Origin of the sequence: Mesorhizobium sp. (assembly GCF_041661565.1) — a bacterium.
Lineage (GTDB): Bacteria > Pseudomonadota > Alphaproteobacteria > Rhizobiales > Rhizobiaceae > Mesorhizobium.
In genome coordinates this window covers 1-114387 of sequence record NZ_JBAZUD010000001.1, presented here as the reverse complement: position 1 = coordinate 114387, position 114387 = coordinate 1, and the positions used below count along the sequence as shown (strand labels likewise).

The following is a 114387-nucleotide window of genomic DNA, read 5'->3' as shown; positions in this document are numbered from 1 at the left end:
TCTCTCGGCGGTGGCGGCCCGCCTCGGCGCCACGCCTATGCAAGTGGCCCTTGCCTGGCTGCTCCAGCGCTCACCCAATATCCTGCTGATCCCGGGTACGTCCTCGGTCGGGCATCTGCGGGAAAACCTCGCGGCGGCCGAACTGCGGCTGTCGGCGGACCTGCTCGATGAACTGGATGGCGTGGCAAAGGCGGCGTGACGGCGTCGAGCGGCCCCGCGCCGAAAGCACGCGTTCGCATCGTTGGGTTTCGGCCGTCGCGCCAGCGACGGCCTCCTAGTTGATGCTCGCCGTCTTGGCGGGTTCCGCCGGCCGCGCCTCATCGGCATAAGGCACGCGGTAGCCGTTCGCCGCCAGCCAGTCGATTGCCGCTTTCGGCTCGTCGGTCTGGATGATGGTGGCGCCGCGTTCGGCCCAAAAACCCCAGGCTTCGGCGGGCAGGCTGGCCTGGATCGCCAGCTCGTCGCCGCGGCCGCCGGCGAGGAAGCCGCCCGGCTTGTTGACGATGGCGTAGGTATCGGCCCAGATATGCCAGTCGCCGCTCACCGCGGCCGCCCGCATGCGCGTGCTGAACAGCGGTCCGCCGGTCTCGGTCAATCTCTGGGCGCCGTCCCGCCAGTTGATCAGCTCGATCGCCCGCAACGAGAAGGCTTGGTCGACCGTCTTGGCGAAGCCGGAATCATGCACGGCATCGTCGGCGAGGATCGGCATGAACTGGAAGCCGCCGCCAATCGCATCCATGGCGGCCTTGACCGTGGAAATCCTGTTCTGGCTCCACAGGTTCTCCTTGACGATGACCTGCTCGGCCATGCCGAGGTGGCGCGCCACCGCGATCATGCCCGAGAGGTCGCCGACTTCGAGCTTGTTGTCGAGATTGATGAGGATCCTGTCCCGGGTCGCCATCAGCATCTCGCGCAGCGTCGAAACCGTCTCGCCGGTAACGACGCCGGTGCCCTCGACGACCAGTCGGCAGGACCTCAGTTCGGCCAGCGTATAGGCGACGACTTCGCCCTTGCAGGTCGTGGTGCGGTCGAGCCAGCTGTCATGCATGACGACAAACTCGCCGTCCTTCGAGCGCCTGATGTCGACCTCGACGATTTCAGCGCCCATGGCGATCGAGCCTTCCACCGCCGCGATCGAGTTTTCCGCGTAAAGCGTCTTGCCCGCCTGCATGCTGCCGGCGCGATGCGCGGCCACCATGACGTGGTCGCGCCACTGGTTAGCATGTTCGAAGCGGTCGAGAACCTGCCTGGCTCGCGTTTCGCCGGCAAATGACTGCCCGGCCAGTGTCGCCAGCATGGTGGAAATCAGAAGGCCCAGGCTTATGGTCCGCATCGAGAATCGCTCCTTGCCGGATCGAGACCCGGATAGGCGACGCCCGTGACAGGGAGGTGAACGAAGCCGGCTAGCTGCTTGCCGCGAGAGCGCGCATCAGATGCGTTTCGAGAGCCGGCGGAACCAGGCCATGGCAGGCATTTCGACGAAGCGCCAGGTGATCCATGAGGCGGCGATGGTGGCGAAGAGCATGACAAGGATCGCCGCGGCTCCGGTCAAGCCCCCCGCAAAACCCGTCGCGGGCTGTCCGCGCAGCACGAAGTCGCCGATCAGGCCGAGGCCGCCGAGCTTGCGCTCGATGAGCCCAGCGACATTGATCAGCCGCGCCTGAACGAAGATGTGGACCATGTAGATCGAATAGGACAGCGAGCCCAGCGTCAGCATGAAAGGGGTCCGGAGCAAGGCACTGATCCAGCCGCCTTCGTGGGCGAAAAGAAACAGCGCCAGCGCGAATACCAGCGGTGCGGCGATGCCGAGGTCGTTATCGCCCGCCATCGACACAAACAGGACAATGACCACCACCATGACGATCTCGGCAAGCGTCCAGGCCATGCGCGGCCCGCCGGCCCTGGCCAGCGCCTGTCGCGCTCCTGCAATGGAATCATGCTGGAACCATGCCAGCAATGCGCCGAGCGAGAAGCCGTACAGGCAGCGGATGAAGCCGAAATCGAAGGACACATCCATATGGTGGGTGGAGAAGCCGAGCAGGAAGAGCGGCGCGGTGATGGCGGCGGCAACGAACCATACCCAGGCGCGAGCGCCGGCGACAAAGACAACGCCGGCAAACAGCAGATAGGCGAAGAACTCGGCCGAAATGCTCCAGCTCGGCGCGTTCCACGTCAGCTGGTCCTCGAAGCCGACACCCTGCAGCAGGAGAAGATTGGCAAGCAGGCTCTTGATGTCGAAACCGCCCGTAAAGGGAGCGGCTCCGGTGCCATGCAGTTGCGGCAGCACCAGCCGCAGCAGTTCGAAGCCGGCAAAGGCGGCAAGCATGAAGAGATGAAGAGGATAGATGCGGCCGAAACGGACCAGCGTGAAGCGCGCGACGTCCTCCGGCTGGTTCAGCCGGTCGCCGTAGCTGCTGGCGATGACGAAACCGGAGAGGACGAAGAAAAGGTCGACGAAAAGATAGGACGAACCGATGAAGGCGCTTTGCGAAACCATCGAGCCGGTCGGAAAATGGAACAGTGCCACCAGGAGCGCGCAGATGCCGCGCCAGGAATCGAGAACCAGGAACCGTTGCCCGGCGATCGTGCCACCCCGGGTCGACACCAGGGCACGGGCCGGATTAAGAAACGCTGTCTGCGTCATGATGGCACAAATCCTGTTCTGCCGTGGCACCTGGGCGGCGCGATTTCATCTCCGCAAGCCGTGACTGGCATCTTCCGTGCCGGTTCTGTAGTTGTTGCACCCCGATGAACAGCGAGGACCCGTAATGGCGAACACCACCATCGACCATGCCTTCACCGCCCGCTCCAAAACCGGCGCGGCCTTCGAGCCGACCTATTCCGGCGCGCTGTCGTTCATGCGGCGCAAATATACGAAGGACGTGAAGGGCGCGGACGCAGTGGTGTGGGGCATTCCCTTCGACGCGGCGGTTACCAACCGGCCCGGCGCCCGCTTCGGGCCGCAGGCGATTCGCCGCGCCTCCGCGATCCTCGACAACGACCCGCAATATCCGTTCTCACGCGATCTGTTCGAGCATCTCGCGGTGGTCGACTATGGCGACTGCCTGCTCGACTCGGGCAACCACCAGAAGACGCCGGGCACGATCGAACGCGAGGCCGCCAGGATCCTGAAGTCCGGCGCCTTCCTGTTGACGCTGGGCGGTGATCATTTCGTCACCTGGCCGCTGCTGAAGGCGCATGCCGCCATCCACGGTCCCCTCGCCCTTGTGCAGTTCGACGCCCACCAGGATACCTGGCCCGACGATGGCAAGCGCATCGACCATGGCTCCTTCGTCGGCCGCGCCGTCAAGGAAGGCATCATCGATCCCGACCGGTCCATCCAGATCGGCATCCGCACCCACGCGCCCGACACGTTCGGCATCAAGATCCTGCATGGCCACGAAATCGAGGAGATGCGCGCGTCTGACATCGCCTATGCCATCGTTGACCGCACCGGCGGCAAGAAGACCTATCTCACCTTCGACATAGACTGCCTCGATCCGGCCTATGCGCCAGGCACCGGCACCCCTGTTGCCGGTGGGCCTTCCTCGGCGAAGATCCTGTCGACGCTGCGCCAGCTCAACCAGATCGATATTGTCGGCGCCGATGTCGTGGAGGTTGCGCCAGCCTATGATCACGCCGATATAACGGCGATCGCCGGCTCGATGGTGGCCATGCAATATCTCGGCCTGCTGGCCGAGCGAAAAGCCCGGCAGCAAGAGCTCAACAATGGCGGCCACAACGGTGCCGCGATGAATCACGGTCACGGCATATAGCTTTGAAATAGCAGGGAATTTGATCGATCCATGAAACCGAAAATCTTCATCGACGGCGAGCACGGCACCACGGGCCTGCAGATCCGGACACTGCTTGCCGAGCGCGGCGACCTGGAGATCATTTCGATCCCAACCGAACGTCGCAAGGAAACGGCTGCGCGGGCCGAATTCCTCAACGCCGCCGATGTCGCGATCCTGTGCCTGCCCGACGACGCGGCCATTGAAAGCGTGTCGCTGATCGCCAACGACACCACCAAGGTCATCGACGCGTCGACGGCGCATCGCGTGGCCGAAGGCTGGACATACGGCTTTCCCGAGATGGACAAGGAGCAGTCGAGGACGATCGCCTCGGCCAAGCGCGTGGCGAACCCCGGCTGCTGGCCGCAGGGACCCATCGCGACGCTGCGCCCGCTGGTGGCATCGGGCCTGTTGCCGCCCGACTTCCCGATCACCGTCAACGGCATTTCCGGCTATTCGGGCGGCGGACGGCCGATGATCGAGGACTATGTCGCCAAGGGCGAGGATGCCTCCGAATTCCTGCCCTACGGCCTGACCCTGCAGCACAAGCACGTGCCGGAGCTCCGGGCCTATTCGAGGCTGTCGCATGATCCGATCATGCAGCCGGCGGTGGGGAATTTCGCGCAGGGCATGATCACGGTCGTGCCGTTGCAGCTCGGCGGTCTCGACCATGTGCCGACCGGCGCGGAACTGCACGCCGCAATCGCCGATCATTTCGCGACGATTAGGGGTGGCGTGGTCGAGGTGGCGCCTTTCGCGCATGTCGAGCGCGTGCCGGAGATCGACCCAGAGATCTACAACGGCACCAACCGCATGAAGGTCTATGTCTTCGCCAACGACAAGCGGGCGCAGGCCTTGCTGGTGGCGGTCTACGACAATCTCGGCAAGGGTGCCTCGGGCGCCGCTGTCCAGAACATGGACCTGATGCTCGGCCTCTGATGCCCGCTGCACTCCCCGCGCGCTGGAAAGCAGCGCGCGGCCGGATGAGTTCTTGATATAACCGCCGGATCAGTTCTGAAACGCGATCCCATGCGGCAAGGGATAGGCGCCCTTGGTGCCGCGCCAATGCGCTGCGGCAAAACCCAGCAGGACAAGCGCGAATGCCTGGTGCGTCAGCGCCATGTGCAGCGGCACATGCATCAGCAACGTGCCGATGCCGATCGACGCCTGCGCCAGCACGGCCAGGAACAGCAGCGTCGCGCGCCGCGCATGTGTTGAACCCGGCAGCCGCCGACGCGTGTCGACCATGTGCCACAAGGCGACGACGAACACCGTGTAGGCGCCAAGCCGATGGACGAACTGCACCGTCTTCGGGTTCTCGAAGAAGTTGCGCCACGCGGGTTCGAGCAGCAGGAGATCGCCCGGGATGATCTTGCCGTCCATCAGCGGCCATGTGTTGTAGCTCAAGCCGGCGTCGAGCCCGGCGACAAGACCGCCGAGATAGATCTGGACCAGCGCCAGGAGCACGATGATGCCGGCCAGCCGCTGCGTGGACCGGTCGGCAGCGCGTTCTGAATGCGGCGCCAGGCCACGTGCCACCACCATGGTGGCGGTGAAGATCAGTGCGGCAAGCGTCAAATGCGTCGCCAGCCGGTACTGGCTGACCGAGACCCGGTCGACCAGGCCGGACGCCACCATCCACCAGCCGATGGCGCCTTGCAGTCCGCCCAGCAGCAGAATGCCCACCAGCTTTGGCCCCAGCCCGCGCTCGATACGGCTAGTCGCCCAAAACGCCAGTAACGGCAAGGCAAAGACAAGGCCGACGCTGCGCGCCAGGATGCGGTGCGCCCACTCCCACCAGAAAATGGACTTGAAGGCCTCGATGCTCATGCCCTTGTTGAGCTCGGCATATTGCGGGATCTGCTGATAGAGCTGGAATTCCTCCTGCCACTCGGCGTCATTGAGGGGCGGGATGACGCCGTGGATCGGCTTCCACTCGGTGATCGACAGGCCGGAATCGGTGAGCCGCGTCGCGCCGCCGACCAGCACCAGCGCGAACAGCACCAGGAGCACCACGTAAAGCCAGCCGCGTACGAGCGCCCGATTGTGCAGGTCGCGGTCGCGGTCCACGAAAGGCGCGGCAGCTGGTATGGCAGCCATGGTGTTGTCCCGGCGGTTGTTTCGCGGATTGGTGGACCATCGCCCTCTTGCTGGCAAGTCCATGCGGCGCGGCACGCCGTCGCGCCGCGCCTGCCGGGTTGCACGCATTGGCCGTTCGGCCTAAGCGATAGAAATCAACGAGACCGCAACATGCCCCTGCGCCTGAAAAAGCTGATCGGAACATTCCTGCTGGTGGCCCTGGTCGTCATCTACGCGCTGGTCGCGTCGATCTTCGCGGTTGCCCGGCTGTCGGAATCCGGGCCGTGGGTGCATTTCCTGTTCTTCCTGCTCAGCGGCTTGCTATGGGTGCTGCCGGCGATGGGCATCATCAAATGGCTGATGCTGGAGCGGCGCCCCAAGCGCTGAAGGACAAGTTCCCTCAGATCGTCACGACCATCTTGCCGGCATTGGCGAGCGGCGTCGTCACGCCCGACAGCATGGTGCGGATGTGGGCCAAGCTCTGGTAGCGTCCGTTGATCGAGATGCGCGGCAGGGCGTGCAAGAAACCAGCATGCTCGGCGCGCAGCACGCCGTGTCGCGTCGTCACGGCGGACGCATAGCCGGCCTCCCGGACAAAGCCCACTTCGCGGAGGCCAGCGGCGCTGGCATAGCCATAGGGATAGGCGAAATGACTGTGCATGCCGCCCAGTTCGGCGCCCAGCGTGGCACGGACATCGCCGATCTCGCGCCGCGCATCGGTTTCGCACAGCCGCTTCAGATTGCTGTGGTGGATCGTATGGGCGCCAATGGTCACCAGCGGATGCCTGGCAATGGCGCGGATGTCGTCCCAGTTCATGAGCGTCCGGCGTGAGGCGTCGACGTCCACCCCGCTGGCCTGCGCCATATCGCGCAGCACGGTCCGCAGGTCCTCCTCGGGGACCTCGGCGGTAAGATAGGCCTGCAAACGTGCATTGGCCTGCACTTTCCTGGCGGGGGTAGAGCAATCGATCGACAAGGGACCATTCGGCGTCGCCAGGGTGATGGCATCCCGCGCGTTGACGATGTCCTCGGCCACCTCCCACCACAGATCGGCCGTTCCGTCGACCAGCCCGGGGGCGATGTAGATGGTCATCGGCGCCGCGTGCTTTTCCAGCACCGGCAGCGCCTCCGTCATATTGTCGCGATAGCCGTCGTCAGCGGTGATCGTCGCGAACCGGCCGCCCCGGCCGCCGGCCTTGATGCGCTCGATGGCTTCATCCATCGAAACAAAGGCATAGCCGCTCGCTTTCATGTCGGCAATCAGCGCGTCAAGGAAGCGGGGTGCGATGTTCAGATGCTGGTTGACGCTGTTGGGCTTTTCCGGTGTCGCGGTGACGCGGTGCAACATCAATATGGCGCCAATGCCGCCGATGAATGGTTTGGCCAGAGGCGCAAGCCCGGAATAGCGAACGACATGAAGCGCCAGTTTCCGGATTGCCTCGCCTCCGTCGATCATTCATTCACCTTTTGCGCCTAGGCTGGTCCAAGCATGGAATGCGCCCGCGCGAACCCCCAAAACGCCACGAATACGCCCTAAGGATTGAGGTATGGTTGACGCAACCGCGTCATTTGACGGCAAGCGGCTCGGAGCCACCGCGTCCCGCACTTTGCCGCTGGATGAGGCCGGCCCGTCGATATCCGTCATGTCCGTCGACGGACTCGCAGCCTATGCGCAGTTCTGCCATTCGGCGCTGTTCGCACCGGCGCAGAGCGCTGCCTGGGTCCTGAACTGGGCGGCCAAGGTCGGACCGAACCTGGTGGTAGCGACCCTAGCCATCGACGGCAGGCCGCTTTTCGCGCTGGCCCTGGAGGTCACCACCAAAGGTCCGTTCCGCATCGCAAGGTTCATGGGCGACCGGCACGCCAACGGCAATTTCGTTGCCGCCGATCCGCAATGGCTCGCCACGGCAGATGTCACCTCGATCCGGTCGCTGCTCGCGGCCATCGCCAGGGCCCGCCCCGACATCGATATCGTGGCGCTCGAACGGCTGCTGCCCGATCTCGATGGCGTCGCCAATCCTTTCGCCTCGTTCGACCATTTCGCCAGCCCCAACCTGTCTCTGGGTGTCGATCTCGGCGGGGGCTTCGACGCCATGCTGTCGCGCATCAGCGCCAAGCGCAAGCGCAAGAAGCACCGCTCGCAGATGCGCAAACTGGAGGCCGTCGGCCCCCACCGCCGCATCGAGGCACGCACCCCCGACGAGGTGGACAGGCTGCTCGATGCCTTTTTCGAGATGAAGGAATCCCGCTTCCGCAAGATGGGCATCACCAATGTCTTCGCCGACGAGCAGGTACGCGCCTTCTTCCGCGCGCTGTTCACCCAGGCGCTCGGCGAGGACCGGCCGCGTTTCGTGCTGCACGGACTGGAGGTTGCCGGCAAGCTGCGCGCCATTACCGGTTCAAGCCGCTCGGGGAAGCGCCTGATCTGCGAGTTCGGCGCGATCGCCGACGATGATCTCGGCCACGCCAGCCCGGGCGACTTCCTGTTCTTCGATAACATCGAGGAAGCCTGCGAGGCCGGCTTCGAGGTCTATGATTTCTCCGTCGGCGACGAACCTTACAAGCGGCTGTGGTGCGATATCGAGATCCAGCATTTCGAGGTGCTGCTTCCCTTGACGCTGAAGGGACGCGTGCTGGCGTTGTCGCTTCGGCAAAACGCGCGGCTCAAAGCCTTCATCAAGAACAGCCCGACGATCTGGAAACTGACCAAGATGCTGCGCCGCAAGGCGGCGGGACAGGCAGCGGACCCCGGCGAAGACGAAGGCTAGACCCCAGAAGCTCAGGACTTCCCCGTGGCAACGCCCTGCCCAGACCCGAAGGTCGAGAGCGGCCACGTGGAAGCCGTTTCACACTTTTCCTGGAATTGTTCTAGGCCGCGGTTCGACGTCCCGGCACCGGCCTGCCTGGCGGTTCATGGCCTAGCGGCGTCACCAGCGTCAGGCCCGTATATCCGCTTTCGATCAGCTGGTGCGCAGCCTGCGCCACCTCATCGTCGGCTTCCAGCATCGACAGGAAGACCTCGGTGGCGTCGCCGGTCACGCGGCTGATGCCTTGCGCGTCGGCGGGACCGCATTCGACTACGACAAGATCGTATGCCGTGGTCAGCGATTGCATGATGATGGGCAGCCGATCGGCGGCGCGCATGGCGCGCACCGGATCGGCGGTGCCGACGGGAATGACGTGGCAATCCGAATAGAGATCCGCGTGGATGACATCGCTGAACTGCGCTTCCGAAGCGAGCAGGTTGGTGATGCCCGGGAACAGCCCGCTGTCCAGCATTGGCCGCGACGCCGCGCCCGACGCGGTGAGGTCGAGCAGCAGCACACGCAGGCCGGCATCGGAGACCTCGCGCGCCACAAGCACGGCCGAGGCGGCGGCCTCGTCACCTTCCGGCGAGACGAATATGGCCCGCGCGGCCCCACTTGCGATCAGTTTCTCGGCCGCTCTGTCGATGTCGATCTCACCCAGGGCAGAGCGTGCCGGCTCGGGCGCGTCAACGGTATCGGCTTCAGCCATTGGTTCGGCTCGCGCGGCGTGTTCATCCTCGTCGACCAGTTGGGCGGGCGCAAGCGGCGTGTCTGCTGCAACGGCCCGCTCCAAAGGCTGCGGCCGCAGGACCTCCTCAGGTGCTGCCGCCTGGTCGATGGCGCGATCCTCGAATGTTTCGACAACCGGTTCCTGGCGGATCACAGGCATCGCCACCTCGTCGATGCGCTCAAAGCGGGCGCCGGCCGCCGGTCGCATGGCGCGGCCCGAAAACAGCTCCTGCAGCAGGGTGACGATTGCCATGATCAGCAGGGACCCGACAAAGGCGGCGCCGACGATCGGCAGCACTTTCGGGAAATAGGGCTCGGACGGCACCTGGGCTTCGGAAACGATGCGGGCATCGACCGGCAGGTAGTTGCGGTCCTTGCGCGAGGCCGCCGCCAGATAGTTGGCCTGATAGGTCTCGAGCTGCTGGCGCCGGGCATTCGCGTCGCGCTGCAAGGCATCGAGTTCGACCTGCTGCTCGCCGGCGCGCGCCGATGCGGCCTTGAGCGTGTTGACGTCGGCGACCAGCTGGTTCTCACGTGCCTGCGCGGTCTGCGCCTGGGTCACCAGCCCCCTCATGATCTTCTGGGCCTCGTTGCGGATCTGGCTGTCGAGATCGGCAAGCTGCGACTTCAGCGCGCGGATACGCGGATGATTGTCGAGCAGGGTGGTCGAGAGGTCGGCGATGTTGGCCTTGAGTTCGACCTGCCGCTCGCGCAGTCGCTGGATCAGGTCCGACGACAAGACCTCCGGCACCGCGTCAAGCGAACCGCCGCCCTGCAGTGCCTTGCGCACGCTGTCGGCGATTGCTTCCGCGAAGGCACGGTTGGCGCGCACGCGCATCAATTCGCTCGACAGTTCTGAGAGCTGCTGCGTGGCCAGGACCGAGTTGTTGGCACCCAGCAGGAGGTCGGATTGCGCCCGGTAGTTCGCAACCTTGGCCTCGGCATCCTTCACCTGCCGCTGCAGATCGGCGATCTCAGGCCCCAGAAACGCGGTGGCGGCGGAGTTCGATGTGATTTTCGCGCTGCCCTGGGTGGCGATATAGGCTTCGGCAATCGCATTCGGGATGGCCGCCGCTAGCTTGGGATCCTGCGAGGAAAACTCGATGGCTATGATGCGGGTCTTTTCGACGCTGTAGACATTGAGCCCGTCACGCATCTTCTTCAGCACGCGCTCTTCGGCCGGAATTTCCTGCGGGTCGCTTTTCAGGCCGGTGATGACGAGCAGCTTGCCGAGCGCCGACATGTTGGCCGCGTCGTCAAATTCCGGCAGCCGCGCGAGGTTGAGCTTGACGGCGACCTGCTTGAGGATGTCGCTGGAGGAGACGATCTGGACTTCGGTGGCAATTCCTTCCTCGTCGAGAAGAGGCTTGTCATTGTCGTTGGCGCCATTTGGCCTTGTGTAGACGGACTCGCCTGTCTCGATCTTGATCTGCGTTACAGCCTTGTAGTGCCGCTTGGCCACCAGGGTGAAAGCGAATGCCAAACCCGTCACCACCAGCGCGATGACGAGGATGCGCAGCCAGTTCCGCGCCAGGCTGGCGAAGAGCTGCCTGAGATCGACGTCGACATCTGCGGCCGCGGACTGAACGGACATGCATCCCTACTCCGATACTGGGTCAGCACGCACCGTAAACAATTATGGTAACTCAGGCGTTAAGATGGCGGTAATATCGCGTTAAGGATTTGCCGGGACTTGGCCGTAAGAGGCGGTCGAAAAGTCCTGCTACGTCGCCCACGCGCGCTGTGTCCACCGCGTCCTTTACCGCCCATTAACCCTAACAGGATGATAACGGACCTCGATCCCTGATGTTTGCCGCGACGCAGCGGCGGCCAGTCGAAGGTACCTGTCCGGTCATGAAAAGCACTGCTTCCCTGCTTCGCGCGCTGCTTGCCGTATCGATGCTTGCCGGCTGTTCCAGTTACCGGCCGACCCCGGCCGCCTTCCACGAGGTGCTCGAGCAGCCCTATCGCCTCGGCGCCGGCGACCGCATTCGCGTCACCGTGTTCGAGCAGGAGGGATTGACCAATACCTACAGCGTCGACCAATCCGGTTATCTCTCCTTCCCGCTTGTCGGCGCCATACCGGCGCGTGGGCACACCGCGCAGCAGATGGAAAAGGAAATCGCCGACAAATTGCGGCAAGGCTACCTGCGGGATCCCGACGTCTCGGTCGAAATCGACCGCTACCGGCCAATCTTCGTCATGGGCGAAGTGGGCGCCTCGGGCCAATATTCCTACGTCCCCGGCCTGACCGTGCAGAAGGCAATCGCCATTGCCGGCGGCTTCACAGCGCGCGCCAACCAGGAAAGCGTCGACATCACCCGCGACATCAACGGCAAGGTAATGACTGGCCGCGTGATCACCTCCGATCCGCTGCTGCCCGGCGATACCGTCTACGTGCGCGAACGCCTGTTTTGAATGATCCGACGTGGCGGGCACCCTCAGGATCGTTCATTGCTTTCGCTCACCCGTCGGAGGAATTTTCCGTCATGTGCGCGACCTGACCGAGGCACAGGTCGAAGCCGGGCACCTGGTCGGCATCGTCTGCGATTCGACGACCGGCGGCGCGTTCGAGGAGCGCCTGTTCGAGGACATGAAGGACAGCCTGGCGCTGGGCATCCATCGCACGCCGATGCAGCGCCATGTCGGGCTGGGGGACGCGGCATCGGCCTGGCGCACGTATCGGATCATCAAGGAATTGCGGCCGGACATATTGCACGGGCATGGCGCCAAGGGTGGCGCCTATGCCCGTCTGTTCGGCTCATTGTTGCGGGTATCAAGGTCTCGCGTAGCCCGCCTCTATTCGCCGCATGGCGGCTCCCTCCACTATGACGAGAACACGACCACCGGAAAACTGTTCTTCGCGCTCGAGCGCTTCATGGCTCGATTCACCGACTGTCTGCTGTTCGTGTCCGACTATGAGAGGCGAACCTACCGGCACAAGGTGGGCGAGCCGCCGATCCCGAACGAACTTGTCTATAACGGCCTGCGCGCCGCGGAATTCGAGCCGGTAACCACCCGGGCCGATGGCGCCGACGTGCTCTATATCGGCATGATGCGCGATCTCAAGGGGCCGGATATCTTCATCGAGGCCGTGGCCCTGGCCGGCCCTAGGCTCGGCCGGGCGGTCAGCGCCGTGATGGTCGGCGACGGCGACGACCTGCCCCGCTACAAGGCGCAGGTCAAGCGGCTGGAGCTCGAGAGCCAGGTCCGCTTCCTGCCGCCAATGCCCGCCAGGGAGGCATTCGCGCTGGCGGCGCTCGTCGTCGTTCCCTCGCGCGCCGAGGCCATGCCCTATATCGTCCTGGAGACGCTTGCCGCCGGAAAACCGATGATCGCCACCGGGGTGGGCGGCATACCGGAGATCTTCGCCATCGATTCCCCCGCCTTGATCCGGCCGAACCCGCTGGAGCTTGCCGACAAGATGAGCCAGGCGCTGGCGGACCCCGCCGCTTATCGCGACCTGATGCCCGATGGCGCCAGCCTCAAGGCGCGTTTCGGCGCCGATGTGATGGCCGCCGAGATCGAACGGGCCTATTTCGCGGCGCTTGGCAAATAGGCCGCAGGGCGCTTCCAAAGCCACGCGTTGTTAAAAGGCTTTCTTAGCTCTCTTTATGCTATTCACCGCGGGCAAGCTCGCGGAAAGCCCATGAACGAGATCGATCCCGCGCGCCGCTTTTCGCCAGAAGCAGTGCGCAAATTCGAGAGTCCCGCCAACGGTGACCCGCCCGGCGGCATGAACGATGTCGCACGCCAGGTCGCTTCGCAGTACAGGCGCGATACGATGTCGCCGATCATGGTCAGCGGCGTCCTTCGCATGGTCGAATTCGCGATGCTGTTCCTGTCGGGGCTGCTTGTCTATTTCCAGTATGTCGGCTTCTTCAACTACCTCGCCTGGCAATATCCGCTGACCATCGGCGCGGCCTCCTTCCTCGCCGTGCTGCTGCTCGACGTCACCGATTGCTACCAGGTGGCCTCCCTGATGCGGCCGATCGCCAGCCTTGGCCGGATCCTGGTAGTCTGGGCCGGCACCTTCGCCCTCATGGCGCTGATGGCTTTCGTCATGAAAATGTCGGGGGACTATTCGCGCCTCCTGTTCGGCACATGGTTTGTCGTCGGCTTTGCGCTCCTCGTCGGTCTCAGGCTGGTGATGTCCAGGTTGATCCGCCGCTGGGCGCGCGACGGCCGCATGGAGCGCCGTGCCGTCATCGTCGGCGGCGGCAAGGCGGCGGAAATCCTGATCCGCTCCGTCGAGAAGCAGCCCTACAACGATATCCGCATCTGCGGCATCTTCGATGACCGCGGCGACAAGCGCTCGCCGCCGATCGTCGCCGGCTATCCCAAGCTCGGCACCGTTTCGGAACTGATCGAATTCGCCCGCATCGCCCGCATCGACATGCTGATCGTGTCGCTGCCGCTGACCGCCGAGACGCGCGTGCTGCAGCTGCTGAAAAAGCTGTGGGTGCTGCCGGTCGATATCCGCCTGTCGGCGCATTCCAACGCGCTTCAGTTCCGCCCGCGCGCCTATTCCTACATCGGCTCGGTGCCGATGCTCGATATCTTCGACAAGCCCATCAACGACTGGGATTCGGTTGCCAAGCGCGCCTTCGACATCGTCTTTTCGCTGATCGGGATCGTGGTCTTCTCGCCGGTGATGCTGGCGGCTGCCATCGCCATCAAGCTCGACAGCAAGGGACCGGTGCTGTTCCACCAGAAGCGGCATGGTTTCAACAACGAGGTCATCGAGGTCTACAAATTCCGTTCGATGTACACCGACAAGGCCGATCCCACCGCCAGGCAGACCGTCACCAAGAACGACCCACGCGTCACCCGCGTCGGCCGCTTCATCCGCAAGACCTCCATCGACGAGTTGCCGCAGTTCTTCAACGCGTTGCTCGGTTCGCTGTCGCTGGTCGGGCCGCGCCCGCACGCCATCGCCGCGCAGTCGCACAATCTTCTCTACAACGAGGTGGTCGACGGCTATTTCGCGCGCCACAAGGTCAAGCCCGGCGTCACCGGCTGGGCGCAGATCAATGGCTGGCGCGGCGAGATGGACACCAACGAGAAGATCCGCATGCGCACGGAATACGACCTCTATTACATCGAGAACTGGTCGCTGCTTTTCGATCTCAAGATCTTGTTCCTGACGCCGCTGCGCCTGCTGAACACGGAAAACGCCTATTGAGCGCGATTTCCCACGACCTGCCGCTGGGCGCGGTCAACGCTAAGCTGATCGCGCTGATCTCCTCCGGCGCGGTTTTCCTCGGCATATTCCTGTCGGGCTTCGTCATCGTCGAACCGGCGCCTTATGAATTCTACATGGCCGGGCTGATTGTCGTCTGGGCACTCTTCGGCCTTAGGATATCGCGCGCGGCATCGCCGCTGCTGGTGCTGCTGCTGACGATGAACATCGGCGGCATGATCTCGATGACGCAGATGGCCAATCTGGCCAACACCCCGCTCTATCTGGCCGTATCGCTGTTTCTCGCCTTCACCGCCGTGTTCTTCGCCTCGGTGACCGCCGTGCAACCGGCCCTCTACCGGGTGATCTTCATTGCCTATGTCGCGGCAGCGGTGATCACCTCGCTGCTTGGCATTGCCGGCTATTTCCACGCTTTTCCGGGCGCGGAGATATTCACCAAATACGACCGCGCCGCCGGCGCCTTCCAGGATCCGAACGTGTTCGGACCGTTCCTGGTGCTGCCCGGCATCTATCTGCTCTATCTGCTATTGACCGGGCCGATCACACGCATGCCATTGCTGGCGGTGCCGCTGCTGGTCATCACCGCCGGCATCTTCTTCTCGTTCTCGCGTGGCGCCTGGGGCATGTTCGGCGTCTCGGCCATCCTGCTCACCGGTTGCCTGTTCCTGCAAAGCGCCAGCGGCATGTTCAGGCTGCGCGTGGTGGTGATGACGATCGCCGCCCTGTCGCTGCTGGTCATCGCCATCATCGTCATCCTGCAACTGCCCGGCGTGGCGGACATGTTCTCCAACCGCGCCCATCTCGAACAGAGCTACGACACCGCCCGCCTCGGCCGCTTCGCCCGCTACACGATCGGCTTCCAGATGGCGCTCGAACACCCGTTCGGCATCGGCCCGCTGGTCTTCGGCACGATCTACGGCGAAGACACGCACGACATCTGGCTGAAGATGCTTATGGACTATGGCTGGCTCGGCTTCGTGTCGTTCCTGGCGCTCGTCCTGTGGACGATATCAGCCGGATTCCGCATCCTGCTGCGCGACCGGCCGTGGCAGCCGTACCTCCTGTGCGCCTATGTCGCCTTCATCGGCAATATCGGCCTCGGCACCTTCATCGACATAGACCACTGGCGCCATGTCTATCTGCTGCTCGGCCTGATCTGGGGAGCGATTGCGCTGGAGTACAGGCATCAGAAGCTGTTGCGGCGTGCGCCACGGGCGCAGGATGACAACGATCACCGGAATTTGAAATTTGCTTGAATTGGCCCGCTTCTGGCCAGCTTGGACTCGGGGAAAGTCCTGCATCGAATTGGTCGGAGTGGCCGGATTCGAACCGACGACCCCTTGACCCCCAGTCAAGTGCGCTACCGGGCTGCGCTACACTCCGGACCGGTCGCGATGTATCGTGATAACCCCGCTCGGGTCAACCGAAATTCGGCGGCTGCCATGCGTTGCGTTGCGGATGGTGGCGAGCCCGGCAATGGCCCCCTACCCCTGGCACACATCCACCCACTCGGCCCCGGTCAGTTCGGCCATCCTCGGCGGCGTGATCCGCACGGCGGCATTGGTGGCGCCGGCGGCGGGGACGACCTCGTCGAATTGGCGCAGCGACACATCGCAATAGACCGGCAGCGGCGACGGCAGGCCGAACGGGCAGACACCGCCGACGGGATGGCTTGTGGCGGCGACCACCTCGTCCGCATCCAGCATGCGCGGCTTGCCGCCGAAACGGTCCTTGAACTTGCGGTTGTCCAGCCTGGCGATGCCGCTGGTGACGACGAGCATGGTGCGCTCGCCGACGCGCAGGCAGATCGTCTTGGCGATCTGCGCCGGCAATACGCCATGCGCCTCGGCCGCCAGCGCCACGGTCGCCGAACTCGCCTCGGTCACGATGACGTCGATGTCGGGCGCGTGGGCGGCGAAGAAGGCACGAACGGAGTCCAGGCTCATTGTCAAAACCCATGATTGGAAACGGTGGAGCGGCGGACCTGAATGTCGGTTGATTTGCCGCCGCGCATATAAACACGCTCGGATCGCAAATCGGCAAGGCCCAGACGCGGACGCAGCGCGGCGACAAGAACAAAAAACCCGCCAAGGGGCCCTGGCGGGTTTTGACCGGCTGGCTTGATGCCGATCTATGCCAGGGAACGGCCCTGCAAGGATGGAGTGTGCACGGTCGGAGCGATGAGCGTTTCATGGGCAAGTCGAAGCGCGGACACAATACGGCGCAGCTTCGACGGGTCAGTCACCTTGCCGCTTTCGATATCCTCGATCTCGTCGACCGACAGACCGCAAGTCAGGGAAAGCTTTTCGACACTGTAGCCACGGGTCTCCCGCATCGCTTTGAGACTGCCGTTGTCGGAGCCGATCCCGTTGACCAGGGGCTCGGACAGGTCATCGCTTCTTGCATTTTGGGGCATTGGCAACTCCATGGGCTGAAAGAGTTTGATCAAATATGGGTGTTGCCTGAGACGATCGGCAAGATGCCCGCTTGCCGGCGATTTGCCAAGTGCCAAACGGACCATAACGCTATCGTGAACCGTGCAAGGGTGAGGCAGCCGTGCGGACATCGCCGTGGCTTCCACCAAGACCCAATGTGGGCCAGTCGAAACAGTGCTGCGTCTTTGGCGAGGTGCTCAGGCGGTAACGATCACATCGACCCAATAGTTGCCGGCATTGAACGTGTTGGTGGGGAAGGTGCTGCCTGCCCCATAGGCATAGACACCATTGCCACCAGAACTTGCACTGTCCGGCGCGGTCAGCATTCCGCTCGTATGCGCCGAGGTGAAGTAGGAGGGCGTCGCGGAATAGTAGCCGACGGTGGTATGGTAGGAGACCACGTAGATCGTGTTCGCCGTCAACGGGACCGACGAGGCGAATGTCACGGTTTGCCAGCCGCTTGCCGTCTCGCCGCTGAAGGTGGCGCTGGCCAGCAGCGCACCGGCGCCGCTCCAGAGATGGGCGACGTGCGTGCCGGTGTTCTGCGGTCCCTTGTAGAAGCGGATGCCGATGGCGTTGACGGCGCTGGTGCTCGTAAACTTGACGCCGAGCTCGACGGCGTTCGGGTCGTTCTGCGTGACGGTGGCGGGTGTATCGCCGAGATTGAAAAGGCTGAACGTGCTCGGAGCCGTCTGCTGGAAGAGGACGTCGACCCAGTAGTTGGTCGCATTGTAGCTGCTGGTCGGGAAGCTGCTCGTCGCGCCGTAGGCGTAGAGGCCGTTGCCGGTGGCGGGCGCCGACAGGACCCCGCTGACATGCGCGGTGGAGAAGTAGTTGCTGTCGCCCGAGTAGAACCCGGTCGGCGTGTAGTAGGAAGCGACATAGACCGTGCCCGAGGTGATCGGCACCGGCTGCTGGAAGATCGCCTGTTGCCAGCCGCTCGCCGTCTCGCTGCCGAAGCTGGTCGTTGCAAGAAGGGTGCCCGTCGCGCTCCAGAGATTGGCGATGTGGGTGCCGGTGTTTTGCGGGCCCTTGTAGAAGCGAACGCCGATCACCTGGCCAGCGGCCGAAGACTGGAACTGAACGCCCAATTCCACGGCGTTGCTATCGTTTTCCGTGACAACGGCGGGCACATCGGACGTGCTGAACAGGCTGACCGTGGTCTGACCGCTGGCAGTGACCGACAATGTCACATTCGCGGACGCCGTCCCGCCAAACCCGTTGCTGATGGAATAGACGAAGCCGGCGCTGCCGACATAATTCGTCGCCGGCGTGAATGTCGCGGTCTGGGTTCCGGCATTGTAGGTGGCCGTTCCATTTGTCGGGCTGCTGACGCCGCTGACCGACAGCGAATAACCGTTGGGGTCCGTGTCGTTGGCCAGCAGCGCCGACGCCGGAATGGCGAGCGGCGTGTTCTGGCTGGTGATGAACCCGCCGACATTGTTGGCGGTCGGCGGAAGATTTCCCGCGCCGCCGCTGCGGTTGAACACGACGTCGACCCAATAGTTCGCGTTGAGAAAGGAACTCGACGGGAAGGTGCCTGCCGCGCCGTAGACGAAAACGCCATTGCCGACGCTGAGGCCAGACGGTGCCACCAGGGATCCAATGCCGCGGCCGCTATAGAAATAATTGATATCGGCGGAATAGGAGCCGGCACAGGAGTAGGACACGACATAGCTTTGACCCGCGCTGAGCAGCACTGGCGTCGTCAAATTGGCTTGCTGCCAGCCGCTGGCGGTCTCGCCCGAGAACGTCACGCTCCCCAACAGGGCGCCCGAAGAATTCCAGAGATGACCGACATGGGTCCCGACATTGCGTGAATTCTTGTAGAAACGTATGGCGCTCACCGTGCCGCCCGTCGTGGCCGTGAAGCGGAGCCCGACTTCGATGGCGTTGGTATCGTCGGTCCAGAGCGTGAAGGGTACATCGCTCGGCGTGAACAGGCTGACGGTGGCGGCTGGCGTCACCGTCACGGACACGCCGCCTCCGGGCGTCTCGACATTCATGCTGTCGTCGACGGCCCGAGACATTATGGTGAAGTTGCCGGGAAGCAGCGGGCGCCATACGAATGTCCAGCTGGTCGTGCCCACCGCCGGGCGCCACGTCAGTCCGCCATCGGTGGACACGTCGACGACGGCGACCAGCCCGCCGGCATCCGAAGCCGTGCCGGTGATCGTCACCGCCTGCTGCTGGACCAGGCTCGCGCCGGCAGCGGGGCTCGAGATTGTCGACACCGGCGGCGTCAGATCGGTCGGCGCCGATGCCGCGACGAGGTTCGACTGAAGCGTCTGCGGCTGGACACCCATGTCAGCGAACATGTTGACCATGAACTGCTGGACGTTGGGGTCCTCCGGGGTCACCACCACGGGCCCGTCGTTTGCGTAATCGTGGCTGGTGTCAAGCGCGAAGGACCAGAAGACGGTGCCCGCTCCGAAGACAAGCGCGCCGCTCGGCGCGCGGTAGAGGGCGAGATTGTGCGTCGCCTGCGCGGTGCCGACATTGTTGCCATAGTCGAGGAGATAGGTGTCCACGGTGAGCGTGGTCTGCGAAAGATGGACCAGCCCCGCGGGACGGAACCCGTTGTCGGGAGATTCGTCCCATTCGTATCCCAACGTTCCCGCCGCCAGGGAGGCGACATGACCCGATTGTGTCGCAGCCACCGTGGTGTTGCGCCAGGGACGGAACCCGGACGGGCCGAACGGTACGGTGATCGTGTCGGCCCGGTATGAATCGACCTGGAATATCGTTCCGGTCAGAGCGTTTTCCGGCCGCCCGCCGTCGGATGGCGGGCTGAAGCCGGGGTCGCGCCATGTCCCTGTCCATTCGCTGGACGGATCGATCTTGGCGTCGGCGCGCGTTTCCTTGTAACAGACCAACGTGCGGTTGGGGACGCCGCTGGCATCCGCCTCCCAGCGCGTTTTCCAGTAGACTTCGTTGCCGCTGATGAACATCAGGTGCACGCCCGCGTCGCGGGCCGCCTCGACATGCGCACGCTGATCGCCGGACCAGTATTCGTCGTGGCCGACCGACATATACACCTTGTGGTTCGTCAACTGGACGCCGCCAGGGCCGATGTCCACGCCGGTGACATAGGTGACGTCGAAACCATTGCGCTCGAGCCAGCGGATGGCCGCGTATTCCGCGCTGAAGACGAAATCCTGGGGCCCGGCATAAGTGCCGATGCCGTCGCGGGTCACGAACGGCCTGTTATAGCTGACCTTGTAGGCGCGGCCGGCCGCGCTGGCGTTGCCGCCATAGAGGTTGGCGCCACCCCAGCCATTATAGGCGTGCCAGGTCGTGTCGGCTGTCTGAAAGACGATATCGCGTTGCGCCCCGTCGTTGCGGACGATGAACGTGATATGATTGGCACCGGCCGTCGCGTCCTGCCGCACAAGCTTTGCGATGTAGACGCCAGATACGGCCGTGGCGGGCACGGGCCATGAGGTCGTGACCGACCAGTTGCTGGCATCGACCAGACCGATGGTCGGATCGCCACCGGGCGGCGGCTGCACGGACGCCGCGTTCTGCTGCAGGGTTGCAACGAGGCGTGCACCCAATCCCGCGTAGTAGCCAAGGCGATAGATATCGATCCTGTAGTTGGTGGAATCGGTATTGATCTTGAAGGTTACAGTCTCGCCCTGATTGACACTGATGTGTGTCGCGAAGCCTTCGATGTTGCTGGAAGCAGGTCCGCCGAGGTCCCACTGGCTCTGCGGGTTACCGGTTTTCTGGTTCTCGACCACAATCGGATTCAAGCTCGGCATCGCAGCATTCTCCTCTTGGCGCGCGAGACGAAGAAACGAGACAGACCTGTGTGATTGAATAAATAGAGAATAACATGCGGATTAATACTATCAAAGGGGTAGTATCTTAGCCGTTTGACGGAATGGCCACACCTCCCGAGACTGTCCGAACCCATGTCTTGACGTCGAAGGCTGTGGATGGGGCGGACCGGTCATTCCGGATCCGCGTTCGTGGCCACCTTCGCGCCGACCCGAGGCTTGGATCAATTTCAATTGAATGGCGGGGCGGTCGAATTGATCGCGGTTTCCGCCCGCCCGGACGTTGAATGACTGTCGCTGGCGGTCGATCCGGCCAGCCTTTTGAAGGATGGATACAATGAACTCGATGAGATTTGCCGCCCTTGGCTTTGCCTTCCTGTTCGCGGGAACAGGCCTGGTGCAAGCCGATGCCATGCGCGTCCGCGGCACGGTTGTTGGCTTTGACGGGGCGCTTCTGACCGTAAAGACCCGCGACGGCAATTTGGATGCGATCAAGCTTGCAGCCGGCTGGAAAGTTTCCGGCGTCGCCAAGGCATCCCTTAAGGACATAAAGCAGGGCGACTTCCTCGGCATCGCATCGGTGTCGAAAGCGGATGGCGGCAGCGGCGCCCTGGAAGTGGTGGTCTTTCCCGCGGCCTTGAAGGGCACCGGCGAGGGTGACCGTCCCTGGGACCTGCAGCCGAACAGCCGCATGACCAACGGCACCGTCGCCGACGTCACCAACATCGATGGCCGGACGGTCACGCTGACCTATGACAACGGGCAGACGAAGAAGATCGCGATTCCCGACAACACGCCTGTCGTGACGTTCGCGACCGCCACGCAGGCCGACCTTAAGCCGGGCGCCACTGTCTTCGTCAACGTCGAGCGGGATGGTGGGGGCACGCTGAGTTCCAGCCGCGTCGTGGTCGGAAACAATGGCGTGGTCCCGCCAATGTAGGCGAACAGGCCGGCACTTCGACCGCGTTCACAGGAGCGAAAATAGCGCGGGTTCGCCGGACATGGTCCAGAAATGAAAATCTACAATCTGGAAATACTGGCGAAAAAATTCAGGAGCGTAATCCCGGGTGCGGCGGTCGGGCTATCGATCCGGTTCAAATCCGCCCGCGAAAAAGGAAACGATCCATGAATAAGTCCCTTGTGTCGGCCTTCGGGCTTGTGGTTGCCCTTGCTTTGACGATGCCCGTCATCGGCGCGACAAGCGCGGATGCATCCCAGATGAGAATGCCCCATCATCACTACCATCATCATCGCGTTCGCCACCACCACTGGCACCACCGTCACTGGAGCCACCACCACTGGCACCATCACCACCACCATGTCGAGAAGGTCGTCAAGAAGATCTGACTGCGGTAGACCGCCAGCGAGAAGACCGGCCCTTGCTTCTGGCCAGGGCTGGTCTGCTCAAAGTAGCGGAATGCAATCGAGCGGGCGGTTTGCGCGGCTCCAGGTTTCGGGGCAAAACAGCCGTTGCGACCGCGGCCGATCTTTTACGCGAATGCAATTCGCGCTACGCCGATGAACACTCTTTGACCGGCCAAACCGCCGAACCAGGCTTCGCCAAAGGCCAAGGTATTCCTGAATGACCGCCAACGCCGATGTTTCGCGCGGTACCCGCATTGTCCTGGCTGTGGCACGCGCGTGGCTTACCCTCCGGCATCCGTTCCTGATCCTGCGGTTCGTTCGGCGGCTCGGCTATCTGCCAAATCCCGCGGCGCCTGAAACTTACCATGAGCGAATGCTCTGGCGAAAAATTGTCGACCACAACCCGCTGTTCGTGACGCTGACCGACAAACTCGCGGCAAAAGACTATATCCGGGGCGTCAGCCCCGACCTGAAGCTGCCGGCAACGCTGTGGTCCGGTTCCGACCCCGCGGCAATCCCGCGGGATTTGCTGGCCGGCGACGTGGTGGTGAAAGTCAATCACGGCTGCGACATGAACATCTTCGTCTCGGACGGGCGACCGGACCGCGCCGCCATCATCCATCGTACAAGCCGCTGGCTGAAACGGCGCTTCGGCGTGCGCAACGGGGAATGGTCCTATTTGCCGATCGTGCCGGCTGTCTTTGTGGAAGAGCGGCTGGCGCTGTGCGGCGGCACGGTCGCCACCGACATCAAGGTCCATGTCTGCGGGGGAATTATCTCGCACGTCTGGGTCGAGGACACACAAGCCGACCGGTCGCTGCTGTTCGACCGCAATGCCATGCCTCTGCCAGGCCGCGATCCGGACTACCCTCGCGAGGATCAGGCCCTACCGGTCAGTGAGCAGCTGCTCGCCTATGTCCGCGAAGCGATCTCGCTCGCGCCGCGCATCGCCGGCGATCTCGATTACATCCGCGTGGACTTCCTCGTCGCGGAAGACGGGCTTTATGGCGGAGAGATCGCCGTCTATACGGCGGCCGGCTACGCCACCTGGACCAACCCGGCCATCACCAAGGAAATCGAGCGGTGCTGGCAACTAGGCCAATCGGCGTTCGTCCGCCGGCAGCACAGAGGTGTCGCCCACCTCTATGCCGAAGCACTTCGCGCCAGCATCCAATCCGTAGCGCGAATCGATGCGGGTCTACGTCCGGATAATCAACCCGAGGTCGCGCTGGTTAATCGTGGCGCGTCATTATGAACGGCCACAGCCGTTCCTGCTGTCGCGACAGTGACGGCGAGGTCAGCGACGGCTGAACAGCAAACTGGCCGCAAGGCCGAGCACGACGAGGCCGAACGCAGCAGCTGCCGCCGGATGGTCGCGGGCCGATTTCTCGATCACCCTGCCCTGCTTGCGGATTGCAGGCATCGCGTCGCGCAGCCGTTCCGCAATATCGGAATACGTATCGAGCGTGGCATCACGACCGTCCTGGTAATAGGCACCGCCGCGTTTGGCCAAGGCTTTCTTCAAGCCGGCCAGTTCCCTGGTGAGGGTCGCGACCTGCTTGTCCAGATCGATGTCGGAGAGGGTGGAGAATGATGCCATGATGTCTTGTCCTTCACTTGCAGAAGGAAACGTAACGCCTCACCCGGAGACGGGTTCCGGTTTCGAGACGTCAAACTCGCATCGTGTGGCGGTCAACGGACCTGATCGAGCAAGCGCTTGCATTCCAGCAGGTCGAACAGCGCCTCCTGCAGCAGCGCGCGGTTGTCACGCGACAGCTTCGACGCGTCCGGCGAGACGGGGCCCTCGTCGTCGCTCTTTCCCAAGCCGAAAAAGCGGCGGCTGGGTTTGACCCGCGGCTGGCCGACCAGTTCATCATCCATGCCGCGCGGCTGAGCCGCTTGTGTCAGCGGCACCGCATCGGCCTGCCGGCGCTGCGAGATGGCCTCGACGGCGGCCATGTCGCCATTGCCGATGGCGACCAGGAACTGATTGCCGTTCTCCCGCAACAGCTTCTGCACACCCTTGATGGTGTAGCCTTGGTCATAGAGCATATGCCGGATGCCCTTGATCAACTCGACATCCTGCGGCCGATAGTAACGACGGCCGCCGCCGCGCTTCATCGGCTTGATCTGGTTGAAACGCGTTTCCCAGAAACGCAGCACGTGCTGCGGCAGGTCGAGATCCTCGGCGACCTCGCTGATGGTACGAAAGGCGTCCGGGCTTTTGTCCATGGGCGAATCCTCACGCTGGACGATGATCCGGCCAGTGCTACCGAATCGAGGCTATTTCAGCGGTTTGTGAAACAATATTCAAGCCCGGCGTGATGAGGGAGCCGGTTTTCAACCGTGCACTTGCTCGCGGTTACTTGGCGGCCTTTGCCTTGCCGCTTTGATGAGATCGCAAGATACGGCTTTTCAGGACGTTCGACGATTTGAAGGTCATCACCCGGCGCGGCAGGATCGGTACTTCCTCGCCGGTCTTGGGATTGCGGCCGATGCGCTCGTTCTTGGAACGAACATGGAATGTCGCGAAGGACGACAGCTTTACCGTCTCGCCACGCACGATGGCCTCGCAGATTTCGTCGAGGACAGCCTCCACGAGTTCGGCCGATTCAGTGCGCGACAGGCCGACCTTTCGATAGACGGCCTCGGCAAGGTCGGCGCGCGTAAGTGTCTTTCCCCCCATGCGACCGTCCCATCAGTTCAAACATATAATCGGCACAACAACGGCAGAGCCTAAGTAATTGATCCGTCAAGGTCAAGGACCGAAAACCGACCGTCGCGCACTTACCAGCGAACCAGGACGGCACCCCAGGTAAAGCCGCCGCCCATCGCTTCCAGAAGCACGAGATCGCCCTTCTTGATGCGGCCGTCGGCGACCGCCACCGACAGCGCCAGGGGCACGGAAGCAGCCGAGGTGTTACCGTGCAAATCGACCGTAATCACGACTTTCTGTTCAGCTATCCCGAGCTTCCTGGCGGAAGCGTCAATAATCCGTTTGTTGGCCTGATGCGGCACGAACCAGTCGAGATCGTCGGCTGAAATACCGGCCTGCGAGAACGTCGCCTCGATAACGTCGGTGATCATGCCAACCGCATGCTTGAACACTTCGCGACCCTCCATCCTGAGATGGCCGACAGTGCCTGTCGTCGAGGGACCGCCGTCGACAAAAAGCTTGTCCTTGTGGGTTCCATCGGAGCGCAGGCTGGCAGCCAGCACACCACGGTCCGTGATCGCGCCGGTCCCCTCGCCCGCTTCCAGGACGATCGCTCCGGCGCCATCGCCGAACAGCACGCAGGTCGAGCGGTCGTTCCAGTCGAGGATGCGCGAAAAGGTTTCCGACCCGATCACCAGGACGCGCTTGGCCAGGCCGCCCCGAATGTAAAGATCGGCCGTCGTCACGGCGTAGACGAAGCCCGAGCATACCGCCTGCAAGTCGAAGGCAAAGCCGTGATGCATGCCGAGACGGTTCTGTATCTCGACGGCGGTGGCCGGGAAAGTATTGTTGGGCGTCGAGGTCGCCAGCACGATCAGATCAATGTCGGAGGGCGCCAGACCGGCATTGTCGAGGGCCGCGCGCGCCGCCGCCTCTCCCAGCGAAGCCGTCGTCTCGTCATCGCCGGCGATATGGCGCTGGCGGATGCCGGTGCGTTGGGCGATCCACTCATCCGAGGTTTCGACCATGCCCTCGAAGTCGGCATTCTTCATGATACGGCGGGGCAGCGCGGCGCCAGTGCCGCGCACGACTGATCTGATCAAAGTTCTTTCCTATTCCTTTGCGTCGGTAACGACGTCGGATTTCCTAGATGTCATTGCATGCGGGTTGCGCGCATGAAAGAGGTCTAGATCAGCCTCGATGCGGTCAAGCAGATTGTTGCGCACCATATCGTAGCCAAGTTCGATGGCTGCGGCGAAACCATCCGAATCGGCGCCGCCATGGCTCTTCACCACGATACCGTTCAATCCCAGGAAAACGCCGCCATTGGAGCGGCCGACATCCATCTTCTCGCGTAGCCGGTCGAAGGCGCCCTTCGCGAAGACATAACCGATCTTGGCCATCAGGGTGCGACTCATGGCGGCGCGCAGATAACCTGCAATCTGCCGCGCGGTGCCTTCCGCCGTTTTCAGCGCGATGTTGCCGGCGAAGCCTTCGGTGACCACCACGTCGACCGTACCCTTCCCGATATCGTCGCCCTCGACAAAACCGTGATAACTCATCGAGGCCATGTTGGCTTCGCGCAGCATGCGCCCCGCTTCCTTGACCTCTTCCTGGCCCTTGATCTCCTCGACGCCGACATTGAGCAGGCCAACGGTGGGCCGCGTGATGCCGAACACGGACCGGGCCATGCCAGTGCCCAGAATGGCGAAGTCAATCAGCTGATGCGCATCGGCGCCGATGGTGGCGCCGACATCGAGCACCACGCTCTCCCCACGCAGGGTCGGCCACAGCGCCGCGATCGCGGGGCGTTCGATCGTCGCCATGGTGCGCAGGCAGAATTTCGACATCGCCATCAGAGCGCCGGTGTTGCCGGCCGAAATGCAGGCATCCGCCGTGCCCGCCTTGACCGCTTCGATGGCCTTCCACATCGAGGATTTCCAGCGGCCATGGCGCAGCGCCTGGCTCGGCTTGTCGTCCATCCTCACCGCGATCTCGCAGTGGAAGAACTCGCTCACCTCGGCCAGCTTGGGAAACTTGGCGAGTTCAGGACGCACCAGTTCCTCGCGGCCAAAGATGACAAAGCGGATATCGGGACGCCGGGTGGCGACGGTCATGAGTGCCGGGATGACCACGCTTGGTCCGTGATCGCCGCCCATGGCATCGATGGAAATCCTGATCACGCGGTATTCATCTCACGGTTTGCACGGCCGGTCGCGGTCGATCTGGCGGCCGCGAAGGTTCGGCGAAAATAGCGGTTTTGGGCCGCCGCACAACCGGCTTTTCCGTTGCGGGCCAGCTTTTCAGGATTTTCCAAGCAAGGATCGCAGCTTTTGCTGGAATTCGTTCTCCTCCGACCCGGTGTCGGAAGCGGCGTCCAGCGACACGCCCTTCTTGCGCGGATAGAGGTCGATGGCCAGCCCAAAAAACTGTTCGGCCAGGGCCCCGACATCGATCGTGTCGCCAGAAAATGTCTCGGGACTGTCGGGACCTTCGGCGTCGAGCAGGATCTCGCCGCCGGCGTCGAAACCGTGCCGCGCGAGCTTGGAGTCCTCGGGCAGCAACAGCGCCTCGACCGCCTCGTCGATGTGGGACTCGACGGGATCGAGCGTCACGATGCATGCCTGGGCAATGTCGGCTTCGACACGACCGCTGACCTTCACGCCGTTTCGCTTCCATGACGTCACCAGGAGCTCGGCTCGATAAGACTCGACCGAAAGCAGCCCGTGCTCCGCCGCAAGGGCCGCGCGCTGCATGGCGTCGGCCTCAATAACCACCGGCAAGCCCTTGTTCGGCAAGCGGGAGATGTTCGCGCGAAAGGATACCGGGCTGCGCGGATCATCGGTCTTCATCGATCACCTCCATTGGCGACAGGAAACGTGACGGTGCCGGAAACGATCGATTCGGATGGCTGCGCCGCCAGCTGGTCGCAGGCATCGGTAACGTAACCGGCAAGGAGCGACGCTTCCGGCCAGGCAGCGTCGGGGCGGACATTGCGGGACAGTGCCGCGACAAGCCCGTCGCGGTCATTTCTTGCCAGGGCATCGTCATAGGCCGCTGTTCGGCCATAAAACATCCTGGCCAGTTTCTTCATGCGCTTCGGCACGCCCACATCGCCAATCCCCAGCTCACGCAGGGAATGATCGACATCGAGGAAGAACTCGTCGATCAGCACCTGGGCGACGTCTCGCGCCGCGCCATCCTCGCCGCGCAGGCGGTGCTGGAACAGGAACATGTGCAACGAGACCATCTCGAAACGGCCGAGCGGCGTATCCGGCACATTCCAGTGGGAATAAAACGCGGTCTGCCGCGCCGCTGCCACGATTTGTGCGTACAGCGCCTCGGTGATGGCGCGGTTGGCATGGCGTTCGCGGCCAAAAAGGCGCTGGAACATTGGGGATGGTCTCCCGGGGACCGTTTGTTGAAGTGGCCTTGTTGCATCGGCAAGCAAGCTGGTTTACCGGTTTTGCGGCCCAGCGCAAGTTGCGGCGATATAATGGAGAATTGTTGTTGCGCGCGCTGAATTTCAAGTCGACGTCCTCACTGCGGCCCGCCGGCGCGATCTCGCTGCTGGTCATCGTTTCGGCGCTGTCCGCCTGCCACACCAACAAGATGATCGGTGATTTGACCCCCAGCGAGACGCTGACGCAGGGCTACGTCATCGACCAGCAAGCAATCGACATGGTGCCGGTTGGGTCGAGCCGCGAGCAGGTGCTGCTGGCGCTTGGCACCCCATCGACCACGGCCACTTTCGACAATGAGGCCTTCTATTACATCTCGCAGACCCGCAAGCGCTACGTCGCCTTCGACAAGCCGCGGCTTGTCGACCAGCATGTCCTGGCCGTGTATTTCGGCGCCGACGGCCGCGTCACCCAGATCGCCAATTATGGCTTGAAGGACGGCAAGGTGTTCGACTTCATTTCGCGCACCACGCCGACCGGCGGCAAGGATCAGAACTTCCTCAGCCAGATCATCAACGGCGCCAGCAAGCTGGCCCCCGGCATCCCGGGCGGAGGCGCCTAACTCCTTTCGGCTCGCCCGCGCGAGCCGCACGACCTCAGGCGACCAGAAACCCGTGGGAGCGATCCTGCGGGTTTTTGTTATTTTGTCTGCAGTCAGGATAGCGGGACGATGGCCGACCGGCGCCTCGTCCAGTCAGTACCGTGGCCTCAATGAAAAACCCGCCGGATCGCTCCGGCGGGTTTTTCTTCCAACAACGGATCCGTGTTCAGCCGTGGGCGAGCACGGCCAGCAGCAAGAGCGCGACGATGTTGGTGATCTTGATTGCCGGGTTGACGGCGGGACCAGCCGTGTCCTTGTAGGGATCGCCGACCGTGTCGCCGGTTACCGAGGCCTTGTGCGCATCGGAGCCCTTGAGGTGCTTGACGCCATCCTTGTCGACGAAACCGTCTTCGAAGGATTTCTTGGCATTGTCCCAGGCGCCGCCGCCAGAGGTCATCGAGATGGCGACGAACAGGCCGTTGACGATGACACCAAGCAGCGAGGCGCCCAGCGCGGCGAAGGCGGAAGCCTTCGACCCCGAGATCAGCAGCACGCCGAAATAGACGACGAGCGGCGCCAGGACCGGCAGCAGCGACGGGATGATCATTTCCCGGATCGCCGCCTTGGTCAGCAGATCGACCGCACGCGCGTAATTCGGCTTCGAGGTGCCGGCCATGATGCCCGGATCCTCGCGGAACTGCTTGCGCACCTCCTCGACAATGGCGCCCGCCGCGCGGCCGACGGCCGTCATGGCGATACCACCGAACAGATACGGGATCAGGCCGCCGAAGATCAGCCCGGAGACCACGTAGGGATTGGAGAGGTCGAAGGAGATTTCGCCCATGTCCTTGAAGTACGGGAAAAGCGTCGAGCCGGCTTCATTGGCCTTTTCGGCGAAGAACTTCAGGTCGTTAGAGTATGCCGCAAACAGCACCAGCGCGCCGAGGCCGGCCGAACCGATGGCATAGCCCTTGGTCACCGCCTTGGTGGTGTTGCCGACCGCATCGAGCGCGTCGGTGGACTGACGCACTTCCTTGGGCAGACCGGCCATTTCGGCGATGCCGCCGGCATTGTCGGTGACCGGGCCGAAGGCGTCGAGCGCGACGATCATGCCGGCCAGGCCGAGCATCGTCGTCACCGCGATGGCCGTGCCGTAAAGGCCGGCAAGCTGGTAGGTCGAGATGATGCCGCCGACGATGACGATTGCCGGCAGCGCCGTCGATTCCAGCGAGACCGCGAGGCCCTGGATGACATTGGTGCCGTGACCGGTGACCGACGCCTGGGCGATGGAGTTGACCGGCCGCTTGTTGGTGCCGGTGTAGTATTCGGTGATCACGACGATCAGGCCGGTCACCACGAGGCCAACCAGACCGCAGATGAACAGGTTCTTGCCCGTGATGACCATTCCGGCAACGGTGCCGATCTCGCCCCAGCCCAGCGTTACCGACGTGGCGACACCGAGTCCGACGATCGACAGGAGGCCGGTGACGATCAGGCCCTTGTAGAGAGCCCCCATGATCGAGCCGTTGGAGCCCAGCTTGACGAAGAACGTGCCCACGATCGAGGTCAGGATGCAGGCGCCGCAGATGGCCAGCGGATAGAGCATCACGTCGCCGAGCACGGCGGTGCCACCAAAGAAGATGGAGCCGAGGACCATGGTGGCGACGACCGTCACCGCATATGTCTCGAACAGGTCGGCGGCCATGCCTGCACAGTCGCCGACATTGTCGCCGACATTGTCGGCGATGGTGGCCGGGTTGCGCGGGTCGTCCTCGGGGATACCGGCTTCGACCTTGCCGACGAGATCGCCGCCGACATCGGCGCCCTTGGTGAAGATGCCGCCGCCGAGACGGGCGAAGATCGAGATCAGCGAAGCGCCGAAGCCAAGCGAGACCAGCGCATCGATAACGGTGCGTGAGTTTGGCTCAAGACCCATGAAGTGGGTCAGGATGAGGTAGTAGATCGAGACGCCCAGCAAGGCGAGGCCCGCCACCAGCATGCCGGTGATGGCGCCCGACTTGAAGGCAATGTCGAGACCGGCCGCCAGGCTGTTGGAGGCCGCCTGCGCGGTACGCACATTGGCGCGCACCGAAACATGCATGCCGATGAAGCCGGCGGCGCCCGACAGCACCGCGCCGATCAGGAAGCCGACCGCGGCGGTGATGGAAAGGAGCCACCAGGCGAGGATGAGGACGACCACGCCGACAATGGCGATCGTGGTGTACTGACGTGCCAGATAGGCTTGCGCGCCCTCGCGGATGGCGGCGGAGATTTCCTGCATGCGTGCATTGCCCTGGTCGGCCGCGAGAACCGAACGTGTCGCCCATATGGCGTAAAGGACAGAAAGCAGACCGCAGGCGATGACGGCGGAAATTATGGTCATTGCCGAATTTTCCTCGATTGCTGGCCCAAAAGAACCCCTCCCTGGGCCGTTGAGACAAAGACCGGATCCCGCGCACGGAATCCACCTCTTCGCTGCGGTGTATGCGAAACAGGGCCGCGAACGTCAAGATATTGTTCGGTTTTTGCCCCGCTTTCGCCCAAAAGACATTGGGCGCGGCGCGTGGGGCTGCAATGGCCGCGATTATTGATTGAAATGGCGGCGGGTCGCCGCGCTCCGCCTAGGCCTTCGAATGGTGACCTTGACGCGGTCTTGAAGCTAGCTGCCCTCGGTCTCCCTGCCCATGCGCCGTGCCGTGTAGCGCTCGATGGCCGACAGCCCGTCATAGATCAGCACGGCCAATGCCGCCACGATCAGGCCACCCTGCAGGATGAAGGCGAGGTTGTTCGACAGGAGGCCGGCGATGATGACCTCCCCCAGCGTCCTGGCGGCCACCGTCGAGCCGATGGTGGCCGTGGCAAGGCCGATGACGACCGACAGGCGGATGCCCCCCAGGATGATCGGCGCGCTGAGCGGCAATTCGACCTTGATGAGCCGTTGCCAGCCGGTCATGCCGGCGCCGCGCGCCGCCTCGACGATGTTGGCCGGCAGCGTCGTCAGTCCGGTCAGCGTATTCTCGAAGATCGGCAGCAGGCCGTAGAGAAACAGGGCGATCAGCGTCGGCTTCTCGCCAAAACCCACGGCCGGCACGGCCAGTGCCAGCACCGCCACCGGCGGAAAGGTCTGACCGATATTCACCAGGCTGCGCGACAGCGGCAGGAATTCGGCGCCCGCGGGCCTCGTGACCAGAATTGCAAGTGCGAGCGCAACGACGGTCGCGGCCACAGTGGCGATCAGGACGGTGCGCAGATGCAACAATGTCAGCGTGAGCAGGCTGCCCTGATTGTAGATAACCGGGGCATTGTTCTCTGTGAGCGGCTTCAGCAGCGGTTCGAACCAGCTCGGATTGGTTAGGAATGCCACCAGCAGCACGATCAGGACCAGCCGCGGCAGCACCCGAATCCAGGCTTTCATGCCGGCCTCGCGGCGCGTTTCACCAGCCCGTCCATCGTGACGCGGCCGATCGGCTTGCCGTCGGCACCGCTTATCGGCAATGCCGGACGACCCGACCACAGCAACTCGGCCAGCGCGTCGCGCTGGCTGGCTTCTCCTGAGATCGCCTCGCCTTCGGCCGCGCCAGGCTCCACTGCGTCGCGGGCGCGGCCGAGCGACAACAGCCTGAAGGGTCGCTCGCTGGCGCCGACCAGTGTCTCGACGAAGGCGCTGGCCGGGTTCGCGAGGATCTCCGCGGGCCTGGCGTATTGCACAAGCTTGCCAGCATCCATCACCGCGATCTTGTCGCCCATATGCACGGCCTCCTCCATGTCGTGCGTGACAAGGATGATGGTGGTGCCGAAGCGCTTCTGGATCGCCAGCAGGTCTTCCTGCGCCTTGGTGCGGATGATCGGGTCGAGCGCGCCGAATGGTTCGTCCATCAAGAGCACGTTGGGCTTGGCTGCAAGCGCGCGGGCAACGCCCACGCGCTGCTGCTGGCCGCCGGACAATTCGTGCGGATAGCGCGGCCCGAACGCCTCGGGATCAAGCTGGTAGAGCGTCATCAATTCGTCGACGCGGGCCTTGATGCGCGCCTTGTCCCAGCCGAGCAGGACCGGCACGGTGGCGATGTTCTGCGCCACCGTGCGATGCGGAAACAGGCCGTGTCCCTGGATGGCATAGCCGATGCTGCGGCGCAGCTCGTAGGCCGGCAGCGACCGATTGTCGGCGCCGTCGAGCTTGATGATGCCCGAGGTCGGCTCGACCAGCCGGTTTATCATCCGAAGCAGCGTCGTCTTGCCGGAACCGGACGTGCCGACGATGACGCAGATCGTGCGCGGCTCGATCACCATCGACACGTCGTCTACCACCGCTGTTTGATCGTAACGCTTGGTAATGCCCTCGATCTCGATCATGCCGTTTGAACCCTGCGCTTGGTGGCGGTCATCTCGATCACCGCATCCAGGATGATCGCGGCGGCGAAGGCGAGTGCGACGGTCGGCACCGCGCCGAGCAGCACCAGGTCCATCGCCGTCTGGCCGACGCCCTGGAAGACGAAGACGCCGAAGCCGCCGCCACCGATCAGCGCCGCGATGGTGGCGAGGCCGATATTCTGCACCAGCACGATGCGGATGCCCGTCAGGATGACCGGAAAGGCCAGCGGAAACTCGATGCCGAACAGGCGCTGCCTGTCGGTCATGCCCATGCCGCGCGCCGCGTCATTGGCAGCGCGCGGAACCCCGGCGAGACCGACCACCGTGTTGGCGACCACCGGCAGCAGCGAATAGAGGAACAGGGCCACGAAAGCCGGCGCGGTGCCGATGCCGCGAATGCCGAGCACTGCTGCCCCCGGCACATGCGACGCGATCCAGCCGAGTGGCGCGATCAGCAGCCCGAACAGTGCGATCGAGGGAACGGTCTGGATGATGTTGAGCACGTTGAGGACGCTCGCACGCAGCCTCTCGACACGATGGCAAAGGATGCCAAGCGGCAGGCCGATGATCACCGCGGCAAGCAGCGAGCCGAGCGCCAGCGTCACATGCTTGGACCCTTCGGCCCAGAAACTGTCTGCACGGTTGGCGTATTCCTTGAGGATGGACAGGTCGTTCCAGCTTCCCGAGGCCAGCAAGACACCGATCGCCGCGGCGGCCAGGACCAGCACGCCAACCCGCGCCAACGGCGACAGGTCGAGGCGTGTCAGCACGTCCGCCAGCAGGAGCGTGAAGGCGAAGATGAGGATCCAGAAGCCGGAGGCCGGAGAGATGCGTGCGAAGGTGTTGCCGGCGGGCGTCAGAAATGTGCCGGCGACGCCGATCAGGAGGGCAAGGCCCGCCAAGGCCACGACGCCGGCGGCGAGGCGAAGGAAGAGCGGAGTCTTGAAGAGCGCGATGAGCGCGGCCACGACGATGATCGCCAGCAGCAACGGGCCCAAGGCTGGGGGCAAAGCTTCGAGAATCGAGCGCGCCGATCCGGGAACGATTCGGTTGGCGCGGAAGGTCGCAAATGACGCGAAGAACATGGCATAGGCCGCGATGACGGCTATGACCACGCCGAGCTTGTCGAAGCGGAGGGTCATGGCAGGTGCCCGTGCCGATGCACGTAAGTCAAAAGCGATGCGGGTGAGTAATTGTGCGTTCCGCGCGAGGCGCCCCCCTCTGTCCTGCCGGACATCTCCCCCTCAAGGGGGGAGATTGGATTTCGCCACGCCTTTCGCCAATTGCCAACGCCAGAAAAAGAATCGGAACACCCAAACCGCCAATCTCCCCCCTTGAGGGGGAGATGTCCGGCAGGACAGAGGGGGGCGCCTCGCACCGGCGTCACCTTTCGGTGCGCCTGGATTTACTTCAGAAATCCGTTCTTCTTCAGGAAGTCTTCGGCAACGCCCTTGACCGGCTCGCCGCCGACCTGCACGCGCCCGTTCAGTTCCTGAAGAGTGACGAGGTCGAGCTTGGCGAAGACAGGCTTCAGCAAGGTCTCGATCTCAGGATGTTCCTTAAGCACGGCCTCGCGGATGATCGGCGCCGGCTGGTAGACCGGCTGCACGCCCTTGTCGTCCTCGAGCACGACCAGGCCGGAAGACGCGATGCCGCCATCGGTGCCGTAGACCATGGCCGCGTTGGCGCCGCTGGTCTGGTTGGCGGCCGCCGCGATGGTCGCCGCCGTGTCGCCCCCCGAGAGCGTGATCAGTTGCTCAGGCTTCAGCTTGAAGCCGTAAGTAGTCTGGAAGGCCGGCAACGCAGCCGCCGAATTGACGAACTCGGCCGAGGCCGCCAGCACCACCTGTCCGCCGCCGGAGACGTACTTGCCGAAATCCGTCAGCGTGACGAGCTTGTTGGCGTCGGTGACTTCCTTGCGCATCGCGATCGCCCAGGTGTTGTTGGCCGGCGATGGCGACAGCCAGACGATCTTGTTGGCGTCATAGTCCAGCTTCTTGGCCGCCTCATAGGCCTTGGCCGCATCCTTCCACACGGGATCGTCGGCCTTTTCGAAGAAGAAGGCGGCGTTGCCGGTGTATTCGGGATAGATGTCGATTTCACCGGCGGTGATCGCCTTGCGCACCACCGGCGTGCCGCCGAGTTGGATACGATCGGTGGTCTTGATGTTGTTGGCGTTGAGGACGAGCTGGATGATGTTGCCCAGCACGCCGCCTTCGGTGTCGATCTTGGAGGAGACAACCACCTGGGCACTGGCGGAAACCGCCGTGATGCCGAGCGCCAATGCCGCGCCGGCCAGAACCTTGACTGAAAACATCGTGAAAACCCCTTGCTATGAACCGGAATGCGGTGGCCGCATATGAGCATGGCTTCAACGGCCAGTCGGGGCACACGGTTTCATAAGAATGGGGACCAGCGCAATAATTTTGTTCTAAGGCGTCGATTTCGCCCGAAGCCATCCTGACACCGTGATGCCAGTTCAGCCGGGTTTCAGGCGTCGGCCTTGCGCGAGCCCTTCAGCTTCAGCGCGCCAAGGGCCACGAAACACAAGACGACAACCGGGAAGATCAACCAGTTGAGCATCTCCCAGCCCCAGGCATTGTAGACCATGCCCGACATCAGCGAAGCGAAGGCGACGGACCCGAACAGGACGAAGTCATGGAAGCCCTGCACCTTGCCCTTTTCCGACGGCCGATAGCTGGCGGCGACCATCGCGGTCGCACCGATGAAGCCGAAGTTCCAGCCAAGGCCAAGCAGGATCAACGAGGTCCAGAACCGCCACAGCTCCAGGCCTGACAACGCGATGACGGCACAGCCCATGAGCAGGACCAGGCCGGTCGCCACGATGCGCTCGGCGCCGAAGCGATGGATTAGCGAGCCGGTGAAGAAGCTCGGCGCGAACATCGCCATGACGTGCCAGGAGATGCCTAGCGTGGCATCGTCCTCCGACAGGCCGCAGCCGACCATGGCCAGGGGGGCGCCGGTCATGACGAAGCTCATCAGCGCGTAGGTGCCGACGGCGCAAAACAGCGCGGCGATGAAACGCGGCTTGGTGACGATTTCAGCCAATGGCCTGGCATGATTGTCGGCGACCTCCACATTGCCGGCCGCCTTCGCCGGCAGACGCAGGAATGACAGGATGATGGCCCCTGCCACGGCCAGCGGCAGGATGGATATGAACGAACCGGCGAACATCACCGGTGCGAACAATTCACGCGTGAAGATAACGATCTGCGGTCCCAGGATCGCGGTGACGATGCCGCCAGCCAGAACGAAGGAAATGGCCCGCGCCTTGAACTCCGGCGGCGCGTTGTCGGCGGCGGCGAAGCGGAACTGCTGGACGAAGGCTCCGCCGACGCCGATCAGCAGCAGGCCGAAGGCGAACAGCCAGAAGCTGCCCTGGAAAAGCGCCAGTGTCGCAACCAGCCCGCCAGATGCGGTGACGACGGTTCCGGTCATGAAGCCGCCACGCTGACCCAGGCGGCGGATGATGGCCGCAGCCGGCAGCGCACCGAGCGCCACGCCGACATTGAAGCCGGTGACAGGCGCCGTCGCCAGGGATTTATCGGCACCAAGCAGATAATGCCCGGCCAGAGCGCCCATCGAGATGGCGATCGGCGCCGCCGAGCCGACGATCGCCTGCGACGCGGCGAGGATCAGCGCGGTTCGCCGCGACTCCCTGGCCGCCTCGACGGCAGTGGCTGTCATGATGCGTCTTTACCGCGCCCCTCGCCACGCACCCGGCGCGACACGCGGTCGAGTACGGCATTGACCAGCTTGGGTTCGTCTTCCTCGTAGAAGGCCTTGGCGATGTCGAGATACTCCGACACGATGACCGCCACCGGCACATCCTCACGCTTCATCAGCTCGTAGACGCCGGCGCGCAAGATCGCCCGAAGCGTCGAATCGAGCCTCGACAACGGCCAGTCCTCGGTCAGGGCCTGGCGAATGATGGGGTCGACGGTCGTCTGGTTCTCGACCACGCCAGCGAGAATGGCGCGAAACCACTGCGCGTCGGCCTCGCGATAGAGTGCGCCGTCGACTTCCTTGCCGAGGCGAAAAGCCTCGTATTCGGCGGTGATCTCGAAGACGCCGCTGCCGGCGACGTCCATTTGGTAGAGCGCCTGGACGGCGGCCAGTCGGGCGGCGCCGCGCTTGTTGGCCTGGCGGATCGCTGGCTGGCCGGGCGCGGTGGGTTCGCTCACGATCGCTCTCCGAGTTGTTCCTTGAGGGCGATCATGGTCAGCGCGGCGCGCGCGGCAAAGCCACCCTTGTCGCCTTCCGAACGCTTGGCACGGGTCCACGCCTGGGTGTCGTTCTCGGTGGTGAGGATGCCGTTGCCGATGCAGGCAGCCTCGTGCACCGAGAGGTCCATCAGGGCGCGGCTGGATTCATTGGCGACGATGTCGAAATGATAGGTGTCGCCACGGATGACGGTGCCGAGCGCAACGAAACCGTCGTAGTCGGTGCCGCCTTCGGCCGCGCCATCCAGCGCGAAGGTGATCACCGCGGGAATCTCGAGCGACCCTGGAACGGTGACGACGTCGTAGGTCGCGCCCGCTTCATCGAGCGCGCTGGTCGCGCCGTCGAGCAGCGCGTCGGCAAGGTCGTCGTGAAAGCGCGCCTCGACAATCAGCAGATGCGCCTTCGCCTTCGGACGAATGAAGGCTTTGCCGTGTTGGGAAGTGCCTGCCATAAAAGTCTCCGGGGGGTTGCCGGTGACTTAGGCCGAAGCTGCGGAGTTCGCAAGCTTTGTCGGAAGGCCAGATCCAATATCGCGCGGATCGGCTCCTCGACATCGTTGGAAAACAGGTCTTGCTGGTCTTGGAGCTTCGAAGTCTCTCACAGCTGGACGGCTCGCAGAATACTGACAATTTGAGGCTTACAGGCCTTCTTTCGCGGCCTCGACCAGCCGCGCGGCGTAGCGGGCCATGGTGTCGATCTCGAGATTGACGCGATCGCCGACCTTGCGCTCGCCCCAGGTGGTCACTGTCAGCGAATGGTGGATCAAAAGTACGTCGAAGCGGGTGCCTTCCACCTTGTTGACGGTGAGCGAGGTACCGTCGAGCGCGACCGAGCCTTTCGGCGCGATGAATTTCGCCAGGTCGCGCGGCGCCTCCAGCGTGAACCGCACCGCGTCGCCCTCATCCTTGCGCTCGGCGATCTCGGCGGTGCCGTCGACATGGCCTGAGACGATGTGCCCGCCGAGTTCGTCGCCGATCTTCAGCGCCCGCTCCAGGTTGATCCGCGTGCCCGCCTTCCAGCTGTTCGCCGTCGTCAGCCTGAGTGCTTCTTCCCAGGCCTCGACCTCGAACCAGCGCGCATTCGATCCGCCTTCGGGCAAGGCCGTCACGGTCAGGCAGACGCCGCCGCAGGAGATCGAAGCGCCGACGGCGATGGTTTCCGGTTGATAGACGGTGTCGATGCGCAAACCGACGCCTTCCCTGAGCGGCTTGACGGCCGCGACAGCGCCTATGTCGGTGACAATTCCGGTAAACATCGTGTTGATCCCTAGATGTCTCTCACCCACTCGGCGTAGCTGTCCTCGCCAAAACGCATCTCGCGCAATTTGCGAAAGCCCGGCGGGATGTGGTCGGCATCGATGGGCGATGCAATGCCGTCGTCGCCGATCGCTTCCGGCCCCTGGAACAAGACGATGCGGTCGACCAGCCCATCGGCCAGGAAAGCGCCCGCCACCTTCGCCCCGCCCTCGACAAGTACGCTCGCCATGCCGAGCGCGGCGAGGTCCTCGAGGAGTTCCGGCAGCGCCACGCCGCCCTCATGCGTTTCGGTGCCGATGAAGCGCGCCCCGGCGCGCTCGAGCGCGGTGCGCCGTTGCGGATCGGCCTCCAGGCAAGCAGCGATATAGAGCGGCACCCGGTCCACGCCTGAAACCAGCTTGGAGGTCTCCGGCAATCTGAGCTGCCGGTCCAGCACGATGCGGGCCGGCGAACGGTTTTCCAGTCCTGGCAAGCGCACCGTCAGCGCGGGATCATCCTCGAGCGCAGTCCCGATGCCGACCAGGATGCCGTCCGCCTCGGCCCGCATGAGATACACCTCGCGGCGCGCGATTTCTCCGGTGATCGACACCTGGCCCTGGCCTTGCCGGCCGATCTTTCCGTCACTGGAAAGCGCAAGCTTGAGAATCACTTCGGGCCGCTTCTTCAACGATCGAATCAGGTAGCCGGCCATCTGTTCGGCGGCTTCCGCCGCCAGCACTTTCTCCAGCACCTCGACCCCGGCGGCGCGCAGGATCGCATAGCCCTTGCCGCACACCCGCGGATCGGGATCGCTGGCAGCGCCGACAACACGCGCGATGCCGGCATTGACCAGCGCATTGGCGCAAGGCGGGGTGCGGCCGTGATGGGCGCAGGGCTCCAGGGTGACATAGGCCGTGGCGCCACGCGCGAGCGCGCCGGCTTCTGCGAGGGCCTCCGTTTCGGCGTGCGGCCGGCCGCCGACAGCGGTGACGCCGGTGCCGACGATCATCGGGCCGTTGCCGTCATCGCGCACGATCAGCGTGCCGACCGACGGGTTGGTCGCGGTGCGCCCCGCGTTCTTGCGCGACAGCCTGAGCGCCGCCGCCATGAAGCGGCGATCGAGGGCTGCCTGACCGGTCTTGTCAGCCGCAATCATGCTCAGCCGGCGTCCTCTTCGCCCTTATGGCCATCGCCCTTGGGCTCGTCGACCTTCAGTTCGCCCAGCAATTCGTGGAAATCCTTGGCTTCGCGAAAATTGCGGTAGACCGAGGCGAAGCGCACATAGGCGACATCGTCGAGCGACTTCAGGGCTTCCATGACCAGCCGGCCGACCTCTCCCGAAGCAACCTCCGTTTCGCCGGAACTTTCGAGCTGGCGCACGATCCCGGTCACCGCGCGGTCGATGCGTTCGGGATCGACATTGCGCTTGCGGACGGCGATCTCCACCGAGCGCAGCAGCTTGTCGCGGTCGAACGGCACTTTCCGACCGGATTTCTTGACCACGACGAGATCACGCAATTGCACACGCTCGAAAGTGGTGAAGCGGCCGCCGCAATCGGGGCAGACGCGTCGCCTTCGGATCGCCGCGCCGTCCTCGGCGGGGCGGGAATCCTTCACCTGCGTATCTTCCGACTGGCAATAGGGACAGCGCATGGAGAAGCCTTTGGTTGGCGAATCTGGTGAAGCGAAAGGCTTAGAGGTTTTTGCCGCGATGGCAAAGTATCAGAGACAGCCGCCCGCGCCCCAGATGTAGCGAGGCGCGTGGCGGATTGCCAGTGCCGCAAGCGCCGGCAGCCGATGCCGTCAGGGCGCCACGTCGGCGGTCGGGAAGCCGCACGACGCGCCGAGGTTGCGATAAGCCTTGGTGAAACCGTCCATCGATATGCTTGCCACGGGCATGTCGCCAAAGGCGACATCGAGCGCCGAGGCGCGGCGCATGGCGCGCAGCAGCGCCAGGCTGGTCTTGGCCTGGTTGTCCGCGGTCCAGCTGAGCCTGCCGTTGATCGGGGCGTCGGAATGAACCTTGACGCCGACACGGCCCTTGTCATCGCCGAAAGTCGCCGCGACGGTCTTGCCGGTCGGCAGGCCCTTGTTGTCGACGGCGATCGTCAGGGATGGATAAGCGTCCGGCGGCAGCGCATCGCCGTTGGAGATGATGAGCGTCAAGGTACCGCTTTCGCCGCCGGTGCCGACAAAAGCGGTCGAGGCGGCGCAGGTCTTGCGGATATCCTGGCCGGTATCGACCTCGTCGACCAATGTCGACCATCGGCCGAACGTTTCGAGCTTGGGTTCGGCCTGGGCAGGCGCCGCCGGGGCAACCTGCGTCGGTGTGGTTTGTGCCAGGGCCATACCCGGGAACGACAAGCCTATCAAGACAACCAGGGTGCCGACGGCGCTAAGGTCGGCTAGGCGAGATATCCGCATCATCAAGGCTCCCTGTCGATCGCACGGGCCCTGCCGCGACGACTTTGTCGTCGCGGCAAGGTCGTCCGTGCCCCGATCCTAGCCGAGATAGGGATAGAGTGGAAAGCGATCGGTCAGCGCCACCACCTTGGCCTTGACCGCGGCTTCGACACTGGCATTGCCCTCGTCGGAATTGGCGACCTTGAGACCGTCCAGAACTTCGGAAATCAGCTTGCCGATCTCACGGAACTCGGCCTGGCCGAAGCCGCGCGTGGTGCCGGCCGGCGTGCCGAGGCGCACGCCCGAAGTGACGAACGGCTTTTCCGGGTCGAAGGGAATGCCGTTCTTGTTGCAGGTGATGTTGGCGCGGCCAAGGGCGGCCTCGGCCCGCTTGCCGGTGGCGTTCTTGGGGCGCAGATCGACCAGCATCAGATGGTTGTCGGTGCCGCCCGAGACGATGTCGAGGCCGGTTTCCTTGAGGCTCGCCGCCAGCGCCTTGGCATTGGCGGCAACGCTTTCGGCGTAGATCTTGAAGCTCGGCTTCAGCGCCTCGCCGAACGCCACCGCCTTGGCGGCGATGACGTGCATCAACGGTCCGCCCTGCAGGCCGGGGAAGACCGCCGAGTTCATCTTCTTGGCGATGTCCTCGTCATTGCAAAGGATCATGCCGCCGCGCGGGCCGCGCAGCGACTTGTGCGTCGTGGTGGTCACCACATGGGCGTGCGGCAGCGGGGACGGATGCACGCCGCCGGCGACGAGGCCGGCAATATGGGCCATGTCGACCATCAGATAGGCGCCGACCGCGTCGGCGATCTCGCGAAACCGCTTCCAGTCCCAGACCCGCGAATAGGCGGTGCCGCCGGCCAGGATCAGCTTCGGCCTGCTCTCGTGCGCGCTCTTCTCGATCGCGTCCATGTCGAGCAGGTGGTCTTCCTTGCGCACGCCGTAGGACACGACCTTGAACCATTTGCCGCTCATGTTGACCGGCGAACCGTGGGTCAGGTGCCCGCCGGAATTGAGGTCGAGGCCCATGAATGTATCGCCGGGCTGCAGCAGCGCCAGGAACACCGCCTGGTTCATCTGGCTGCCGGAATTCGGCTGCACGTTGGCGAAGTTGCAGCCGAACAGCTTCTTGGCGCGCTCGATGGCGAGTTCCTCGGCCACGTCGACGAACTGGCAGCCGCCATAGTAGCGCTTGCCCGGATAGCCCTCGGCGTATTTGTTGGTCATGATCGACCCCTGCGCTTCCAGAACGGCGCGAGAGACGATGTTTTCAGAGGCGATCAGCTCGATCTCGTGGCGCTGGCGACCGAGTTCGTTGCGGATGGCGCCGAAGATCTCCGGATCGGCATCTTCCAGCGTGGTTTCGAAGAAGGATTCGAATTTGTTCGACACTGCCGCTGCTGTTGCCATGGCTTGAATTCCCTAAGGGCCGGAGGTCGGTTTCTGTTCGAGCATGTCGTGATCCCAGAACCACCTCATCGTTTCTGGCGGCATGCGTCGGGTTCGCCGCGCCATTAACACAGTTGCTTTGCCCTCGCCACGTTTGCGGCGCGAAATTTGCTGGCCGGTTTGCGGCAGAAACTTCAAATCCAGGCCAACCGGGATGGCGATTGCTATTTCCGCGTCTGCCTGCCCTTCAGAAGAGCCTCGGTGAGCGTGATCTCGGTGAACAGCTCTCGCGCCGTATGATCGTTGATCAGGCCGTCCCGCAGCATGGAACGAACCGCCGCGCGTTCGGCCTCGATGCCGGCGAGCCTTAGTTCCAGCTCCAGCCGGCCAGCCTCCCTTGCCTCGGCGCGCGCCTCGACGGCTTCGTCGGAGGCGGCGATGCGGCGGCGGTATGCCGCGACAATCCCTTCGGCCGCGGCGAGCCGGGCACCGGGCACCTCACCGCCGTCCTCTGCGTCGGTCGCTGCGATACGCTCGATGTGGGCGATGGCCGCCTTGGCGGCGCCCACACGGGCCAGCCGCTCCTCGGCGGCGCCCGCATCCTCGCCCGGTTCGACCAGTCCGCGCGCGATCGTCGGCAGGGCAAGGCTGGCGAAGACCAGCGAGCAGATGATGACGCCCGCGGCAAGGAAGATGACCAGGTCCCGCGCCGGGAATGGGGAGCCGTCCCGCAACACCAGCGGCAGCGACAATATGCCGGCCAGTGTGATCGCGCCGCGCACGCCCGCCACCGAACCGGCCAGCCGCACGCGCAGCCCGAACGGCTCGACCTGGCGCTTGCCCAGCCGCGCCGAGACCGCCGCCCCTATGTCGCCGACCCAGATCCACAGGAAGCGCAGTGCGATCAGGCAAAGGGTCAGCGCCACCACGGTCAGAACCGGCTGGAGAACAGGATAATGCCCGGTGAGTTCGGGCGGCACCTTGCGGATGATGTCGGGAAGCTGCACGCCGAGCACGATGAACAGCGCGCCGTTGAAGACGAAGGAAAGCGTCGCCCAGAGCGACATCGTCTGGATGCGCGCCGAGACGCCGAGATGGCGAAAGATCCCGGTACCGCCGGTCAGCAGGCCGGCGGTGACCGACGCCAGGATGCCGGAGGCCCCGAAATGTTCCGCGCCCAGATAGGCGACGAAAGGCAGCAGGATCATCACCAGCACCTGCGCCTCGGCCGGCACGCCGGCGATACGGTTGAGCAGTTGCAGCGCCTTGGCGGCGGCGAACAACGCGGCGGCACCGCAAAGGACGCCCACCGCCACGGCATAGAGGAAACTCAGGGAGGCGGCCGTCAACGAAAAGCCGCCGGTCAGCGCGGCGGTCACCGCGAAGCGGAACATGACGAGACCAGAGGCGTCGTTGAGCAGCGACTCGCCTTCCAGGATATGCATCAGCCGCGCCGGAACGACAGTCTTGTCGACGATCGACGAGACAGCCACCGCATCGGTCGGCGACAGCACGGCGGCCAGCGCGAACGCGACAACCAGCGGAATGCTTGGCACCAGCCAGTGCAGGGCATAGCCAAAGCCGACAATGGTGAAGAAGACGAGCCCGATGGCGAGGTCGAGGATCGGCCAGCGCAGGGCGATCAGCTCGCGCTTGGGTGCGCCAAAGGCATCGGCGAACAAGAGCGGCGGAATGAACACCAGCAGGAACAGCTCCGGATCGATCTCGACATGGATGCCACGCACGGGCCAGGCGAGTGCTGCGCCTATTGCGATCTGGAGCACCGGCAGCGGCACCCGCACAAGCCGCGCCAGAGCGCCGGATACCGCCACGAAGACCAGCACGACGAGGATGAAGACGGCGACCTGCATGAGACCAGCCCTAGTGTTTGCCGGACCATGCGCAAACCGCTCCAATCCGTCCACAAAAGAAAAAGGCCGCCCGGAGGCGGCCTTTGCGAAACCATCTGACGTGTCAGAGAGAAGACGTAATCTGCAGCTCGTTGGCGCCGTCGAGCGCATACACGTCGTCGCGGAATTGCACGACGCCCGGACCTGTCGACCAGGCCGAAAGATAGAGGAAGTGCACCGGTACCGGATTGGTGACCTGGATCGGCGTGTTTTCACCGGTCTTGATTGCCGCCTCGAAATGCTGGCGATCCCAGCCGGGCGTATCGCGCAGGATCCAGGTGACGAGGTCGCGCACGTTCTGGACTCGCACGCACCCGGAGGAATCAAAACGCATCATCTTCCCGAACAGGCTCTGCTGCGGCGTGTCGTGCATGTAGACGCCGTCCGGGCTCGGGAAGTTGATCTTCACCGACGCCATGGCGTTTTCATTGCCGGGATCCTGGCGGAACCGGTACTTCGCGGCATCATCGGTGGACCAGTCGACGTTCATCGGATCCACCTCGCTGCCATCGGGCGCGAACAGGCGGATATGGCTGCTCTTCAGATAGTCCGGGTTCTTCCGCATCAGCGGAATAATGTCCTTGCGCACGATCGACACCGGCGCGTTCCAGTATGGATTGACGATGATTTCGTTGATCTTGGAATTGACGATCGGCGTCTGGCGATCGATCTTGCCGACGATCGCCGTGTGGCGAAGCACGACGCGGTCGTTCTCGACGGCTTCGACCTGCGCCGCGGGAATATCGACCAGCACGTATCGGCTGCCCAGCGTGCCCGCCTTCTCCCGCAGCCGCTGCAGATTGGTCTGCAACTGGCCAAGCCTTATCTGCGCCGAAACGTTCATCGCCGCGTAGGTGTATTTGCCCAAGGAGCCGTCTGCCGGCAAGCCATGGCGCAGCTGGAAGCGCTTCACGGCGGAATCGACATAGGAGTCGAAAGACGTCGAGACGCCGGCGCTCTGCGACAGATCGCCCGAGACCATCAGGCGCTTGCGCAGCGGCACGACATCGGGATCGTTGACGCCGAGTTCGAGTTTCTTGGTCGCGGGGACCTCAACCCAGCCGCCCTGCCCGACTATATTCTGATATTGCGCGACCGCCTGCTCGGTGAAGGCAACGGTCTGCAGGCTGAAGATCGGCAGCGTCGACGCAACCTTGCCGCCCTCGCTGGCGCGGGCGTCGAACTGGTCATCCCAATTGCCGCGCGACGAGGATTTCAGGATATCCCCGATCACATCCTGCGCGCTTGCACGCCCAGCCACCGCGGCGGCGGCGAGCAGCGAGGCTCCGGAGAGGAAAAAACGGCGGCTGGTTTTCATGGACGTTCCAGACATTCTTGTAGCGTTCGATCAGGGCCGATCTTGCCCGCACTCTAAAGTTGGCAATCTTAACAATTAGCCAACCATGTCCGCATCAGGACGGCAACGAACGCGCGAGGCACGATACGGGTTCCGGGTGAACGGCATCACCAGCCTCCTCGGTTTCATTGGAATATGGCGGCAACGTGGCTTGGGGCCGAAATGGCATTGGCCGGCGCGGCGAAAAAGAAGGCAAGTGCTTTTTCGGTACCGACACCCGATCGGACATGGACAAGCGCCTCCTCAGCCCGGCACTGGCCCCACGGCTCTGGCAACTGAATCCAGACGCGGACGTTGATTGTCTGCCCGGCGGACGATCGTACTTATGAGGTCGAGGAGCCAGCCCCTACGCGCGAGGTTGAAAGAGCCCGTTCTTCGGCGGGCGCGTCGCCGATAGGGCCCTCGCCTATTTGACCCCGGAATAGCCACCGCCGAAAGAAAAGGCTGACGGCATTCGGCATCAACCGTGACCCGGCAGCCGACAGGCCGCGCCTGTTTGGCGCGGACCAGATCGATGCGGCCGGAACGTCTCACATCCGATATGCAATCGTGTCGTTCCAGAAGCGGTCGAGGCGCTGCAGGGCGCGGTTCATCTGCTTGAATTCGTCGGTGTTGATGCCGCCGACCTGCTCGATCGAGCCGACATGGCGCTCATAGAGGCCGCCGACGACCTCAGCCACCTCGTTGCCCTTCGGCGTCAGGCTGACGCGGACCGAACGGCGGTCGATGCGCGAGCGCTGGTGGTTGATGAAGCCGAGATCGACCAGCTTCTTCAGGTTGTAGGAGACGTTCGAGCCGAGATAGTAGCCGCGCGAGCGCAGTTCGCCGGCGGTCAGCTCGGAATTGCCGATGTTGAACAGCAGCAGCGCCTGGATGGCATTGATGTCGGAGCGGCCATTGCGGTCGAATTCGTCCTTGATCACGTCAAGCAGACGGCGGTGCAGCCGTTCCACAAGCTGCAGCGATTCCATGTACAGCGAACGGATTGCCTCGCGGCGATCGTCGGATACGTTGGCGGTCTTCGCCGCCGGACGCGAATTGATCATTGTCTTTGCCTCTCGTTTGTCGCCCTGGTGATTTTTTGTTTTTCACCTTGATTGCGACACTATCGAATACTCATAAAATTCGACTTAAACGCTAGGGCTAACAAGAGCTTACCGGTAAGAGGTTTCGAAAGAGACTTAACGAACGGTCACCCGAGCAAGGATAATTAACCTAAAGATTTAGGCAACGATCGAGGGTCGGATTCGGGGCGCAGCCAGACCGCGCCGAGACATGGCAGGCGTCATGCCCGCGCCGGGCGCTTCTGCAGGTAGATGACGATGCGAAAGACGATGTAAAGCAGCGCCACGCCCACATGCGAGGCGACGATCAGCAGGCGGTGCCCGAAAAGCTCGGGGAAGCCGGCATACATGACGATCTCGGTGACCGCGCAGATGAACCAGATCACCGGCCCCCAGGACGCCAGCATCCAGAGGCCGGCGGCCGCGAACGGAAAGAACACGGCCAGCATCACCGCAGCCACCTGCCAGTGCACGGGCATCAGATCGAAACGCCAGAGCGAGCCAGGGTAGAAGCCGATCAGCTTGATCCAGTACAGGATGCCAAAAAACAGGCAGTAGCCGGCGATCAGGCGCTGGAACCAGGCGAAGATCACTTCCACCCCGGAGGGCTGGAGAACGACGCGTCTGGAATTCACGTCGCTCATAGATCGAGTTCCCGTTCGCCAAGAGGGGCGAAATAGGCATCGATATCCGCCTCGCTGACCTCGCCGAGGCTCGCCGGCCTCCATTGCGGCGTCGAGCCCTTGTCGATGATGGCGGCGCGGATGCCTTCATAGAAATCGTGGCCGTCCAGCATCCGGTTCAGGATGCGGAACTCCATCTTCATGCACGCGTCCATCGACAATGTCTTTCCGGCGCTGATCGCGCGCCAGGCAATGTGGAGACTGGTCGGCGAACGCGTGCGGATCGTCCCAAGCGTCAATGCCGCGAACGCGTCGGTCGCCGCCTCGCGCTCGAGACTGTCGATGACGCGCTTCAGCGATGGTTTCGAGAAGTGGCGCATGATTGCTTCGAGCGTCGGTCTGTCGGTCTCCTGCCTTGCCTGCACTAAGAATGCGCTCAGCACCGAGTCCGGATCGCCGGTCAGCGTCAGCCGGTCAAGGAATCCGGCCTGATCCTGCGCCTTGATGGTGTGGGTGGCGAGGCCCGCCCACAGCGCGTCGCCGTAGCGGATGCGGTTGCCGGTCAGCGCCAGGTACATGCCGAAGGAGCCGCCGAGATCGGGCAGCAGATGGCTGGCACCGACATCCGGGAAGAAGCCGATGCCGACCTCCGGCATGGCGAACTGGGCATTCTCGGTCATCACCCGGTGCGAGCCATGGAAGGAGATGCCGACCCCTCCGCCCATCACTATGCCGTCGATCAGTGCGACATACGGTTTCCTGAAACTGTTGATGCGGGCGTTGAGGCGATATTCATCGGCGAAGAACTCGACCGGCGGCTTTCCCGCCCGGCCGGCCTCGTAGACATGCAGGATGTCGCCACCAGCCGAAAACGCCCTGCCTTCGGCCTTTATGACGACGACGTCGATGGCTGGGTCGTTCTCCCAGGCGCAAACCGCGGCCGCCAGCGCCCCGACCATCCTGTGCGTCACGGCATTGAGCGCGCGCGGCCGCGTCAGCGTGACGACGCCGGCCCGGCCCAGATGTTCGAAACGGATCTCGTCGCCTCCGCCAAAATCCATCGTAAAAGAATCCCTCCCCCGCGCCGCCGGGACTGAAGTGCTAGAGCGTGGCGCATGGGTGCGTCAATGCCGGGCAAGGCATTGCTGGCGCTTTGCCCGGACCGGCGGTCAGTGCTAGAAATCGACTCGCAATGCCGACAACGCCGCAAAAACCGGGCGACGGCATCGCATGGCGCCGCGCTGACGGTCATCCCGACGGAGCATTCCATGGCTCGATTTTGGTGCCTTGCGCTGTTGGTTATCGTGCTGACCGGCATAGCCGCTCGTCCGACCGCTGCAACCAGCCTTGACGACCTCTATCAATCGCAAACCATCGTCACAGGCCAGGGCGAAGTGAACCGCGAAGCCGGTTTCAAGAGCTGTCTCGACGCTGTGCTGCTCCGGGTTTCCGGTGATCAGCGCCTGCTGGCGAAACCGGAGATGGCGGCACTGAGCGACAAGCCTGGAGGGTTCGTCGCCGGCTTCCGCTACCGTGACCGTATGGAGGGCATTCCCATTCATGACGAGCAAGGCACGCATGACCGGCCGCACGACCTCTATTGCCGTTATAAGCCGGCTGCGATCGACGGGGTGCTGGCCTTGCTCGGCGACAAGCCCTGGCTGGCGGAGCGGCCCCGGCTGGCGGTGTTCCTGTCGACCCGACAGGGCGCCCGGCATTTTGCGCTTGATGCCGACAACGAGCGCGGTGAACTGATGCGCGAATCGTTTGGCAATGCCGCCACGCCGTTGGCCATGCAGGTGGGTTTTCCCAAGGCAGCGTCGCTGTCGCGGGCAGGACTGGATGACATCACGATGCGCGACACCGCGCTGACGTCGTTGGACGCCGCCGCGAAGCAGGCCGGTGCCGACAAGGCGCTCGCCGGCAGCATCGTGTGGAGCGACAGGGAATTGGGCTGGATCGCCGACTGGCGGCTGGAGATGGCGGGCAAGACCTACACCTGGCAGGTGCGCGGCGTCAGTTTCGACGAGGCCTTTCGCGTCGCCATGCGTGGCGCAGCGCAGATCCTGTCGGGCAATGGGCAGCCGCGATAGAACTCGATCGCATCGCTGGCACAATCGTGTCGCATTGGTCAGCGGCGGGGGCTCGTGGTAAAAGCCGCCGATCCGGAGTTTTGGCGATGAACAGATTCACCCCGACGAAACCAGCCGGCGCACGCAGCGTCGACGAAGTCACAGGCAGCCGCCGCTTGCGCCGCATGCGCAAGGCCGACTGGTCGCGCCGTCTCGTGCAGGAGAACCGGTTGACGGTCGACGACCTGATCTGGCCGATCTTCGTCGTCGACGGCAGACAGGTGCGCGAGCCGATCGCCGCCATGCCCGGCGTGTTCCGCCTGTCGCTCGACCTCGCCGTCAAGGAGGCGGAGCGTGCGGCAAAGCTCGGCATTCCGGCGATCGCCACCTTCCCCAATGTCGACATGGGGCTGCGCGACCAGACCGGCTCGCACATCCTCGACCCCGAGAACATCATCAACCGCGCCACACGCGCGATCAAGGACGCCGTGCCCGAGATCGGCATCATCACCGATGCTGCGCTCGACCCGTTCACCAGCCACGGCCATGACGGCATCCTGCGCGACGGCATCATCGTCAACGACGAGACGGTCGAACAGGTGACGGCGGCGGCGGTCATCCAGGCGGCGGCCGGCGCCGATATCATCGCACCCTCCGACATGATGGACGGCCGTATCGGTGCCATCCGCGACGCGCTCGACGCCAATGGCTTCCAGGACGTGGCGATCATGTCCTATGCGACCAAATTTGCCTCCGCCTTCTACGGCCCCTACCGGGAGGCGGTCGGCACCGCCGGCCTGCTCAAGGGCGACAAGAAGACCTACTATATCGATCACGCCAATTCCGACGAGGCGGTGCGCGAGGCCGAACAGGACATCGCCGAGGGCGCCGACATGCTGATGGTCAAGCCCGGCCTGCCCTATCTCGACATCATCCGCAGGCTGAAGGACGAGTTCCAGATGCCGACCTTCGCCTACCAGGTGTCGGGCGAATATTCGATGATCAAGGCCGCCGCCGCCAATGGCTGGATCGACGGCGAGAAGGCGATGCTGGAATCGCTGCTCGCCTTCAAGCGTGCCGGCTGCGACGGAATCCTGACCTATTTCGCGCCCGAAGTGGCGCAGCTGCTGAAGGGGTAGCCCCGGCTTCCCAGGCAAGGCTTTGCATCTGGCCATCGAGCCGGTGCTGCTGGGCACGGGCGGCGCTTGCCACGCATGTTGTGATCACGCGGGCGTAAATCCAGCTCTTTCTCCCCGTCACTATACGGGGAGAAAGAAGAACCCCTCAATACTTCTCCGGCACGTAAAGCTCGCGCGGCAGCGTCTGGCGCTCGTATTCGGGATTGAAGACGCGCTCGGGCAGTGTGATCTCCTCATGCGGCACCTCCTCATACGGCAACTGCTTGAGCAGATGGGCGATGCAGTTCAGCCGCGCCCGCTTCTTGTCGTTGCCCTCGACGATGAACCAGGGCGCCTCGGGAATGTTGGTGCGGGCGAACGTCTCTTCCTTGGCCTTGGTGTACTGCTCCCAGCGCACGCGCGACTGCAAATCCATGGGCGAGAGCTTCCACTGCTTCATCGGGTCATGAATGCGCATCAGGAAACGCATCTGCTGTTCCTCGTCGGTGATCGAGAACCAGTACTTGACCACGGTGATGCCTGAGCGAACCAGCATGCGCTCGAACTCCGGCACGTCGCGGAAGAATTCCTCGACCTGCTCCGGTTCGGCAAAGCCCATGACCCGCTCGACGCCCGACCGATTGTACCAGGAACGGTCGAACAGCACGATCTCTCCGCCCGCCGGCAGATGCGGCACATAGCGCTGGAAATACCATTGCGATTTCTCGCGCTCGGTCGGCGCCGGCAGCGCCACGACGCGGCAGATGCGCGGATTGAGGCGCTGGGTGATGCGCTTGATGACGCCGCCCTTACCGGCGGAGTCGCGGCCTTCGAAGATCACCACCAGTTTCTTCTTGTGGTAAGAGACCCAGGACTGCAGCTTGATCAGTTCGGATTGCAGGCTGATCAGGTCGCGGAAGTATCGCATGCGGTCGATCGATGGCGGATGCGCGCTCTTGTAGATCTTGGCGATTTCCAACGACAGCGCCGGCTCCGACATTTCAAGCTCATAGTCTTCGTCGACCGTGTCGGCAAGCTCGGCTTCAAGCCAGTCCATGGCGGGCGAATTCTGTCTTGGCTCGGTCATATCAGCTGCTCCGCTTGCAAATCCGGCACTTCGAGCCCCCAAAGACCGCAGGCTGCGGCCCGAAGACAAGCATTTGGCCGAATGCAATATAGACCGGCGGTGACGGTTTTATTGCAGCCTTGATCTCGGTGGCCACTGCCATGGAACAAGCGGGATATGCTCGATCCGTGCAACCGCATGACGACAAGCCGACCAGATTGTCCTACAAATCCCTGGTCGCATTCGGGCCGCCGGCGCGCCGCCCCAACTCAAAGCATTCGCGAGGACTGTTATGGAATACCGCACTCTCGGCCGTTCCGGCTTGAAGGTTTCGACATTGACGCTGGGCACCATGACCTTCGGTGGCACCGGCCCGTTCGCCGCTGTCGGGAAAACCGATGTCGATGAAGCACGCCGGATGATCGACATTTGCATCGATGCCGGCGTCAATCTCATCGACACCGCCAATGTCTATTCGAACGGGCTGTCGGAGGAGATTATCGGCGAAGCACTCGGCGACAAACGCAAGGGCGACGTAATGATCGCCTCCAAGGCGCGGATGCGGGTCGGCAAGGGCCCGAACGACGAAGGCCTGTCGCGCCATCATCTGATCCGCGAATGCGAAAAGAGCCTGGCACGGCTCAAGACCGACGTCATCGATATCTACTTTCTGCATGAATGGGATGGCGTGACGCCATTGGAAGAGACCATCGCCGCGCTTGATACGCTGGTCGCCCACGGTAAGGTCCGCTACGTCGGATGTTCCAACTATTCCGGCTGGCAGGTGATGAAGGCCCTTGGCATCAGCGACAGCCGTCACCAGCCGCGCTTCGTCACCCAGCAGATCCACTACACGCTGGAAGCGCGCGAGGCGGAATATGAACTGCTGCCGATTTCGGTCGACCAGGGGCTGGGCGTGCTGGTCTGGAGCCCGCTTGCCGGTGGTTTGCTGTCGGGCAAGTACCACCGCGACAGCCCCACCGCCCGCCAGTTGGCTGGCTGGTCGGAACCGCCGATCCGCGACGAGGACCGGCTATGGCGGATCGTCGAGGTCCTTGCCGATGTCGCCACGCAGCGCGGCGTGTCGTCGGCACAGGTGGCACTGGCCTGGCTGCTCGGCCGGCCGGCGGTTTCCTCGCTGGTGATCGGCGCCCGCAATGAGGCGCAGCTCAAGGATAATCTCGCGGCCGCGAACCTGGTGCTCACCGACGACGAACGCACCCGCCTGGACGCGGTCAGCCGACCACCGCTGCTCTACCCCTACTGGCACCAGCAGTTGACGGCAAAAGACCGGTTCGGCGCCGCCGATCTGGTTATCGACCGAAGCGGCGTGTGACCGCGGGGTTCGACGAGGAGGCCCGGCCGGCGCCTTCCGCCGGGCAACTCCATCATCTAACGCAATTCCCAAGGGAAAGCGTTACGCGCTTTTTCGGGGAAAACCGTTTCACACTATTTCGCAATCGCTTCAGCCCGTGATGTAGCGCCAGACTTCCGAGTCGGGTTTGATCTGGCCGCTGAGCACCAAATATTTGTAGAGCACCAGCAGGGAGATCGCCTGCTCGGCCTGCTCGTTGGCGAATGTCCTGCAATAGGCATTCGCAGCGGCGATGATGCGTTCGGCCTGCTCGGGACGGCGTTCGAAATACGCCACGCGTTCCGCAAGATTGGAGAAGTCGGCTTCGAGCGGTACATAATGGACATCGGCTTCGAGCTGGCTTTCCGCAAACCATGTCTCGTATGTCGGCGGCGGCATCAGGCAAAGCGACTTCGAGCTCATGATCCATTTCAGGTTGGTCGCCACGTCATTGCCTTCGAGCGAGACAATGTAGCGATAACGCTGATGCTGGCTGATGCTGAGGAAGGGCTTGCTGTACTCGGCCGGCGCGTTCGGCTTGTGCGAGCCGGCGTCGCAGAACGGCAGGCCACGTACGGCATTCAGAAACCTTGTGCGTATGGGGTTGTTGAGATCGCCGCGCCAGACCACGGCCGGAAGCTTGTCGGCGAAACGAGTCGAGTCGGCGGGCATCTGGAAATGACGAAACTTGTCGAGCTTCATGAGGACCGCATTGCTGTCGTTAGCGCAAATCGGCCTATCCTTGACGATCGACGGAACCTCCGGCACGTCGATTACGTCCCCGAATTCCAGATCGATAAGCAACGCCGGATCGAAATAGCGGGCGAATTCCTTCAGGTCGTAATAATACATGGTCGGCGTGAAAGGCAGCTTGCCGACGGCCACGGCATTCGCGCTGGGCGTAAACGCATTCTGCAGCTTGTTGTAGTGATTCAGCCGCCGGCGTACTGCAGCATCGGGCAGCCTGGCCTTTTCCAGGCGAGCGGTCAGTCTTCGGCGAAACAATGCCTGCGGGGCGATATCGCGCGCGGCGTTTCGCGCATAGTAGAAGACCTTTGCCGTCGTTCGCGCAATCTTGGCCATGTTTCACTTGATAAAATAAGCCGGGACTCTCAATACAGCGGCCCCTGGCACTTCCTACACCATTGTGCCGCGTGTCTTGCAAGCCCGGATCTTGCGAAGCCCGGCAAATCATCGGCGCGGCGGGCGCTTCTGGTGTTGTGTTTGAAAGCCAATGCTCCTAGGCAGGATCAGAGCCGCGAGGCAGTGAAAAGGAGCCGATATGGCGCGACCACCAAATTACGACCAGGAGCGCAAGGAACGCGACCGCCAGAAGGCGGCGAAGAAAGCCGAGAAGCTGGCGGCCAAGGTTGCCGCGCGGGAACGTTCGAAGCCCGAGGACGAGACCGACGCCGAAACCGCGGAATGACGGCAAAAGGCCCGCGAGCGCGGGCCGTGCCTCAATCCTGATCGTCGCTCAGCTGCGTCTATGTCAGGCCGGCGCCTTGTCGCTGACGAAGACATCCACTTCACGCGCTGCCGCGATGAAAGCCCGTCTGGCATTCATTGCCGGCTTGTCGCCCGCCAACGCATCGTGGCAGGCCTGCAGGGCCGCGCGGTGCTTGGGGCTGCGCTTTCCCGGCCAGCTGTTGAGCAGGTAGTCGGAAGCCTCGCGGGCCGTTCGCAAGAGCTGGGTGCTCCCCGGCGTGACTGATTTGACGGTCACGGGTGTTTCAAATCGGTTGTTTTCCATGGCCGCTCCTTACGCCATCGGCGGTCGTGAAGCGAGGGCGAAAGTGCGCGTCAGGCCCGGATGGGCCTTTTTGCCCGCATGGACACCGGCCCCCCGACCATGGCAGCTAGGCGGCGACGACGGCAAATCCCCTGGCACGAAGACCGCGCCGGTCATTGGCGAGCGATGTCACCAGCCGATCGCGGCTGCCGACGATGTGGCTCGACAGCAGGCGCGTCGCCTTGTCGGTGTCGCCGAGGCGCACAGCGGCCAGAATGGCGCGATGTTCGGCCCATGCGCGAGCAAGCGCTGCTTCGTCTCGAACCTCCAGCCAGCGCGCCCGCGACAGTCGCGTCATGGAATCGCGAACGGCCCGGAACAGGAATTCATTGCCCGAAAGACGCGCCAGCTCGATGTGAAAATCCATGCCGACGCGATGCCACTCCTCGCGTGGCGTGTCGTTGTCGCAGGATTCGAGCATGGCCTCTATGACATCGACGGCGCTCCTGTCTTCGAGGGCACATGTCAGGCGAAGCGCGGCGACTTCTACGGCTTCCCGGTAGACGGCGATCTGCTCCAGCTCGGCCAGATTGATGGGCGAAACCGTCCAGCCGCGGCCGTCCCTGCTGACCAAGCCTTCGGTCTCGAGCCGTAGCAGGGCCGCCCTGACAGGCGTTCGCGACGCACCGAAGCGGCTTTCGATCCAGCGCTCGGTCAGTTTCTCGCCAGGGCCGATCTCGAGGCCAAGGATCATGTGCCGAAGCTGTTTTTCCACGCTCTGCATCTGCGACATTGCCGGTTCCGTTCCTGTGCCGTCGGCCGGCGATCTTCCTGCCGGTCCACGTTTTTCGATCACGCTTGCGAGGGTCGCATTGACAGCGGCCAGCCTAGCGTCCATCACGAATACCATCTTGGTATCCCAAGTTGGTACCCGCGACAACAGGCCATGCGGTGCGCGGCAGGACATGTGACATGCAGCAGAACACGACGACGACCGACAGCACCTATAATGTCCACTGGCGGCGCAACCTGTTCGTGTGCTTTGCCGGATCGTTCTCCACCCTTGTCGCCATGACGCTGCTGTTGCCGTTCCTGCCGCTCTATATCGAGCAGCTCGGCGCCAAGGGCCATGCTGCGATCGTGCAATGGTCGGGCATCGCCTATGGCGCGACCTTCTTCGCGGCGGCACTGGTGGCACCCCTCTGGGGACGTCTCGGCGACCGTTATGGCCGCAAGGTTATGCTGGTTCGCGCCAGCTTCGGCATGGCCATCTGCATGTCGCTGACCGGCATGGTGCAGTCCGTCTGGCAACTGGTGCTGCTGCGCCTGCTGATCGGCTTTGCCGGAGGTTATTCCTCGGGTTCTACCATACTCGTGGCCATGCAGACGCCGAAGGATCGCTCCGGCTGGGCGCTGGGTGTGCTTTCCGCTGGGATCACGGCCGGCTCGCTGGTCGGCCCCCTGCTCGGCGGCGCGCTGCCGCCGGTAATCGGCATCCGCGCGACTTTCCTCTTGTCGGGCGGCGTCATCTTCCTCGCTTTCCTGGCAACGACCTTCCTGATCAAGGAAAACCCGCGCCCGCAGACCGCCAGGCCCACATCGGCGGCGAAGCCGAGAAGCGGCTGGTCGCAGATCCCAGACAAGCGCCCCGTGGTGGCCATGCTGACAACCGGCATGCTGCTCGCCTTCGCCACCATGTCGATCGAGCCGATCATAACTGTCTATGTCCAGCAACTTATCGAAGATCAAAGCCGGGTGACGCTCGTCGCCGGCGTTGTGATGGCGGCGGCGGCGCTCGGCACCATCCTGTCGGCATCCTGGCTTGGCAGGCTGGCGGATCGCGTCGGCCACTGGAATGTGGTCGTCGGAGCGCTGGCCGTCTCGGCACTGCTGCTCATTCCGCAGGCCTTCGTCACCAACAGCTGGCAGCTGATCGGCCTGCGCTTTCTTATGGGGCTGGCGCTGGGCGGCCTGCTGCCTTGCATCACCAGCGTCATCCGCCACAACATTCCCGATGGCGTCGGCGGCAATGTGCTTGGCTTGGCAATCTCGGCGCAATATGTCGGGCAGGTCGCGGGACCATTGACCGGCGGCTTCGTCGGTGGCCATCTGGGCATGCGGGCGGTGTTCCTCGGCACATCGGTGCTGATGGCGGGCGGCGCGGTCTACAACTGGATTGTCCAATCGCGGCGGACGCGTCATATGGCGCTGGAAGCAGGAGAGCCTTGAGAGGCTCGTTGACCGGCCAGACAAGGAACCGCCCCGCCATGAACCCAACCCAGACAAATGGTAGCCGTATCCTGGTGTTCGCCGGCGGTGTCGTCGGCGCGGCGGGCGTGGCGCTTTCGGCTGCGGCCGCCCATCGCGGCGGCGCCTTTACAGGTACGGCCGCGTCGTTCCTTCTGATGCATGCGCCGGTCTTCCTCGCCGTTGGCTTGATCGGCGCGAAGCGCTGCCTCTGGGTTGCGAGCCTTGTGCTGCTCGCCGGACTCCTGCTTTTCGCAGGCGATCTCGTTGCCCGCGACGTCCTCGGATCAAGACTGTTTCCGATGTCGGCGCCAATCGGCGGCACGCTGCTGATTGCCGGCTGGCTGGCGATGGCGGCGTCGGCGCTGCCGCGTCGACGCTCCTGATCAAACGTCTCGCCGACGCCCGGGCTGGAGCAGCGGCGGCTCACGATTGCGCCGCCACATCCTGGCCAGGCGACCCTTCTGCGGCCGGCTGGCCGGCGAGATGCCCCAGTAATTGCGGTAGATGTCTTCGAACAGATAACTCACCGGATGCATGATGCGCACTCCTTCGAATTTGAATCGATCCAATCCAAAGCGCGAAAACCCCCTTGAATCGATTCAACGATACTCCTGGTCCGACGGTCCTTCAAGCCATAATTTGAACCGATCCAACGAAAGTGCTAGATGAAGCGGCCTAGGAGACAAGGATGACGCCATTGACCTCTGGAAAGACAAGGCCGGTTCGGCTGGCGGACATCGCCAAGGCCGCCGGCGTCTCGCACGGCACTGCTTCCAACGTGTTCGCGCGTCCGGACATTGTGCGCGAGGAGGTCCGCGAGCGGGTCAAGGCGGCGGCGGAGGCGATGGGCTATGCCGGCCCCGACCCGAAGGGCCGTCTGCTGCGCGCCGGCAAGGTCAACGCCATCGGTGTCGCCACCGGCGAGCCCCTGTCCTATTTCTTCGACGACCCTTTCGCGCGAGTGATGATGGCCAGCATCTCGCAGGCATGCGACGCGACGGGTGCCGGGATTTCGCTGGTGTCGGCCGCCAACAGCGAACAACTCGCCTGGAACATCCAGAGCGCCCTCGTCGACGGATTCATTGTCTTCTGCATGGAGGGCGACTCGCGCCTAGTGCAGCTGGCACGCGAACGCAAATTGCCCTTCGTGGCGCTCGATCTCGATTCGGACGACCAAGCGGTTGCGGCCATCGGTGTCGACAACATCGAAGGGGCTGGCCTCGCCGCGCGTCATTTGGCCGAGCTTGGCCATCGTCGCTTTGCCGTGCTCACCCTGCCCTGCGTCGACGGGCGCTTCGGCGCGGTTACCCAGGCACAGGTCGAGAAGGCCCTTTTTTCAGCGACTCGCGACCGCCTGCGCGGCTATTTCGGGGAACTCGTCCGTTTCGGCATCGACGTCTCGAATGTGCCTATCTGCGAAACCGTCAACGACGAGAAAAGTGTCTGGGCCGGGCTCGACCATATCTTCGCGGGCTCCAGGCCGACCGCGATCCTCGCAATGTCGGACAAGATCGCCCTGCACGCTCTGGACTGGTTGCGGCAACACGATATCGCCGTGCCAGGCGATGTTTCGATCGTTGGCTTCGACGGTGTGCCCGAAGGAGCGGACTCCAAGCCACCGCTGACCACGGTCGCCCAGCCGATCGCCGAAATGGGACGCCGTGCCGTCAAGGCGATCCTCGAAAACGACGGGTCGCTCAGCCGGCAATTGCTGCCTGTTGATCTGGTTGTGCGGTCGTCGTCCGGTCCTTCGCCCGCCTAAGCCGGCTGGACCCCAAGGCCATCATCGGCTGGCTGCCGCCATCACGGGTGACATGCTGAAGGTCGCATGGGCAGGCGGCGCTTCAGTCCACGCCGGGCGGCGTTTCGCCGACAAGCCAAGACCGGAGAGCCATTCCAGATAGTAGGCGAGTGCGAATTGCACGGCGATGCCAGCGGCAATCAAGAGGCTGTCATAGGCAAACCCGCCCGGATTGATCTGTTTCAGCACCTGGGCGGTCAGGGCGAGCACCGTACCGGCAATGAAGACCGGCAGCGATCGCTTGCCCAGTATCGCCAGTGGATGATCGCGTCCCGTGCGAAACAAGGCCGAGACGGCCGGCAACGCCACGACCAGGTAGCTCAGCGCCATGATATGCAGCAGCCTCGGCAGCGACAGGAATGTCTTGTCGAAACCCGTCAGAACCGGAGGCAGGCCAAACCAGGAGATTTGTCCCCAAAGCGGGCTGTGAACCCAGACCAGGGCCGCGACGGTATAGGCCAGGGCCGCGCCGATCAGCCAGCGATTGACCGGAATGGCGCCGCCGCGACGCACATGCAACGTGGCCACCAGGCCGATGGTGAAAAGAAACTGCCATGAAAGCGGATTGAGAAACCAGAAGCCCGGCTCGGGGTAATTCGGAGGCGCGATCTGATAGATCCCGGCCGCCAGCCACAGGGCACCGGACGCGGCCAGAGCCAGCATGGGCCGGGTGCCGATGACGAACAGGAAGAGAGGCGCCAAAAGGAGCAGCACCGCGTAGACCGGCAGGATGTTGTTGTAGCCAAGCTGATGGCCGAGGGTCGCGATGCCGACCAGCACCTGCGGCGTATTCTTCATCAGCGGTTCGATGTTTATCAGCGTCAAAAGGTCAGGGCGCTTGGAGGACACGGCCGCCGCGCAGAAAATCGCCATGACAATCATGGTGGTGACGATGTGTGCGGCATAGAGAACCCCGGCGCGGCGCCACATCTTCAACGTTAGCAGCAGCCGGTTCCCGGGCTGGAACTTTGTGCCGTAGGCAAGCGCCACCGAGATGCCGGAGATCAGCACGAAAACCTCCGCCGCGTCCGAAAAGCCCAGATTCTTGTAGGTCAGTTGCTCGAACGCGGTGCCTGGCACATGATCGACAAAGATGGTCAGCAGGGCGAGCGCTCGCAACACATCGATGCGCGTGTCACGGTATGGGACACGAGCATCGCGGTCCGGCGAAATCTGGGTGGTCATCGACAAAAGGCCTCAAAGCTGCTTGTTCATGCGGGCAATGCGACCGCCCAGGCGCACCGCTTCGATTCCTTCCGCGAAATGATATCGCGCCAGAAACGGACTGCAATGCGCCCGGTTCAATCAACTTTTCGAGGTGATTGAAAATATTACGTTTTTAAGCCGGCAAACCGACTGCCAGAACCGCCACCAACGGGATGTACCGATGACCGATAAGAACCTCCCGGACGGCGCTTTGCGGCTCGATCTGGCGTTTCCCTATCGGGTCTACAGGCCCGGGAATCGCACCAGCGAATGCCTTTTCCTGCTGCACGGGTCTGGGGTTGACGAGACGACATTGCTGCAGCTGGCGCGTGAGATCGCGCCGCGCGCCGTGCTGGTCGCCGTGCGTGGCCGCATCGCCCAAGACGATGGCTTTCGATGGTTCGCACGCATCACGCCGACGCGTTTCGATCAGCAAAGCATCCGCGCTGAAACCGACGCCTTCGCCGGCTTCGTCACCGACGCCGCGGCGCGGCATGAGCTCGACCTCTCCAGCACGACGTTCCTCGGCTATTCGAATGGCGCCAATCTCGTTTCGAGCCTGATGCTGCTGCATCCTGGCCTTGTCGAACGCGCCGCGCTGCTGCGGCCGATGCCGGTGCTGGACGACGTGCCGGCGACGGATCTGGCGAAGGCGAAAGTGCTGATCATCGCCGGCGCCACCGATCTTGTCTATGCACCCTTCGCGCCGGTGCTGGTGACATTGCTAAGCCGGCATGGGGCCGAAGTCGATGCGCGGATCGTCGCGTCGGGACACGAATTCGGCGACACGGACGCGGCAATCGTCAGGCAATGGCTGGCGGCTTCGACCGTGCAAGGCTGACTGCGGCGCCGGCCCGGTGATGCGGGGCTGAGAGCGGCGGACAGAGCAGGCTTACCCTCGCCCCATCCTGTTCCAGGCATCCAGTCCGGCGATCTTGTAGGCCTCCGCCAGTGTCGGATAGTTGAAGGTGTTGTTGACGAAGAAGTCGACGGTGCCGCCGAGATTGATCACCGCCTGGCCGATATGGATCAGTTCGGTGGCTCCCTCGCCGACGATGTGCGCGCCGAGCAGGCGACGCGTCTCGATCGAGAACAGCAGTTTCAGGAAGCCGGTGTCGACGCCCATGATGTGGCCGCGCGAGGTCTCGCGGAAGCGCGCCACGCCAATCTCATAGGCGCCGCCGCTCTGGCGCACCTGTTCCTCGGACTGGCCGACCGTCGAGATTTCCGGCACCGCATAGATGCCGTACGGGAATGTTTCGGGCGGCGGCGGCAACGGCACGCCGAAGGCATGGCATGCCGCCACCCTGCCCTGCTCCATCGACGTCGACGCGAGGCTCGGAAAGCCGATGACATCGCCGGCGGCGTAGATATTGGGCACGCTGGTCTGGAAGGTCTGCGGATCGACCTTGATGCGGCCGCGGGAGTCGGCTTCGATCCCGACCACATCGAGGCCCAGGCTGCCGACATTGCCGGTCCGGCCGGCCGCATAGAGCACCACCTCCGAACGGATGGTGCGGCCATCGGCCAGTTCCACCTCGGCTGCTTCCGGCTTGGAGCGGATTTCCTTGACCGCGCTGCCCAGCCGGATCGTCATGCCGCGATCGCGCATCTGGTGGATGAAATCGTCGACGATCTCGCGGTCGACGAAATCAAGAATGGAGTTGCGCGGCTCGACCAGTGTCACCGGCACGTCGAGCGCGGAAAAGATCGTGGCGTATTCGACGCCGATGACGCCGGCGCCGATCACCGTCAGGGTGCGCGGCAGGCGGTCGAGCTCCAACATCTCGTCGCTGTCGAAGACCCTGGTCTTGTCGAAAGGAACGTCGGCGGGACGATGCGGCCTGGTGCCGACGGCCACCAGCGCATGGGTGAAACCCACCTCGCTGTAGTCGCCATTGTCCGTCGTCAGGCTGACCCTGTTGGGACCGAGAAACTTGACCGCGGCGCGCGCGCTCCTGACGTTGTTGCGCATGAACTGATGCTGCAGAACCTCGACCTCATGATCGAGCGTCTTGTGCAGGCGCTGGACCAGATCGCCGACCGAAATGTCCTCCTTGACCCGGTAGCCGCGTCCGTAGAAGCCGCGTTCTCGCCAGCCCGAAAGATTGAGCACCGTTTCGCGAAGTGTTTTCGATGGAATGGTGCCTGTGTGCACGGAGACGCCGCCGAGGCGCCGGCCGCGGTCGACCACCAGCACGGATTTGCCCAGCTTGGCCGACTGCACCGCTGCACGGCGGCCGGAGGGGCCGCTGCCGATGACCAGCATGTCATAGTCCATAGTGCCCCGCCCCTCTGCCCCTGACGCCTTTTGCTGCGCTGCAACGAGCTAATGCCATCCACGCGCTGAATTCAACCGGTTCAGCTCGCCAAGCGCGGCTTTTGCGCTTCGCATCGGCGAAAACGCGCGACCTTGATTCCGCCTCGGCCATTCACCATTTCATCATCGAATGGTCCGCGCCTATGTCGGGCCTAGTTGTTACGAGGAAATGACATGAACGCGCGCGTTCTCGACGGCGAAATAATCCCCACCAGGCTGGACGACGTGAGGGCCTATGACGGCGTGCGCACGCGGCGCATCCTGGCCTTCGTGATCGACTACATCATCGTCGGGCTGCTCACCATTCCGTTCGCCATCCTGGTGTTTTTCCTTGGTCTTGTGACCCTTGGCCTTGGCTGGATGCTCTATGGCGCTCTCGTGCCAGCCGTAGCCATCCTGTATATCTGGAACACGCTGGGCAGCGCCGACCAGGCCACCACCGGGATGAAAATGATGGGCATCCGGCTCGACAGGCTAGATGGCCGGCCGATCGATGGCCTGACCGCGGTCGTCCACTCGGTCCTGTTCTGGGCCGGCAACGTCATCCTGTCGCCACTGGTCTTGCTGGTGACCTTGTTCTCCGATCGCAAGCGCACGCTACACGACCTTCTGCTTGGTACGGTCGTCAGCCGCACCGGCCGTTGACGCCATTTCCGGAACGCCGTACCGCCGCATCGGCCCACATGTGAAGGCGTGGGATTTGGTCGCGCCTTCACAATCCTGTTGAATTTTTTGCTTTCCGCGCCAAAGGTAGAGCGACTCGAAGGAGTGTTTCCAAGGCTCGATGACGCACCACCCGACCCAGTCGCCGCAGTTCTTCCTGACCGCGCCGTCGCCATGCCCCTATCTCGACGGTCAGTTCGAGCGCAAGGTGTTCACGCATCTGGTTGGCGACAAGGCTTCGGAGATGAATGATCTCCTGACGCAAGGCGGCTTCCGGCGCTCGCAGAACATCGCCTACAGGCCTGCCTGCGAGACGTGCCGCGCTTGCGTTTCGGTCCGCATCCTCGCTCAGGAGTTCGTCGCCAGCCGCAACATGAAGCGCGTGCTGCAGCACAACTCCGATCTGGTCGGCGCCATGCACAGTGCCGAGCCCTCGACCGAACAATATTCCCTCTTCCGCGGTTATCTTGACGCACGCCACCGCCGTGGCGGGATGTCCGACATGACGGTGCTCGACTATGCCATGATGGTCGAGGATACCCATGTCGACACCAAGGTGATCGAGTACCGGCGGCGAGGCCCCGACACGTTCATCACCGGCAAGGGACAGGGCGAGTTGATCGCCGTGGCGCTGACCGACAAGATGGCCGACGGGCTGTCGATGGTCTATTCCTACTTCAATCCCGATTTCGACGAGCGTTCCCTCGGAACCTTCATGATCCTCGACCACATCGCCCGCGCCAGGGCGATGGGCCTGCCCCATGTCTACCTTGGCTATTGGGTCAACGGCTCGCGCAAGATGAACTACAAGATGCGTTTCATGCCGCAGGAGCATCTCGGCCCGAAAGGCTGGGAACGCTACAACAGCGAAGCGGTTTGACGCCGACCTGTTCGTTCGGAAGCCTCAGGTTCCCGGCGACGACATGCATTGGGTAATATCAGGCGCTGGTTTTCTCCGCCGCGCCTGGCATCGGCAACACCTCGATGCGCGGACTGTCCTCGGCCGGCAAGCCCGGGGCGAGCTCGTCGACCAGTTCAACCTCGCGTAGCCACTCGCGCCAGATCGCGACCAGCAGGGCCATCAGCACCGGGCCGATGAACAGGCCGAGGAAGCCCATGGTCTTGACGCCGCCGATCAGACCGAAAAAGGTCGGCAGGAACGGTAGTTTTATCGGCCCGCCGACGAGCTTCGGACGCAACGTCTTGTCGACGATGAACAATTCGACCGCGCCCCACAGGAACAGCGCCAGGCCGGACATCGGCGAGCCACTGGCGGCGAGGTAGATCGATACAAGGGTGAAGGACAATGGCGCGCCGCCCGGGATAAGCGCCATGACGCCGGTCAGGGCTCCGAGCGTCACCGGAGATGGCACGCCGGCCAACCAGTAGGCTATACCCAGCACGAGCCCCTCTCCGATGGCGATGACGGTCATGCCGGTCACGGTCGAAGAGATTGTCGCCGGCACGACCCTAGAAATCCGCTCCCAGCGCGCCGGCAGGATACGCTCGCCGAGACGATCGACCTGGCCGGCGAAATGCTCGCCGTCGCGATAGGCGAAGAACAGGGCGATCATCATGAAAAGCAGCGTCAACAGCAGGCCGAAGGCGCTGCCGCCAGCTGCCAACACACCGCGGTAGATGCTGCCTATATTGGCGCCGCTGACCAGCTGGATCAGTTCGCCAATGCCGCCGGGATGGCCAAAATTCGCCATCCATTGTTCGTTCAGCCACTCGCCCACGACAGGCAGCGCGGTGATCCAGTGCGGCGTCAGCGCGCCGTGCCGGTTGGTCTCGATCGCCCAACCGACCCATTCCCGCACCTCGTTGATGGCGTATGTGCCGGCAAGTGCGATCGGTATCACCAGGAAGGCGAGAATGAACAGAATGGCTAAGGTCGCGGCGATGGTGCGGTTGCCGCCGACGCCGGCCAGCAGCCGCCTATAGAGCGGCCAGCTGGCAAAAGCGATGACCAGCGCTGCCAGCACGGGAAACAGGAAACCGTGGAAGAAATAGACGCCGGCGGCGACGATCAGCACCAGCAGCCAGCGCGCCGCCGAGAGCGGCGGAATGACGGCGGACCGCAACGGCGTCGACAGGCCGAACAGGCGCTGCTGGCGTTCCGGCTTCTGGATTTTGGATTCCTTCAAACGCCCGTGTCTCCCAAACACCCTTCGCCGTTATGCACTGATATAGTGCAGCAATCGTGACGATACTCCAAATGGTGATGCGCAGCGTCCTTCTCCCCTTGTGGGAGAAGGTGGATCGGCGCGCAGCGCCGAGACCTCGCTTGGCGAGGCCACTTCCTCCACAAGGGGGGAAGGAAAAGGCGCTCAGCTATCCGAACTTGCCCGTCCTGGGGAAACCTTTCGGCACCATGCGTCCGGCAGAGGCACGGGCGCCGATCCATTCGACGAGTTCCTCGCGCGACCGCGTAAACGTCCGGTCGGCGGAATCCTGCCAGGAGAGGCCGCTCTCCAGCGTGAACGGCTTGAGGTCGAGGAGGCCGCCGTCCTTGTATTTCTGCAGCCGCACGCCCTTGCCGCGGCTCATCTCCGGAATCTCAGAGAGCGCGAACACCAGCATCTTGCGGTTCTCGCCGACGATGGCGAGATGGTCGCCCGTGACCGGAATGCAGCGCTTGGCCTCGTCCGGGGCTTTCACGTTCATCACCTGCTTGCCCTTGCGGGTGTTTGCGACCACTTCCTCCTCCGGCACGATGAAGCCATTGGCGTCGTGCGAAACCAGTAGCAGCTTGCGCTTGGGATCGTGGATGAAGGCGGTGACGATATCCTGGTCGTTGTCCATGTCGACGATGATGCGGATCGGCTCGCCATGGCCGCGCCCGCCGGGCAGCCGGTCGGCGCCGATGGTGTAGAATTTGCCACCCGTCGTGAACACCAGCACCTTGTCGGTGGTCTGGGCGTGGAAGGCGAGTTTGAGGCTGTCGCCCTCCTTGAAGGTCAAGGTGGAATAGTCCGTCAAATGGCCCTTCATGGCCCGCAGCCAGCCCTTTTCCGAGACGACCACGGTCACGGGCTCGCGCTCGATCATGGCATGCGCGATGTCTGTCAGGTCATGCTCGGGCGCGTCGGCGAACTGGGTGCGGCGCTTGCCGATTTCGGTCTCCGGGCCGAACTTGTCGCGGATGTTGGTGACTTCCCACTTGATCGTCGCCCATTGCTTGGCATCCGATGCCAGCAAAGCCTCTATCTGCTTCTTTTCGGCGCTCAAGCCGTCGAACTCCTTGCGGATCTCGAATTCCTCGAGCTTGCGCAGGGCGCGCAGGCGCATGTTGAGGATGGCCTCGGCCTGCGTGTCGGTGAGCGACCAGCGGGCCATCATCACCTGCTTGGGCTCGTCCTCCTCGCGGATGATCCTGATCACCTCGTCGATGTTGAGATAGGCGATCAAATAGCCGGCGAGAATCTCCAGGCGTCTTTCGATCTCGCCAAGCCGATGTTTCGAGCGCCGCACCAGCACGTCGCGGCGATGCTCCAGCCATTCCTGCAGCACGCCTTTCAACGACAGGACGTTGGGCACCTTGCCGCGCGAAAGCACGTTCATGTTGAGCGGAAACCGGCTTTCGAGCTCGGTCAGCTTGAACAGTGATTCCATAAGGATGCCGGGATCGACCGAACGGCTCTTCGGCACGAGCACGACGCGAATGTCCTCGGCGCTCTCGTCCCGGATGTCCTCAAGCAGCGGCAGCTTGCGCGCCATGAGCAGTTCCGCGATCTTCTCGATCAGCCGCGCCTTCTGGACGCCATACGGGATTTCGGTGACGACGATGCTCCAGGTGCCCCTGCCCAGATCCTCCTGGATCCATTTCGACCTGACACGGAAGCCGCCGCGGCCCGTCTCGTAGGCTTCGAGGATGGAGGCGCGGCTATCGACGATGATGCCGCCCGTCGGGAAATCCGGACCCTGGACGAAGTCCATGAGCTTCGCCACCGGCGCGTCCCGATGCTCGATCAGATGCAGTGCTGCATCGCACAATTCGGCCGCGTTGTGCGGCGGGATCGAGGTCGCCATGCCCACCGCGATGCCGGACGAGCCATTGGCAAGCAGGTTCGGGAAGGCGCCGGGCAGCACCACCGGCTCTTCGTCTTCTTCATTGTAGGTTGCCCGAAAATCGACGGCATCCTCGGTGATGCCTTCCAGAAGCAGCGTCGACACATCGGTCATGCGGGCTTCGGTGTAGCGCATCGCGGCGGCGTTATCGCCATCGATGTTGCCGAAATTGCCTTGCCCGTCGACCAGCGGGTAGCGCATCGAGAAATCCTGCGCCAGCCGCACCAGCGCGTCATAGATCGACTGGTCGCCATGCGGATGGAACTTGCCCATCACCTCGCCGACGATGCGGGCACATTTGGCGAAGCCCTGATCCGGATTGAGACGCAGCAGGCGCATCGCGTGCATGATGCGCCGGTGGACCGGCTTCAGCCCGTCGCGCACATCGGGCAATGCCCGGTGCATGATCGTCGACAGCGCGTAGGCGAGGTAGCGCTCTTCCAGCGCTTTCTTCAGATCGATCGGTTCGATGTGATCGCCGCCGCCATCTTGAGGCGGCAAAAGCCTTTTTCCCATGGGCTGGACCTAGCCGAGCGGGTGATTCGCGGCAAGAGCCCGGCCGAAATGCGGGCGTTTGTGCAACATGAAACCCTGTGCCGGGCGACGCCGCCCAACATCAGCCCGTTACACGTGGCCTCTAGGGAAGCGCGGTGACATCAGGCGGCGGGCCATTCATGACAAATTCACCGCTTGCGAAAAGACGATGGGATCAAGTTTGCCTTTCGCCGTGATTTTTGACCATTGTGCCGGGACACGCCTTTTTCCGGTCCAGTTCGTCACGGAAGGGTGACGGCGCAAAGAATTGAAGAACAATTTCAGGATACTCTCAGGGATATCGCGATGACAATCAAACGCTCAACTCTCCATAAACTCGCTTTTTCGACCTTCCTGCTCACACTTCCTCTCAACGCCGCCCTCGCCCAGGACACGGCGGTCGCCGACCGGCTGAAGGCCACTCTGGCCACCCAGGGCGTCGACATTTCCTGGACCGGCGTGACAGGCGACAAAACGAGCATGGTGCTGCAGAGCGTATCGGTTAAGCCGGCATCGGAAAAGGAGCCTCTCGCCATCGGCGACGTCAAGCTGGAAGGTGTCACGGAGGCAAATGGCGGCTATGAGATCGCCACCGTAACGACATCGGCGTTCGGCCACAGCAAGGACGGCGTCACCCTCGATCTCAGCCCCTTCGTCATCCACGGCATGACGGTCCCCGCTGACGGCGCCACAGGCCCGCTGGGCTCGCTGATGATGTACAAATCAGCCGAACTCTCGAACATGACGGTCAAGGTCGCCGACAAGACCGCCTTCTCGATGGACGGGCTTGCCGTCAAGATCACACCGCCCGCGGACGGCAAGGCGATGGAATTCACTGGCACCACGGAAAAGTTCAACGCCGACCTGACGCTTGTCGACGATCCCAAGTCCAAGGAAGTCATCAACGCGCTCGGCTACCAGAACATCTCGGGTAACTTCCAGATGGCCGGCACCTGGCAGCCGTCCGACGGCAAGATGGAACTGACGAAATACGACGTTTCCGTTGCAAATGCGGGCACGCTGGGCATGAAGTTCAATCTCGGCGGCTACACGGTCGACTTCATCAAGTCGCTGCAGGAGATGCAGAAGAAGATGGCGGCGCAGCCGGAAGGCGCCGACAGTTCGGCGCAAGGCATGGCCGCGCTCGGCCTCATGCAGCAGCTGTCGTTCAACGGCGCCTCGTTTCGCTTCGACGACGATTCGCTGACCAACAAGGTGTTGGACTATGTCGGCAAGCAGCAGGGCATGTCCGGCAAGGACATCGCCAACCAGGCCAAGGCGATCGTGCCGTTCGGCATGGCGCAGCTCAACAACCCGGAACTGACGGCCGAAGTGACCGCTGCGGTCGGCAAGTATCTCGATGACCCGAAGAGCCTAGAGATCTCGGCCGCGCCGCCGTCATCGGTTCCCTTCGCGCTGATCATGGCGGGCGCGATGTCCAACCCGCTCGACCTGCCCAAGACGCTCGGCGTTCATGTCAAGGCGAACGAGGACTGATAGATCCGGTCGCAATCGCAAAAGCCCGGCAGCGATGCCGGGCTTTTTTGTAGGATTTCCGAATTGAAAGAATCGGTTCCGGCGGTTGATTAAGCCCTGCCAGACGTTGCGATCAGGCGTCCTTCTTGGCCGTCGCAACGCGCAGCGAAAGCTCGCGCAATTGCTGCGGGGTCGCCGCCGAGGGCGCGTTCATCAGCAGGTCGTAGGCCTGCTGGTTCATCGGGAACATGGTGATCTCGCGCAGATTCTTTGCCCCGACCAGCAGCATGACCACACGATCGACGCCGGCTGCCATGCCGCCATGCGGCGGCGCGCCATATTGGAACGCACGATAAAGACCGCCGAAACGCTCTTCCACCGTGTCGCGGTCCAGCCCGACCGTCTCGAAGGCCTTGACCATGGTTTCGGGCAGATGGTTGCGGATGCCGCCAGACGCGATCTCGAAGCCGTTGCAGACCATGTCGTACTGGAACGCCTTGATGCCCAGCAGGTCCTCGCCGTTCAGCGCGTCGATGCCGCCCTGCGGCATCGAGAACGGGTTGTGCGCGAAGTCGATCTTCTTCTCCTCCTCGTTCCATTCGAAGAACGGGAAGTCGACGATCCAGCACAGTTCGAAGCGCTCGCGATCGACAAGGTTCAGTTCCTCGCCGGCGCGCGTGCGCGCCGCCCCGGCGAAGGACACGAACTTCTTCGGGTCACCGGCGACGAAGAAGGCGGCGTCGCCATCGGCAAGGCCGAGCTGAAGCCGGATCGCCTCGGTACGCTCCTCGCCGATGTTCTTGGCGAGCGGGCCGGCGCCCTCGGTCTCGTCGCCCTCCTTGCGCCAGAAGATGTAGCCCAGGCCCGGCTGGCCCTCGCCTTGCGCCCAGGAGTTCATACGATCGCAGAACGCGCGGCTGCCGCCGGTCTTGGCCGGAATGCCCCAAACCTCGGCCTTCGGGTCATTGGCCAGGATGTTGGCGAAAACCTTGAAGCCGGAGTCGCGGAAATGGTCGGAGACGGCCTGCATCTCGATCGGGTTGCGCAGATCAGGCTTGTCGGAACCGTATTTGCGCATGGCGACGTCGTAGGGGATGCGCTGGAATTTCTGCGTCACCGGCTTGCCGTTGGCGAAGGTCTCGAAGACGCCCCGCATCACCGGCTCCATGGTCGACAGCACATCGTCCTGCTCGACAAAGCTCATTTCGAGGTCGAGCTGGTAGAATTCGCCGGGCAGACGATCAGCGCGCGGATCCTCGTCGCGGAAGCACGGCGCGATCTGGAAATAGCGGTCGAAGCCCGACACCATGATCAGCTGCTTGTACTGCTGCGGCGCCTGCGGCAGAGCATAAAAAGTGCCGGGGTGGATGCGCGACGGCACCAGGAAGTCGCGTGCGCCTTCCGGCGAAGACGCGGTAAGGATCGGCGTCGAGAATTCGGTGAAACCGACCTCGCCCATGCGCTTGCGCATCTCGGCGATGATCTTCGTCCGCGCCACGATGTTCCTGTGCAGCGTGTCGCGGCGCAGGTCGAGGAAGCGGTACTTCAGCCTGATATCCTCGGGATAGTCCGGCTCGCCGAACACCGGCAGCGGCAATTCCTTGGCCGCCGACAGAACCTCGATCTCGCGGGCGAAAATTTCGATCTCGCCGGTCGGCAGGTTGGCGTTGACTGTCTCCGGCAAGCGCGCCTTGACCTCGCCGTCGACGCGGATGACCCATTCGCCGCGCACGGTCTCGGCGACCTTGAAGGCCGGCGAATCGGGATCGGCGACGATCTGGGTCAGGCCATAATGGTCGCGCAGGTCGATGAAGAGCAGGCCGCCATGGTCACGCACACGGTGCACCCAGCCCGACAGGCGAACGGTCGAGCCGACGTCGGTCTTTCTCAGCTGGGCACAGGTATGGCTGCGGTAACGATGCATTGTCATTGCTGAAGTCCGGGGTATGGAGTTGCAGGCCGAAGCATCAGGCCCGGCCTCAAAATTTGCGCGAAAAGCGCATGCGAGGCCGGATTTGTCAAGGCAACGGCGCTTGGTAGCATCTCGGCGCGAACTTTGGCTTTTGAGCCGTTGCGGTCATCGCTCACAACAAGCGGTGACCCAACATGGATCGCTGATGGCGATCAGCGGGTGAAGCGCGCACCATCACTGGGCGTGGCGACCCCACACACGACCGCTGGATCCGGACGAAGTGCGCATGATTCCACCATTCGTCGGGATGGTATGTTCGATGCTGAGACGAGCTCATAAATGTGTGTGGCATGCAGATCGCGAAACACACTGAGGATCATGCGAGCGTTGATGTAATTACCGAGCCCTCGGCCCCTCTGCGATTCCGAGACCGCAACCAAGCCACCCCATGCATATCGGTGATAGGCGCTATAGGAATTGTGCGCCAGGTACCCATGCGCGGTTGCCGCGACAGTTCCCGTCTCTTCGCCTACCACTACCGTGGTTGCCGGCCCCAAGGTTCCGGCCAGCAGCGACCCTGAAAATGGGACTACGCCCGATGCCGCCATATGCGCCTGGATGCGGGCCATATACGCACCATCCGGTTCGGCCGGCTGGTCTTGATCGACAAGCCCGCCGGGCAATCCGCGGTCGATAATTGCCTCCGATGCCGCCAGGGCACTTGCCTGGTCGGCCACAAACACGTCCCAGGTATCGAGGCGGAAGCCGACCTTGGCCAGTCGAGACTTGAGCTCGTCCGCCTTGCTTGCCGGTATCATGCGAAAGCCACAGACGCCGTCGCGATTGAGGATCTTGTCGATCAGTTCCCAGCCCAACCGATCGGGATCATCGCACCCCATCGTGCGCCCAGTCTGGCACGCGCCGGGAGTCGCTCTGATGAAATCGACACTCGCCTCGGCCTGAGCTTGCAGGCGCTGCTGAACCTCCGTGCCGAAATAGCCTGACATGTGAAATCCCCACCCTGCGTGACAAGCACTGGGGAATATAGCAAGCGCGACGGAATACAGCCAAGCTGCCTTCTGTCGGAACCAGCCGTTGCCCTTGTTGGCTCAACGCCACCGGCAATTGCCGCTGGCATTGGCCAAGGTGATGGTCCAATAAGGATCACCGACACGTGATCACCCCTTCATGTCTTCCATCCGCCCACTGATCCCGCTTCTCCTCGCCGCTGGCATCCTGCTGGGCGGCAATGGGCTGCAGAGCACGCTGATCGCGCTGCGCGGCGCGCAGGAAGGGTTTCCGGCCTCCTTGATCGGGCTGATGGGCACGTTCTATTTCGCCGGGTTCCTGCTCGGCTGCCTGGCCATCACCCGCATCATGAAGGCGGTCGGCCATATCAGGGCATTTTCGGCACTGGCTGCGATCGCCTCGGTCGGCACCTTGCTGCTGGTGCTGGTTCTCGATCCGATCATGTGGTGCGCGGTGCGCTTTGTCGGTGGTTTCTGCTTCGCCGGACTGTTCACCATCGTCGAAAGCTGGATGAATTCCGGTGTCGGCAACCACGACCGGGCCCGCGTGCTGGCGATCTACCGGATGGTCGATATCGGCTCGGTAACCTCCGCCCAGTTCCTGATCCCGGTCTTCGGCGCCGGAGGCTTCACCATCTTCGCCATCATGTCGATCATGATCACCCTGTCGCTGGTGCCGGTGTCGCTCGGCGACCGCACGAATCCGACGCCGCCCGAGGAGGTCAAGCTCGACCTGGCGCGCGTCTGGCGGATTTCGCCGCTCGGCTGCTTCGGGTGCATCGCCGTCGGCGTCACCAACAGCGCCTTTCGCACGCTGTCGCCGGTCTATGCCGAGCAGATCGGCATGTCGGTCGCCGATGTCGTCACCTTCGTCAGCGTCGGCATCTTCGGCGGCGCCATCATCCAGTATCCGCTCGGCTATCTTTCCGACCGCTGGGACCGGCGCCGGGTGCTGTTGATCACGACCTGCTGTGCGATGCTGTCAGCCCTGGCGCTTGTGTTCGTCGCCGGCAGCAATCCGCTGCTCAACTTCGTCATCATCTTCATCTTCGGCTGTTTCGCCATGCCGCTCTATTCGCTGTCGGCGGCGCATTCCAACGACCGCGCCGACGCGGGCGAGTTCGTGCTGATCAACGCGGCGCTGATGCTGTTCTATTCCTTCGGCGCCATTGGCGGCCCGTTCGCGGCCTCGACGGCGATGCAGTATTTCGGGCCGAGCGCGCTGTTCGTGTTCAGCGCCGTCGTCTACGCGATCTTCATCGCGGTCATCCTCTACCGCATGCAAGCCCGGTCGGGCGTGCCGGCAGGCGAGCGCGGCCGCTTCATCGCGCTGTTGCGCACTTCGACCATTTTCGCGCGCCTGGCCAGGAGAAACGGTGATCCGGAAGGTCCGACGGGATCGTAACGATGGCGCCGACGCTTGACGAAAGCGCTCCCGGCTGAAATCTAGGAAGACTTTACTCCTGCCAAAAGCGATTTGATGCACGTCATCACCACCCAGAACGAACTCGAAACCGTGGTCTCCGCTTTCGAAAAGTCGGATTTCGTCACAGTCGACACCGAATTCATTCGCGAAACGACCTTCTGGCCGATCCTGTGCCTGATCCAGATGGCAGCGCCGGGGGTGACGGCACTGATCGATCCGCTGTCCCCCAGCCTGGACCTGAAGCCATTCTTCAGGCTGATGGCCAATGAGGCGGTGGTCAAGGTCTTCCACGCCGCACGGCAGGACATCGAAATCATCGTCCACCTCGGCGATCTCGTGCCGCATCCGGTGTTCGACACGCAGGTCGCGGCAATGGTGTGCGGCTTCGGCGACAGCGTGTCCTATGATCAGCTCGTGCAGCGGATCACCGGGGCGCGGCTCGACAAGTCATCGCGCTTCACCGACTGGCGCCACCGGCCGCTTTCCGACAAGCAGCTCGACTACGCGCTGGCCGACGTCACCCATCTCATCGAGGTCTATCGGCACCTCAGCGCCGAACTGGAGCGGGAAAACCGTGCCCACTGGCTCAACGAGGAGATGGAAGTGCTGACCTCGCGCGAGACCTATGATCCGCATCCCGAGGACGCCTGGAAGCGGCTGAAGATGCGGCTGCGCAAACCGCAGGAACTGGCGATCGTGCAGGCGGTGGCGGCATGGCGCGAGCGCGAGGCGCGCGAGCGCGACGTGCCGCGTGGCCGCGTGCTCAAGGACGATGCCATCTACGAGGTGGCGCAGCAGGGCCCGCGCGACGCGGCCGCCCTTGGCAAGCTGCGCACGACGCCGAAGGGCTGGGAACGGTCGTCTACCGCCACGGCGCTGCTTGGCGCGGTCAACACGGCGCTGGCCTTGCCCAAGGAAGAGATGCCGAAGCTGCCGAAGAATTTCCAGCCGCCCGAGGGTTCGAGCGCCGCGGCGGAACTGCTGAAAGTGCTGCTGAGGATCGTGGCCGAAAACGAAGGCGTCGCCTCGAAGGTGCTGGCCTCGAGCGACGACATCGACCGTATTGCCGCCGAGGGTGAGGAGGCCGATGTTCCGGCCTTGCAGGGCTGGCGCCGCGCCGTGTTCGGCGAAACGGCGCTCAAGCTTGTGCGCGGCGAGATCGGCATCAAGTTCGACAGGCGCAAGATCGCGGTTTTCGACCTCTAATCGCCGTTTGCGTCTGCCCTGCTCAGCTTACGACCGTAGCCCCTGGCTCACACCACGCCGAGCAGGTGGAGCGCGAGCCAGATCCATGCCGCCAGGAGAACCACCGCTCCGACGAAGAAGGAGCGGCTGCGCGCCCGCAGGTCGTTGCTGGTCAAATGGACCCAGGCGTGGAAATAGCGCGTCGCGACAAAGATCCACATCAGGGCCAGGGTCAGATAATTGACGCCGTTGGTGACGTGCAAGGTCAGGCACAGTGCGTAGAAAAGCACCGGCAATTCGAACTGGTTGACGAGATTGGCGGCGACAGTTGCGCTGGACGCCGGCTCGGTCGAGCGCATCTTGTACTGGCCGACCTTGGCCTCGCCCGACTTGACGGCGAAATATCTGCGACGCCCCAGCACGCCGTAGACGATGTAGATCAGCAGCACATGGGCCAGCATCGGCCAGAAGATCGTGGTCTGGCTCATGTAACTTCCCCTGCCCGGCCTGTTTTTCCGTCCAGCATCAGGACGCGCGTTTCTGGCTTGCCAGGGTGAATACCGCAATGGCGATGACCGGGATGGCGAGAAGCGTGAATTTGGCGACGATCAGCGCCGAGGCGAAGGACAGGGAATCCGCGTTCGCCGACAGGAAATCGGACAGAAGCCGCGCCACGGCGATGTTCTGGGCGTAGTCGGCAAATGTGTAAGGCAGCACGAGCATCAGTGCGAGGATCGACTGGACATGTCCCGGAAGCACGCGGAAGCTTTTCAGCCGCCGCCCTGTGGCCAGGATCAGGCTGACCAGCGTCAATGACAGCAGCGCCGGGAACACGAGATCGAAGGTCAGATAGTGCCAGACCAGGATGATCTCGCCGCCGCGCCGGCCGAGAGCCGTCAGCCAGGCCATGCCTTCGTCCGGGGTGAAACCGGAAACGCGCATGTCGAGCGTCGGCAGGCCACCGCTCAACTCGCGGAAATAAAAAAACTCCAGCGCCGTCATGGCGATGAACACCGCCGCCGACAGGAAACAGAGCGCCGCGGCATGCCGCGACAGCCGCAGGATCGTCTCCGTCAGGCTCCGCGCTAGCCCGTACCGATCAGGCTCCGCCGGGATAGTTCGGGCTTTCGCGGGTAATCGTGACGTCATGGGCGTGGCTTTCACGAAGTCCGGCGTTGGATATGCGTACAAAGGTGGCGCGGTCGCGGAAATCGGCAAGATCGCGGCCGCCGACATAACCCATAGCGGCTTTCAGCCCGCCCGCAAGCTGGTGCAGCACGCCAGACACAGGTCCTTTGTACGGGACCTGCCCTTCGATACCTTCGGGAACCAGTTTCAGCGTGTCGCGCACCTCGGCCTGGAAGTAGCGATCGGCGGAGCCGCGCGCCATGGCCCCGACCGAACCCATACCCCGATACGCCTTGAACGAGCGGCCCTGGTGCAGGTAGACCTCGCCCGGGCTCTCGTCGGTGCCGGCCAGCAGCGAGCCGATCATGGCCGCGCTGGCGCCGGCGGCGAGCGCCTTGGCCAGATCGCCGGAATATTTGATGCCGCCATCGGCGATGACGGAAACGCCCGATTTTTGGGCTGTCTCCACCGCCGACATGATGGCCGAGAGCTGCGGTACGCCGACGCCGGCCACGATCCGGGTGGTGCAGATCGAGCCCGGGCCGATGCCGACCTTGACGGCATCGGCGCCGGCATCGATCAGCGCCTGCGTGCCTTCGGCGGTGGCGACATTGCCGGCCAGGATGCGCACCGAGTTGGAGAGTTTCTTGGCCCGCGCCACGGCGTCCAGCACACGCTGCGAGTGGCCATGGGCGGTGTCGATCACCAGCAGATCGACTCCGGCGTCGATCAGGCGTTCAGCACGCTCGAAACCATCATCACCGACGCTGGTGGCGGCCGCGGCGCGCAGACGTCCCTGGGAGTCCTTGGTGGCGTGCGGGTTGAGTTGCGACTTCTCGATGTCCTTGACCGTGATCAGCCCGACACAATTGCCCTGCTTGTCGACGACAACCAGCTTCTCGATGCGGTGCTGGTGCAGAAGCCGCTTGGCTTCGTCCTGGTCGACATTCTCCTTGACCGTGATCAGGTTCTCACGGGTCATCAATTCATAGACCTTTTGCCCGGGGTCCGAGGCAAAGCGCACGTCGCGGTTGGTCAGGATGCCGACCAGCCGCCCGACCTTCTGGCCGCCGGTGCCGCCATTCTCGACCACCGGAATGCCCGAGATCGAGTAGGAGCGCATCAGCGAAAGCGCATCGGCGAGAGTGGCGTCGGGACCGATGGTGACCGGGTTGATGACCATGCCGGATTCGAACTTCTTGACCTGCCGCACCTGCTCGGCCTGCTCGGCCGGCGAGAAATTGCGGTGGATGACGCCGATGCCGCCGGCCTGAGCCATGGCGATGGCGAGACGCGCCTCGGTGACGGTGTCCATGGCCGCCGACAGGATCGGCACATTGAGGTCGATGTCGCCGGCGATGCGGGTGCGCACATCGGTCTCGCCCGGCATGACCTCGGAATGACCGGGCTGCAGCAGCACGTCGTCAAAGGTCAGCGCCAGCGCGCCGGTGGACGTTTCAATGATTTTTGCCATGGCCAGCCCTCGGAATACAAAAAAGCGCTGGACCGGGATGGACAGCGCCGACTCGTTTCTTCCCTTTCAGGATTGGCGCTGGCTGGTAACACGTCGCGGCGCCGATGAAAAGCCGATCATGCAGCGCACAACACCATCCGCGGCACGGTCGCACAAAAGTGACCGTAAATTAACACGACATGGGTTGCCGGCCATGATAACCGCCCTTCATTCCGGTCTTGCCCCTCCAGCCGGAAACAGATTTTTGACACGGGCCTGTTTGTGAATCGCACCATCCCGCTCATCCTGGCGGTCGCTCTTTTCATGGAGAACATGGATTCGACCGTCATCGCGACATCGCTGCCGGCGATCGCCATCGACATCAACACCAGCCCGATCGCGCTCAAGCTCGCTTTGACTGCCTATCTCGTGTCGCTGGCGATCTTCATCCCGATCAGCGGCTGGATGGCCGACCGTTTCGGCGCCAAGAACGTCTTTCGCGCCGCGATCGCGGTCTTCATCGCCGGCTCGATCGCCTGCGCCTTTTCGGGTTCACTGCCGGCTTTCGTGGTGTCCCGCTTCCTGCAGGGCATTGGCGGCGCCATGATGACGCCGGTTGGTCGCCTGGTGCTGGTGCGGGCGACGCCGAAGAGCGATCTCGTCGCGGCCATGTCGTGGCTGACGGTTCCCGCACTGGTCGGGCCGCTGGTCGGCCCGCCGGTCGGCGGCTTCATCACCACCTACTTCACCTGGCACTGGATCTTCCTGATCAATGTGCCGATCGGCCTGATCGGCATCTGGCTGGCGACGCGTTTCCTGCCGAAGACCGAGCCCATGCAGAACCCGCCGCTGGATTTCATCGGCTTCGTGCTGAGCGGGCTCGCGGCCTCGGGCGTGGTGTTCGGCCTGTCGGTGGTCAGCCTGCCCTATCTGCCGCCAGCCATCGGAGTCCTTACGGTGGCGGTCGGGCTGCTGTCGGGCGCGCTCTATTTGCTGCATGCGCGCCATGCCAAGAATCCCCTGCTGGCGCTCGAACTGTTCCGCAACCAGGTGTTTCGTTCGTCGGTGCTTGGCGGCGGCCTGTTTCGCATCGGCATCGGCGCCGTGCCTTTCCTGTTGCCGCTGATGTTCCAGATCGGCTTCGGGCTGACGCCGTTCCAATCCGGCATGATCACCTTCGTCTCGGCGATCGGCGCCATCGGCATGAAGTTCGTCACCGCGCTGATCTTCCGCGTCGTCGGCTTCCGCCGGGTACTGATCATCGGCTCGCTGGTCGCCGCGGCGTCGATCGCCGTCAACGGCCTGTTCACGCCCGACACGCCTTACCTTCTGATGCTGGCCATGCTTCTGGTCGGCGGCTTCATCCGATCGATGTTCTTCACCGGCATCAACGCGCTGGCCTATGCCGAGATTTCGGCGGCCGATACCAGCAAGGCGACGCCGATCGCCGCCGTCTTCCAGCAGCTGTCGATCGCGCTCGGCGTGGCGGTTGCCGGCGGCATACTGGAAGTGTCGACGAGCCTGAACGACAGGTCGCTGACGCTGGGCGATTTCCACACCGCCTTCTTCATCGTCGCCGTGATTTCGGCGGCGGCCTGCCTGTCGTTCATGCGGCTGGCCCCTGACGCCGGCAACGCCGTTTCCGGCCATGGCCGGCTGACAGCGCCCAAGACACTGGAGCCGGTGACCCCGCCGGGGCAGTAAGCGGGACCGTCTCTTCCTTCTCCGACAGGGGGGAGAAGGTGGATCGGCGCGCAGCGTCGAGACGGTTGAGGGGTGTTCCAGCGGAGTGAGGCGTTTGTGTTCCCTGGAACACCCCTCATCCGACCTCGCTTTGCGAGGCCACCTTCTCCCGCAGGGGGAGAAGGGAACGTGCTATTCGCCGTCCCCCGGCCCTTCGCTATGGCTCCGGGCGCTCGAGTCCTTCGGAACGTCCACTGGACGTTCCGATCCGCCTGACGGCGGACCGGCAGTTGGTGGGCAGGGTTAGGCTTCGGCGTCCCCCGGCCCTTCGCTATGGCTCCGGGCGCTCGAGTCCTTCGAAACGTCCACTGGACGTTCCGATCCGCCTGACGGCGGACCGGACTCTCGCCCCTTGAAGTCCTTGGCCAGCAGGTAAAGCTCGACCGACTCATCGCGTGATGCCGGCGGCTTGACGTGGTGGACCGAGCGGAAATTCTTCTTGAGCATCGAGAGCAGCTCGTTCTCGGCGCCGCCCTGGAAGGTCTTGGCGAGGAAGTGGCCGCCCGGCTTCAGGACCGACAGCGCGAAATCGGCCGCCACCTCGCACAGATGCATGGTGCGGATGTGGTCCGTTCGCTTGTGGCCGGTGGTGGGGGCCGCCATGTCCGACAGCACGATGTCCGGATCGCCGCCGAGCGCCTCGGCCAACTTCTGCGGTGCTTCCGGATCGAGGAAATCCATCAGCAGCACCGGCGCGCCGGGCACGGCGTCCATTTCGAGATAGTCGATGCCTATGACATGCGGCTTGTCGGCGGTCGATTTGGTGCGCGCGGCGGCGACCTGGCACCAGCCGCCGGGCGCCGCGCCAAGGTCGATCACCTTCAGGCCGGGTTTCAACAGGTGATGCTTGTCGTCGATCTCGATCAGCTTGTAGGCCGCGCGCGAGCGATAGCCGTCGGCCTTGGAGCGCTGGACGTAGGGATCGTTGATGTGGCGCTGCAGCCAGCGGCGCGACGATTCCTTCAGGCCGCTCTTCTTCTTGATCCGCGTCTTCAAGACGCGAATGCTGGCCGATCCTGGTTTTTCCGGTTTCTTGGTCATTTGCTGATTTCTTGCCCGAGCATGATCTTTCGGCGGTTGCACATTTGAGGACCGCCGTCCCCCACTCCGTCTCGGCTTCGCCGAGCCACCTCTCCCCCCTCCGGAGGGAGAGCAAGGGAGCCAGGCAGCATAAGCTTGCGATTTTCCTCTCCCCCGTCGACCGGGGGAGAGGTGTCGAGCAAAGCTCGACGGAGTGGGGGTCGACCCGTCACCAAGCCAACGCTTACGCCTGGTTGCCAATTCGCCGAACGCATCTGGATCATGCCCTGCCACGCCCATCATTGCGCCAGACGCCGTCATCGGCCATCAGCTCGCTCAATATGCCTTCGCGCAGGCCGCGATCGGCGACCCGCAGCCGCTCCGATGGCCACACCGCGCGAATGGCTTCCAATATAGCACAGCCTGCCAGGACCAGGTCGGCGCGATCCGCACCGATGCAAGGGTTGGCGCAGCGCTGCTGGAAGTCCCAGCCAACCAGCTTTTCCACCATGCGGTCGACGCTGTCGCGATCCATCCACAGCCCGTCGACGCGGCGGCGGTCGTAGCGCTCGAGGTCGAGGTGCACACCGGCCAGCGTCGTCACGGTGCCGGACGTGCCGAGCAGGTGGAAATTCGGGCTGGCCTTCAGATGGCTCAACCGATCACGGCCATCGAAAGTCGCCAGCCGGGCGGCGACATCGTCGACCATGGCGGCGAAGATCTCGCGCGTCACAGTGCGGCCGCCGAAGCGCTCGGCCAGCGAGACGACGCCGACCGGCAGCGAGGTCCACGACACGATATGGTTGGCGAGCCTTGGCGAACGGCGACCGCTGAGATCGATCAGCGCGATCTCGGACGATCCGCCGCCGATATCGAACAGGACGACGCCCTGCGTGTCGCGTTCGACCAGCGAGCCGCAGCCGGAAACAGCCAGCCGCGCCTCGGTCTGTCGGTCGATGATCTCGAGCTTGAGCCCGGCCTCGCGCTCGACGCGATCGAGGAACTCGACGCCATTGTCGGCCGTGCGGCAGGCTTCGGTGGCGATGAGCCTCGCCTTCCTGATCTTGCGGTTGCGCAGTTTGTCGCCGCAGACTTTCAGCGCCTCGACCGCGCGGTCCATCGCCGGCTGGCCGAGCCGTCCATTGGCGGTCAGCCCCTCGCCCAGGCGCACGATGCGCGAAAAGGCGTCGATGACGCGGAACTGGCCATGCCGCGTCGGCACGGCGACCAGCAGCCGGCAATTGTTGGTGCCGAGGTCAAGGGCGGCGAAGACGGGAAGCTCGTACGCCGGCGGCCGCCGGACGCCCTGTTCGGGCCGTGCCGGAGCGTCAGGCGGGGCAGCTGCCACGGGTGGCGCTGATGTCTTCGCCGCGGGGACAGGGGCATCGCCCGGCGGCGGCGATCGGTTCGTTGCGGGGCGCGCTTCGTCGCGCGCGAAAACCTTGCGCCCGCGCCTGCGCTTGCGCCGCTTCTTGGGCTTGCCCTTCTGGTTTTGGGCCGCGTCGCCAGCATGCCCGTCGGCGAAGCGGGGCCCCGTCGGCCGGCGTTGCTGCCAACTGGCTGCCCCTGGGCCGGCAGGCCCCGGGGAAGCGCTGGACGCGCCCACCTCCGGCGCGTCGGCGCCGGTGTCGCGGTCTTCCACTGTCGTTCCTTCCGGCGCCGCGCGAACCGATGATGGACGCTGCGGGCGCTTGAGTGATTTAAGTTGCCGCCAGACTAACAGTGCCGCGCCTGATCACCAAGAGCCGCGCGGCGAATTTTGCCGGCTCGGAGCGACAGCCGCCGTTCCCGCTGCCTCCGGCGAATTTTCGCAAGCCGGGATGGGCAGTCGCGACGCTGGTCGCTCGCGTTCTACAGCATCCTGCACGGCCAATTCTTGAGGGCCGCCTGTGCGAAAAACGTTCGCGGTTGAATAGCCGGCTTCAATGAGGCATTCCTGAAACGCAGGGCAGAATCCGGAACAGCCGGCCTCCGGCCACCGACAAAGAAGGAAGCGATCCAGGCGCATGGCAGTCAGGCAATGAACTGGAGACGTTATTTCTGGCCGGTCGTCGGCATCGCCGCGGTGATCTTTTCGCTGCTGCTTTTGTGGCACGAACTGCGCGGCATCTCGCTCGACGATGTCTGGGACGGCATATCGGCCATTCCCCCGCGCGGCTGGCTGCTCGCGGCCTTGTGCTCCGTGATCGCCTATGCCTCGCTCGCCGGCTACGACCACATCGCGCTGCTGCATATCGGCAAGAGGGTCTCGTGGCTGTTCGTGACCCTTTGCTCATTCACGACCTATGCGCTGTCGCACAACATTGGCGGCTCGGTGTTCTCCGGCGCCGTCATCCGCTACCGCGCCTACGGCACGAGGGGCCTGACCGGCCAGGATGTCGGCATCCTGGTGGCGATCTGCTGGATCACCTTCGTGCTGTCCAGCGTGCTGGTCGGCGGCCTGGTGCTGGTGTTGGAGCCCGAAATCATCGACCGCTTCTCCGGCGCACCGCATCACGGCCTGGCAATGGCGGCCGGAATTGCCCTGCTGATGCTGGTCGGCGCCTACATCTTCGGCAGCTGGTTGCATCTCAATCCCCTGAAGATCGGCGGCTTTCAACTGCACTATCCGGCGCTGCCGATCGTCGCCAGGCAATTGCTGATCGGACCGATCGAACTGCTCGCCGCGGCCGCGATCATCTTCTTCGCCCTGCCCGAAGCCAACAATCCAGGCTATTTCGTCGTGCTTGGCGTCTTCCTCGTCTCCTTCTCGATCGCGCAGATCTCGCACGCGCCGGGCGGGCTCGGCGTGTTCGAGGTGGTTTTCCTGGCCGGACTTTCAGACATGGATCCCGTCGGCGTTCTGTCTGCGCTGCTCGTGTTCCGGCTGTTCTACCTGATCATCCCGCTGATTCTGGGCTTGGGCGTCGTGCTGTTCTTCGAACGCTCGCAATTCAGCCGGACGGAGACCTGAGGCGCGGATTGGATTAATCCCCACGCCCGTGCGCCCGGCTGTCAAAACAACTGACAAGGCGCGCAGAGCAGGCTTGACTATTTTCCGCTGGCGGCTACAAGGCAGCGCTCAAGCGGCTCAGCCGCTCGGCCCGCGCGATCCATGATCGCGCCTGCTGGGGAATAGGTTAACGGTAGACCCACGGACTCTGACTCCGTTAGTCCTGGTTCGAATCCAGGTTCCCCAGCCAAGCCTCTTTTTTCATTTCTTTTCAATCACTTAGGCAACATTAGAAAGTGCTAAGTGTTACACTCCGGCAGATGATCCTCATGGGTCATCTCGGATGACGAGGCGTCTTCAGCCACTCATAGGCTCCTATGATCGCGAAACCGACAAGGAAAGCGATGCCGGCCACTGCCCAAAGTTCATACGTCTTGCCCGATATCGGAATTTTGATGGTCCCGAGTGCAGGGACAAAGACCCCCCAAAAGAACAATAGCCCGCACCCGCACCACGAAAAGACGAAGGCTGTCTCAATGGGCGATCTAGCGAACTCGTCAACGAGACTTTGCCTGAAATCCCGTTTAGTGAAAAACTTATAGACACCGACAGCAGCGCAGCCCGTAAGCACAAGGGCAATGATTGCACCCATATTCTATCTCCCATGGGCGATTCACAGTTCGTAACGCTCAATAGCTTTTGAAGCACCCTTCAATTCCTGCCGCGACAGGTTGATCAGTTCTTCCCATCGCTCCGCGAGACTCGACGCCTTGCGATTCAACACCGCAATTTCATGTTGTATCTCTTTGTAGACTTCGTCGCTGACGTATCGATCCCCTGATGGACGCCACGTCGATCTGCCGTGCCCATCGTATGTATATAGGCCGAAAAAACTCATGTAAAATTCGAGCGCTTCGTTTGAGAATTTCTCATATATAGCTTGAATCTTAACATTATGAAAATGGAATATATCATTCTGCTTATAATATATTAGACTTTGAAGTCCTTTATAATCGTCAGCATCCATATAAGTTTCTATAGATTTTTGCTTCAAAATGTAGAACTGATTCCTATCGATGATCTTTATGATTGAATTTAACTTATCCACATCATCCGACTTAATATTATCATTAAATATCTCGCCCTCTCGATAGTCGGAGATTTCGGTGCTTACCCATGTCACGAATGTCGCAATAAGCAGGATAACCGCCGCAATGTTGAAGCTCGCATAATTGATTGGCCATTGAACCCAGATCAGTGAACCGAGCAATGCAAGGACCGAACCAATGCGGGCGATTCTGTTGGGGTATTCCGGCACCATTTTAAGGTTCATGGCTATTGCGCTCGACCGCAACGGGGAAGATCGAGGCAAGGTCTTCCTCCACGTCTATTTCGAATTCGGCCGCGAGCGCCGAAAGCTGCAATCCAAATGTGGCCCGCAACTCTCCTAACGCCACGAAATATCCGGGCGTCAGCGCGCGCTCGCCGTGATCGTGCCAGCGGGCTGGTGACCCATGGTCGAAGGCGTCGCGAAGGCGATAGGCGATGTTTCGGTAATCAGGCGGCGCATCTTCCAAAAAGCGCCGGCAGGCGGTGCGCAGATGTCGGACGCGCCGCGCGGCCCGCGAGTTCTCCGGCAGGTCGTTCAAGACTTGCGTAAGCTCATGGCGGATTTCGATGATTGATCGATCCACGTCACCGGGAATTTCGAAGTTGGACGGCACGTAGAGCGCGCGCCGGTTCTCCAAGAGATTGAACAGTCGCAAAATCACTGTCCGTTGTGCAACTGGCGGATTCCAGCTTGCACTTAGGCTAAGGAAACCGATTCCTGTAAGCCTGCTTCGGAGGGCTTCGAAGCCGCGTCGAACGATTGTCATCTATTCCCCTTCGCTCCCACACTTATCATTGGCGCGGCTGGCCACAAAGAAAAGCCCGCCGGGTGATCGGCGGGCTTGCCGAGGATAGACCCTATAGACAGGCGCACGGCAGCTATCGAAGGCAAAGATCACAGCATCCACATACCGAGTGGTGACGCCAACCATTCGCAGAAAACGATTCCTTCAGGGAATCATGAAAACGCGTGGTTCTCGAGCACCAACAATCGCCCCCCTCGGGCAGATAGGACCATCCATGATCGAACTCGTTTTCCGAACCGCCATTGATCCGCACCTGGCCAGCATCATCCTTGTTCTACTCCTCACGAAGGATGCGTCAAAAGAGAAAGGCACGTAGCCGACCGCGCGACACAAAGAGAAGCCCGCCGCGCTTCAGGTCTTCGTCCTGAATCATTGTGCGGCCTCACGAATTACCGCCGGCCATACGCCCGCCTCGCAAAGATCGTTTCATCGCGCAAGGTTCCAGCCTTCTTCCTCAGGATCGTGCGGCCCGGCGATACGATCGACCAGGGCGTTCCAGTTCGTCATCTAGATAGTGGTCCATTTGGGGTTTCTATAGCATCGGTCACTCCGACCCTTGGTATCTTCGGTGCGTAAGCTATCGCCTTGCACATCATCGCGCCCCGCATCACCTTTTGGCTGATTGAAGCAGGTGAGATTGCCAGAGCGAAAAAGAATGGTGGCCGCGGGTGCGTTCCACTGGCTAAGCTCGGCGACAGTTTTCCTGCGCTGGCTTCCATAATGGTCACTGACACCGAGTTCATCCTCCAAAGCATCAACCAAGGCTGCGTAGCGCTTGCCGAGGACGAGTTCGTCATCGACCGACTGGTGAAGTATGTCGGCAATGGGAGAATCCGGTGGCACGTGGAGTTTCGGGGGCATCGGGTCGAATTCACGACTGGTCAGCTCAAGAAGCAGCCTACCTTCCGCAGGAAGATACTCGAACAGGCCGGTGTGCTGCCGCCCCAGCTTGTCGGGACGACCTACCGGCGATGGGCACTCGACCTGAGGAAGAATGCCATCGAGCTTCCCTGGCGGGACAGGCCGGTCGATCCCGGTTTCGCCATCGACCGCCTCGTCAGTCTTGGAGGCGACAGGTGGATTGTTGAATGCCAAGGCAAGGCCATCAAGTTCACGACGACCAAACTCCGCAGGCAAACCAGTTTCCGCAAGCGGATGCTGGCCAAGGCCAAGGTTCTGCCGCCTCAATTGGAGCCCGCCGCCCATCGCAAGTGGATGGACTGGCTCATCCAAAGCGCCGGCGAGGCTACACCGGAGGCCGGCGATGCCTTGATGACCGAGAAGAGCTGGCTTGACGACTTGCCCGAGCTGGCTGGCTGGTAAGATATCGCCGCTTCAGCTGGCGACGGGCAACCACGCGAATCGAATGGAAGACATGGACCGCTTCAACCTCGGCGCCTACCGCCGCCCCATCTCCACCTGCTCCACCGAGACCCAGCGCTGGTTCGATATCGGCTTGAACTGGTGCTACGGCTTCAACCATGAGGAGGGCATCAAGTGCTTCGAGAAAGCGCTGGAAACCGATCCCGACTGCGCCATGGTGCATTGGGGAATCGCCTATGCCGCCGGGCCTTTCTACAATCTGACCTGGAAGGAGCATGGCGAGGCCGAGGCGGACCGCGCGACCAAGCGATGCTTCGAGCATGTCCGGCTGGCGCGCGCCAGTGCGGCTTCCGCCAGTGAGGTCGAGAGGCGGCTGATCGAAGCGCTGGCCGCGCGCTTCCAGAAACCGCACCGGGTGAGCCCCCAGGAATTCGAGCGGTGGGACGATGCCTATGCCGCCGCGATGCGGCTGGTCTACCAGGAATTCCCCGACGACCATGACGTGATGGCGCTGCTTGTCGAGGCGCTGATGATGCGTACCGTGCGGCGACTGTGGAACCTCAAGACCGGTGCGCCGGCGCCGAATTCCGATGTCGTCGAGGCGCTGGAGGTTTGCGAACGGTCGATCCGGCTCGCCGAAGAGGCCGGCAACGCCCAGCATCCGGCGATCGTTCACCTGCACATCCACCTCTTGGAAATGTCCACCATGCCGGAACGCGGCATGAGCTCGGCGGACCTGCTTGGGCAGATGTGCCCCGATGCCGGACACATGAACCATATGCCCGGGCATATCTACGTGCTGTGCGGCGCGTATGAGAAGGCCAGGCTTGCCAGCGAGAAGGCGGACCGCGCCAACGACCTCTACCTCGCCTATGCGGATGAGCCGACCTATTATCTGCTCGGTTGCTGCCACGACCTGCATCTGATGATGTTCACCTGCATGTTGTCGGGGCAGTACCGGCCGGCGCTGCGGGCTGCAGACAAGGTGCGCGGGCTGGTGACGCGCGAGGTGGTCAGCCTGCCGGAGCGGCCCAAGCTCACCCAGACGGTGGAAGGCTACCATGCGATGAGATCGCATGTGCTGGTGCGCTTTGGCCGCTGGCGGGAGATCATCGACGAAGCCGATGTCCAAGAGCCCGGCCTCTATGTGCTGACGGCGGCCATGCAGCACTACGCCAAGGGCGTCGCGCATGCGACGCTGAAGCAATTCGCCGAGGCCGAGCGTGAACGTGAGCGGTTCCACCGGCATGTGGAGAGCATCGCGCCGGAGCGGCGGTTCCTCAGCAACCCGACCCGCGCCTCGCTGGCTGTTGGCGCCGCCCTGCTCGACGGCGAGCTTGCGTACCACCAGGGCCGGCATGACGAGGCCTATGGCCATCTGCGGCTGGCTGTCGAACTGGACGACAACCTCTCCTACACCGAGCCATGGGCGTGGATGCACCCTCCCCGCCATGCGCTGGCGGCGCTGCTTCTCGACCAGGGCCACGCGCGAGAGGCCGAGCAGGTCTATCGCGACGATCTGGGCCTCAGCGGCACGGTGCAGCGCTGCGCCCAGCACCCCGACAATGTCTGGTCCCTGCACGGACTGGTCGAATGTTTGCAGCGGCGCGGCGAGAGCGACGAGCTGCCGGGTCTGCAGGCCAGGCTTGCCGGGGCGCTGGCCAAGGCGGATGTGCCGATCACCTCGTCCTGCCTGTGCCGAACGAGCGTGTCGTCAGTGTCCGATTGCTGTCATTGACGCTTGCCGGCGGGCAGGCTCGCCCGTGCGTTCCCTACCCCAGCCACTTCTCGTAGTCGGACACCAGCAGGTGCACCGGGGCGACATCCTCGTCGATGTTGGAAAAGCGGCCGATCGGTTCGCGGAAGACATTGTCGGTGAGGTCGTCATTGACGGTCGAGACCTCGCCGATCAGCACGTCCTTGCCCTCGGCCCAGAAGGCATGCCAGACGCCGGGCAGCAGCGTGACGCTCTGGCCGGGGTCGAGCTTCAGCAGCCCGCCGGCCGGCAGCCTGTGGATGGTTCCGTCGACAGGCACGGTGACCTCGGCCTTCGGGTCGATGCCGCCATCGCGATCGTGCATGAACAGTTCCAGCACCAGCTTGCCGCCGCCGCGGTTGATGATGTCCTCGGCCTTGATGTTGTGGCGATGCATCGGCGACAGTTGGTCCTTGCGCGAGATCATGATCTTTTCCGCATAGAGCATGCCCATGCCCTTCTTCATGTCTTCGTAGCGGCCGTTGCGCACGGTGAACAGGAACAGGCCGAGCTCCTTGAACTTCTCCTGGCCGTAATCGGTGATGTCCCAGCCCAGACGCGAGGTGAACACCGCCGAGGAATCGGCCTGGCGCGCCTTCATCTCCTCGGGCGACCAATAGGCGAAGGGCGGCATGATGTAGCCGAACGAGCGGATGAAGGCGTCAGCTTCGCGGATGATGTCGTTGATGGCGGAGCGTTTCATGATGCTGATCCCTGGTGTCGATTTGTCAGGCAAATCGAATAGCCGAACGCTGGCGAGGTGTCGATCCGTCTTGCCTTTTGGGGCTTCTTGCGTTCGGGGGCATGGACCACAGGTCCGGCCCGCTGGCGGCGTGACATCAGGCGCTTTCAGCGTCATAACCCCTGCGGATTTCTACAGAGGTGACAGACGATGCCGACCATCCATGACCTCGACACGCCGTCGATCCTGATCGATGCCGCGCGCGCGGAAGCCAACATTGCCCGCGCGCAGGCCCATGCCGACCGTAATGGGCTGAAGCTGCGACCGCACATCAAGACCCATAAATTGCCCTACTGGGCGAAGAAGCAGGTCGCGGCCGGCGCCGTCGGCATCACCTGCCAGAAGATCGGTGAGGCCGAGGTGATGGCCGATGCCGGCCTTGAGGACATTTTTCTGCCCTACAACATAATCGGCCGCGCCAAGCTGGAGCGGCTCCTGGCCCTGCACCGCCGTATCACCCTGTCGGTCACCGCTGACAGCCTGGAGACGATCGAGGGGCTCGCCGCCACCTTTGCCGATGCGGGCCATCGCCTGCCGGTCCTGGTCGAATGCGACACCGGCATGGGCCGGTGCGGCGTGCAGTCGGCGGATGAGGCGGTCACGCTCGCAAGGCGGATCGACAAGGCCGGCGGCCTCGCCTTTGGCGGGCTGATGACCTATCCGGCCGCCGGCCGCGCCGAAGAAGCCGAGGCATGGCTGGCGGATGCCAAACGCGCGCTGGCTGCGTCAGGGCTGGCCTGCGAACGCGTCTCCAGCGGCGGCACGCCGGACATGTGGCGCTCCGCAGACGCTTCGGTCGTCACCGAATACCGGCCCGGCACCTATATCTATCTCGACCGCTACCAGGTCGCCAAGGGCGTCGGCACGCTGGACGATTGCGCGCTGACGGTGCTGTCGACGGTGGTCAGCCATCCGACGCCGACGCGCGCCATCCTGGATAGCGGCAGCAAGGCGCTGTCCAGCGACACGCTGGGCTTGCCCGATTTCGGCGAGCTGCTCGGCGTCTCGGGAGCGCGGGTGACGGGCCTCAGCGAGGAGCATGGCACCGTGACGCTTTCGAACGAAGGCAAGCTCAGCATCGGCGATCGTGTGCGCGTGGTGCCCGATCATTGCTGCGTCGTCACCAATTTGTTCAACGAGGTCAATCTGATCGACGGCGAAACGGTCCTGGACACGCTGCCGGTGGCCGCGCGGGGGCGGATGGCCTAGGCTAGATTAGGCTGGTTGCCGCTCCGCCTGCCGTGCAGCAACACGGCGCATGGCGATGACCCGGCGACGGCGGATTTCCGTGCGCATCGCCATCAGGTGCAATGTGAAGAACAGCACCGTGAAGCCGACGGCCATGACCAGCAGCGGCCAGAGAAGACTTGGATCGATGGTCGGACCACCGAGCCTGAACACCGAGGCCGGCTGGTGCAGCGTGTTCCACCATTCCACCGAAAACTTGATGATCGGAATGTTGATGAAGCCGACGAGCGTGATGATGGCGGCGGCCCAGGCGGCGCGGCTTGCGTCGTCGAGCGCGCGGGTCAGCGCGATGATGCCGAGATACATCAGGAACAGCACGAAGACCGAGGTCAGGCGCGCGTCCCATACCCACCACGTGCCCCACATCGGCTTGCCCCAGATCGAGCCGGTCACCAGCGCCAGCGCGGTGAACACGGCACCGATGGGCGCGGCGGATTTCAGCGCCACATCGGCCAGCGGATGCCGCCAGACCAGCGTGCCGAGCGCCGACACTGCCATCAGCGTGTAGCACATCATGGCGAGCCAGGCGAAAGGCACGTGGATATACATGATGCGGACGGTGATGCCCTGTTGGAAATCCTCGGGCGCGGCGAAGCTCATATAGAGCCCGGCGGCAAGGATCAGGACCGAGGCTGCCGCCAGCCACGGCACCAGCCTGTCCGCCAATCCGACGAAGCGCGTCGGGTTGGCAAGATCCATCCAGCCAGCGGGGCGTGAGGTCGTGTCGCTCATGCGATTGTACATAGACCGCCGGTCCGCTCGGAGCAATCCAGCGGTGGTGTCGCAGGTCCTTCTCCCCTGCGGGAGAAGGAAAGATGGTCTCTCAGGCCGCTTCTTCCTGCTGCTGCACCGTGCGGCTGAGGCGACGGACCTCCTCGTCGTTGAGCAGACCGCCGGCGCGCAGAAGGCTGGCGAAGCGACCATTGCGGAGCGACAGCTCTGCGAAGCCACCCATTTCGATCACCCTGCCCTTGTCCATGAACACGACAAGATCGGCGTCGCGGACGGTTGTCAGTCGGTGGGCGATGATGAAGGTGGTGCGGTCGCGGCGCAGTTCGTCGATCGCTTCCTTGACGCGGTCCTCGGTCTCGACGTCGAGCGCGCTCGTCGCCTCGTCGAGCACGAGAATCGGCGCGTCCTTCAGGACGGCGCGCGCAATGGCGATGCGCTGGCGCTCGCCACCCGACAGCTGGCCGCCACGTTCGCCGACAACCGTGTCGTAGCCGTTGCTCTTGGCGAGGATGAAGTCCTGCGCCGCTGCCGCGTCTGCGGCGGCATGGATTTCGTCATTGCTCGCATCGGCGCGGCCAACGCGGATGTTGTCCTCGATCGAACGGTTGAGCAGGCCAGCGTCCTGGAACACGGTGGCGATCGAGTGACGCAGCGACTTGCGGGTCACGCTACGCGTGTCGATACCGTCGATCAGGATACGGCCACTGGACGGCGAGAAGACGCGCTGCAACAGATTGATGAGCGTGGTCTTGCCGGCGCCGGTCGGGCCGACGATGGCCACGGTCTGGCCAGCCTGAACCTCGAAGGACACATCGCTGACGCCCTGCCCCGAATTTGCGAATTCGAAGCCGACATTCTCGAAGCGGACGTGGCCCGTGACATTCGTGAGGTCGCGAAGGCCGTCCGGCTCGGCCGCATCGGCGGCGGAGTCCTCGAGCTGGTAGAAGTCCTCGAGCTTGGCACGGGCCTCCGAAATCTGGTTGGCGAAGGCCGACATCTGATCGAGGCGGGCGATGAGCAGCGTGGCGAAGCCGGTAAAGGCAATGACATCGCCGATGCGCAGCTGGCCATGCGTGACGAGATAGGCGCCGATCAACAGCACGACCATCATCGAGATCGTCGACGACAGGCGGTGCAGCGCATTGGCCAGGGCCCACCAGTCGAGAACCGGGTTCTGCGCGTCAAGCAGGTTCTTGACGTAACCGCGCAGCGTCTCCGCCTCGTGGCCCAGTCGATTGTAGCTTTGCAGAACAGCGACGTTGCTGACCGAGTCGGTCACATGCGCGAACACCTTGTGATAGTGGCGCTCCACGGCCGCCTGACCGGCTTTTGTCCGCTTCATCACCAGCCGGCCGATGCCGACATAAAGGGCGCCGAGCGCCAGCAAGACCAGCGACATGCGCAGGTCCATGCTGATGGCGGTCGGCACCAACAGGACAAGGGCAACGGCGGTGGACAGATGCTGACGCATAAATTCGAGCCACAGGCTGAACAGCGTCTCGACCGCGCGCAGCAGCGTATGCAGCGCGTTGGATGTACCGCGCTGGTGATGCCAGGCAAGCGGCATGGTGATGACGCGTTCGAACGACTGGCAAAGCACCTCGCTGCGCCGCTTGTGGGCGAAGCGGTCGGCGCCGCGCGCCACCAGAACGAAGGCGACGATGTTGAAGGCGCCCAGGCCCGCCCACAGGGCAAGCGTGCTAAACACCGAGCCGCGGTCCGAAATCGCATCGATTACCCGGCCGAACATGATCGGCTCGAGAATGGCGATGATGGCGAGAGCGACGTTGGCCGAACAGATCAACGCGACGCGTTTCCTGTCTTCGGCCAGATAACCGAGCGCTCTCCAATAGATTTGCAGAAGGGTCACCCCAGTTACTCCGCCACGCTGTTTGTTGTGCACTGCATCATTTGACTCGTATCGGTTGATACGTCGCAAAACAATGGCCGTGTACCTCTTCAGTTCCTTTTAAGCGAACAAAAGATGGCGACGTTCCGAAATCTGCCGTGATCACCTAACGGTTTGAGAAGACAGGTAAAATGTCACCCGTGCGGCGAAATCATGGCACCTGGCGCGTGCTGCCACAATTTTAATCAGCAACAATGTCGGGCGGATGACTGTCGCCGAAAAAGGCCGTTTGAACAGTATAACGCCAGACAAATTGGGCCGGCCCAGCTCAAACGGCAAAGGCGCGACAGCTCCGCCGACAGGTACGAAATTTGGGTATAACACTTCAAATCTTTGATCTTAATATGTTTTCTAGAACCAGACCCGGGACTTCGCGTCGGGGTCAGGTTCTCAAAACATCTCCGTCCCGGGCGCTGCCCGGGACTAGCAACTGTCTCAGGCCGGAATCCTGATGAGGACGTCTGAAACTTCACCGCTCTTGAGTTCGACCGTCGAAGCTTTGGTCTTTGCCCCGTTCAGCTCCAGCGACATCGCGTTCGCCTTGCTGTCGCGGACGACACGAACGCTGAGTTCAGCCCCAAGCATCTTGAGCGTGGCGGAATAGCCGTCCCAGTGGCTGGGAAGTTTCGGCGTGAACTGGACACGCTTGCCGCGTCGTTCAATGCCGAGGATGCCCTCGACGGCTGCCCTGTAGAGCCAGCCGGCCGACCCGGTATACCAGGTCCATCCGCCACGGCCGCCCTTGTTGTTGCCGACATTGTCGTCGCCGGCATAGACGTCGGCCGCCACCACGTAGGGTTCGACACGATAGAGCTCGGCCGAGGCCTCGTCGATCGCGTGATTGACCGGATTGAGCATCGAGAAGCAGCGATAGGCCTCGTCGGTCTGCCCCATATCGGCCAGCGCAATGACGAACCAGGTGGCGGCATGGGTATATTGCCCGCCATTTTCGCGTACGCCCGGCGGATAGCTCTTGATGTAGCCTGGGTCCTTGTCGGTCTTCGAGAAGGCCGGCGTGAACAGCTTGACGATCTTGAGCTCGTCGTCGACCAGCAGCCTGGTCGCCTGCGCCATCGCCGTCTTCGACCGTGCCGGGTCGCCTTCACCCGAAAGCACGCTCCAGGACTGGGCAATGGAGTCGATCTTGCACTCTTCGGATGTGCGCGAGCCCAGCGGCGTGCCGTCGTCGAAACTGCCGCGCCGATACCATTCGCCATCCCAGGCGGTGCTTTCAAGCGCCCGCTTGAGGGAATCGGCATGGCTGGCCCAGGCTTGAGCGTGCTTGGTGTCGCCTTCGCTCTTGGCGATGGGGGCGAAGTCGCCCAGCGTCTTCAACAGGAACCAGCCCAGCCAGACGCTCTCGCCCTTGCCGTGCTCGCCGACGCGGTTCATGCCGTCGTTCCAGTCGCCGCCGAGGATCAGCGGCAGCCCGGCCGGGCTGCTGCGCGTGATGGCCAGATCGAGCGCCCGTGCGCAATGCTCATAGAGGGAGACAGTCTTCTTCGAAATCTCCGGGGTAAAGAACGCATCGTGCTCGCCCTCGCCCAGCTGCTGCCCCTCGATGAAGGGCAATTGCTCCTTGAGGATCGTCACGTCGTCGGTGACCAGCAGATAGCGCGCCGTGGCGTGAGCCAGCCACACGACGTCGTCGGATATCATCGTGCGCACGCCGGCCCCGGTTCGCGGCAGCCACCAATGCTGCACATCGCCCTCGGGGAACTGCCGCCGCGCCGCGTTGAGGATCTGGTCGCGCGCAAGCTGGGGATCATGCGCCAGCAACGCCAGCGTATCCTGCAGTTGGTCGCGGAAGCCGAACGCGCCACTGGCCTGGTAGAAGGCGGAGCGGGCGCGGATACGGCAGGCGAGGCTCTGGTAGGGCAGCCAGTGATTGACCATGGCATCGAGACCCTTGTCCGGGGTCTGGACCTGGATCGTGTCCAGAAAACCGCGCCAGGCGTGCTCGTTGTCGGCCAGCCGTTGATCGAAATCCCTGGCCCGGTGCTCCTGCACCAAGGTGCTAGCCTGATCGGCCGACTCGGCGTCGCCCAACAGCCAGAGCAACGTGACGCCGCCGCCGGGCGGGATCTCGACGTCCCGGGCAATGGCCGCACATGGATCGTCTCCCGCCTCGACGCGGCCCGACAGCACGGCGCCGGTCAGCACCGCCTGCGGCATCTCGCTTGAGCCATGACGGCCCAGGAACTCCGTACGGTCTGCCGTCACCGACTGCGCGGCCCCGTCGGAAGCCAGGAAGGCCACCCGTTCGCCGAAATCGAGCCCATACGGATTTTGCGCCAGCAACGCCCCGGTGGCCGCGTCCCGCGACGGAACAATGGTCGACGCGGTGCGCGAGCGATGCCCGCCCAGCACCCATTCGGCATAGGCATAGACACGCAGCCGCACCGGCACCGACCCGGAATTCTGAATGCGCAAGCGCGAAATCTTCACCGGATCGACCGGGTCGACGACATGGGTAAGATCCATCGACAAGGGTCCGCGCTTGGCGCGGAAGGTCGAGAAGCCCTGGCCGTGCCAGGCCTCGTAGATCATCGCGGGATCGCGCACCACGGCCGCGAGCGGCGAGAACGCCTTGCCGCTGGCGAGGTCATGGATGTAGAGCCCCTCGCCCGGCCGGTTCGACACCGGGTCGTTCGACCATGGGGTCAGCTGGTAGTCGCGGCTGTTGCGGCTCCAGGTGAAGGCAGCACCCTCGGCCGAGGTGTGGAAGCCAAATGAGGCGTTGGAGACCACGTTGATCCAGGGTTGCGGCGTGGTACGGCGGCCGGCCAGCCTGACGACATAGTGCCGGCCGTCGCCGTCGAAGCCGCCAAAGCCGTTCCATCGGTCGAGACCGGTGCCGTCGGCGCTGACGTTCGGCACCGTCTGCACGGCCAGTGTCTGCGGCAAGGGCGATGATGCGGATCCGTCGCGCCCGACCGGCGATCCCGCCGGCTGCAGCGTGTCGCGCGCCTGCAGGGCAGCCCCCTCGGCCCGCTCGATCTGGTCGAAGATCGTGCCATTGCGCGTGTGCAGGACAACACGGGCCACGGCGAGCAGCGTCTTGTAGGTGGTCTCGTCCATCAGGTCGCGGCGCACGGCGAAAATGTGCTGGCGAGGCCCGAGTTCCTTGCCGCGCAAGCGGCTGTTCTCACACAGCGTCTCGACCGCCCTCTGCAGGTCCTGGACATAGGAGGACGCCTGCTCGTTGACGACGACGAAGTCGATCATCATGCCGCGGGTGCGCATATACTCCTGGAAACGAAGCGCCTGGGCGACGATCTCCAGATCGGCGACGTCGCCGATCCTGACCAGGAAGATCGGGAAATCGCCGGAGATGCTGGTCGGCCACAGGCTCGACTGCTTGCCCAGCCCCGACGCGATGGATTCGGCGGGAAGCCGCAGGAACGGATCGGGATAGATCAGGTAGCGTGCAAGCTTCTGCACGTTGGCGGCGTCGGTCAGGCTGAGCCCCATGTGACGGGTCTGGACCTGGCTGCGCGTCCAGGCAAGCATCGCCTGGCGGGCAAAACTCTCGGGATGGTCGAGCCGGGCGATGGCTTCCTCCAACTCGGCGCGGCTGGCGCCGACGACGGTCCAGAAGGTCAGCGATATCTTCTTGTTGGCCGGCACCCGCACCTGGCGGCGCAACGAGGCGATCGGATCGAGCGTGAAGCCCGAATGACCGCGAAGCTTGGCGCCTGGATCGAAAGCGGCCGCGTCGACGATGGTGCGGCCGCGGCCGATGAAGGCGCGCCTGTCCGTCTCGGCTTCGGCATCACGCGCCGGTCCGGACGGGTCGGTGACGAAATGCACCAGGGTGATATCGGGCTCGCTGGTTTCGCGCTTGCGCCGCGTGGCGAAGATCGCGCCGTTGTTCGGCGCGATCTCGGTTTCTATGAACATTTTCGAGAAGGCCGGATGGGCATTGTCCGATGCCTCGGAGCCCAGGACCAGTTCGGCGAAGGAAGTCACTTCGATGTGGCGGTCGGATGCCCCGTCATTGTAGAGCGTGACGCGGCGGCCCTCGCCATTGCCTTCGGAAATGACGATGCACTCGACCTCGGAGCGCAAGGAGCCGACCGATTTCAGGAAGCTTGCCTTGTCGTCGGAGAACAGGGTCTGCGCCTTTTCCTCCGCCGCGCGCTTCGGCTCGGCCGTTGCCGACCACCAGTCGCCGGTGCCCGCATCGCGCAGGAAGATGTAGGATCCCATCCGGTCCTCGGTCGGATCCGGCTGCCAGCGGGTGACGGAAAGATCGCCCCAGCGGCTGTAGCCGGAGCCGGTCGCGGTGACCATCACCGAGTAGCGTCCGTTCGACATCATGCTCGTCGAGCGCAGCGCCCGCAACGGATCCAGCACGATGCGGCTGTCGGGGCTCTCGACCTCGCTCTCGTCCTTGGATCGTTCGTCGGCCTCTGTCCGGACCGTGGCGGTCGGGATGTCGCGCGGTGCCCTCTCCTGCAGCAGCAGCTCGGCCGATTCGATGACGGGATCGCTATGGAAGCGGTCGCGCAGCCGGCCTTCGAATATGGCGTCGGCGACAGCCGCGATCGACATGCCCGAATGGTGGGCCATGTAGTTCTGCACGACGACGTGATCGGTGCCCTCGGGCACGCGCTGCGGCGTGAAGTCGACCGCGTCGTAGTAGCCGTGGCGGCCGAGCGCGCCTATTTGCCGGAGCCGCGCCAAGTTGCGCACCGCTTCACGCGGATTGAACTGTGCCGCCAGGATCGTCGCGTAAGGTGCGATCACGGTGTTCTGGCCGAGGCCGCGCTTCAAGCCCAGGCCTGGCACGCCGAAATTGGTGTACTGGTAGGTCAGCTCTCGGTCACGGGCATTGTAGGCCGCTTCCGAGATGCCCCACGGCACGTTCTTCTCGCGGCCGTACTGGATCTGGCGCTTGATGATCAGCTTGCTTGTCTGGTTGAGGATGCTGCCTTGCGGCTCCTTCATCACCAGCGGCGGCATCAGGTACTCGAACATCGAGCCGGACCAGGACATTAGCGCGCCCTGGAAACCGATCTCGACGATCGGCCGGCCAAGCCGGAACCAATGCTCTGTCGGGAGATCGCCCTTGGCGATGGCGAACAGGCTGGTCAGCCGCGCCTCGGAGGCCAGCAGGTCATAACAGCTTTCATCGAGCTGGTGCTCCTCGACGCGGTACCCGATCGACAACAGCTTGCGCTCAGGCCGCATAAGGAACGAGAAATCCATCTCGAAGGCGAAGCGGCGCGTGCGCTCGCGCAGGGTGAGCAGCCTGGCGCGCAGTGCGGCCACGGCATTGTCGTCGCTGTGCGCGTCATGCACATGCGCTTCGCAGGTGGCTTCGAGTCTTGCCGCCCAGTCGACGATAACGTCGCTCTGGGCCGATGCAGCCTCGGTGTGGATGGCCGCGGCCAGCTTGCGGATCTCGCCTGCCAGCACCGCCAGGTTGATGGTGCGGATCGATGCCATTTCCGGCTGTGCCTTGATGGTGTCGACGGCGCGGCGCATGCCGTCGAGACGGTCCGCGAGACGCTGGCGCAGGGGGCGCAACTGGCGGCGATCATCGGGCAGTTCTTCAAGGCTTTCGCCGAGGATGGCGACAGTGTCGAGAATCCCCTCGAAATCGCCCTGGAGATGGACGGAAGGTGCTTCGGCCCATTCGGCGCAGGCGGCCGCCACCGCCACCAGATGCCCCGCGAGGTTGCCGCTGTCGACGGCGGAAATATAGAGCGGGTAGAGCGGCTTCAACGTCGTCGTGTCGTACCAGTTGAAAAGATGGCCGCGGTCGCGCGGCATTCCTTCGATTGTCGACATTGTGGCGTCGATGCGCGTGATGGCGTCGGACAGGCTGATCCAGCCGAAATCGCGCGCGGAAACGACCGACAGCAGATAGACGCCGATATTGGTCGGCGACGTGCGTGGCGCCACGACCGGCGCCGGGCTTTCCTGGAAGTTGTCGGGCGGCAGGTTGTGGTGCTCTGAAGTGACGAAGGTTTCGAAATAGTGCCATGTGCGCCGCGCCACGGTGCGCAAAGTATGGATGTCGGCGGCCGAAATCCGCAGCCGGTCCTCGGTCTCGGCCGAACGGCTGATCCAGGAGGCCACCGCCGGCGAAGCGATCCAGAACAGCGCGAAGAAGAAGGCGACGAAGGCGCCGGTCGAATCGGCCAGCACCGGAATGGCGAGGCCGACGAAGCCGATGATCACCGCGCCATACATCATGCCGTAGTAGGAGCCGAGATCGTTGTCGCCGCTTTTGTGCGCCTGCGAGGCTGTGCGCCATTCCAGCAGGTTCTGGCGGCTGACGAAAAGCCGGTAGAGGGTGCGCACGATGGCGTCGCCCATCATCCAGGCGTTGTGCGCCATCAGCACGATCTTCAATGCCACCATGGCGGTGCCGAAGGCAACATCGCGCGCCAGTGCCGAGAAATGGCCCCGCGCCGTCTGGTCGCCGCTCTTGGGCAGGATGGCGTTCACGATGTTGAATGTCGGCGCCATGAAAAGGCTGAGGATCAGCAGGGCCTGCCACTGCGCGGCCTGCGTGAAGGGCAGCAGGGTCCAGCCGGCGATCGCCGCCAGCACCCAGAAGATCGGTGTCAGCGAGCGGCGCAGGTTGTCGAGCATCTTCCAGCGCGACAATGCCGGCACGCCGGAGCGCGGATCGAGGATGAAGCCGAGCAACTGCCAGTCGCCTCGCGCCCAGCGATGATGACGAGACGCGTCGACCGAGTAACGGGTCGGATAATCCTCGACAAGTTCCACATCGGTGACCAGCGCGGAGCGCGCCAGGGCGCCTTCGAGCAGATCATGGCTGAGGATGGTGTTTTCCTCGATCCGCCCCTTCAGCGCCGCCTCGAACGCGTCCACATGGTAGAGGCCCTTGCCGGTGAAGGAGCCGTCGCCGAAGACGTCCTGATAGAGATCGGATACGGCGAAGACATAGGGGTCCAGCCCTCGATTGGCCGAGAAGACCCGCTGAAAGAACGATGCTTCGTCGCCGCTGGTCAGCGATGCCGTGATGCGTGGCTGCAGGATCGCGTATCCAGCCGTGACAACGCGCCTGGTGGCATCGAAATGCGGACGGTTCAGCGGATGGCAGAGTTTGCCGATGAGACTCGCGACCGCGTCGCGGGTGGTGCGCGTGTCGGCATCGAGCGTCATCACATGGACGACGTTCTCGGGCAGCGGCACACCGAGCGGTAGGAAGGTGGTGTCACTGTCGCCGCGCAGCAGAAGGTCCAGTTCGTGCAGCTTGCCCCGCTTGCGCTCCCACCCCATCCAGGCACCCTGGGCGGCGTTGAAGAGACGGCGCCGGTGCAGGATGTAGAAACGCGGCGCGCCCTGAGAGGGATAGCGGGCATTGAGACGGTCTATCTCGGCGCGGGCAAATCCGAGGATCTCGGTATCCGCCACATCGATTTCGGTCTTGCTGTCGGGCCAGTCCGAGAGCAGCGCGAAATGAATCTCGTCCGCTAGATTGGCAAGGTAATGCACTTCGATGTTGCGAATGCTCTCCTCGACATCGTCGCGCGAGCCGATCAGCGACGGCACCACTACCAGGGTGCGCGCTTCCGGCGGCACGCCGTGCCTGTAATCATAGCCGATCAGGCGGGTCGGCTTGAGGAACAACGAGACCACTGTGTTGAAGAATGCAAGGGCGCCCTCGCTGGCCGGAACCGCAAACAGCGCCAGCATGAGGACGATCGACGGCACCGACAGGCCGAGATGGGCAAGCGCGTTGCCGGACAGGACGAGAAGCAGCACCGTCAGCGCGAAAACCGGCACGACAATGCCCAGCCATCCCGTCTTGGTGAAGGCGCGCTTGACCCTCTGGCTGATCGTCGGTCGATAGCCGATCACCTTTTCCAACTCCAGCCGGCGTGGGCCAACAAGATAGAAGCCGACATCGGTATGCGCGGATGAAACCGGGAGCTCTCCGCCCTCACCGGGGTCCGTCACCACTTCATCGACGTTATGACCGGCCAGTTCGATGGCCTTCTCGGCGACGCGGTATTCCGAAAGGTCCGAGCGGCGGGCCAGTTCCTCGATCGCGGTCCGGTATTGATCGCGCGAAAAGAAATCGAGTGCGGCGAAATCGGTGCGTCCGCGCAGCACGGTATCGATGCGGCTGACGTCCTCGAACCACACCGTCCAGTCGACGTCGTTGATCAGACGCAGGCCACGGATGATGTTGCCGGTTGTCACATTGCCGCTGGACAGCGTGTGGTGTTCGGCAATGATGATTTCCTCGGCGTCCGAGCCGGTCTTTTCAAGCTCGCCTTCCAGCCACTCCAGGGCCTTGCCGGCATTCTGCGACCCGTCACGCAAACGGTAGAGCAGTTGGGTGGCGAAAGTGGTGTCGTGCGCATGGGCGCTGAAATTCGAGAGGATCGCCTGCCGGTCCGGGCTGTCGTCGGTCGCCAGCACCTTGTCGGCCACGTCATTGGCGATCTGGCGCATCTGGCGCGTGCGGTTGACCCTGACCGCCAGCCGGCGGAGATTTTCGATGAGGACGAAGCGCAGCAGCGACGGCAGAGCCCAGAGTTCGCCGATCCTCAGCGGCTCAACCGACTGGAAGCCCTGCACGATGGCCTTGAACATGGTCGCGGACACGGAACTGTCCGAATGCGCCACATAGGTCCAGGCCAGCGCCAGCGCGCGCGGCACGTTGCCGCCATCGGGCAGTTTCAAGCCAGGCAATTGGCGATAGAAGCGGCGCGGCAGGTCGCGCTTGACCTGGAAGATGGTTTCTTCGACCAGATAGTTGTTGTCGAGCAGCCATTGCGCCGCCGGCGTGATGGTCTCGCCTCTGGCCTGCGCGGCATTGGTCGAACGATAGACTTCCAGGATCTTCTTGGCGCTGTCGCGGATGCGCGCCTGGAAATCGAAAGGCGTCAAGCCGAACAGATCCGTCAGGTCACCTTTTGCCAGGCTCTCGCCAAGCACCCGCAGGCGTTCCTCGGGGAGGAAATTGGATCGGATGGGTTCTTCCGTTATCGCCGGGAAGCTCGCGCTCGTCTTCTCGATTTGGGCAGGATTCGTCTGGATATTCATTGAAAATTCCGTATGCGGACACAGAGCGGCGTCGTCGCCACGGCAATGGCCCTAAAACCGATTAAAATGCAATTGGTTGCATAAGCCCAATCGCCGCAAGATTGTTTCCGCACCACGACAGGGCGTCATCCATCGCAAGAAACTCAAGACAACCGCCCCGCTTCCAGTCAAGACAGATCACGAAGGGGATTCAGGCCTTTTCGTGATTCAGCCAGCAGCTTACGCTACAATTCGAAGGTATCGCGATCATGTTTGGAAACAAGCGTTAATCGTCGCCGGGCGTGTCGCCTATCCGGATTACGAACAGAGCCGTTTGCCAGGCAGGCTGGACAAGCAGGCCGCCACTATCGGGGCCCGTCAGAAGCGCGTCGAGCGGCCCGAGGCGGATCGGTTCGGTGCCGGACACGATGACGCCGCCAGTCAGGCACAGGATGAGGGTTGTTGTGGCCTTCGTGCTGATTTCCACTGGCGTCGCCACTGTCAGGCGCTCGACGGAATGCGTCACCCGCCCGCGCCGGCTCATGACATTGAGGTCGGTGATCGGCCCGCCAATCAGCGTGGCCGCTGTCGGCACGTCGGCCGGGAAGGACAGCGGAGGGGTCGCAAGGTTCACCGTCATCGGCGCACGGCCGGCGATTTCGACGACGATACCCTCGCCCTCGAGCACGGCCAGTGTGCGATCGATGCCGGAGAATTGCGAGAACGGGCCACTGCCTTCGACGCGCGCCATCGATACGCGCCAGTCGAAATCGTCAAGTCCGGCGCCGGCGGGCGAGACGACGATTTCCGTCGTGACACCGCCGCCGTTTTTCCAGGGGATCGAACGGTGGTCTTCTGCCCGCAGGATGCGCATCGGTTCAGCCGAGAATGCCGGGCAGATTGAGCTGGTGCTCCCTGGCGCACTCGATGGCGATGTCGTAGCCGGCATCGGCATGGCGCATCACGCCGCTCGCCGGATCGTTCCACAACACCCGTTCCAATCGCCTGGCCGCTTCGGGCGTGCCGTCGGCGACGATGACCATGCCGGCATGCTGCGAGAACCCCATGCCGACGCCGCCGCCGTGATGCAGTGAGACCCAGGTGGCGCCCGATGCGGTGTTGAGCAACGCATTGAGCAACGGCCAGTCCGATACTGCGTCAGAGCCGTCCTTCATCGATTCGGTTTCGCGATTGGGCGACGCGACCGAGCCGGAGTCGAGATGATCGCGGCCGATGACGACAGGCGCCTTGAGCTCGCCTTTGGCCACCATCTCGTTGAAGGCGAGCCCGAGCCGATGCCGGTCGCCGAGGCCAACCCAGCAGATGCGCGCCGGCAGGCCCTGGAAGGCAATGCGTTCGCGCGCCATGTCCAGCCAGTTGTGCAAGTGGGTGTTGCCGGGCGTGAGTTCGCGCACCTTGGCGTCGGTCTTGTAGATATCCTCGGGATCGCCGGAGAGAGCCGCCCAGCGGAACGGACCGATGCCGCGGCAAAACAGCGGGCGGATATAGGCCGGCACGAAGCCCGGAAAGGCGAAGGCATTCTCGAACCCCTCCTCCTTGGCCACCTGGCGGATGTTGTTGCCATAGTCGAGCGTAGGCACGCCGGCATTCCAGAACGCCACCATCGCCTCGACATGTTCGCGCATCGAGGCGCGGGCGGCCTTCTCGACGGCTTTCGGGTCGGACGTTCGCTTTTCCCGCCACTCCGCCAGTGACCATCCCTTGGGCAGATAGCCATTGAGCGGATCATGGGCCGAGGTCTGGTCCGTCACCATGTCGGGTCGCACGCCGCGCCGCACCAGTTCCGGCACGATGTCGGCTGTATTGCCGACAAGGCCGACCGATTTCGCCTCCCCGGCCCTGGTCCAACGCTCGATCTTCTCCAGCGCCTCGTCTAGCGTGTCGGCACGCTCGTCGACATAGCGGGTGCGCAAGCGGAAATCGATGCGGTCGGGATCGCATTCAATGGCCAGACAACAAGCGCCGGCCATGACTGCGGCCAGCGGTTGGGCGCCGCCCATGCCGCCGAGACCGCCGGTCAGGATCCATTTTCCCTTGAGGTTACCGCCATAATGCTGGCGGCCGGCCTCGACGAAGGTCTCGTAGGTGCCTTGGACGATGCCTTGCGTGCCGATGTAGATCCACGAGCCGGCCGTCATCTGGCCGTACATCATCAGACCCTTCTTATCGAGCTCGTTGAACTTCTCCCATGTCGCCCAATGCGGCACCAGATTGGAATTGGCGATCAGCACGCGCGGCGCATCCGGATGGGTGCGGAAGACGCCGACCGGCTTGCCTGATTGCACCAGCAAGGTCTCGTCATCGGCGAGGGTCCTCAAGGAGGCAACGATGCGGTCAAAATCATTCCAGGTGCGCGCCGCCCGGCCGATGCCGCCATAAACGACCAGCTCATTGGGGTTTTCGGCAACGTCGGGGTCGAGATTGTTCATCAGCATGCGCAGCGGCGCTTCGGTCAGCCAGGAGCGAGCGCTGATCTGCGTGCCGCGCGGGCTGCGGACTTCACGGATGTTGTGGCGAGGATTGTTCATGGCGTCACTCCATAAAGGGTCGAATTTCAGCCGTGCGCCCAGGACGTCGCGGTCTCGAGGATTTTCCGCAGCGTAGCGCGGATCGGTGCCGCGAATTCTGCATCGTAGGGCACCGGCCAGTTGTCGGGCTCGCCCTTGCCCTCGGGCTCGCGCATGTAGCCGCGGTTGGAAAGTTCCATCTGCAGCGCATGGACGCCATCTTGAGGCTGGCCGAAATGGCGCGTGATCCAGCCGCCCTTGAAGCGGCCGTTGACGATGTGGCTTTCGCCGGTTTCGGCCATGATCTGGGCGACCATCGCCTGCAGGGTCGGGTCGGCGCTACTGCCGTCATTGGTGCCGAGGTTGAACACCGGCAGCGTGCCCTCGAACAGGCGCGGCAGCACCGAACGGATCGAATGGCAGTCGTAAACCACAATCTTTTCGTGAAAGCCGCGCAGCCGGGCGATCTCCGCCCGCAGGGCCGCATGGTACGGTACGAAGAATTTCTCGCGGCGCTCGTCGACTTCCGAGGGTCCCGGTTCTTCGCCTTCGCGGTAAAGAGGATCGCCGTCGAAGGTTTCCGTCGGACATAGACCGGTGGTGGTCTGCCCCGGATAGAGCGAGGCGCCCGAAGGGTCACGGTTCACGTCGATGACGGTGCGCGAGATGGCCGTATGCACCACCGTCGCCCCAAGATCGGTCGCGAAATCGTAGAGCCTGTCGATCCACCAGTCGCAGTCTCGGCGGCCGAGCCAGGGAGACACCAGCCGGTTCTCGAGCCCCGCGAGATCGATGCCGGTGTGCGGGATCGATACCAGCAGTGGGGCCGTGCCGGGCGTTACCGTAAGCCAGGGTGTTCCCGTCATGATGCAGCTCCTGAAATCGATGGCAGTGCGATCGAGCCGGCTGCCATGACGGCGGCACCGCTGCGCACCATGGCGATCGCCTTTTCCATGTCGGGGTGGAAATGCCGGTCATTGTCGAGGCGCGGCACCTCGGCGCGAACCAGCTTGCGCACCGCCTCCAGGGCATCGCTCGATGCCAGAGGGGCGTGGAAATCGCAGCCCTGCGCGGCGGCCAGCAATTCGATGCCGATGACGGCCGTTGCGTTCTCGACCATGCCGATCAGCCGGCGGGCGCCGTGCGCGGCCATCGACACATGGTCTTCCTGGTTGGCCGAGGTCGGGATTGAATCGACACTGGCGGGATAGGCTTTCTGCTTGTTTTCGGAAACCAGTGCGGCGGCGGTCACCTGCGGGATCATGAAGCCGGAATTCAGTCCCGGCTTCGGCGTCAGGAAGGCCGGCATGCCGGACAGCGCCGGATCGACCAGCATGGCGATGCGCCGTTCCGACAGCGAGCCGATCTCGCAGACGGCGAGCGCGATCATGTCGGCGGCGAACGCCACCGGTTCGGCGTGGAAGTTGCCGCCGGACAGGGCTGTGTCGTCCTCGGCGAAGATCAGCGGATTGTCGGTGACGCCGTTGGCCTCGGTGCCGAGCGTATCCGCGGCCTGGCGGAGCACTGTGAGAGCCGCGCCCATGACCTGTGGCTGACAGCGCAGGCAATAAGGATCCTGCACGCGCTCATCGCCGACCCGGTGCGACTCGCGGATGGCGCTGCCCGCCATCAGGTCGCGCAGCGCGTCCGCCGTTTCGATCTGGCCACGATGCTTTCTCAGCAGATGGATGCGCGGATCGAACGGAGCGTCGGAGCCCTTCGCCGCATCGGTTGACAAGGCTCCCGCGACCAGGGCCGATTGGTAAAGCACTTCGGCCTCGAACAGAGCGGCGAGCGCATAGGCGGTGGAAAACTGCGTGCCGTTTAGCAGGGCCAACCCTTCCTTGGCGCCCAAGATCACAGGCTCCAGTCCGTGCGAGACAAAGGCGACCTTGGCCGGAACACGGCCATGCGGGGTGAAGCATTCGCCGACGCCGATCATCACCGCCGTCATGTGCGACAGCGGTGCCAGATCGCCCGATGCTCCGACCGAACCTTGCGCCGGCACCACCGGAATGACGTCGTTGGCCAGCATGGCCTCCAGCAGATCGATGGTTTGCGGCCGAACGCCGGACGCGCCCTGCGCCAGGCTGGCAAGCTTCAGCGCCATCATCAGCCTGCAGACGGCGACCGGCATCGGCTCGCCGACGCCGGCGGCGTGCGACAGCACGATGTTGCGCTGCAAGGTCTCGAGATCCGCGGCCGGGATGCGGACGCTGGCCAGTTTGCCGAAGCCGGTGTTGATGCCATAGACCGGCTCACCCTTGGCAACGATCCGCGCGACTGCCTCGGCGCTTGCCTTGATCTTCGGCCGGCAGGCATCGTCCAGCTTGGGCACGGCGCCGCGATAGATGGCGCGCCAATCGGCCAGCGTCGCGTTGCCGGGCTTCAGGGTCAGTTCGGTCATTGTCCTCTCCAGATGCGGGCATGCAACGGGTTGAAACCCATGCGGTAGACGAGTTCGGCCGGGCGCTCGATGTCCCAGATCGCCAGGTCGGCGGATTTCCCTGCCTCGAGCGTGCCGGTTTCCGCCAGCAGGCCGAGCGCGCGTGCGGCCTCGCGTGTGACGCCGGCAAGGCATTCATCGATCGTCAAGCCAAACAAGGTCGCCGCCATGTTCATGGTGAGAAGCAGCGAGGTCAGCGGCGAGGTGCCGGGATTGTTGTCGGTGGCGACGGCCATCTTGACACCGTGCTGGCGGAACAGGCCGATCGGCGGCTTGCGGGTCTCGCGAATGAAGTAGTAGGCGCCGGGCAGGATCGTGGCGACGGTTCCTGCCCTGGCCATGGCGACGGCGCCCGCCTCATCGGTATATTCAAGGTGATCGGCAGACAGCGCGCCATGGCGGGCGGCAAGTTCGGCGCCATGGAGGTTCGACAGTTGGTCGGCATGAAGCTTGACCGGCAGGCCGGCAGCCCTGGCGGCGTCGAAGACACGCGCCATCTGCGCGGGCGAAAAGGCAATGCCTTCGCAAAAGCCGTCGACGGCATCGGCCAGTCCTTCGGCGGCGACCGCCGGGAGAATTTCCTTGGCAACAAGATCAATGAAAGCGTCCTTGTCGCCCCCGGCCTCCGGCGGCAGCGCATGGGCGCCGAGGAAGGTGGTGCGGACCGTCACCGGCCGCTCATCGCCCAGCCGCCGTGCGGCGCGCAGCGACTTCTTCTCGTTTTCGAGGTCGAGCCCATAGCCCGACTTCACTTCCAAAGTGGTGACGCCTTCGGAGATAAGCGCATCCAGGCGCGGCAGCGATTGCGTCACCAACTCGTCTTCGCTGGCGGCGCGTAGTGACTTGACCGAGGAGACGATGCCGCCGCCGGCCCGGGCGACCTCTTCATAGGTTGCGCCCGCCAGCCGCATCTCGAACTCGTTGGCGCGGTTGCCGGCATGGACCAGATGTGTGTGGCAGTCGATCAAGCCGGGCGTGACCCAGCGGCCCTCGCAATCGATCGTCTCGCCCTGGGCCAGCGCCCCGGGCATTTCCGACTCGGCACCGGCAAAGACAATGCGCCCGCCGCGCGCGGCCACCGCTCCATGTTCGACGACACCAAGCCCGGCGGATCGTTCGGCGAATGTCGCCAGACGCGCATTCCGCCAAAGACGAATATCCCCTGCCCGGCTTTTGCTCTCTGCGGCCATCATCTTTTCCGTTTCAATGGGCGACGATTATGTATATACATATTAGAGCGTACCGCAAGTGGCGTCATCGCACGACAGACTGAGAACCGGAGGGGAAAGTGGCCGATATCTTCGCGGAACAGGCGCTGCTTCCCGATGGCTGGAACAGCAATGTGCGGATCGCCTTCACCGATGGACGCATCACCAACGTGCAGCCCGGAACCACCGCGCTGGCCGGTGACGAACGCCATCCCATCCTGTTGCCCGGCATGCCCAATCTGCACAGCCACGCCTTCCAGCGCGGCATGGCGGGCCTTGCCGAACTGCGCGGCCCTTCCGCCGACAGTTTCTGGAGCTGGCGCGAGGTGATGTATCGCTTCGCACTGTCGATGACGCCGGACCAGGTCGAGGCGGTTGCAGCGCAGCTCTATGTCGAGATGCTGGAAGCCGGCTTTTCACGCGTCGGCGAGTTTCACTATCTGCACCACGACCGCGATGGACAACCCTACGCCAATCTCGCCGAGATGGCCGAACGGATCGCCGCTGCGGCCGGCGAAACTGGTATCGGCCTGACGCTGCTGCCGGTGTTCTACGCGCACTCCTCCTTCGGCGGTGCCGAGCCGAACGAAGGCCAGCGCCGGTTCATCAACGATGTGAGTCGGTTCTCACGGCTTGTTGAGAAGTCTGGCGAATCGCTTCGCGCGTTGAATCAAGCCGTCGTCGGTGTTGCCCCGCACAGCCTGCGCGCCGTGACGCCGGAGGAACTTACCCAGGTTGCTGCCCTGGCGCCGAACGGGCCAATCCACATCCACGTTGCCGAACAGGTGAAGGAAGTCGAGGACTGTGTTGCCTGGTCCGGCGCACGTCCGGTCGAATTCCTGCTTGGGGCTGCCGATGTCGACCAGCGCTGGTGCCTGATCCATGCCACCCACATGACGGACGCCGAGACGATCGGCATGGCGAAGAGCGGCGCAATTGCCGGCCTTTGTCCGATCACCGAGGCCAATCTGGGCGACGGCACCTTCGCCGCGCGGCTGTTCAGGGAGCACGGCGGCCGTTTCGGTGTCGGCTCGGATTCCAATGTGCTGATCGGCCTGCCCGACGAGTTGCGCCAGCTCGAATATTCGCAGCGCCTGGCGCATCGTGCCCGCAATGTGCTGGCGGTCGCCGGCGGCTCGTCCGGCCGCGCGCTGTTCGAGGGAGCGCTTGATGGTGGCAGTGTCGCGCTTGGCGCCGGTTCCTCGCAGATCGCGGTCGGCGCGGCCGCCGATCTTGTCTCGCTCGACGCCGATAGCCCCTCGCTGGCGGGCAAAACGGGCGACGCGATCCTCGACGCATGGATCTTCGCCAATGGCAGCAAGGTCGACTGCGTCTGGGTGCATGGCAAGAAGCAGGTCAGCGGCGGCCGGCACGCACGGCGCGAAGCCATCGCCAAGCGGTTCCGCACTGTGATGATGGCGCTCTCGGCATGAGCGTGGCCGGCATTGCCGATCCGGAAGCTGCCGGCTCGCTGCACCAGCGGATTCTGTCCGATATCAGCGAAAAGATCCTGTCTGGCACCTGGGCGCCCGGCTATCGCGTTCCGTTCGAGCACGAACTGACCGAGCAGTACAATTGCTCGCGCATGACGGTGAACAAGGCGCTGTCGCAGCTGGCCAAGGCCGGGCTGATCGAACGCCGCCGCCGCTCGGGCAGCTTTGTCCGCCGGCCCCGGTCACAGGCCGCGGTGCTCGAAATCCATGACATTCGAATCGAGGTCGAGGCACTGGGCCTGGCCTATCGCTACGAGCGCGTGGCGCGGCACAAAAGGCGCAGCAATGCCGAGGACCGCTCCTTGCTCGAACTTGATGAGCCTGGGCCGGTGCTGGCGCTGGAATGCCTGCATTTCGCCGGCGAACGGCCATTCGCGCACGAGCAGCGCCTGATCAACCTCGCCGCCGTGCCGGAAGCGGCCGACGAAGAGTTTCTCGACATCGCGCCCGGCCCGTGGCTGATCGGCCGCGTGCCGTGGAGTGAGGCCGAGCACCGCATCCGCGCGGTTGGCGCCGACAGTGGAATGGCGCAGGCGCTCGACATCGACCCTGGAGCGCCATGCCTTGTGGTCGAGCGCCGCACCTGGGGCGCGGAACGCCCGGTCACCCATGTCCGCTTCACCTACGCCGCCGAAAGCCACACGTTGGTGGCAAGGTTCAGACCGTCGCAGGGGTAAGGCGTGTCCAGCCACGGCTGGCGAAAAGCCAACGATCTGGCTTTTCGAACGCCGAACGCCCGGAGCCATAGCGGAGGGCAAAAGCTCAAATCGCCGCGGTGATGATGATCTCGACCAGATATTCCGGCGTGGCGAGCTTGGCCTCGCCGGTGGCACGGGCCGGGGTGTTGCCCTGCGGCACCCACTTGTCCCATTCCGCGTTCATTTCAGCGAAGGTGCTCATGTCGGCCAGCCAGATGATCGCCTGAACGATCTTGGTCTTGTCGGTGCCGGCCTTGGCCAGCAATTCATCGATCGTCTTCAGGATGTCGCGAGTCTGCGAGGCGACATTCCCACCCGGCTCGCCGACCTGGCCGGCCAGGTAGACGGTGTTGCCGTGGATGACGATCTGGCTCATGCGGGGGCCGATATCGATTCGATGAATGCTCATGCGGGTTCCTTCCTGTTCTCGGTGGCGCCTGTTTAGAGTCACGCCCCGCTTCGGGCAAGGCCGGCTCGGGAAATCCCCTTGTGCCAACAGCGAATGGCAAAGATACACATCAAGTTGACCCGGCAACTGCGCTCTCGCCTCCTCGCCCGGTTGACTAATGTAATAACATCACATAGCGAAGGAGTTGCTGCTTGCAGCCGATTTTACCGTGGCATGGGATGACATGACCCAGACCTGCTTGACCTTCCGCGACCTGACGCTGGGCTACAACAGCCACCCGGCCATCCATCACCTTGAAGGCACGATCCGCAAGGGTTCGCTGACGGCAGTGGTCGGCGCAAACGGCTCCGGCAAGTCGACGCTGATGAAGGGAATAGTGGGTGTCCTGAAGCCAATGGCCGGCGAGGTTGTCCGCGCGCCGGGCGTGCGCGCGGCCTACCTGCCGCAGCAATCGGAACTAGACCGCTCGTTTCCGGCCCGCGTGGTTGACCTGGTCTCGCTTGGCCTTTGGCCAAGACGCGGCCTGCTGGGGCGTTATACAAAAGAGGACCGCGAGTCCGTCAGCCAAGCGCTGATGGCGGTCGGCCTCGGCGGCTTCGAGAAGCGGCCGATCGACACGCTGTCGGGTGGCCAGTTGCAACGCACATTGTTTGCACGCGTGCTGCTGCAGGACGCCGACCTCATCCTGCTCGACGAACCATTCAACGCGGTTGACGCCAAGACGGTCGGCGACCTGATCGCGCTCATCAAGCGCTGGCATGGCGAGGAACGCACCGTCATGGTGGTGGTCCACGACCTGGAGCTGGTGCGCCAGAATTTTCCGGAGACGCTGCTTTTGGCCCGACAGCCGGTCGCCTGGGGCGAGACGCGCGAAACGCTGAAGCCGGAAAACCTGTTGCGCGCGCGCCGCTTCCACGAAGCCTGGGAAGAGAATGCGCCGTGGTGCGAGCCGGACGGGCACGCTCATGGCCCTGTCCACGATCAGCATCATGACCACGCCCACGGGCCTGATCACGACCATCACCATGGCGCCGGTCCGAGGGCCGCCTGATGGACATGCTCTACGGTCTTTTCATCGCGCCGTTCGCCGATTTCGGCTTCATGCAGCGGGCCCTGTTCGGCTCGCTGATGCTATCGCTCGGCGCCTGCCCGATCGGCGTCTTCCTGATGCTGAGGCGCATGAGCCTGTCGGGCGACGCCATGGCCCATGCCATCCTGCCGGGTGCGGCCGCCGGCTTCCTGTTCTACGGGCTGGAGATCCTGCCGATGACGATCGGCGGCCTGATCGCCGGTATCATCGTCGCGCTCGGCGCCGGCGCGGTGTCGCGCTTCACCATCCAGCGCGAGGACGCCTCGATGGCCGCCTTCTATCTGATTTCACTGGCCATCGGCGTGCTGATGGTGTCGATTCGCGGCTCGAGCGTGGATCTCATGCATGTGCTGTTCGGCACCGTCCTGGCGCTCAACAACGAGGCCCTGGTCCTGATCGGCGGCATCGTGGTGATGACACTGGCCAGCCTCGCCATCTTCTGGCGGGCGCTGGTCGCCGAATGCCTCGATCCGCTGTTCCTGCGCTCGGTCAGCCGCTTGGGTAGCCCGGTTCACTTCATCTTCCTCGGCCTCGTCGTGCTCAACCTCGTCGGCGGCTTCCAGGCGCTCGGCACACTTCTTTCGGTTGGCCTGATGATGCTGCCGGCGGCGGCTGCCCGCTTCTGGACGGCCCGCGTCGAGCCGATGTGCGTGCTGGCGGTGCTGATCGGCTTTGCCTCCTGCATCGCCGGGCTGCTTTTGTCCTATCACGCGTCGTTGCCGTCAGGCCCGGCCATCATCCTGTCCGCGGGCGTCGTTTACTTCGCCTCGATCCTGTTCGGCACGCGCGGCATCCTGCGCGCGCGCATCATCCATCACCGTCACAGAACGGCCTGATCCCCACCCTCAAAGGAGCCCTCGTCCATGCTGAAATCGATTGTTGCCGCCCTGACGATGAGCGTTATAACATTAACTACCTTTGGCGCGTCTTCAGCGTTCGCCGCACCGCTGAAAGTGGTTGCCAGCTTCACGGTCATTGCCGACTTTGCCAGGAATGTCGGTGGCAACCGCATCGATTTGACCACCATCGTCGGGCCCGATGGCGACGCCCATGTCTACGAGCCGAGCCCGGCCGACGCGGTGGCCATGGCCAAGGCCGACATCGTGCTGGTCAACGGTCTGCATTTCGAAGGCTTTTTGCAGCGTCTGGTCGATGCCAGTGCCACAAAGGCCTCGATCGTCACTCTGACCAAGGGCGTGACGCCGATCGATTTCAAGCCGGAATTCGCTGATGCCGACGCGGCCGAAGGTGCTGGCACCGGCGGCGGCAAGACGGTCACCGATCCGCACGCCTTCCAGTCGATCGCCAATGCCAGGATCTATGTGAACAACATCGCAGAGGCATTCTGCGCGGCCGACTCCGACGGCTGTGTCAGCTACCAGACCAACGCCGCCGCCTACATCAAGAAGCTCGACGCGCTGGAAGGCGAAGTGAAAGCGGCGATCCAGTCCATCCCCGAGGCAAAGCGCGTTGTCATCACCTCGCACGACGCGTTTGGCTATTTCGAGCATGAATACGGCCTGACGTTCCTGGCCCCGCAAGGCATCTCGACCGACTCCGAGCCGTCAGCCGCCGACGTCGCCAGGCTCGTCGAACAGGTGAAGCAGGACAAGGCCGCGGCGATCTTCGTCGAGAACATTACCAACCCGCGCCTGATCGAACAGATCGCCAGCGAAACCGGCATCAAGGTGGGTGGCACGCTTTATTCGGATGCGCTTTCGCGGCCCGACGGCCCGGCAGCGACCTATATCGACATGATGCACAACAACATCGCCCAGATCAAAGGCGCGATCCTCGGCAGCTGACCGACATCGTTCATCCGGCCGGAAACTGCGATAGTCCGGCCGGATTCCACCACAGGGCAGTTGCCGGTTGCGTCGGGGAGTGGCAAGACTCTTGTCAAACCAGATTGCGAGGATTGCCATGGAATATCGTGAGATCAGCGAGGACTATTCGGTCTCGGCCCAGATCCAGCCTGAAGACGTCGCCGCCATCAAGGAAGCCGGGTTCAAGAGCGTCATCTGCAACCGGCCGGATGACGAGCAACCCGGCCAGCCCTCGGCGGACACGCTCAAGGCCGCGGTCGAGGCCGCCGGGCTGGCGTTTCGCTACATTCCGGTGATCAGCGGCCAGATCACCGCCGAGAATGTCGAAGACCAGGCCGAGGCCCTCGAGGAGCTCGACGGCCCGGTGTTCGCCTATTGCCGTTCCGGCGCGCGATGCACCAATCTGTATGGGCTGATCCAGCAGTCGAAAGCTTAGTCGCTGCAAGCTCAAATCGGCAACGCGCCGGTTTCCTTCAATGTCTCCAGCACTATCGCCGTCTTCACATGTTGTACGGATTCGTGCGGCAGAAGTACCCCGTTGACGAACTCGGACAATGATTTGAGATCGGGCGTCACCACCTTCAAGATGTAATCCATCTCGCCGGTCAGCGCGTGCGCCTCCTGCACCTCGGGCAGCCGCGCCAAGAGTTCGCCGAAGCGCCTGGCGTTGTCGCGGTTGTGGGTGGCCAATGTCACTGAGATGACGTTGACCAACGAGAAGCCGAGCTTGTCGCGGTCGAGCACCGCCCGGTAGCCCTTGATGTAGCCGTCCTCTTCCAGCCGCTGGCGGCGGCGCGAGCATTGCGATGCCGACAGGTTCACGCGCTCCGACAGCTCGTTGTTGGTCAGCCGCGCGTCGCCCTGCAGCAGCGCCATTATCTTGCGATCGAACTGGTCAATGCGCGTCTGACCCATGGTTTTATCTCCTGTCATGCACGCTTCACGCATGACATCATCAGTTCAAGCGTTTGAATGCAAGCACCATGCGCCGGCTGCGGGCTATGATGGCGTGAGATGGCCTTTTCAGGCCAAGCCAGCTTTGGAGGAATGCCATGGGTCCCTTCCCGCACGACGCCCCGCCCGCCACGATCAGCAAGGACAACCCC

General features: G+C 63.5%; 99 protein-coding genes and 2 tRNA genes. 38 read left to right on the top strand and 63 right to left on the bottom strand.

Annotated elements, in window-relative coordinates; all coding sequences use genetic code 11:
• Positions 1-199, top strand: a 199-nt coding sequence (locus WC739_RS00505; RefSeq protein ID WP_372951035.1) for an aldo/keto reductase, incomplete at its 5' end; no start/stop codon positions are given.
• A gap of 75 nt (positions 200-274) precedes the next feature.
• Here WC739_RS00505 and WC739_RS00500 read toward each other — a convergent pair.
• Both WC739_RS00500 and WC739_RS00495 read right to left on the bottom strand, forming a co-directional pair.
• A complete protein-coding gene (locus WC739_RS00500) occupies positions 275-1333 on the bottom strand; it encodes a glycerophosphodiester phosphodiesterase family protein (protein WP_372951034.1) in 1059 nt (352 codons plus the stop codon).
• 96 nt (positions 1334-1429) lie between these two features.
• Entirely contained in the window at positions 1430-2644 is a 1215-nt protein-coding gene (locus WC739_RS00495) for an acyltransferase family protein (RefSeq protein WP_372951033.1), read from the bottom strand.
• 124 nt (positions 2645-2768) lie between these two features.
• On the opposite strand from WC739_RS00495, the gene speB reads away from it, so the two are divergent.
• Together speB and argC are read left to right on the top strand one after the other, a co-directional pair.
• Positions 2769-3776 carry an agmatinase gene (speB, locus tag WC739_RS00490; RefSeq protein WP_372951032.1) on the top strand — a complete coding sequence of 336 codons (1008 nt, stop codon included), beginning with the start codon at positions 2769-2771 and terminating at the stop codon, positions 3774-3776.
• A 30-nt stretch (positions 3777-3806) separates the two neighbouring features.
• A complete protein-coding gene (argC, locus tag WC739_RS00485) occupies positions 3807-4733 on the top strand; it encodes an N-acetyl-gamma-glutamyl-phosphate reductase (RefSeq protein WP_372951031.1) in 927 nt (308 codons plus the stop codon).
• A gap of 69 nt (positions 4734-4802) precedes the next feature.
• On the opposite strand, the gene WC739_RS00480 is transcribed toward argC, so the two are convergent.
• Positions 4803-5894 carry a COX15/CtaA family protein gene (locus WC739_RS00480; protein ID WP_372951030.1) on the bottom strand — a complete coding sequence of 364 codons (1092 nt, stop codon included), beginning with the start codon at positions 5892-5894 and terminating at the stop codon, positions 4803-4805.
• A gap of 150 nt (positions 5895-6044) precedes the next feature.
• On the opposite strand from WC739_RS00480, the gene WC739_RS00475 reads away from it, so the two are divergent.
• On the top strand, positions 6045-6260 hold the full coding sequence (locus WC739_RS00475; protein ID WP_372951029.1) for a DUF2842 domain-containing protein: 216 nt from the start codon (positions 6045-6047) through the stop codon (positions 6258-6260).
• 13 nt (positions 6261-6273) lie between these two features.
• Here the strand turns inward: WC739_RS00475 and WC739_RS00470 are convergent, their stop codons facing one another.
• Complete coding sequence (locus tag WC739_RS00470; RefSeq protein WP_372951028.1) at positions 6274-7329, bottom strand: polysaccharide deacetylase family protein; 1056 nt, start codon at positions 7327-7329, stop codon at positions 6274-6276.
• Positions 7330-7420: 91 nt separating this feature from the next.
• Here WC739_RS00470 and WC739_RS00465 point away from each other — a divergent pair, with 91 nt between their 5' ends.
• On the top strand, positions 7421-8641 hold the full coding sequence (locus WC739_RS00465) for a GNAT family N-acetyltransferase (RefSeq protein ID WP_372951027.1): 1221 nt from the start codon (positions 7421-7423) through the stop codon (positions 8639-8641).
• 100 nt (positions 8642-8741) lie between these two features.
• Here WC739_RS00465 and WC739_RS00460 read toward each other — a convergent pair whose 3' ends face one another.
• A complete protein-coding gene (locus tag WC739_RS00460) occupies positions 8742-11003 on the bottom strand; it encodes a GumC family protein (RefSeq protein WP_372951026.1) in 2262 nt (753 codons plus the stop codon).
• 260 nt (positions 11004-11263) lie between these two features.
• Here WC739_RS00460 and WC739_RS00455 point away from each other — a divergent pair, with 260 nt between their 5' ends.
• The 4 genes from WC739_RS00455 (at position 11264) to WC739_RS00440 (ending at position 15868) form a co-directional block, all read left to right on the top strand.
• Entirely contained in the window at positions 11264-11827 is a 564-nt protein-coding gene (locus WC739_RS00455; protein ID WP_372951025.1) for a polysaccharide biosynthesis/export family protein, read from the top strand.
• Positions 11828-11837: 10 nt separating this feature from the next.
• On the top strand, positions 11838-12968 hold the full coding sequence (locus WC739_RS00450; RefSeq protein WP_372951024.1) for a glycosyltransferase family 4 protein: 1131 nt from the start codon (positions 11838-11840) through the stop codon (positions 12966-12968).
• A gap of 90 nt (positions 12969-13058) precedes the next feature.
• Complete coding sequence (locus WC739_RS00445; RefSeq protein ID WP_372951023.1) at positions 13059-14594, top strand: undecaprenyl-phosphate glucose phosphotransferase; 1536 nt, start codon at positions 13059-13061, stop codon at positions 14592-14594.
• Entirely contained in the window at positions 14591-15868 is a 1278-nt protein-coding gene (locus WC739_RS00440; protein ID WP_372951022.1) for an O-antigen ligase family protein, read from the top strand. The genes WC739_RS00445 and WC739_RS00440 overlap by 4 nt, the downstream gene beginning before the upstream one ends.
• A 50-nt stretch (positions 15869-15918) precedes the next feature.
• Here WC739_RS00440 and WC739_RS00435 read toward each other — a convergent pair.
• From WC739_RS00435 to WC739_RS00420, 4 genes are all read right to left on the bottom strand, one after another.
• Positions 15919-15995: transfer RNA gene (locus tag WC739_RS00435), tRNA-Pro, on the bottom strand.
• Positions 15996-16096: 101 nt separating this feature from the next.
• Positions 16097-16558 (bottom strand): YbaK/EbsC family protein, encoded by a 462-nt coding sequence (locus WC739_RS00430; protein WP_372951021.1) that lies wholly within the window; start codon positions 16556-16558, stop codon positions 16097-16099.
• Between the two features lie 185 nt (positions 16559-16743).
• Complete coding sequence (locus WC739_RS00425) at positions 16744-17133, bottom strand: helix-turn-helix domain-containing protein (protein ID WP_372951020.1); 390 nt, start codon at positions 17131-17133, stop codon at positions 16744-16746.
• Between the two features lie 111 nt (positions 17134-17244).
• Positions 17245-20811: a DUF4082 domain-containing protein gene (locus WC739_RS00420; RefSeq protein ID WP_372951019.1), complete on the bottom strand. Its 3567-nt coding sequence runs from the start codon at positions 20809-20811 to the stop codon at positions 17245-17247.
• Between the two features lie 364 nt (positions 20812-21175).
• Between WC739_RS00420 and WC739_RS00415 the strand changes: the two genes are divergently transcribed.
• The 3 genes from WC739_RS00415 to WC739_RS00405 all read left to right on the top strand — a co-directional run bounded on the left by WC739_RS00415 (position 21176) and on the right by WC739_RS00405 (position 23449).
• Complete coding sequence (locus tag WC739_RS00415; RefSeq protein ID WP_372951040.1) at positions 21176-21769, top strand: hypothetical protein; 594 nt, start codon at positions 21176-21178, stop codon at positions 21767-21769.
• A 185-nt stretch (positions 21770-21954) separates the two neighbouring features.
• Positions 21955-22176, top strand: coding sequence for a hypothetical protein (locus WC739_RS00410; protein WP_372951018.1), 222 nt, complete (start codon positions 21955-21957; stop codon positions 22174-22176).
• 235 nt (positions 22177-22411) lie between these two features.
• Entirely contained in the window at positions 22412-23449 is a 1038-nt protein-coding gene (locus WC739_RS00405) for an ATP-grasp fold amidoligase family protein (RefSeq protein ID WP_372951017.1), read from the top strand.
• Between the two features lie 42 nt (positions 23450-23491).
• Here the strand turns inward: WC739_RS00405 and WC739_RS00400 are convergent, their stop codons facing one another.
• From WC739_RS00400 to WC739_RS00370, 7 genes are all read right to left on the bottom strand, one after another.
• Complete coding sequence (locus WC739_RS00400; RefSeq protein ID WP_372951016.1) at positions 23492-23794, bottom strand: hypothetical protein; 303 nt, start codon at positions 23792-23794, stop codon at positions 23492-23494.
• Between the two features lie 92 nt (positions 23795-23886).
• Positions 23887-24426, bottom strand: a complete 540-nt coding sequence (locus WC739_RS00395; RefSeq protein WP_224666115.1) for a MerR family transcriptional regulator — start codon at positions 24424-24426, stop codon at positions 23887-23889.
• Between the two features lie 130 nt (positions 24427-24556).
• The gene (locus WC739_RS00390; RefSeq protein WP_224666114.1) at positions 24557-24880 is read right to left on the bottom strand and encodes an integration host factor subunit alpha; all 324 of its coding nucleotides are present in this window, start codon (positions 24878-24880) and stop codon (positions 24557-24559) included.
• Between the two features lie 101 nt (positions 24881-24981).
• Entirely contained in the window at positions 24982-25953 is a 972-nt protein-coding gene (locus WC739_RS00385; RefSeq protein ID WP_372951015.1) for a beta-ketoacyl-ACP synthase III, read from the bottom strand.
• A 9-nt stretch (positions 25954-25962) separates the two neighbouring features.
• The gene (gene plsX, locus WC739_RS00380) at positions 25963-27033 is read right to left on the bottom strand and encodes a phosphate acyltransferase PlsX (RefSeq protein ID WP_372951014.1); all 1071 of its coding nucleotides are present in this window, start codon (positions 27031-27033) and stop codon (positions 25963-25965) included.
• A 120-nt stretch (positions 27034-27153) separates the two neighbouring features.
• Positions 27154-27702, bottom strand: coding sequence for a DUF177 domain-containing protein (locus WC739_RS00375; protein WP_372951013.1), 549 nt, complete (start codon positions 27700-27702; stop codon positions 27154-27156).
• Entirely contained in the window at positions 27699-28244 is a 546-nt protein-coding gene (locus tag WC739_RS00370; protein WP_372951012.1) for a ubiquinol-cytochrome C chaperone family protein, read from the bottom strand. Before WC739_RS00370 ends, WC739_RS00375 begins: the two co-directional genes overlap by 4 nt.
• Before the next feature lie 116 nt (positions 28245-28360).
• Between WC739_RS00370 and WC739_RS00365 the strand changes: the two genes are divergently transcribed.
• Positions 28361-28873, top strand: a complete 513-nt coding sequence (locus WC739_RS00365) for an outer membrane protein assembly factor BamE (protein WP_372951011.1) — start codon at positions 28361-28363, stop codon at positions 28871-28873.
• Between the two features lie 205 nt (positions 28874-29078).
• Here WC739_RS00365 and WC739_RS00360 read toward each other — a convergent pair whose 3' ends face one another.
• From WC739_RS00360 to WC739_RS00275, 18 genes are all read right to left on the bottom strand, one after another.
• Positions 29079-31235 (bottom strand): sodium-translocating pyrophosphatase, encoded by a 2157-nt coding sequence (locus tag WC739_RS00360; RefSeq protein ID WP_372951010.1) that lies wholly within the window; start codon positions 31233-31235, stop codon positions 29079-29081.
• 276 nt (positions 31236-31511) lie between these two features.
• A complete protein-coding gene (locus WC739_RS00355; protein WP_372951009.1) occupies positions 31512-32267 on the bottom strand; it encodes an ABC transporter permease in 756 nt (251 codons plus the stop codon).
• Positions 32264-33202, bottom strand: coding sequence for an ABC transporter ATP-binding protein (locus tag WC739_RS00350; RefSeq protein WP_372951008.1), 939 nt, complete (start codon positions 33200-33202; stop codon positions 32264-32266). The genes WC739_RS00355 and WC739_RS00350 overlap by 4 nt, the downstream gene beginning before the upstream one ends.
• Entirely contained in the window at positions 33199-34362 is a 1164-nt protein-coding gene (locus tag WC739_RS00345) for an ABC transporter permease (protein ID WP_372951007.1), read from the bottom strand. Before WC739_RS00345 ends, WC739_RS00350 begins: the two co-directional genes overlap by 4 nt.
• 263 nt (positions 34363-34625) lie before the next feature.
• Positions 34626-35537 (bottom strand): ABC transporter substrate-binding protein, encoded by a 912-nt coding sequence (locus WC739_RS00340; RefSeq protein WP_372951006.1) that lies wholly within the window; start codon positions 35535-35537, stop codon positions 34626-34628.
• Positions 35538-35710: 173 nt separating this feature from the next.
• Positions 35711-36928, bottom strand: coding sequence for an MFS transporter (locus WC739_RS00335; RefSeq protein ID WP_372951005.1), 1218 nt, complete (start codon positions 36926-36928; stop codon positions 35711-35713).
• Complete coding sequence (nusB, locus tag WC739_RS00330) at positions 36925-37425, bottom strand: transcription antitermination factor NusB (protein ID WP_372951004.1); 501 nt, start codon at positions 37423-37425, stop codon at positions 36925-36927. Before nusB ends, WC739_RS00335 begins: the two co-directional genes overlap by 4 nt.
• Positions 37422-37916, bottom strand: a complete 495-nt coding sequence (ribH, locus tag WC739_RS00325; protein WP_372951003.1) for a 6,7-dimethyl-8-ribityllumazine synthase — start codon at positions 37914-37916, stop codon at positions 37422-37424. The genes nusB and ribH overlap by 4 nt, the downstream gene beginning before the upstream one ends.
• 186 nt (positions 37917-38102) lie before the next feature.
• Positions 38103-38720 carry a riboflavin synthase gene (locus WC739_RS00320; protein WP_372951002.1) on the bottom strand — a complete coding sequence of 206 codons (618 nt, stop codon included), beginning with the start codon at positions 38718-38720 and terminating at the stop codon, positions 38103-38105.
• An 11-nt stretch (positions 38721-38731) separates the two neighbouring features.
• A complete protein-coding gene (gene ribD / locus WC739_RS00315; RefSeq protein ID WP_372951001.1) occupies positions 38732-39856 on the bottom strand; it encodes a bifunctional diaminohydroxyphosphoribosylaminopyrimidine deaminase/5-amino-6-(5-phosphoribosylamino)uracil reductase RibD in 1125 nt (374 codons plus the stop codon).
• Between the two features lie 2 nt (positions 39857-39858).
• Positions 39859-40353: a transcriptional regulator NrdR gene (gene nrdR, locus WC739_RS00310; RefSeq protein WP_372951000.1), complete on the bottom strand. Its 495-nt coding sequence runs from the start codon at positions 40351-40353 to the stop codon at positions 39859-39861.
• 150 nt (positions 40354-40503) lie between these two features.
• On the bottom strand, positions 40504-41124 hold the full coding sequence (locus tag WC739_RS00305; protein ID WP_372951039.1) for a hypothetical protein: 621 nt from the start codon (positions 41122-41124) through the stop codon (positions 40504-40506).
• Between the two features lie 78 nt (positions 41125-41202).
• The gene (gene glyA / locus WC739_RS00300) at positions 41203-42516 is read right to left on the bottom strand and encodes a serine hydroxymethyltransferase (protein WP_372950999.1); all 1314 of its coding nucleotides are present in this window, start codon (positions 42514-42516) and stop codon (positions 41203-41205) included.
• Between the two features lie 203 nt (positions 42517-42719).
• Positions 42720-44366 (bottom strand): Na+/H+ antiporter, encoded by a 1647-nt coding sequence (locus WC739_RS00295; RefSeq protein ID WP_372950998.1) that lies wholly within the window; start codon positions 44364-44366, stop codon positions 42720-42722.
• 103 nt (positions 44367-44469) lie between these two features.
• The gene (locus tag WC739_RS00290) at positions 44470-45723 is read right to left on the bottom strand and encodes a murein L,D-transpeptidase (protein ID WP_372950997.1); all 1254 of its coding nucleotides are present in this window, start codon (positions 45721-45723) and stop codon (positions 44470-44472) included.
• A 569-nt stretch (positions 45724-46292) separates the two neighbouring features.
• Positions 46293-46808 (bottom strand): transcriptional regulator LdtR, encoded by a 516-nt coding sequence (ldtR, locus tag WC739_RS00285; protein ID WP_372950996.1) that lies wholly within the window; start codon positions 46806-46808, stop codon positions 46293-46295.
• Positions 46809-47047: 239 nt separating this feature from the next.
• Positions 47048-47470, bottom strand: a complete 423-nt coding sequence (locus WC739_RS00280) for a DUF6163 family protein (RefSeq protein ID WP_372950995.1) — start codon at positions 47468-47470, stop codon at positions 47048-47050.
• A complete protein-coding gene (locus WC739_RS00275; RefSeq protein WP_372950994.1) occupies positions 47467-48510 on the bottom strand; it encodes an enoyl-CoA hydratase/isomerase family protein in 1044 nt (347 codons plus the stop codon). Before WC739_RS00275 ends, WC739_RS00280 begins: the two co-directional genes overlap by 4 nt.
• A gap of 66 nt (positions 48511-48576) precedes the next feature.
• On the opposite strand from WC739_RS00275, the gene WC739_RS00270 reads away from it, so the two are divergent.
• Positions 48577-49542 carry a DUF2066 domain-containing protein gene (locus WC739_RS00270; protein ID WP_372950993.1) on the top strand — a complete coding sequence of 322 codons (966 nt, stop codon included), beginning with the start codon at positions 48577-48579 and terminating at the stop codon, positions 49540-49542.
• An 86-nt stretch (positions 49543-49628) separates the two neighbouring features.
• Positions 49629-50660, top strand: coding sequence for a porphobilinogen synthase (hemB, locus tag WC739_RS00265; RefSeq protein ID WP_372950992.1), 1032 nt, complete (start codon positions 49629-49631; stop codon positions 50658-50660).
• 145 nt (positions 50661-50805) lie between these two features.
• Here the strand turns inward: hemB and ppk2 are convergent, their stop codons facing one another.
• Positions 50806-51726 carry a polyphosphate kinase 2 gene (gene ppk2, locus WC739_RS00260; protein WP_372950991.1) on the bottom strand — a complete coding sequence of 307 codons (921 nt, stop codon included), beginning with the start codon at positions 51724-51726 and terminating at the stop codon, positions 50806-50808.
• 271 nt (positions 51727-51997) lie between these two features.
• Here ppk2 and WC739_RS00255 point away from each other — a divergent pair, with 271 nt between their 5' ends.
• Positions 51998-53041: an aldo/keto reductase gene (locus tag WC739_RS00255; RefSeq protein ID WP_372950990.1), complete on the top strand. Its 1044-nt coding sequence runs from the start codon at positions 51998-52000 to the stop codon at positions 53039-53041.
• Between the two features lie 129 nt (positions 53042-53170).
• Here WC739_RS00255 and WC739_RS00250 read toward each other — a convergent pair whose 3' ends face one another.
• Positions 53171-54142, bottom strand: a complete 972-nt coding sequence (locus WC739_RS00250; RefSeq protein WP_372950989.1) for a glycosyl transferase family 90 — start codon at positions 54140-54142, stop codon at positions 53171-53173.
• A 199-nt stretch (positions 54143-54341) separates the two neighbouring features.
• Between WC739_RS00250 and WC739_RS00245 the strand changes: the two genes are divergently transcribed.
• Positions 54342-54488 (top strand): hypothetical protein, encoded by a 147-nt coding sequence (locus WC739_RS00245; protein ID WP_372950988.1) that lies wholly within the window; start codon positions 54342-54344, stop codon positions 54486-54488.
• Between the two features lie 63 nt (positions 54489-54551).
• On the opposite strand, the gene WC739_RS00240 is transcribed toward WC739_RS00245, so the two are convergent.
• Positions 54552-54785 (bottom strand): DUF982 domain-containing protein, encoded by a 234-nt coding sequence (locus WC739_RS00240; protein WP_372950987.1) that lies wholly within the window; start codon positions 54783-54785, stop codon positions 54552-54554.
• A gap of 133 nt (positions 54786-54918) precedes the next feature.
• Positions 54919-55584: a GntR family transcriptional regulator gene (locus WC739_RS00235; RefSeq protein WP_372950986.1), complete on the bottom strand. Its 666-nt coding sequence runs from the start codon at positions 55582-55584 to the stop codon at positions 54919-54921.
• A gap of 179 nt (positions 55585-55763) precedes the next feature.
• Between WC739_RS00235 and WC739_RS00230 the strand changes: the two genes are divergently transcribed.
• Positions 55764-57020, top strand: a complete 1257-nt coding sequence (locus WC739_RS00230) for a multidrug efflux MFS transporter (RefSeq protein ID WP_372950985.1) — start codon at positions 55764-55766, stop codon at positions 57018-57020.
• Between the two features lie 38 nt (positions 57021-57058).
• Entirely contained in the window at positions 57059-57424 is a 366-nt protein-coding gene (locus WC739_RS00225) for a DUF423 domain-containing protein (RefSeq protein ID WP_372950984.1), read from the top strand.
• Here the strand turns inward: WC739_RS00225 and WC739_RS00220 are convergent, their stop codons facing one another.
• Positions 57425-57577: a hypothetical protein gene (locus WC739_RS00220; protein WP_372950983.1), complete on the bottom strand. Its 153-nt coding sequence runs from the start codon at positions 57575-57577 to the stop codon at positions 57425-57427.
• 152 nt (positions 57578-57729) lie between these two features.
• Here WC739_RS00220 and WC739_RS00215 point away from each other — a divergent pair, with 152 nt between their 5' ends.
• Entirely contained in the window at positions 57730-58803 is a 1074-nt protein-coding gene (locus tag WC739_RS00215; RefSeq protein ID WP_372950982.1) for a LacI family DNA-binding transcriptional regulator, read from the top strand.
• Positions 58804-58824: 21 nt separating this feature from the next.
• On the opposite strand, the gene WC739_RS00210 is transcribed toward WC739_RS00215, so the two are convergent.
• A complete protein-coding gene (locus WC739_RS00210; RefSeq protein WP_372950981.1) occupies positions 58825-60027 on the bottom strand; it encodes an OpgC family protein in 1203 nt (400 codons plus the stop codon).
• A 202-nt stretch (positions 60028-60229) separates the two neighbouring features.
• On the opposite strand from WC739_RS00210, the gene WC739_RS00205 reads away from it, so the two are divergent.
• Positions 60230-60889, top strand: coding sequence for an alpha/beta hydrolase (locus tag WC739_RS00205; RefSeq protein ID WP_372950980.1), 660 nt, complete (start codon positions 60230-60232; stop codon positions 60887-60889).
• Between the two features lie 51 nt (positions 60890-60940).
• On the opposite strand, the gene sthA is transcribed toward WC739_RS00205, so the two are convergent.
• Positions 60941-62329 carry a Si-specific NAD(P)(+) transhydrogenase gene (gene sthA, locus WC739_RS00200; protein WP_372950979.1) on the bottom strand — a complete coding sequence of 463 codons (1389 nt, stop codon included), beginning with the start codon at positions 62327-62329 and terminating at the stop codon, positions 60941-60943.
• A gap of 213 nt (positions 62330-62542) precedes the next feature.
• On the opposite strand from sthA, the gene WC739_RS00195 reads away from it, so the two are divergent.
• Both WC739_RS00195 and WC739_RS00190 read left to right on the top strand, forming a co-directional pair.
• Positions 62543-63013 (top strand): RDD family protein, encoded by a 471-nt coding sequence (locus WC739_RS00195; protein ID WP_372950978.1) that lies wholly within the window; start codon positions 62543-62545, stop codon positions 63011-63013.
• 139 nt (positions 63014-63152) lie between these two features.
• Complete coding sequence (locus WC739_RS00190; protein ID WP_372950977.1) at positions 63153-63911, top strand: arginyltransferase; 759 nt, start codon at positions 63153-63155, stop codon at positions 63909-63911.
• 58 nt (positions 63912-63969) lie between these two features.
• Here the strand turns inward: WC739_RS00190 and WC739_RS00185 are convergent, their stop codons facing one another.
• Positions 63970-65178, bottom strand: a complete 1209-nt coding sequence (locus tag WC739_RS00185) for an AI-2E family transporter (protein ID WP_372950976.1) — start codon at positions 65176-65178, stop codon at positions 63970-63972.
• Positions 65179-65365: 187 nt separating this feature from the next.
• Positions 65366-67618 carry a DNA topoisomerase IV subunit A gene (gene parC, locus WC739_RS00180; RefSeq protein ID WP_372950975.1) on the bottom strand — a complete coding sequence of 751 codons (2253 nt, stop codon included), beginning with the start codon at positions 67616-67618 and terminating at the stop codon, positions 65366-65368.
• 324 nt (positions 67619-67942) lie between these two features.
• Between parC and WC739_RS00175 the strand changes: the two genes are divergently transcribed.
• Positions 67943-69133, top strand: a complete 1191-nt coding sequence (locus WC739_RS00175; protein WP_372950974.1) for a hypothetical protein — start codon at positions 67943-67945, stop codon at positions 69131-69133.
• A gap of 112 nt (positions 69134-69245) precedes the next feature.
• Here WC739_RS00175 and aspS read toward each other — a convergent pair whose 3' ends face one another.
• Both aspS and WC739_RS00165 read right to left on the bottom strand, forming a co-directional pair.
• Positions 69246-71036, bottom strand: a complete 1791-nt coding sequence (gene aspS, locus WC739_RS00170) for an aspartate--tRNA ligase (RefSeq protein ID WP_372951038.1) — start codon at positions 71034-71036, stop codon at positions 69246-69248.
• A gap of 200 nt (positions 71037-71236) precedes the next feature.
• Positions 71237-72031 carry an N-acetyltransferase family protein gene (locus tag WC739_RS00165; protein ID WP_372950973.1) on the bottom strand — a complete coding sequence of 265 codons (795 nt, stop codon included), beginning with the start codon at positions 72029-72031 and terminating at the stop codon, positions 71237-71239.
• A 181-nt stretch (positions 72032-72212) separates the two neighbouring features.
• On the opposite strand from WC739_RS00165, the gene WC739_RS00160 reads away from it, so the two are divergent.
• Both WC739_RS00160 and rnd read left to right on the top strand, forming a co-directional pair.
• Positions 72213-73457, top strand: coding sequence for an MFS transporter (locus tag WC739_RS00160; protein WP_372950972.1), 1245 nt, complete (start codon positions 72213-72215; stop codon positions 73455-73457).
• A 75-nt stretch (positions 73458-73532) separates the two neighbouring features.
• Entirely contained in the window at positions 73533-74684 is a 1152-nt protein-coding gene (rnd, locus tag WC739_RS00155; RefSeq protein ID WP_372950971.1) for a ribonuclease D, read from the top strand.
• Positions 74685-74731: 47 nt separating this feature from the next.
• Here the strand turns inward: rnd and WC739_RS00150 are convergent, their stop codons facing one another.
• Genes WC739_RS00150 through guaB form a run of 3 tightly spaced genes read right to left on the bottom strand, consistent with a single transcriptional unit; the run spans position 74732 to position 77265 of the window.
• Positions 74732-75151, bottom strand: coding sequence for an MAPEG family protein (locus tag WC739_RS00150; RefSeq protein ID WP_372950970.1), 420 nt, complete (start codon positions 75149-75151; stop codon positions 74732-74734).
• A 37-nt stretch (positions 75152-75188) separates the two neighbouring features.
• On the bottom strand, positions 75189-75812 hold the full coding sequence (locus WC739_RS00145) for a hypothetical protein (RefSeq protein ID WP_372950969.1): 624 nt from the start codon (positions 75810-75812) through the stop codon (positions 75189-75191).
• Positions 75763-77265: an IMP dehydrogenase gene (gene guaB, locus WC739_RS00140; protein WP_372950968.1), complete on the bottom strand. Its 1503-nt coding sequence runs from the start codon at positions 77263-77265 to the stop codon at positions 75763-75765. The genes WC739_RS00145 and guaB overlap by 50 nt, the downstream gene beginning before the upstream one ends.
• Before the next feature lie 261 nt (positions 77266-77526).
• On the opposite strand from guaB, the gene WC739_RS00135 reads away from it, so the two are divergent.
• Positions 77527-78948 (top strand): MFS transporter, encoded by a 1422-nt coding sequence (locus WC739_RS00135; RefSeq protein ID WP_372950967.1) that lies wholly within the window; start codon positions 77527-77529, stop codon positions 78946-78948.
• A gap of 282 nt (positions 78949-79230) precedes the next feature.
• On the opposite strand, the gene WC739_RS00130 is transcribed toward WC739_RS00135, so the two are convergent.
• A complete protein-coding gene (locus tag WC739_RS00130) occupies positions 79231-80028 on the bottom strand; it encodes an RlmE family RNA methyltransferase (protein WP_372950966.1) in 798 nt (265 codons plus the stop codon).
• A gap of 259 nt (positions 80029-80287) precedes the next feature.
• A complete protein-coding gene (locus WC739_RS00125) occupies positions 80288-81649 on the bottom strand; it encodes a Ppx/GppA phosphatase family protein (protein ID WP_372950965.1) in 1362 nt (453 codons plus the stop codon).
• A gap of 378 nt (positions 81650-82027) precedes the next feature.
• Between WC739_RS00125 and WC739_RS00120 the strand changes: the two genes are divergently transcribed.
• Together WC739_RS00120 and WC739_RS00115 are read left to right on the top strand one after the other, a co-directional pair.
• Complete coding sequence (locus tag WC739_RS00120; RefSeq protein WP_372950964.1) at positions 82028-82960, top strand: lysylphosphatidylglycerol synthase domain-containing protein; 933 nt, start codon at positions 82028-82030, stop codon at positions 82958-82960.
• Between the two features lie 155 nt (positions 82961-83115).
• A tRNA-Gln gene (locus WC739_RS00115) sits at positions 83116-83189 on the top strand.
• A gap of 423 nt (positions 83190-83612) precedes the next feature.
• Here the strand turns inward: WC739_RS00115 and WC739_RS00110 are convergent.
• Positions 83613-84272 carry a hypothetical protein gene (locus WC739_RS00110; protein WP_372950963.1) on the bottom strand — a complete coding sequence of 220 codons (660 nt, stop codon included), beginning with the start codon at positions 84270-84272 and terminating at the stop codon, positions 83613-83615.
• Positions 84262-84816: a DUF6650 family protein gene (locus WC739_RS00105; protein ID WP_372950962.1), complete on the bottom strand. Its 555-nt coding sequence runs from the start codon at positions 84814-84816 to the stop codon at positions 84262-84264. Before WC739_RS00105 ends, WC739_RS00110 begins: the two co-directional genes overlap by 11 nt.
• A 759-nt stretch (positions 84817-85575) precedes the next feature.
• Here WC739_RS00105 and WC739_RS00100 point away from each other — a divergent pair.
• Both WC739_RS00100 and WC739_RS00095 read left to right on the top strand, forming a co-directional pair.
• Positions 85576-86178, top strand: a complete 603-nt coding sequence (locus WC739_RS00100) for a hypothetical protein (RefSeq protein ID WP_372951037.1) — start codon at positions 85576-85578, stop codon at positions 86176-86178.
• A gap of 52 nt (positions 86179-86230) precedes the next feature.
• On the top strand, positions 86231-87916 hold the full coding sequence (locus WC739_RS00095; protein ID WP_372951036.1) for a hypothetical protein: 1686 nt from the start codon (positions 86231-86233) through the stop codon (positions 87914-87916).
• A gap of 34 nt (positions 87917-87950) precedes the next feature.
• Here WC739_RS00095 and WC739_RS00090 read toward each other — a convergent pair whose 3' ends face one another.
• Positions 87951-88637, bottom strand: a complete 687-nt coding sequence (locus WC739_RS00090; protein WP_372950961.1) for a D-lyxose/D-mannose family sugar isomerase — start codon at positions 88635-88637, stop codon at positions 87951-87953.
• Between the two features lie 189 nt (positions 88638-88826).
• Between WC739_RS00090 and WC739_RS00085 the strand changes: the two genes are divergently transcribed.
• Complete coding sequence (locus tag WC739_RS00085) at positions 88827-89885, top strand: D-TA family PLP-dependent enzyme (protein ID WP_372950960.1); 1059 nt, start codon at positions 88827-88829, stop codon at positions 89883-89885.
• A gap of 6 nt (positions 89886-89891) precedes the next feature.
• On the opposite strand, the gene WC739_RS00080 is transcribed toward WC739_RS00085, so the two are convergent.
• The 8 genes from WC739_RS00080 to hutI all read right to left on the bottom strand — a co-directional run bounded on the left by WC739_RS00080 (position 89892) and on the right by hutI (position 107747).
• Complete coding sequence (locus WC739_RS00080) at positions 89892-90656, bottom strand: heme ABC transporter permease (RefSeq protein WP_372950959.1); 765 nt, start codon at positions 90654-90656, stop codon at positions 89892-89894.
• 91 nt (positions 90657-90747) lie between these two features.
• Complete coding sequence (locus tag WC739_RS00075; RefSeq protein ID WP_372950958.1) at positions 90748-92526, bottom strand: glucan ABC transporter ATP-binding protein/ permease; 1779 nt, start codon at positions 92524-92526, stop codon at positions 90748-90750.
• Positions 92527-93000: 474 nt separating this feature from the next.
• The gene (locus tag WC739_RS00070; RefSeq protein WP_372950957.1) at positions 93001-101604 is read right to left on the bottom strand and encodes a GH36-type glycosyl hydrolase domain-containing protein; all 8604 of its coding nucleotides are present in this window, start codon (positions 101602-101604) and stop codon (positions 93001-93003) included.
• A gap of 265 nt (positions 101605-101869) precedes the next feature.
• The gene (locus tag WC739_RS00065; RefSeq protein WP_372950956.1) at positions 101870-102457 is read right to left on the bottom strand and encodes a HutD family protein; all 588 of its coding nucleotides are present in this window, start codon (positions 102455-102457) and stop codon (positions 101870-101872) included.
• A 4-nt stretch (positions 102458-102461) separates the two neighbouring features.
• Complete coding sequence (hutU, locus tag WC739_RS00060; protein WP_372950955.1) at positions 102462-104132, bottom strand: urocanate hydratase; 1671 nt, start codon at positions 104130-104132, stop codon at positions 102462-102464.
• Positions 104133-104158: 26 nt separating this feature from the next.
• Complete coding sequence (gene hutG / locus WC739_RS00055) at positions 104159-104977, bottom strand: N-formylglutamate deformylase (RefSeq protein ID WP_372950954.1); 819 nt, start codon at positions 104975-104977, stop codon at positions 104159-104161.
• Entirely contained in the window at positions 104974-106518 is a 1545-nt protein-coding gene (gene hutH, locus WC739_RS00050) for a histidine ammonia-lyase (protein WP_372950953.1), read from the bottom strand. Before hutH ends, hutG begins: the two co-directional genes overlap by 4 nt.
• Positions 106515-107747 (bottom strand): imidazolonepropionase, encoded by a 1233-nt coding sequence (hutI, locus tag WC739_RS00045; protein ID WP_372950952.1) that lies wholly within the window; start codon positions 107745-107747, stop codon positions 106515-106517. Before hutI ends, hutH begins: the two co-directional genes overlap by 4 nt.
• 98 nt (positions 107748-107845) lie before the next feature.
• Here hutI and WC739_RS00040 point away from each other — a divergent pair, with 98 nt between their 5' ends.
• Complete coding sequence (locus WC739_RS00040) at positions 107846-109198, top strand: formimidoylglutamate deiminase (protein WP_372950951.1); 1353 nt, start codon at positions 107846-107848, stop codon at positions 109196-109198.
• Positions 109195-109935 carry a histidine utilization repressor gene (gene hutC / locus WC739_RS00035; RefSeq protein WP_372950950.1) on the top strand — a complete coding sequence of 247 codons (741 nt, stop codon included), beginning with the start codon at positions 109195-109197 and terminating at the stop codon, positions 109933-109935. The genes WC739_RS00040 and hutC overlap by 4 nt, the downstream gene beginning before the upstream one ends.
• A gap of 85 nt (positions 109936-110020) precedes the next feature.
• On the opposite strand, the gene WC739_RS00030 is transcribed toward hutC, so the two are convergent.
• On the bottom strand, positions 110021-110365 hold the full coding sequence (locus tag WC739_RS00030) for a RidA family protein (protein WP_372950949.1): 345 nt from the start codon (positions 110363-110365) through the stop codon (positions 110021-110023).
• A gap of 223 nt (positions 110366-110588) precedes the next feature.
• On the opposite strand from WC739_RS00030, the gene aztA reads away from it, so the two are divergent.
• The 4 genes from aztA (at position 110589) to WC739_RS00010 (ending at position 113717) form a co-directional block, all read left to right on the top strand.
• On the top strand, positions 110589-111416 hold the full coding sequence (gene aztA, locus WC739_RS00025; RefSeq protein WP_372950948.1) for a zinc ABC transporter ATP-binding protein AztA: 828 nt from the start codon (positions 110589-110591) through the stop codon (positions 111414-111416).
• Complete coding sequence (gene aztB / locus WC739_RS00020; protein ID WP_372950947.1) at positions 111416-112291, top strand: zinc ABC transporter permease AztB; 876 nt, start codon at positions 111416-111418, stop codon at positions 112289-112291. Before aztA ends, aztB begins: the two co-directional genes overlap by 1 nt.
• A 27-nt stretch (positions 112292-112318) precedes the next feature.
• Positions 112319-113260: a zinc ABC transporter substrate-binding protein AztC gene (gene aztC / locus WC739_RS00015; RefSeq protein WP_372950946.1), complete on the top strand. Its 942-nt coding sequence runs from the start codon at positions 112319-112321 to the stop codon at positions 113258-113260.
• A 118-nt stretch (positions 113261-113378) separates the two neighbouring features.
• Positions 113379-113717, top strand: a complete 339-nt coding sequence (locus tag WC739_RS00010) for a TIGR01244 family sulfur transferase (protein ID WP_372950945.1) — start codon at positions 113379-113381, stop codon at positions 113715-113717.
• A gap of 11 nt (positions 113718-113728) precedes the next feature.
• On the opposite strand, the gene WC739_RS00005 is transcribed toward WC739_RS00010, so the two are convergent.
• Entirely contained in the window at positions 113729-114196 is a 468-nt protein-coding gene (locus tag WC739_RS00005) for an Lrp/AsnC family transcriptional regulator (protein WP_372950944.1), read from the bottom strand.
• Positions 114197-114387 lie beyond the last annotated feature (191 nt).

Excerpts from the sequence above, each read along its gene's own strand:
- WC739_RS00500 (WP_372951034.1), bottom strand. The coding sequence starts at position 1,333 with ATGCGGACCATAAGCCTGGGCCTTCTGATTTCCACCATGCTGGCGACA.
- WC739_RS00495 (WP_372951033.1), bottom strand. The coding sequence starts at position 2,644 with ATGACGCAGACAGCGTTTCTTAATCCGGCCCGTGCCCTGGTGTCGACC.
- speB (WP_372951032.1), top strand. The coding sequence starts at position 2,769 with ATGGCGAACACCACCATCGACCATGCCTTCACCGCCCGCTCCAAAACC.
- argC (WP_372951031.1), top strand. The coding sequence starts at position 3,807 with ATGAAACCGAAAATCTTCATCGACGGCGAGCACGGCACCACGGGCCTG.
- WC739_RS00480 (WP_372951030.1), bottom strand. The coding sequence starts at position 5,894 with ATGGCTGCCATACCAGCTGCCGCGCCTTTCGTGGACCGCGACCGCGAC.
- WC739_RS00475 (WP_372951029.1), top strand. The coding sequence starts at position 6,045 with ATGCCCCTGCGCCTGAAAAAGCTGATCGGAACATTCCTGCTGGTGGCC.
- WC739_RS00470 (WP_372951028.1), bottom strand. The coding sequence starts at position 7,329 with ATGATCGACGGAGGCGAGGCAATCCGGAAACTGGCGCTTCATGTCGTT.
- WC739_RS00465 (WP_372951027.1), top strand. The coding sequence starts at position 7,421 with ATGGTTGACGCAACCGCGTCATTTGACGGCAAGCGGCTCGGAGCCACC.
- WC739_RS00460 (WP_372951026.1), bottom strand. The coding sequence starts at position 11,003 with ATGTCCGTTCAGTCCGCGGCCGCAGATGTCGACGTCGATCTCAGGCAG.
- WC739_RS00455 (WP_372951025.1), top strand. The coding sequence starts at position 11,264 with ATGAAAAGCACTGCTTCCCTGCTTCGCGCGCTGCTTGCCGTATCGATG.
- WC739_RS00445 (WP_372951023.1), top strand. The coding sequence starts at position 13,059 with ATGAACGAGATCGATCCCGCGCGCCGCTTTTCGCCAGAAGCAGTGCGC.
- WC739_RS00430 (WP_372951021.1), bottom strand. The coding sequence starts at position 16,558 with ATGAGCCTGGACTCCGTTCGTGCCTTCTTCGCCGCCCACGCGCCCGAC.
- WC739_RS00425 (WP_372951020.1), bottom strand. The coding sequence starts at position 17,133 with ATGGTCCGTTTGGCACTTGGCAAATCGCCGGCAAGCGGGCATCTTGCC.
- WC739_RS00420 (WP_372951019.1), bottom strand. The coding sequence starts at position 20,811 with ATGCCGAGCTTGAATCCGATTGTGGTCGAGAACCAGAAAACCGGTAAC.
- WC739_RS00415 (WP_372951040.1), top strand. The coding sequence starts at position 21,176 with ATGAGATTTGCCGCCCTTGGCTTTGCCTTCCTGTTCGCGGGAACAGGC.
- WC739_RS00410 (WP_372951018.1), top strand. The coding sequence starts at position 21,955 with ATGAATAAGTCCCTTGTGTCGGCCTTCGGGCTTGTGGTTGCCCTTGCT.
- WC739_RS00405 (WP_372951017.1), top strand. The coding sequence starts at position 22,412 with ATGACCGCCAACGCCGATGTTTCGCGCGGTACCCGCATTGTCCTGGCT.
- WC739_RS00400 (WP_372951016.1), bottom strand. The coding sequence starts at position 23,794 with ATGGCATCATTCTCCACCCTCTCCGACATCGATCTGGACAAGCAGGTC.
- WC739_RS00395 (WP_224666115.1), bottom strand. The coding sequence starts at position 24,426 with ATGGACAAAAGCCCGGACGCCTTTCGTACCATCAGCGAGGTCGCCGAG.
- WC739_RS00390 (WP_224666114.1), bottom strand. The coding sequence starts at position 24,880 with ATGGGGGGAAAGACACTTACGCGCGCCGACCTTGCCGAGGCCGTCTAT.
- WC739_RS00375 (WP_372951013.1), bottom strand. The coding sequence starts at position 27,702 with ATGAAGACCGATGATCCGCGCAGCCCGGTATCCTTTCGCGCGAACATC.
- WC739_RS00370 (WP_372951012.1), bottom strand. The coding sequence starts at position 28,244 with ATGTTCCAGCGCCTTTTTGGCCGCGAACGCCATGCCAACCGCGCCATC.
- WC739_RS00360 (WP_372951010.1), bottom strand. The coding sequence starts at position 31,235 with ATGACCATAATTTCCGCCGTCATCGCCTGCGGTCTGCTTTCTGTCCTT.
- WC739_RS00355 (WP_372951009.1), bottom strand. The coding sequence starts at position 32,267 with ATGAAAGCCTGGATTCGGGTGCTGCCGCGGCTGGTCCTGATCGTGCTG.
- WC739_RS00350 (WP_372951008.1), bottom strand. The coding sequence starts at position 33,202 with ATGATCGAGATCGAGGGCATTACCAAGCGTTACGATCAAACAGCGGTG.
- WC739_RS00345 (WP_372951007.1), bottom strand. The coding sequence starts at position 34,362 with ATGACCCTCCGCTTCGACAAGCTCGGCGTGGTCATAGCCGTCATCGCG.
- WC739_RS00340 (WP_372951006.1), bottom strand. The coding sequence starts at position 35,537 with ATGTTTTCAGTCAAGGTTCTGGCCGGCGCGGCATTGGCGCTCGGCATC.
- WC739_RS00335 (WP_372951005.1), bottom strand. The coding sequence starts at position 36,928 with ATGACAGCCACTGCCGTCGAGGCGGCCAGGGAGTCGCGGCGAACCGCG.
- ribH (WP_372951003.1), bottom strand. The coding sequence starts at position 37,916 with ATGGCAGGCACTTCCCAACACGGCAAAGCCTTCATTCGTCCGAAGGCG.
- WC739_RS00320 (WP_372951002.1), bottom strand. The coding sequence starts at position 38,720 with ATGTTTACCGGAATTGTCACCGACATAGGCGCTGTCGCGGCCGTCAAG.
- ribD (WP_372951001.1), bottom strand. The coding sequence starts at position 39,856 with ATGATTGCGGCTGACAAGACCGGTCAGGCAGCCCTCGATCGCCGCTTC.
- nrdR (WP_372951000.1), bottom strand. The coding sequence starts at position 40,353 with ATGCGCTGTCCCTATTGCCAGTCGGAAGATACGCAGGTGAAGGATTCC.
- WC739_RS00305 (WP_372951039.1), bottom strand. The coding sequence starts at position 41,124 with ATGCGGATATCTCGCCTAGCCGACCTTAGCGCCGTCGGCACCCTGGTT.
- glyA (WP_372950999.1), bottom strand. The coding sequence starts at position 42,516 with ATGGCAACAGCAGCGGCAGTGTCGAACAAATTCGAATCCTTCTTCGAA.
- WC739_RS00295 (WP_372950998.1), bottom strand. The coding sequence starts at position 44,366 with ATGCAGGTCGCCGTCTTCATCCTCGTCGTGCTGGTCTTCGTGGCGGTA.
- WC739_RS00290 (WP_372950997.1), bottom strand. The coding sequence starts at position 45,723 with ATGAAAACCAGCCGCCGTTTTTTCCTCTCCGGAGCCTCGCTGCTCGCC.
- ldtR (WP_372950996.1), bottom strand. The coding sequence starts at position 46,808 with ATGATCAATTCGCGTCCGGCGGCGAAGACCGCCAACGTATCCGACGAT.
- WC739_RS00280 (WP_372950995.1), bottom strand. The coding sequence starts at position 47,470 with ATGAGCGACGTGAATTCCAGACGCGTCGTTCTCCAGCCCTCCGGGGTG.
- WC739_RS00275 (WP_372950994.1), bottom strand. The coding sequence starts at position 48,510 with ATGGATTTTGGCGGAGGCGACGAGATCCGTTTCGAACATCTGGGCCGG.
- WC739_RS00270 (WP_372950993.1), top strand. The coding sequence starts at position 48,577 with ATGCCGGGCAAGGCATTGCTGGCGCTTTGCCCGGACCGGCGGTCAGTG.
- hemB (WP_372950992.1), top strand. The coding sequence starts at position 49,629 with ATGAACAGATTCACCCCGACGAAACCAGCCGGCGCACGCAGCGTCGAC.
- ppk2 (WP_372950991.1), bottom strand. The coding sequence starts at position 51,726 with ATGACCGAGCCAAGACAGAATTCGCCCGCCATGGACTGGCTTGAAGCC.
- WC739_RS00255 (WP_372950990.1), top strand. The coding sequence starts at position 51,998 with ATGGAATACCGCACTCTCGGCCGTTCCGGCTTGAAGGTTTCGACATTG.
- WC739_RS00250 (WP_372950989.1), bottom strand. The coding sequence starts at position 54,142 with ATGGCCAAGATTGCGCGAACGACGGCAAAGGTCTTCTACTATGCGCGA.
- WC739_RS00245 (WP_372950988.1), top strand. The coding sequence starts at position 54,342 with ATGGCGCGACCACCAAATTACGACCAGGAGCGCAAGGAACGCGACCGC.
- WC739_RS00235 (WP_372950986.1), bottom strand. The coding sequence starts at position 55,584 with ATGTCGCAGATGCAGAGCGTGGAAAAACAGCTTCGGCACATGATCCTT.
- WC739_RS00230 (WP_372950985.1), top strand. The coding sequence starts at position 55,764 with ATGCAGCAGAACACGACGACGACCGACAGCACCTATAATGTCCACTGG.
- WC739_RS00225 (WP_372950984.1), top strand. The coding sequence starts at position 57,059 with ATGAACCCAACCCAGACAAATGGTAGCCGTATCCTGGTGTTCGCCGGC.
- WC739_RS00220 (WP_372950983.1), bottom strand. The coding sequence starts at position 57,577 with ATGCATCCGGTGAGTTATCTGTTCGAAGACATCTACCGCAATTACTGG.
- WC739_RS00215 (WP_372950982.1), top strand. The coding sequence starts at position 57,730 with ATGACGCCATTGACCTCTGGAAAGACAAGGCCGGTTCGGCTGGCGGAC.
- WC739_RS00210 (WP_372950981.1), bottom strand. The coding sequence starts at position 60,027 with ATGACCACCCAGATTTCGCCGGACCGCGATGCTCGTGTCCCATACCGT.
- WC739_RS00205 (WP_372950980.1), top strand. The coding sequence starts at position 60,230 with ATGACCGATAAGAACCTCCCGGACGGCGCTTTGCGGCTCGATCTGGCG.
- sthA (WP_372950979.1), bottom strand. The coding sequence starts at position 62,329 with ATGGACTATGACATGCTGGTCATCGGCAGCGGCCCCTCCGGCCGCCGT.
- WC739_RS00195 (WP_372950978.1), top strand. The coding sequence starts at position 62,543 with ATGAACGCGCGCGTTCTCGACGGCGAAATAATCCCCACCAGGCTGGAC.
- WC739_RS00190 (WP_372950977.1), top strand. The coding sequence starts at position 63,153 with ATGACGCACCACCCGACCCAGTCGCCGCAGTTCTTCCTGACCGCGCCG.
- parC (WP_372950975.1), bottom strand. The coding sequence starts at position 67,618 with ATGGGAAAAAGGCTTTTGCCGCCTCAAGATGGCGGCGGCGATCACATC.
- WC739_RS00175 (WP_372950974.1), top strand. The coding sequence starts at position 67,943 with ATGACAATCAAACGCTCAACTCTCCATAAACTCGCTTTTTCGACCTTC.
- aspS (WP_372951038.1), bottom strand. The coding sequence starts at position 71,036 with ATGCATCGTTACCGCAGCCATACCTGTGCCCAGCTGAGAAAGACCGAC.
- WC739_RS00165 (WP_372950973.1), bottom strand. The coding sequence starts at position 72,031 with ATGTCAGGCTATTTCGGCACGGAGGTTCAGCAGCGCCTGCAAGCTCAG.
- WC739_RS00160 (WP_372950972.1), top strand. The coding sequence starts at position 72,213 with ATGTCTTCCATCCGCCCACTGATCCCGCTTCTCCTCGCCGCTGGCATC.
- rnd (WP_372950971.1), top strand. The coding sequence starts at position 73,533 with ATGCACGTCATCACCACCCAGAACGAACTCGAAACCGTGGTCTCCGCT.
- WC739_RS00150 (WP_372950970.1), bottom strand. The coding sequence starts at position 75,151 with ATGAGCCAGACCACGATCTTCTGGCCGATGCTGGCCCATGTGCTGCTG.
- WC739_RS00145 (WP_372950969.1), bottom strand. The coding sequence starts at position 75,812 with ATGACGTCACGATTACCCGCGAAAGCCCGAACTATCCCGGCGGAGCCT.
- guaB (WP_372950968.1), bottom strand. The coding sequence starts at position 77,265 with ATGGCAAAAATCATTGAAACGTCCACCGGCGCGCTGGCGCTGACCTTT.
- WC739_RS00130 (WP_372950966.1), bottom strand. The coding sequence starts at position 80,028 with ATGACCAAGAAACCGGAAAAACCAGGATCGGCCAGCATTCGCGTCTTG.
- WC739_RS00120 (WP_372950964.1), top strand. The coding sequence starts at position 82,028 with ATGAACTGGAGACGTTATTTCTGGCCGGTCGTCGGCATCGCCGCGGTG.
- WC739_RS00110 (WP_372950963.1), bottom strand. The coding sequence starts at position 84,272 with ATGAACCTTAAAATGGTGCCGGAATACCCCAACAGAATCGCCCGCATT.
- WC739_RS00105 (WP_372950962.1), bottom strand. The coding sequence starts at position 84,816 with ATGACAATCGTTCGACGCGGCTTCGAAGCCCTCCGAAGCAGGCTTACA.
- WC739_RS00100 (WP_372951037.1), top strand. The coding sequence starts at position 85,576 with ATGGTCACTGACACCGAGTTCATCCTCCAAAGCATCAACCAAGGCTGC.
- WC739_RS00095 (WP_372951036.1), top strand. The coding sequence starts at position 86,231 with ATGGACCGCTTCAACCTCGGCGCCTACCGCCGCCCCATCTCCACCTGC.
- WC739_RS00090 (WP_372950961.1), bottom strand. The coding sequence starts at position 88,637 with ATGAAACGCTCCGCCATCAACGACATCATCCGCGAAGCTGACGCCTTC.
- WC739_RS00085 (WP_372950960.1), top strand. The coding sequence starts at position 88,827 with ATGCCGACCATCCATGACCTCGACACGCCGTCGATCCTGATCGATGCC.
- WC739_RS00080 (WP_372950959.1), bottom strand. The coding sequence starts at position 90,656 with ATGAGCGACACGACCTCACGCCCCGCTGGCTGGATGGATCTTGCCAAC.
- WC739_RS00070 (WP_372950957.1), bottom strand. The coding sequence starts at position 101,604 with ATGAATATCCAGACGAATCCTGCCCAAATCGAGAAGACGAGCGCGAGC.
- WC739_RS00065 (WP_372950956.1), bottom strand. The coding sequence starts at position 102,457 with ATGCGCATCCTGCGGGCAGAAGACCACCGTTCGATCCCCTGGAAAAAC.
- hutU (WP_372950955.1), bottom strand. The coding sequence starts at position 104,132 with ATGAACAATCCTCGCCACAACATCCGTGAAGTCCGCAGCCCGCGCGGC.
- hutG (WP_372950954.1), bottom strand. The coding sequence starts at position 104,977 with ATGACGGGAACACCCTGGCTTACGGTAACGCCCGGCACGGCCCCACTG.
- hutH (WP_372950953.1), bottom strand. The coding sequence starts at position 106,518 with ATGACCGAACTGACCCTGAAGCCCGGCAACGCGACGCTGGCCGATTGG.
- hutI (WP_372950952.1), bottom strand. The coding sequence starts at position 107,747 with ATGGCCGCAGAGAGCAAAAGCCGGGCAGGGGATATTCGTCTTTGGCGG.
- hutC (WP_372950950.1), top strand. The coding sequence starts at position 109,195 with ATGAGCGTGGCCGGCATTGCCGATCCGGAAGCTGCCGGCTCGCTGCAC.
- WC739_RS00030 (WP_372950949.1), bottom strand. The coding sequence starts at position 110,365 with ATGAGCATTCATCGAATCGATATCGGCCCCCGCATGAGCCAGATCGTC.
- aztA (WP_372950948.1), top strand. The coding sequence starts at position 110,589 with ATGACCCAGACCTGCTTGACCTTCCGCGACCTGACGCTGGGCTACAAC.
- aztB (WP_372950947.1), top strand. The coding sequence starts at position 111,416 with ATGGACATGCTCTACGGTCTTTTCATCGCGCCGTTCGCCGATTTCGGC.
- aztC (WP_372950946.1), top strand. The coding sequence starts at position 112,319 with ATGCTGAAATCGATTGTTGCCGCCCTGACGATGAGCGTTATAACATTA.
- WC739_RS00010 (WP_372950945.1), top strand. The coding sequence starts at position 113,379 with ATGGAATATCGTGAGATCAGCGAGGACTATTCGGTCTCGGCCCAGATC.
- WC739_RS00005 (WP_372950944.1), bottom strand. The coding sequence starts at position 114,196 with ATGGGTCAGACGCGCATTGACCAGTTCGATCGCAAGATAATGGCGCTG.